Source organism: Mesorhizobium sp. Pch-S, from assembly GCF_004136315.1.
GTDB lineage: Bacteria > Pseudomonadota > Alphaproteobacteria > Rhizobiales > Rhizobiaceae > Mesorhizobium.
Window position 1 is genome coordinate 2,273,850 of record NZ_CP029562.1, and the last position, 112,897, is coordinate 2,386,746.

Consider the following 112,897-nt stretch of genomic DNA (forward strand, 5'->3'; position numbering starts at 1 on the left):
ATATCTCGACGAGACGCGCGGCGTGCTGAAGCGCGAGAAGCGCCTCTTCGTGGAAGGGCCGATGGAGCGCGCGGAAATCCGCCGGCTTACCGACTGGTACCTCATCAAGGCTGAGAGCGAAGTGACGCGCCATCTCGTGCGCGAGCGGGTGCTGAAGCCGCACATGCCGGCGGATGCCGGCGGCGGTTCGCCGGATTCGACCGCCATCCGCGCAGCGCGCGCCAACATCCGCCAGCATATGAAATACACCAACTGGCTGGCGGGCACGCGTCACTGGCTGGCCGGCAGCCGCATCACCTATGCGGACCTGGCCGCGGCGGCGACGCTTTCCGTTCTCGATTATCTGGGCGAGATCGACTGGCGCGAGCACGGCGCGGCGCGAGAGTGGTACACACGGGTGAAGTCACGTCCCTCCTTCCGTCCGCTCCTGGCCGACCGCGTCCGCGGCCTGTCGCCGGTATCGCACTATGCGGACCTCGATTTCTGACCAGGCCAAGCTGCGCAGACTGATCGACCGTGAAGCACGGCGTGCCGGCTTCGACGCCGTCGCCATCACCACGCCGGGCGCCATCCCGCAGGCACCTGCGCGGTTGGCCGACTTCGTGGCGGCCGGCTATCACGGCTCGATGGGCTGGATTGCCGAAACGCTCGAACGCCGTGCCGATCCATCGGTCCTGTGGCCTGACGTCCGCTCGATCATCGTGCTGGCGATGAACTACGGCCCCGACCACGACCCGCGAGCGCTCCAGCAGCGCACTGATCGCGGCGCGATCTCGGTTTATGCCCGCAACCGCGACTATCACGATGTCATCAAGGGCCGGCTGAAGGAACTCGCCGGCAAGATCGTGGCGGCGGCAGGCGGCGATGTGAAGGTGTTCGTCGACACCGCCCCGGTGATGGAAAAGCCGCTGGCCGAAGCGGCTGGGCTGGGCTGGCAGGGCAAGCACACCAACCTTGTCAGCCGCGCGCATGGATCGTGGCTGTTTCTCGGTTCGATCTTCACGACGGCGGACCTCGAACCGGACAGGGCGGAAGAGGACCATTGCGGCTCCTGCCGCGCCTGTCTCGACGCCTGCCCGACCGACGCATTCCCGGCACCTTATAAACTCGACGCGCGCCGTTGCATCTCCTACCTCACCATCGAGAACAAAGGGCCTATCCCCTTTGAATTCCGCGGCGCCATCGGCAACCGCATCTACGGCTGCGACGACTGCCTGGCGGCTTGTCCCTGGAACAAGTTCGCCCAGGCTGCTTCGGAAGCGAAACTCGTTGCGCGCACCGATCTGCGCGAACCGGAACTCGCCGATCTGCTCCGGCTCGACGATGCCGGCTTCCGCGCATTCTTCTCCGGCTCGCCGGTCAAGCGCATCGGCCGCGATCGTTTCATCCGCAATGTGCTGATTGCTGCGGGCAACTCCGATGACCGTTGCCTCGTCGCGCCGGCACGGGAACTGCTCGCCGATCGATCGCCCCTGGTTCGGGGTGCGGCGGTGTGGGCACTGTCGCGGCTGGCGGCAGGCGATACAGTGCGCGAACTGGCAGCTGCTGCCTTGCAGGATGAGAACGACAGCACCGTCCGGGACGAATGGCGATTGGCTCTCGGCACGGCGGACAACAACGGAAGGGCGGCATGACCGGCAACAGCATCTTCATTTTCGGCGCCGGCTATTCAGCCCAGGCATTCGCCGGCCAGAACCCGGATTTCGGCCGCTTTGTCGGGACGACGCGGTCGCAGGGAAAGTTCGAGGCACTTCGGCAGGCCAACATCGAGCCTTTGATCTTCGATGGGACGACCACGCCACAGATCAAAGCCGCCCTAGCCGAGACGACACATCTGGTGATCTCGATTGCGCCGGAGACGGCGGGGGACCCCGTGCTGCAGGCGGCGCGCGACATGATCATGACCGGCATGCCAGCGCTGCGCTGGATCGGCTATCTGTCGACGGTCGGCGTCTATGGCGATCATGGCGGCGACTGGGTCGACGAGAGCGCCGAATGCCGGCCGGTGTCGGATCGCTCCACCTTGCGGCTGCAGGCGGAGCAGGCCTGGCAAAGTCTCGGCCGCGCCATCGGCAAGCCGGTGGCCGTGCTGCGCCTTTCCGGCATCTATGGCCCTGGCCGCAACGCTTTCGTCAACCTGAAGGAAGGCACCGCCAAGCGGCTGATCAAGCCCGGCCAGGTCTTCAACCGCATCCATCGCGACGACATTTCCGGCGCCCTCCGCCATCTTGCCGGGCAGGATACGGGCGGCATCTTCAACATCACCGACGACCGTCCTGCACCGCCGCAGGACGTCGTGACCTACGCTGCAACTCTGATGAATGTGCCGCCGCCACCGGAAGCCGATTTCGCCACCGCCCAACTTTCGCCCATGGCGCGGTCCTTCTATGGCGAGAACAAGCGTGTCTCCAACGCGGCGGTCAAGGCTACGGGCTATGCGTTCCGCTTTCCCGATTACCACGCCGCCTTCGACCACATGTGGGAGAGTGGAGACTGGGACAAGGGAATGGCACGCAGCGCGATGAAGCGCTCGTGATCGCAGGCAACGATCGCTCCGTGGTATGATTCGCAGCGGGACGAAGCGCGAGCAGGGAGAGGGTAAGTGACAAAACGGCTGCGAACCATTGCTCGCAAGACGATCCTGACGCTGGCGGGGGTGGCTGCATTTGCAGGCGCTCTCGAACTCGAGGCACGCCCGGTCATGGCTGAGGAACTGGCCAAGAACCTGTTCGGCGCCGAGAAACTGCCGGCGGCGACCGAACCGCAGTCTTTCGGCTTCTATTCCAAGGGCTGTTTCACAGGGGGCGTAGCGATCCCGCTGGACGGCGACACCTGGACCGTGATGCGCCCTTCGCGCAATCGGCGCTGGGGCCATCCGGCGATGATCGCGCTGCTCGAAAAATTCTCGCGCGACGCCGAGGCCGACGGCTGGCCGGGCCTGTTGCTCGGCGATATCTCGCAGCCGCGCGGCGGCCCGATGCTGACCGGCCACGCCTCGCACCAGATCGGCCTCGATGCCGACATCTGGCTGACGCCGAAACCGCGGCGCGACCTGACCGTCGCCGAACGCGAGAACAAAAGCGCCACGCTGATGGTCGACCCCAAGACGCACCGCGTCTACGACCGGCTATGGACGGCCCAGCACACGCAACTGCTCAAGCGCGCGGCCAGCTATCCGGAAGTCGAGCGCATCCTGGTCAATCCAGGCATCAAGAAGAAACTCTGCGATACAGTGACCGGTGACCGCGGCTGGCTGCGCAAGATCAGGCCGTTTTGGGGTCACGACTATCATTTCCATGTCCGCATCGGCTGCCAGCCCGGATCGCACGGCTGCAAGGAGCAGGCGGCAACGGCAGCTGGCGACGGCTGCGACAAGTCGCTGGCCTGGTGGTTCACCGAGGAGCCATGGCGCCCGAACAAGAACCCGGACGCTCCCAAGGCACGCGACATCATGACCATGGCGAACCTGCCGAAGGAATGCCGCCTGGTGCTGCAGGCGCCGGGGCCGGTGTCGGCGGAAGCCGCGACCTATTACGGCAATGGCCGGCCGCCGGTCGCCGTGGCTGCATCGCCGGAGCCTGCGCCGGCACCATCAGGCACGATCGGAGAGGCGCCGCTGACCCCGGTCACCGCCAATGCCTTCGCGCCGACGCCGAAGATCGGCATCCCATTGCCGCGTCCACGCCCCGGCAACTGACATCCGGTCACCCGGAACAGACGAAAAGCGCCCTTTCCCGGGCGTTTTTGTTTGTTTATAGCATTCAATCGATTGAGGCGGTTGCAGCTGGCCGAATCGGCATGAAGACTGCAACAAGGCGGACAGTTGCGAACGCGAGGCGAGCCATCGCCGCATCGAACCGGGGATGGGAATGACTGACGCAACCGGCGGGCTGAGATTCCCGATCCTGATCGGCGACATCGGTGGCACCAACGCACGCTTCTCCGTCGTGCTCGACGCCAATTCCGAGGCCGGCGAGCCGCACATCGTCCAGACTGCCGACTTCGAGACGATTGACGCGGCCATCCAGGCTGCCGTGCTTGACCGCTCGTCGGTACGGCCGAATTCGGCGGTACTGGCGATTGCCGGGCCGGTCGACGGAGACGAAATTCCGCTCACAAACTGCCCGTGGGTGATCCGGCCCAAGGTGATGCTGCGCGATCTCGGCTTCAGCGATGTCGTGGTCCTGAACGATTTCGAGGCGCAGGCGCTTGCCGTTGTGGCGCTCGGCGACCAACACATGGAAAAGATCGGCGGCGGCGAACCCGAACCCAATGCCGGCCGCGTCGTGCTGGGTCCGGGTACCGGTCTCGGCGTCGCCGGACTGATCCATGCGCTCGGGCACTGGATTCCGGTGCCGGGCGAAGGCGGGCATATGGACATCGGCCCGCGCACGCCACGCGACTTCCAGGTCTTCCCACATATCGAGAAGATCGAGGGCCGCATCTCTGGCGAGCAGATCCTGTGCGGGCGCGGACTGGTCAATGTCTACCGTGCGGTCGCCGAGGCTGATGGCAAGACCGCTCCCTTCACCAAGCCGGCCGAGATCACGGCGGCAGCGCTGGCGAAATCCGATCCTGTCGCGGAAGAGGCGGTGGCGCTTTTCGTGACCTGCCTCGGCCGCACCGCAGGCGATCTGGCGTTGGTGTTCAAGAGCCGGGGCGGCGTCTTCCTCACCGGCGGCATCGCCCAGAAGATCGTGCCGGCGCTGAAAGCGGGCAATTTCCGCGCCGCCTTCGAGGACAAGGCGCCGCACAGCGAGATGATGCGGTCCATGCCCGTCTATGTCATTACGCATCCGCTGGCCGCACTGGCGGGGCTCGCTGCCTACGCGCGGGCACCATCCCTGTTCGGCGTCGAGACCGAAGGCCGGCGCTGGAGCGCCTGAGCTGCCAGCCGGCGCAGGTTTTCGTCGCAAAACCGCGAGGCGCTTTTTCGAAGCCTGCCGCCAAAGCATTTTACGCGCGTTGCCCATTGGCCATAGGCAAGGACGGCCGATGAGGCTAATAGGATGCCGACGCCGCAGGGCGACCCGACGAATACAGTGCGCGGACTGAAATTTGGCTTCCAACGAACCAAAAAGAAGGGCTGACCCCAGCGAAGTCTTCGCTGTGTTGCGCCGCATCTACGACGAGGCAGGCCGCGGGCATCTGAAGTCCTACTGGCTGGCGGCATTCTGCCTGATTGCCCTGGCGGCGACCACCGGTGGCGCGGCCTGGATCATGCAGCCCATGATCGACGACCTCTTCTACAAGCACCAATACGACAAGGTGCCCTGGATCTGCGGCGGCATCATCGGCATCTTCCTGGTGCGTGGCCTTGCCACCTACGGCTCCGCCGTCACGCTCGCCAAGATCGGCAACAGCATCGTCGCCTACTATCAGAAGCGCGTTTTCGGCCACCTGATGAAGCTGGGCATCGACTTCTACACCGAAACCCGGTCGGGCCAGCTGGCAGCGCGCATCAACGAAAACGTCGCCGGTATCCGCGACCTGTTCTCGATGACGCTGAAGTCGATCGCCGGCGACCTCGTTGCCCTGATCGGCCTGGTGACGGTCATGGTCTATCAGGCGCCCTTCCTGGCAGCCAGCATCTTCCTGATCGGGCCGCCGCTGGTCTGGGCGGTCAGCTACATCATGCGCCGCGTGCGCCGTGTGACGCGGGAATCGGTCGAGATCAATTCGCATCTGATCGGCGCCATGCAGGAATCGGTGCAGGGCATCGCCGTGGTGAAGGCCTTCACCATGGAGGAGCAGCTGACCCACAAGATCGGCGACCTCGTCGATCGGGCAGAGTCCCGCTACAACAAGATCGCGCGTGTTTCGGAACGGTTGGCGCCGGTCACGGAAATGCTGGCTGGTTTCGCCATCGCCGGCGTCGTCGCCTATTCGGTGTATCGTTCGGCCTACAGCAGCCAGCCGCCCGGCAACATCATGTCGTTCATCACCGCGTTCATGCTGGCCTATGATCCGGTGCGGCGCCTTGCCCGCACACAGGTCAATGTCGAGCGTGCCATGGTCAATGCGCGCATGATCTACGAACTGCTCGATGTCGAGCCACGGCAAGGTGATGCCAAGGCCGCGAAAGAGGCCAGGATCGAAAAGGGTGAGATCCGCTTCAACGACGTGACGTTCGGCTACACGCCCGACCAGCCGGTGATCCGCAACCTCAGCTTCACGGCGGCGGCCGGCAAGACCACCGCCATCGTCGGAGCATCCGGCGCCGGCAAGTCGACCCTGGTTGCCCTGCTGCAGCGCTTCTACGACGTGGATGGCGGCACGATCGAAATCGATGGCCAGGATATTTCCAAGGTCACCAAGCGGTCCCTGCGCGAGTCCATCGCCTTTGTCTCGCAGCAGCCCTACCTGTTCGAAGGCACGATCAGCGACAACATCCGATACGGCCGGCCGAGCGCCGGTGACACGGAAATCGCATTCGCGGCGCAACAGGCCGCCGCGGATGATTTCATCCGCCAGCAACCGCAAGGTTACGATACTCCGGTCGGCGAAAACGGCGTCACGCTGTCGGGCGGACAGCGCCAGCGCCTGTCGATCGCACGCGCCATCGTGCGCCAGGCGCCGATCCTGCTTCTCGACGAAGCGACATCGGCGCTCGACAACGAATCGGAAGCGCGGGTCCAGCAGGCGCTGACGTCCATCATGCAGGGCCGGACCACCATCGTCATCGCGCACCGGCTGTCGACGGTGATCAATGCCGATCATATCGTCGTGCTGGAACAGGGCCGACTTGTCGAACAAGGAACGCACAGCGAGCTGCTCGCCAGGCCGAACGGCGCCTACGCCCATTTCTACAATCTTCAAGGTGGGCAAGGGCTTGGCCTGGTCGACGACGGCGAGATCGCTACGGTAGTAAACAAGGCCGATGGAACGACCGGGGGATAGCGCATGAGCGAGATGAAGCTGGTGGTGGTGGGTGCCGCAGGCCGCATGGGCCAGGCTCTGGTCCGCGCCATCGCCACCATACCCGGGGCGACCGTTGCCGCCGCCGTCGAGCGCAAGGGCTCCCCCCACATCGGCAAGGACATCGGGCAGATCGCCGGCATCGGTCCGATCGGCGTGGCGATCAGCGACGATCCGCTGCCGGCCTTCGCCAAGGCTGACGGCGTGCTCGACTTCACCTCGCCTGCCGCCACCGTGGAGTTTGCCGGCTATGCCGCCCAGGCGCGCATCGCGCACGTCATCGGCACGACCGGCTGCTCGGACGAAGACGACGCCGCGATCGCCGCGGCAGCGCGCCACGCCACCATCGTGAAGTCGGGCAATATGAGCCTCGGCGTCAATCTGCTCGCCGTTCTGGTCGAGCAGGCGGCCAGGGCGCTCGATCCGGAGGATTTCGATATCGAGATCCTCGAAATGCATCATCGCCAGAAGGTCGATGCTCCCTCGGGCACCGCCCTTCTGCTCGGCGAGGCGGCCGCAGCCGGTCGCGAGATCGCGCTGGCCGAAAACAGCGTGCGCACGCGCGACGGCCATACCGGCGCGCGCAAGGCGAAGACCATCGGCTTTGCAACGCTGCGCGGTGGCTCGGTGGTCGGTGAACATTCGGTGTTTCTTGCCGGTCCGGGCGAGCGCATCACGCTCAGCCATCATGCTGAGGACCGCGCCATCTTCGCCCGTGGCGCCGTCAAGGCGGCGCTCTGGGCACACGGCCGCAAGCCCGGCCTCTATTCGATGCGGGACGTGCTCGGCCTTGGCCGGGTCGGCTGACCTATTATCTGTCTGTTGATTTATCGCATGATCTTTGTCCGAAAAGTCTGCAACTTTTCGGGATCACGCTCGTAAGGAGAAAACATGTCGCGAACTCTCGTGCTCGTGCGCCACGGCCAGAGCGATTGGAACCTGAAGAACCTGTTCACCGGCTGGCGCGATCCCGACCTGACCGAACAGGGCCATGTCGAGGCCAAGGCCGCCGGCGCCAAGTTGGAGGCGCGCGGACTGAAGTTCGACATCGCCTTCACGTCCAGCTTGCAGCGCGCTCAGAAGACCTGCCAGCACATTCTCGACGCCGTCGGCCAGAGCGACCTGAAGACGATACGCGACGAGGCGCTCAACGAGCGCGACTATGGCGAGCTGTCTGGCCTCAACAAGGATGATGCCCGCCAGAAATGGGGCGAGGACCAGGTGCATGTCTGGCGCCGCTCCTATGACGTGCCGCCGCCCGGCGGTGAAAGCCTGAAGGACACCGGCGCGCGCGTGTGGCCCTACTACCTGCACACGCTGCAGCCGCATGTGCTGGCCGGTGGCACCGTTCTGGTCGCGGCGCACGGCAATTCGCTGCGGGCCCTGATCATGGCGCTGGACGGCCTGACGGGCGAAGAGATCGTCAAGCTGGAACTCGGCACCGGCGTGCCGGTCATCTATCAGCTCAACGCCGATTCGACCGTGGCGTCGAAGGAAGTCCTGGCCTGAAACAGGCTCCGGTTTTCGGCGGAGCGGCCGGGTTGTGACAATTTGCCGGCGCCATCAGCCGGCATTTGTGCGCTGCCTTCGCATTGCATGAAAAAAGCGCGTTGACAGGGTTCGTCTGCCCGCTTACATGAGCGCCCACCAGCCCAGATGGCGGAATTGGTAGACGCGCACGGTTCAGGTCCGTGTGCCGCGAGGCGTGGAGGTTCGAGTCCTCTTCTGGGCACCAAGTTTCCGCAGCTGCTTCGACACGAAGCAGCTAGCATTTGCAAAAAGCCCGGCCATGCCGGGCTTTTTCATTTCCGGTCCCTGCAACACGGCGAGCTGTGGGCTCTTACGCTCGACAGATGATTTTGTCCGGTGATGGAAGAGCCAAACCGGTTTTGAGCCGTGGGATAATCCGCCTTGCGCCAACCACAGAACGATTCAGCGACAGCTCAGATTTCATAGAAGAATTCTGGAATTGTACTTGGAGATCAGACTCGTGCGCGCTACTGGGATTCTGTCTCCGGGCACCGCGATTCGCAATCTGCACTGCCCAATTGTCGGACAATAGTCTGACAGACTGTTTCCCGGTGTTTCAAAACGTGTGCGCTTGCCACGGAATCGCCCGAAACGCGCCGGATTTGCCGCCGCATTTCACCCTACGGCCTCCGAACGATTAACGGAGCCCTTCCCTCGGGATGACTATCAACAAGAAGAAGACCGCCCTTGCCGCGGTCACCGTCGCAGTCGGCCTTGCCGCCGGCGCGTCCACCTCCTCCGCCGCAGCGCAATGCGGCCGCGCTTCCTGGTATGCCCTGCACTCGAAGACTGCATCGGGCGAGCGCATGAACCCTTCAGCCCTGACTGCCGCTCATCGCAGCCTGCCTTTCGGCACCCGGCTCAAGGTTACCAACAAGAACAACGGCAAGAGCGTCGTCGTGCGCATCAACGACCGCGGCCCCTTCATCAAGGGGCGAGTGCTTGATCTGTCACGCGGTGCCGCGAGCCAGCTGGGCTTCGTCAGCTCCGGCCACGCCGCCGTGTGCATGGCCAGGGTCTGATCCGGCCATCGCCTGAAAGCAAAAGAAAAAGCGCCGCCCCGTTGCGGCGCTTTTTCTTTGATTCGGCGGATGAAGCTCCACCCCCACCTCTCGGGCCGAAGCAGCGCCTTCGCACCTGCACCCATAGCCGGCTGGGCCTCTCACCCGGCTTTTTCCAAGGCTTTGGCCTAAAGTATGGGGATAACTCACCCAACGTGATCTATTGCGCCGCAACAATTTCTTGTTAACTTCGTTGCGACAGAGTGAAGCGGCTGGGCCGCTTGTCGCCCTTCGTTCCGAGGGCAGCGGAGACCGTTCTAGATGTTCTACCAGTTCTACGAGATGAACCATGCTGCCTTGCAGCCGGCACGCGCTTATGCCGAGGCGGTCCGGGTTCTCTACACCAATCCGCTGAACCCGTTTTCACACACGCCATGGGGCCGCTCGATCGCGGCAACTGCGGAATTGTTCGAGCGCACCACACGCCGCTACGGCAAGCCGGCCTTCGGCCTGGACAAGACCGTGGTCGACTGGAAGACCGTGCCGGTGACCGAGCGCGTCGTCTGGTCGAAGCCGTTCTGCAACCTCATTCATTTCGAGCGTCAGGTGCCGGCCGGCCGTCGCGCGGATCCGAAGCTGCTGATCGTGGCGCCGATGTCCGGGCACTACGCGACGCTGCTGCGCGGCACGGTGGAGGCGATGCTGCCTCATGCCGAGGTCTACATCACCGACTGGGTCGACGCGCGTATGGTCCCGCTCTCCGCCGGTCATTTCGATCTCGACGACTACATCGACTATGTCATCGACATGCTGCATGAGCTTGGGCCCGACACCCATGTCATGGCGGTGTGCCAGCCGTCGGTGCCGGTGCTGGCAGCCGTGGCGCTGATGGAAGCCCGCGGCGATCGTTTCGCGCCGTCCACCATGACCCTGATGGGCGGCCCGATCGACACGCGCCGCAACCCCACCGCGGTCAATTTGCTGGCCGAGGAAAAAGGCATCGACTGGTTCCGTGACAACGTCGTCATGCCGGCACCATGGCCTGTGCCGGGTTTCGGGCGCGAGGTCTATCCGGGTTTCCTGCAGCTTTCCGGCTTCATGAGCATGAACCTCGACCGGCACATCATCGCCCACAAGGACTTCTTCATGCACCTTGTGAAGAACGATGGCGACAACGCCGAGAAGCACCGCGAGTTCTATGATGAATATCTGGCGGTGATGGACCTGACCGCCGAGTTCTATCTGCAGACGGTGGAAACCGTGTTCGTGCGCCATGCCCTGCCGAAGGGCGAGATGAAGCATCGCGGCACCAGGGTCGATCCGAGCGCCATCCGCAACGTCGCGCTGTTCACGGTCGAGGGTGAGAACGACGACATCTCCGGTCTCGGCCAGACAGAGGCCGCGCACAGCCTGTGCTCGAACGTGCCTGCCGACATGAAGGCGCACTATATGCAGCCTGCCGTTGGCCACTACGGCGTGTTCAATGGCTCGCGCTTCCGCTCGGAGATCGTGCCGCGCATCGTCGATTTCATCACCAGCTATGGCCGCAGCAACAGGGTCGCCGTGAAGCGGAAGGCCAGCAAGCCAGCTCAGGCCTGATCATCACATATTTGTGAACACGGTGGCGGTTTGCCCCGTTTTGCGTGCGGATGGTTCGAAGAACCCCGCCGCCGCACCGCTATTTTTCCAACTGGATCAGATTTCGAGTGAAATCGGCATCGCCAGGTGTTGCGCAATCAGCGCAATGACCACGGCACGATTAACCCTTTCGGTGAATCCGCCATGGGGATGAATTGACACGCCATGTAAATCCTCATTAACGTTTCGTTAATAACAGGGGCGAGCGGGGGACGATGAACTCCTCACCAGCGACGCAAGGTTTGCGTGTCTTTGCGGCTGCGGCGATCGGGATCGCGGCGGCGATCTGGACGGTGCCTTCGGCTTCCGCTGCGAGTGCCATGGCCACCGGCGGTGCCACCACACAGCCCATCGGCCACTATGAATTCTGCAAGACGCGTCCAGCCGAATGCTCGGTCCGCCCGAAGGATCTGGCCCCGGCCAGGCTAACGTCTGCGCTCTGGGGCAAGCTGACCCGCGTCACAGCCGCGGTCAATGCGGCGGTCAAGCCGCTGAGTGATCAGGAAATCTACGGCAAGGACGAGGTCTGGGCCTATCCGGACAAGGGCGTCGGCGACTGCGAGGACTATGTGCTCGAAAAGCGCCGCCGGCTGGCGAGGCAGGGAGTTTCCCTTGCGAACCTGCTGGTAACGGTTGTCCGCAAGCCGGATGGCGAAGGCCATGCGGTCCTCACCGTGCGCACCGACAAGGGCGATTTCGTGCTCGACAACCTGACTGACAAGGTCAAGCCCTGGGATCAGAGCGGCTATCGGTTCCTGAAGCGTCAGGCCATCGACAATACCGGCCGCTGGGTCTCGATCCGCGAAGGCCAGCAGGTCCTGGTCGGCGCCGTTCAGTAACGGCCTTTTTCCGACATACGCTGCGCTGCGGCCAGGCGAACATCGTTGAGCGTCAATTGATTCCAGAAGCGATCCTGCACGATGTGCAGGGTATCTCCCCGGGCCTGACAGAGTGCGGCTCGTTCGGAGAACGTGCTTGGCAATGCATGGCGAAAACGAGCCACAGTCTGCACGCCATCGCGAAATTCCAGCAATGTGATGCCATCCCTGTCGGGCGAATAGCCACCGACGATCATGGCGCCCTGTGCGTCGCAGGCCAGCGAGTGCCCACCCGTGACCGTCGTCTGACGGACCCTGGTGCGGCCGGTCGCGGTCGCGATTTCGACGATCGGAAAATCGGTATAGTAGTACGCCCAGGTCGTACTGCGAGTGACGTTCAAGGCATAGCAGTCTGCCATCGACGGATCGTCGAGCTGCCAGAGGACCTTGCCTGAGGGATCGAACTGGACCAGGCCCGCCATGCTGATGGGCGCCTTGCTTCCCGGCAGTTTCCAGCCGTCGTTGCCAAATACGCCCTCGTCGAAATAGCCAACCCAGATATTGCCGCGATCGTCGCATTGAAGATGCTCGATCCCGTCGCCCAGACAGAACCGGTCGATGGCTTGTCCCTCGTCGCTGAACAGCGTCGCATTCTCGTCGGTTGGTCTGCAGCGGGCGCTGGCGACGATCCAGCCGCCGTTCCGATGAGTGTCAAAGACTGGAAACGCCGTCTCGAGCGGAAACTCGATCGTCCCATACTCCGTGATGCCGTCGAAGATCGACAGCCTGGCCATCGCGTTCCTGGTCACCAGCGGCCGGGCGGTTTCTTTGGCTTTTACGTTGCGATACCAGTTTCCGGCGACATCGCAGGTGGATCTGAGTGATGCCAGAAGTCCGTCACCCGTGATGGCATAGGACACGTCGAACCAGCCGGGCTCCAGTTCCGGCAGAGGTGCGAAGGGAGTGGGCTGGAGAATTTCGATCAAGACAGCACCCTGGTTTGACTGGGTCGTCATTCGAGAGTGAGTCGCCGCGCCTGACAAGACGGCCGACAGGCTGCTCCTCAAGCGGCCTGCGACAAACGCTCCGGAGCCATGCGATACGAAATCGCCTCGGCGAGATGGATGCGTCCGACCGTTTCGCAATCATCGAGGTCGGCCAGGGTGCGCGCCACTTTCAGCACGCGGTGGTAGGCCCGAGCCGAAAAGCCGAGCTTTTCGCTGGCTTCGCGGAGCAAGGCGAGGCCAGCTGCATCCGGCGCCGCGATTGCTTCGATCATGGCCGGCGAACAATGGGCATTGAGCGCAACGCCGCTCATGCCCCGAGCCTCGAAACGCCGGCGCTGGATGTCTCGCGCCCGCGCCACCCGCTCGGCGACGGCCGTGCTCGGCTCCGCCTGGTCCGGCCGGATCAGGTCACTGGCCGACACGGCCGGCACATCGACCCTGAGGTCAATGCGGTCGAGCAGCGGTCCCGAGATGCGGGCCTGATAGTCGATCCGGCAACGATCGCCGCGCAGACAACGATAGCCGGGTTCGCCGGCCATGCCGCAACGGCACGGGTTCATCGCCGCGATCAGCTGGATGCGCGCCGGATACGCGACGCGATGATTGGCGCGCGCAATCACACAGTCGCCGGTTTCCAGTGGCTGACGCAGTGCATCGAGCGTCTGCGGCGCAAACTCCGGGAATTCGTCGAGGAAGAGCACGCCATTATGGGCGAGCGACACTTCTCCGGGACGGACCCTCAGGCCGCCGCCAACCATTGCCGCCATCGAAGCCGAGTGATGTGGCGCTCGAAATGGCCGCCGGTCAGTCAGCTTGCCGCCGGCGAGTTCGCCGGCAACCGAGGCGATCATCGAGACTTCCAGCAGTTCCTTCGGCGCCAGGGGCGGCAGGATGGAGGGAAGGCGCTGTGCCAGCATCGACTTGCCGGAACCCGGCGGGCCGACCATCAGCAGATTATGCCCGCCGGCGGCTGTCACCTCCAGTGCACGCTTGGCACTTTCCTGACCTTTGACATCGGCAAGGTCAGGCAGGTTGCGCGCACTCTGATGCACGCCTGGTTCCGGGCGCGACAGCACCTGCGTGCCGCGGAAGTGGTTGGCCATGGCGATCAGGCTGCGTGGCGCCACGATGTCGATGTCGGGACCAGCCCAGGCGGCTTCGGGCCCGCAGGCGTGCGGACAGATCAGCCCGCGCCCCTCGGCGTTGGCACCAACCGCCGCCGGCAGGGCACCGGCCACCGCAGCGATCGTGCCATCCAGCGAAAGCTCGCCCAGCACCACATAGGAGGCCAGCATATCACCCGGGATGGCGCCGAGTGCCGCCATCAGGCCGAGCGCGATCGGCAGATCGTAATGGCTGCCTTCCTTTGGAAGATCCGCAGGTGCCAGATTGACCGTCACCTTGCGCGCTGGCATCGACAGGCCGGAAGCATGAAGCGCCGCCTGGACGCGTTCGCGGCTTTCGGCCACCGCCTTGTCAGGCAGGCCGACAATGGACATCCCGACCTTGCCCGGCGCGATCATCACCTGCACGTCGACCGGCACGGCCTCGATGCCCTGGAACGCAACCGTGCGAACGCGAGAAACCATCCGAGCCCCCAGCGGGCAGCCTACCCGCGTGACCGGAACGGCCACGGGGTCAAGAAAAGCATGGTTTCTCGATGAGATCAAGAACAATACAGGAACAAACGAACGCACGGGACGTCATCGCGTTGCCTTGTCGGCGAAGCAACAGGAAGAACGCGGAAAGGTCAGCCGCGCTTGGCTTCCACGGCGTCCCAGAAAAGAGCAGCAATGTCCGCGCCACCAAAACGCTTCACTTCGCGGATGCCGGTCGGCGAGGTGACGTTGATCTCGGTCATGTAGTCGCCGATGACGTCGATACCGACGAGGATGAAACCGCGTTCCTTCAGCGACGGGCCGATGCGGGCGCAGATTTCGCGCTCGCGCGCGGTCAGATCCGTCTTCTCGGCGCGGCCGCCGACATGCATGTTGGAGCGCGACTCGAATTCGGCGGGCACGCGGTTGATGGCGCCGACCGGTTCACCATCGATCAGGATGATGCGCTTGTCGCCCTTGCGCACGTCCTTCAGGTAGCGCTGGACGATATAGGGTTCGCGGAACAGCTGGCCGAACATCTCCAGCAGCGAGGCGAGATTGCGGTCGGCTTCCTGCAGATGGAAGATGCCGGCGCCGCCATTGCCGTAGAGCGGCTTGACGATGATGTCGCCGAACTCCTTGCGGAAAGCCGCCACTTCCTGCGGATCCTTGGTGATCAGCGTCTCCGGCATCAGGTCGGCGAATTCGGTGACGAAGATCTTCTCGGGGCTGTTGCGCACCCAGGCCGGGTCGTTCACCACCAGCGTCTTTGGATGAATGCGCTCCAGAATATGCGTGGTGGTGATGTAGTTCATGTCGAAGGGCGGGTCCTGGCGCAGCAGGATCACGTCCATTTCGGCGAGATCGGTCCGCACGGCCTCGCCGAGCGTGAAATGGTCGCCCTTGACGTCACGCACCTGCATTTCCTCGATGCGGGCGAAAACCTTGCCGTCGCGCAGCGACAGCCGGTCCGGCGTGTAGTGATACAGCTTGTGACCACGCCGCTGCGCTTCCAGGGAGAGCGCGAAGGAAGTGTCGCCGGTGATGTTGACGGTCGATACGTGGTCCATCTGGACAGCGACTTTGAGGGACATGCAGGGTCTCCAATCTGGAGCAATTCCAGCAAAGATGCGCAGCGGTTTTGCGTTTGGAATTGCACGATGACAAAGCGGTAGAGCGTTCCGCGCTTCCGCCTAAAGCGGAACCGCTGCAACGAGCAGGACATGAAGCGACGAGCCTTGGCCTGTCAAGCGCCGCAACTATCCGATGGATGACACCAGCGGCAGATGGCGAAAAAGCGCCGACCTCAGGCGTTGATGACGATCAGGCCGCCGACGATCAGGGCCGTGCCCAGCATATATCTCAGGGTGAGTGCCTCACCGAGCAGGCCCCAGGCGAGCAGCGGCACGACGCAGAAGGTCATCGCCATGAAGGGATAGGCAACCGTGAGCGGCACGGATTTCAGCACATAGACCCAGACGATCGTGCCGATGCCATAGATGGCAAACGCCGCGAGCAGATAAGGATCCAGGATGGTTGCGATCAGCCCTGCCAGATCGGCGGCACCTGCCCGCGCGCTGGTGAGCTTGAAGAGGACCTGACCTGCCGAAATCATCAACGGCGTCAGCACCAGCCCCGCCAGAACTGGAAAAGGCAGCGCGCCGATCACGATCACGCCTCTGGCCGGTCTTCGCAATAGAAGATGTCGCGTCCGATATCGACGCAGACATGGCTGGTCGGGACAGGATGCATCGCACGCAGGAACGAGTGCGTGTAGGGGAAGAAGTTGAAGTGCGGATTGAAGGAATAGCGGTATTCCCGCTCGCGCGGCACGACGATGATCAGGCGTTTGCGGGCGATCCGCCGCAACTCGGCAATCGCCTGCCGATATTCGAGAACGTGCTCGATGACATGGGTGCAGACCACGGTGTCGAAGGCGCCATCCTCGAACGGCAGATCCTCGATGCGCGCGGCGACATAGTCGATACCGTCGATGGCCGCTGCATCCTCGACAACGAAGTCGACACCGACATAGCGGCCGCCTTCGCGCGCCGCGCGAATGCGTTTCAGCAGGACGCCGGTGCCGCAACCAACGTCGCAGACCGACTGACCGACCGTCGAGGCGATGATCTTCTCGATGCAGGCCTGCGAGTTGTCCGTGCCTTCATGAACCCGCGGGTGGTCACGATAGAGCGTCTCGTACTCCTCCGCGGTCAGGAACGGCGCACGTTCGCGAAAGGAAGCCAGCCGCGCGATATGGTCGCCCCAGGCCAGGCTGGCGACAGAGCGGAACAGCCGCGAGTCGCGGATGACCGGTGGCAGGACATCTTCGAGAACAAAGCGGATGCGATTGGTGGTTTCGCGGTTCAAGGAGATTTCTCCAAAACGATTGCTGTCAAGCCGCCTTGTTCGACGCACCTGGCGTGGAGGCGGTACTGTTCTGGCGACCCGGCATGCTGAGATAAAAAATCCGCTTCTGCTCTGCCCGGCCCCGCGAGACGGAATCGAGAACCAGTCCGGTTGCCAGCATCAGCATCGACAGAAGCAGCAGTCCGACCGAAAGCACCCAGGTGGGAATGCGCGGCACGAGACCCGTTTCGGCGAACTCGACAAACACCGGCACGCCCAGGACCGCGCTGGCCATCAGCAGCAGCATGGAAATCGCTCCAAAGAAGCGTAGCGGCTGCGTCTCCTTCAGCAGCATGGTGAACATCCAGAGAATCCTGGCGCCATCCTGGAACGTGGACAGTTTCGAAGACGAGCCCTCGACGCGACGGCCATAGTCGAGTGCGATCTCGCTGACCGGCAGCTTCAGCTGCGAAGCGTGCACCGACATCTCGGTCTCGATTTCGAAACCACCCGACACCGCCGGGAAACTCTTGACGAAACGCCGGCTGAAGACGCGGTAGCCGGAAAAGATATCCGTGAAGTCGCGGCCGAACAGGCGCTTGTACAGGCTGTTGAACAGGCGATTGCCGAAGGCGTGGCCCTGCCGCCCGGCGTCGTCCGTGACGCCGCGCCGGGTGCCGACAACCATGTCGCAGCGCTCGGTAAGCAGCGTATTGATGAGCAGAGGCGCATCCTCTGGCGCGTAGGTGCCGTCACCATCGGCCATCAGGTAGATGTCGGCATCGATGTCGGCAAACATGCGCCGTACGACATTGCCCTTGCCCTGTCTTGGCTCGCGCACGACGACGGCGCCGGCAGCGCGTGCCTTCAGCGCCGTAAGGTCTTTCGAATTGTTGTCATAGACGTAGATCGTCGCGATGGGCAGCGCCTCGCGAAACCGCCGCACGACATCGGCGATGGTCAGCTCTTCATTGTAACAGGGCAGCAAGACCGCAATCGTCGGTTCGTAGCGGACTTCGTGTACCATCGCTGTTTCTCGCTGGACCCCGGCGACCGAGCGCTGGAGGGCTGACTTTACTATTTATTGAAGCCGTTAAAGCTAGGTTTAGACACATCTGGGTTTGGGGGCTTTTCGATGGGCGCGGCCGAAAATGGGGCCTCGAGCTGGCGGCGTGATCTTGCCTGGGCGCTTGTCGTCGCGCTGTTGGCGCTGACAATCAGTGCCATCGGCGGCTTCAAGACGATGAGCAACAGCAATGGCGACAATGACAGCCTGCTCAGGCTCGTCGAAGTGCGCGATTTCATGGCCGGCCAAGGCTGGTTCGACCTGCATCAGTACAGGATGGGTCCGGAAGGCGGATTCGTCATGCACTGGTCACGCCTGGTCGACGTATTGCTCAGTGGTTTGATCCTGGTTGCAAAGGCTTTCGGCACGCCCACATGGCTTGCCGAAAGTTTCGCCAAAGCGGCTTGGCCGACGCTCACCTACTGGCTGACTGCTTTCTTTGTCGTACGGACCGCTCGGCGCTTTGGCGGTGATGCAGCGGGTTTACCGGCTGTGATCATCATCGGTGCAGCGCTGTACTTCATGGGTATTTTTGCACCTGGCGACATCGACCATCACAACATCCAGCTCCTGCTCGTCATGGCTGCCGTCAATTTCTTGCTCGCCGCACCCGACTGGCGCCCGGCGGCCTTGCTGTCAGGAAGCTGCGCTGCCCTCAGCCTGGCCATCGGCATGGAAACCGCGCCGTTGGTTGCGGCAATCGGTTCGTGTGTGGCAGGGTTGTTTCTCTTCTCCGGAAGGCAGGAAGCGCCGACTGCGGCCGGTTTCGGGTTGGGTTTCGCCGGCGTTTCGGTATTGGTCCTTGTGTTCACGGTTGCCCCTTCGAACTGGGGAGTGGCGACTTGCGATGCTTTCTCAGCGGTCCAATTTGCCGTTGCCTTCATTTGCGGAGCCGGGCTCGCCGGCGCCGCTTCAATCGACCGGTTCAATGTCAGCGTTTCGCGTAGGCTATTGGCCCTCGTTCTGTTGGCAGGCATTGTGGCCGTCGTCGTAGTCCTGCTGTTTCCACAGTGCTTGCAGGCGCCATTCGCCAATCTCGATCCCCGCCTGCACACACTCTGGCTGAACAACGTCGAGGAAGCACAGTCGCTGTTCCAGCTGATGAAAGACGATCGCGCGTCGGTCGTCGGCTGCTACGTCACGCCGCTGATCGCACTGGTCCTTCTCGCCTTCCGTCTGATCCGAGGGGACCGTCGCCGCGTGGTCTACGTCATGACCGCGCTGCTGCTCATGGCCTTTGCCGTCAGCATCTGGCAGGTCCGGGGAATGCCATTTTCCATCACGCTGGCAGTCATTCCACTCGCTGCCTGGGTGGCGATGTGGCGCGAACGCGCAGCAAGATCGCCATCGCTGCGCCGTCGGCGGCGATGGTGCTGGCCTGGCTGATCTCGCTCAACGTGATATGGAGCACGGGGGCCCGGTCGATGACGATGTTGACCAACACTGCGCGGGAGAGCGCCGCTGAAAGCAGCGCGAGCGCATGCACGGGCCCAGTCGACTATGCCGTGCTGGCCGGCATGCCTGCAACCACGGTGCTGGCAGTCTCCAATCTCGGCTCGCCGATCCTTGCCTACACCAACCATCGCGTGTTGGCCGGCCCCTATCACCGCAACATCGAAGGCAACCTTCTCGTGCTGGACGCCTTCACCGGTCAGGCTGCAACAGCTCAGGCAATCGTTCGAAACCAGCATATCGGGCTGGTCGCGCTCTGCCGTTCGGATCCCGAAGCCGGCAATCTCGTCAGCGTGGCACCGAACGGCTTCCTGGCCGAACTCATCAAAGGTCAACTGCCAGCCTGGCTGGAACCCGTTCCCGGTACATTGGGCCAGCCGCTCGAGCTTTATCGGGTCAAACCCGACTAAATTTCAGCCTTGCCGGCACCGTTCCGCGGGAAAGCGCCGGCTTATATTCGAGATACCTTTCTTAAACGGTTTGCTGTCACTCTGATAAGAAATTCCAGAATAAGAACAGGGACGCCGATGCAAACCTCGTTTGGCACCGGGCAGACGAACAGGGAGAATACGGATCTGGCCTTCACCGATCCGTTGACCGGCCTCGGAAACCACCGTCGTTTCTTCGACAAGGTGGAACGCCTCATCGCGGACCGCTCGGACGATCCGGCCCCTTTTGCCGTTGGCATTCTCGACCTCGACGGTTTCAAGCCGATCAACGATCTGTTCGGCCACAAGGCCGGCGACGACATCCTGATCCAGGTAGCGATGCGCCTGCGCGCCTCGATGGACAGCCATTCCACGGTCTGTCGTATCGGCGCTGATGAGTTCGCCTTCCTCTACCCGATGGTGTTCAGCGAAGAAGCCGCCACCGAGCGGGCGCGCATGCTGATCGAGATCCTCTCGGCGCCCTACGACGTCGGCGAACGCACCGCCAGGCTTTCGGCTTCCACCGGCTGCTCGCTGTTCTATTCCGGTGAGGAGACGACCGACATCCTCATCAACAAGGCGGAGACGGCGCTTTACCACGCCAAGCGCTCCGGCCGTGGCAAGGTCGTCGTCTACACCCGCGAGATGGAAGAGGCTGCCAAGCGCGTCACCCGCATCGAACAGGCCCTGCGCCGCGCGGTTTCGGCCGGCGAGGTCGAGCCGCATTTCCAGCCGATCGTCGATCTCGGCACCCGCCGCACCATCGGCTTCGAGGCGCTGGCGCGCTGGTCGGATCCCGACCTCGGCCCGGTCTCGCCGGCCGTCTTCATTCCGATCGCCGAAGAACGCGGCATCATCGGCCCGCTGTCGCAGCTGGTGCTGCGCAAGGCGACCGAGGCGGCGCGCGGCTGGCCCGGCGACCTGTTCCTGTCCTTCAACCTGTCGCCCTCGCAACTCGTCGACCAGAACACCGGGCTGCACATCCTGTCGATCCTCGATCGCACCGGTTTCGATCCGCGCCGGCTGGAGATCGAGATCACCGAGACCGGCCTGATGAACGATCCGATCTCGGCCGAGAAGATCGTCGAAGACCTGCGCCGTGTCGGCATCCGCGTTTCGCTCGACGATTTCGGCACCGGCCAGTCGTCGCTCGGTCGCCTGCGCGAATTCAACTTCGACAAGCTCAAGATCGACCGCGCCTTCGTATCGTCCATCCTTGAGGATCGTCCGTCCGAACACATCATCCGCGCCATTCTCGCCATGTGCGAGGGCCTCGGCATGGATGTCGTCGCCGAAGGCATCGAGCAGGAGGCGCAGGCCGACCGGCTCGTGCAGTTCGGCTGCGCCGCGAAAGGAATCCCTGAGATAGCCGAGCGTCGCATCGGCATTGGCCGGCTTGCCGAACAGATAGCCCTGGCCGCATTGCGCGCCAAGGCGATCTGAAATCTGAAACGTTGCCAGGCCGCCGGTCCACGCGGATCGGCGGCTTTTCTTCCTGTTTCCCATTTGTCTGACAAAATGACGCGTGAAGCATTTTCGTGCTTGCTCCGGCCAAGCCGCTGGCTAGGATGCGGCGCCGTCGGACCAGAGCATTTGGCGTTTTTTACGGAAACGCTCTGATCCTTGTTTGACGCAGTTCCGGACGGAAAACCGCTACGCACTTTTCCTGGAATTGCTCTAGCGCAGCGTGCCCATTCGGCCGATGCGTCAGGGAGGAAGCCACAATGATGCCATCGGTGCGGTTTGCCGATCTGGAAGGCGCGTCGGTGCTGATCACCGGTGGAGGTACCGGCATCGGCGCCCGGCTGACGGAAGGTTTTGCCCGGCAAGGCGCAAAAGTCGCTTTCGTCGATATCGCGGAAGCCCCCAGCCAGACACTGTGCGATGAGATCGCAGGCCTGACCGGCAGCAAGCCGCTGTTCCTCAATGCCGACCTGCGCGACATCGAGGCGTTGCGGCAGGCCGTGCAGACAGCCGAACGGGCACATGGACCGATCAGCGTCCTCGTCAACAACGCTGCCAACGACATCCGTCACGCCGTCGAGACGGTGACGGTCGAGGAATGGGACGACAATCTGTCGATCAATCTCAGGCCGCATTTCTTCACCATTCAGGCAGTGGTGCCCGGGATGAAGGCTTTGGGACGCGGTGCCATCGTCAATTTCACCTCGACGTCCTTCATGCTGAACATCGGTGACATGCCGGCTTACACGGCCGCCAAGGCGGGCATCATCGGCCTGACCAAGGGACTGGCCGGCCGTTACGGCAAGGACGGCATTCGCGTCAATGCCATTGCGCCCGGCTGGGTCATCACCGAACGCCAGCGCCAGCTCTGGGCCGCGCCCGGCAAACTCGAAGCCCACATTGCCCGTCAGGCCATCCCGCGCGAAATGCACCCGGACGACATGGTGGGGCCATGTCTGTTCCTGGCTTCGGACGCGTCGGCCATGCTGACGGCGCAGACCTTGATCGTCGATGGAGGGCTGCTGTGAACACGACACCTGCTATCGCCGCCGTCGACTGGGGCACGACCCGGTTGCGCGCCTGGCTGCTTGCCGGCGACGGCAAGGTGCTGGCCGAGCAGCGTGGCGACGACGGCCTGATCACGGCGCGCGAAGCCGGCTTTTCAAACGTGCTCGAACGGCACCTCGCGGCGATGGATGCGCCGGCAACCCTGCCGGTGGTCATCTGCGGCATGGCAGGCTCACGCCAGGGCTGGATCGAAGCAGCCTATGTCGACGTGCCAGCGCCGATCAATGCCATCCTGCAGGGTGCGATCCGCGTGCCGGATACGGCGCGCGACGTGCGCATCGTTCCCGGCCTGGCCCAGCGCCTGGCAGACGCGCCGGACGTCATGCGCGGCGAGGAAACGCAACTGGCCGGCGCAAATCTCACGACCGAGGGCCAGCATCTCGTCTGCATGCCGGGGACCCATTCGAAATGGGTGGTGGTGGAAGATGGTGCGGTGACCGGTTTCGGCACCTGGCCAACGGGCGAATTGTTTTCCGTCCTGGCGACCCATTCGATCCTGCGCCATTCGCTCGGTGAGCAGGCCGCGGCGGTCGCCGCAGGCAATGACGGTTTCCGGTACTGGTGCCGGCAGGCCTTCCAGGATGGCGGCGATGTCTCTTCACGGCTGTTCGCCATTCGCGCGGCCGGACTGCTGCAGGATTTGACCCCGAACGAAGCAGCCGCCCGTCTGTCCGGCCTGCTCATCGGCGGCGAGATCGCCTCAGCCAGACGGCGCTATGGCAATACCGGAGGATCGGTCGTGCTGGTCGGCTCGGGTGCGCTTGCTGCGCTCTACGCGGAGGCGTTGGAACTGGCTGGACTTCAGGTCCGGTCCGTTGATGCCGATGCCGCCGTACGCGCCGGCCTGTTCGCGGCCGCGCGCGAAAACGGCATGATCGCCCGCAAGGAGGAAACCGCATGAACCCCAGCGCACCGTTCCCGAAGCTGAAGCGTGGCCTCGTTGCCATCCTGCGCGGCCTGCATCCGAACGAAGCAGTGGCTGTTGCCGACGCGATCTACCGCGCCGGCATCGAAGCCATCGAAGTGCCGCTGAATTCACCTGATCCCTTCACGTCCATCGCTTCCATCGTCAAGGCGTTGCCGCACAGTGCTCTCATCGGCGCCGGCACGGTGCTGACCGCCGAGGACGTCGATGCCTTGAAGCGTGCCGAAGGACGGCTTCTGGTCAGCCCGAACATCGATGCCGATGTCATGCGTCGTGCCGCCCATCATGGCCTCGTCACCATGCCGGGCGTTTTCACACCAACCGAGGCCTTCCAGGCGATCCGGCTTGGCGCCTCGGCGCTCAAGTTCTTTCCGGCGAGCGTGCTCGGTTCGAGCGGGATAGCTGCCATGCGCGCGGTCCTGCCGAACGATACGCTGGTAGGTGCAGTTGGCGGTGTCTCGGAAAAGGATTTCGCCGGCTACAAAACGGCTGGCGTCACGGTCTTCGGGCTGGGTTCCAGCCTGTTCAAGCCGGGCATGACGGTGGCGGACGTCACCATGCGTGCCGAAGCCGCCGTCGCCGTCTGGGATCAGGTTTTTGGAGAGCAGAAATGACTGGTATCGTCTCGGTCCTGTCCGACTATGTCTGCGAACTCGGCGAAGGCCCGAGCTACGACGAGGCGACGGGATCGCTCTACTGGTTCAACATCGTGCACGGCCAGTTGCTGGAACGCAGCCGCAGCGGCGCCACCAAGGCGCACGAACTCGGCCAGATGGCCAGCGCGATCGCGGTCATCGACGACAAGCGGCAGCTGGTGTTCACCGAGACCGGCCTTCATCTGCGCGATGCCGCGACTGGCAAACTCACGCTTCACACCTCGATCGAGGCTGAAAACAAGAGCACCCGATCCAACGATGCGCGTGTGCATCCAAGCGGCGCCTTCTGGCTCGGCACGATGAGCAAGACCCATGAGAAGAAGGCCGGCTCCATCTACTGGTTCTTCAAGGGCGAACTACGCAAACTCTATGACGGCATCACCGTGCCGAACTCCATCGCCTTCAGCGAAGACGGTGCCGTGGCCTATTATGTCGACAGCGATGAAAAGCTGCTGAAACGGGTCGACTGCGACCCGGCCACCGGACTGCCGCTCGGTGAGCCCAAACTGTTCGGCGACCATCGGCAGAATGCAGGCTATGTCGATGGTTCGGTCGTCGATCGCGACGGCATCCTCTGGAACGCGTGCTGGGGCGCTTCCGCCGTCAATGCCTATGCACCGGACGGCAAGCTGGTGCGCTCCATCCCGATGCCTGTCACCCAGCCATCCTGCCCGGCTTTCGTCGGCGCAAACGCCGATCGGCTGGCGGTGACGTCGGCATGGGCCGACCAGGACGAAGCGCAGCGGGCCGCCGATCCCGATGCCGGCAAGACCTTCGTGATCGATTTCCCGGTCCGGGGCCGGTTTGAGCCACGCGTGCTGATCTGAGCGGCCAGCATTGCTCTGGTCGCTGGCGTTGTTGCGCAGGTCGGTTTCGTCGGACCTGAGCGACAGACCAACAGCGAGACTGGTTCCAATTCCATGGGTCCAGCCATCATGCCGCAGCCACGCCTTTTCCTCGTCTATGAACCGGAAAAAGCCTGCCTCGACCGACTGGTCGACCAGGGATATCCGCCAGAGCGTGCAGCGGAGATTTCATCCTACCTCGCCCAGTCGACCGACCTCGCGCCTGAATTTGCCGATATCTGGAGAGAGGCGGGCAAGCGAGGCATCACCTTCACGCCACTGGAACTGGATGAAGCAGCTGCCACGATCACCAGCGCAGATCCTGACACTTCGCTTGTCTGGACGCTGACGGACGGTATCGCCTACTTCCGGGGCGGCACAGCCCCTGCCCTGGCCCGGCTTGCAGGCCTGAGAACGCTGGGCGCCGACGATTCCCTTTTCGCGCTCTGCCAGGATAAATTCCGCTCAGGCGCCGTACTCTCCGGCCTCGGCCTGCCGGTGCCGCAAGCCGGCCTGGCTCGCAACGGCCATTGGCTGGTCGAGCCCCCGGCCAGCGAAAGGGGCTGGTTCGTGAAACCAAACCGGCTCGGCGCCAAGATAGGCATCTGGCCGGATTCGCATTGTCACGACCTCAGCCAGGCACTGGAGCTCAGCCGCCGCGTCTTCTCGCATTACCGCGACGATGTCGTCGTGCAGCCCTATGTCGCCGGCCGCAACGTGCGCGCGAGCTTCCTCGATGTGACAGCACATGCCGACATGTCGTCGCTGGGGATTTTCCTGGTCGAATCCGGCGCGGATTTCCAGACCATGGCCGACAGCCTGTCGCTTTACGGCGACACCGGCGCCGCGGCCAGGGCAACCCGTGCCTATGCCGAGCCTGACCTTGTACCGCTCGCTGCAACCCAACCCGCAGCAGATGGCGAAATCCGCCGCATCGCCTCGAAACTGATGAGTGGTCTCGGCCTGCGCGATGTCTTTTCCGTCGATCTGCGTGTCGATGCGAACGACACGGTTCATCTGATCGAATTCGAGGTCTGCCCCGGCTTGCCCTGTTTCGATTTCCGCGCCTATTGTCGCGCGCAATGGTCGATGAGCCTCGCAGAGGCCATGGCCGAAACCGCTGCCCGCCGTCTGGTGGGCTGAAATTACGAAAACCCGATGCGATCGGATGGCCTGCGGCGACCGCGCGGGCGAGGGAAGGAACCACGACATGAGCGAAGCGTATATCTGCGATTATGTTCGCACGCCGATCGGGCGGTTTGGTGGGGTGCTTGCGTCGGTTCGTGCGGATGATCTCGGCGCTGCGCCGATCAGGGCGCTGGTGGCGCGCAATGCCGGCATCGACTGGGAAGCGGTCGACGACGTCTATTATGGCTGCGCCAACCAGGCCGGCGAGGATAACCGCAACGTTGCCCGCATGGCGGCACTGCTGGCCGGACTGCCGGTGGCGGTGCCGGGCTCGACTGTCAACCGCCTCTGCGGTTCGGGCATGGATGCGGTGGCCATTGCCGCCCGCGCCATCAAGGCAGGCGAAGCCGAGCTGTTGATTGCCGGTGGTGTCGAATCGATGAGCCGTGCTCCCTTCGTCATGCCCAAGGCCGAGACCGCCTTCTCGCGCCAGGCCGAGATCCACGACACCACCATCGGCTGGCGTTTCGTCAATCCGCTGATGAAGAAGCAGTATGGCATCGATTCCATGCCGGAGACGGCTGAGAACGTCGCCGAACAATTCGCGGTCAGCAGGGCCGACCAGGATGCCTTCGCGGTGCGCAGCCAGGACAAGGCCGTGGCAGCCCAGGCCAATGGCCGGCTGGCAAGAGAGATCGTTGCCGTCACCATCCCGCAGAGGAAGGGGGATGCCATCGTGGTGGCACAGGACGAGCATCCGCGTGCCGGCACCACCGTTGAGACGCTGGCCAGGCTCGCAACGCCGTTCCGCAAGGAGGGCGGCACGGTGACGGCGGGCAACGCCTCGGGCGTCAATGATGGTGCTGCGGCACTGATCGTGGCCTCGGAAGCAGCGGTGCGGAAGTATGGGCTCACCCCGATCGCCCGTGTGCTGGGTGCTGCCACGGCTGGTGTCGAGCCGCGCATCATGGGCATCGGCCCGGTGCCAGCGACGCAAAAGCTCTGTACCCGGCTTGGACTGACACCGCAGGACTTCGACGTGGTTGAACTCAACGAGGCATTCGCGGCGCAGGGCCTTGCGGTGCTGCGCGAGCTCGGGCTCGCCGAAGACGCTGCCCATATCAACCCGAATGGCGGTGCGATTGCACTCGGCCATCCGCTTGGCATGAGCGGTGCACGCATCACCGGTACGGCGGCGCTGGAACTGAAGGAGCGCAACGCCCGCCTCGCACTCGCCACCATGTGCATCGGCGTCGGGCAGGGCATCGCCATCGCGCTCGAAAGGGTGTGAGCGGAAAGACGTTTTGGGGCGTGTTGAGGTTCATGCCCTGCAAGAGAAGTGCAAACCATTATGAACGGGCCTGCGTCGCTCTAAACTCAACACGCTCTGATCGATCGGCTTTTGTCACACAAATGCTCGTTGCCGGGTCGAGAGGCGCCGGATATGGTTGTTCGAGGCTTCAACAAACAAGGCCTGTCGGCGCAACGACGTCGCGTCCCACACGGGGAACAGGGGCGACGAAACAAGGAAAATAGAAGATGATGATGCACAAGATCGCTGTCCGCTCGCGCACCTTCCTGACCGGTGCCGCGCTCGCCGCCCTGGTCTATGCTGGCGCACCGGCGCTGGCCGACACCCCGCCCGACACGCTGGTCCAGGCCTGGGCGATCGACGACATCATCTCGCTCGACCCGGCCGAGGCCTTCGAGCTGTCGACCGGCGAGATCACCGGCAATACCTACGACATGCTGGTCCGCCTCGATGCCAACGATACCACCAAGGTGGTCGGCGGCATCGCCGAAAGCTGGACCGTCTCGGACGATGCGCTGACCTACACCTTCAAGCTGAAGCCGGGCCTGAAGTTCGCTTCCGGCAATGAGATCACCGCCGCGGACGTGGCTTACTCGTTCGAGCGCGCCGTCAAGCTCAACAAGAGCCCCGCCTTCATCATCCAGCAGTTCGGACTGACCGGCGACAACGTCGCCGAAAAGGCGAAGGCGGCGGATGCCTCGACCTTCGTGTTCACGGTCGACAAGGCCTATGCACCAAGCTTCGTGCTGAACTGCCTGACCGCCACCGTCGGCGCCATCGTCGACAGCAAGCTGGTCAAGGAACATGTCGCCGCCGCCACGCCGAGCGCCGACTACAAGTTCGACAATGATTTCGGCAATGCCTGGCTGAAGACCAACTATGCCGGTTCCGGTCCGTACAAGACCCGCGAATGGCGCGCCAATGAAGTCGTGGTGCTGGAGCGCAACGACAACTACTACGGCACCAAGGGCAACATGACGCGCGTCATCTACCGCCACGTCAAGGAAAGTGCCGCGCAGCGCCTGCTGCTGGAGAAGGGCGACATCGACATCGCCCGCAACCTGCAGCCGGGCGACTACGAAGCCGTCGGCAAGAATGCCGACCTTGCCACTGCCTCGGTGCCGAAGAGCACGGTCTATTACGTCAGCCTCAACCAGAAGAACCCGAACCTCGCCAAGCCGGAAGTGCGGGAAGCTTTCAAATATCTCATCGACTACGACGCCCTCGGCGACACGCTGCTCAAGGGCATCGGCGTGGTGCACCAGAACTTCCTGCCCAAGGGCATCCTCGGCTCGGTCGACAACAAGCCTTACAAGCTCGACATCGCCAAGGCCAAGGAACTGCTGGAAAAGGCCGGCCTGAAGGACGGCTTCACCATCACGCTCGATACGCGCAGCGGCCAGCCGGAATCCGGCGTCGCCGAGTCGATCCAGCAGACCGCGGCGCAGGCCGGCATCAAGATCGAGCTGGTCCCGGAAGACTTCAAGCAGCTGCTGACCCGCTACCGCGCCCGCCAGCATGACGCCGCGATTCTGATGTGGGGCGTCGACTACTGGGATCCGAATTCCAATTCGGAAACCTTCGCCACCAACCCGAACAATGCCGACGATTCCATGAACAAAACGCTGGCCTGGCGCAATGCGTGGGACGTGCCGGCAGACATCCAGAAAGAGTCGGCGGCGGCCCTGCTCGAGCGTGACCCCGCCAAGCGTACCCAGATGTACCAGGATGTTCAGACGAAGATCCGCGAACAGGGTCCGTTCAACTTCATCTGGCAGCAGACCGAGGTCGCCGGCCTGCGCAAGAACGTGCAGGGCTTCAAGCTCGGGCCGACTTTCGACACCAATTTCGTGGCGCCGGTAACCAAGTAAACAGTGACCAAGTAACCGACCTTGTCACTCGCCCACACGACCAATGAGCCGGGGCGGAGGCGCAAAAAAGCCTCCGCCCTCGGGCTTGCGCTGCTGCGCTTCGTCTTCATTGCCGCGGTCACCTTCCTGGGGCTGATCGCGGTGACCTTCTTCATCGGGCGCGTCATGCCGATCGACCCGGTGCTGGCGATCGTCGGCGATCGCGCGCCGGCCAGCGTGGTTGCGGCCGCGCGCCAGCAATACGGCTTCGACCTGCCGGTCTGGCAGCAGTTCCTGCTCTACGTCCAGAAGGCGCTGCAGGGCGATTTCGGTACCTCCGTGCTGTCGACCTATCCGGTCATGCAGGACATTCGCCGCGTCTTCCCGGCGACGCTGGAACTGGCAACGGTCGGCACGCTGATCGGCCTGCTGTTCGGTATCCCGCTCGGCGTGCTGGCAGCGGTCAAACGCGGCTCGTTCATCGACCAGGCCGTGCGCGTCATCGGCCTGATCGGCTATTCGATGCCGATCTTCTGGCTTGGCCTGCTCGGCCTTCTCGTCTTCTACGCAAGGCTCGGCTGGGTCGAGGGACCGGGGCGCATCGGCATCGCCTATGAATACACCTTCACGCCAGTCACCGGGCTCTATCTGGTCGACGCCATCATCCAGCGCGACTGGGGCGCGTTCCGCGACGTGTTCTCGCATATCATCCTGCCGGCATCGCTGCTCGGCTATACCTCCATGGCCTATATCAGCCGCATGACGCGTTCCTTCATGCTGAACGAACTTGCCCAGGAATATGTCGTGGCCGCGCGTGCCAAGGGCCTCTCGGAAGCTCGCATCATCTGGGGGCATGCGCTGCGCAATGCCGCCGTGCCGCTGGTGACGGTGATCGCGCTTTCCTATGCCACCCTGCTCGAAGGTTCGGTGCTGACGGAGACGGTGTTCTCATGGCCCGGCATCGGACTTTATCTCACCAATTCGCTGCAGAACGCCGACATGAACGCCGTGCTCGGAGCGACCATCATGATCGGCGCGGTGTTCATCGCGCTCAATCTGTTGTCGGACCTGCTCTACCAGCTTCTCGACCCGAGGACGCGGTCATGAGCATAGCCGACACCTCGAAGACAAGCTGGCGCGAATGGCTGCTGTCAGAGCGGCCGCAATCGCGTGCCCAGGCGCGGCTCGGCCGTTCCTACATGACCTGGCGCCGCTTCACTGCCAACAAGCTGGCGGTGATCGGGCTTTTCATCATCCTGACACTGGTGTTCGTCGCCATCTTCGCCGGCCTGCTGGCACCTTACTCGCCGGTGGTCGGCGATCTGCGCGGCTCACGCCTGCTGGAGCCTGACTGGACCCACTGGATGGGAACCGACGACCAGGGCCGCGACATCCTCTCGCGCGTCATCTACGGCTCGCGGCTGACGCTTTATGTCATCGTGCTGGTCGCGCTGATCGCCGCACCGATCGGCCTCATCGTCGGAACTGTCGCCGGTTACGCCGGCGGCTGGACCGATGCGATCCTGATGCGCATCACCGATATCTTCCTGGCCTTCCCGAAGCTGATCCTGGCGCTGGCCTTCGTCGCGGCACTCGGGCCCGGCATCGAGAATGCCATCATCGCCATCGCCATCACCTCATGGCCGCCCTATGCCCGCATCGCGCGCGCCGAGACGCTGATGGTGCGCAATTCGGATTACATCAAGGCCGTCGAGATCATGGGAGCGTCGCCCGGACGCATCGTGCTGCGCCATATCATGCCGATGTGCATCTCCTCGCTGATCGTGCGCGTCACCCTCGACATGGCAGGCATCATCATCATCGCCGCGGGCCTCGGCTTCCTTGGCCTCGGCGCGCAGCCACCCTTGCCGGAATGGGGCGCGATGATCGCATCGGGTCGCCGCTTCATCCTCGACCAGTGGTGGGTGGCTGCCATGCCCGGCATGGCCATCCTCATCGTCAGCCTCGGCTTCAACCTGCTCGGCGACGGCCTGCGCGATGCGCTCGATCCAAGGAGCTCGGGCCAATGAGTGCTCTTGAGAAGAACCTGCTCGAGGTCGACAACCTCAGGGTCCGCTTTCCCACCCGCACCGGTGTCATCGAAGCGGTGCGCGGCGTCTCCTTCTCGGTAGGACGCGAACGCCTCGGCATCGTCGGTGAATCCGGCTCCGGCAAGTCCCAGACCGGCCGTGCCATCATGGGCCTCACCGATCCGAGGGCCGAGGTCAGCGCCGACAGGCTGCAGTTCGACGGCATCGATCTGCTGTCGCTGCCGGCCCGCGAGCGCAGGGCGCTGCGCGGCAAGCGCGTCGCCATGATCCTGCAGGATCCGAAGTACTCGCTCGATCCCGTCATCAGCATCGGCCGCCAGATCGTCGAGACCCTGCGCACCCATGAGAAGGTCTCGAAGGCCGAGGCAAGGGAACGTGCCCTCGACATGCTGGCAGCCGTGCAGATCCGCGATCCCAGACGTGTCTTCGATCTCTATCCGCATGAGGTCTCGGGCGGCATGGGCCAGCGCGCCATGATCGCCATGATGCTGATTGCCGATCCGGAGCTGCTGATCGCCGACGAGCCGACCTCGGCGCTCGACGTGACGGTGCAGCTCGATGTGCTGGCCATCCTCGACCGGCTGGTGGCGGAGCGTGGCATGGGCCTGATCTTCATCTCGCATGATCTCAGGCTCGTCTCCTCCTTCTGCGACCGTGTCGTGGTCATGTATGCCGGCAAGGTGGTGGAACAGCTGCCGGCCTCGGAGCTGGCCAACGCACAGCATCCCTACACACAAGGCCTGCTCGACTGCATGCCCAAGATCGGCAATGACCGGCATCCGCTGCCGGTGCTGGCACGCAAGGCGGAGTGGGCGGCATGACGGCGGCACTTCAGGCAGACGGGGTCGAAGTCGTCTTCGATCACTTCAGGGCGCTGAAAGGCGTCAGCGTCGAGGTGCAGCCGGGTGAATCCTTCGGGCTGGTCGGCGAATCCGGCTCCGGCAAGTCGACACTGCTGCGCGCCATTGCCGGTCTTGCCCCGGTTGCCTCGGGCAGCATCAGCGTCAACGGCAAGCCACTCGGCCGCAAGCGCGACCGCGACTTCTACCGGCAGGTGCAGATGGTGTTCCAGGACCCTTATGGTTCGCTGCATCCACGCCAGACGGTGGACCGGCTGCTGCAGGAGCCGCTAGCCATCCATGGTATCGGTGACAGCGAGGTCCGCATCCGGCGTGCGCTGGAGGAGGTTGGCCTGAGCTCCGGCTTCCGCTTCCGCTATTCGCACCAGCTGTCTGGCGGGCAGCGCCAGCGTGTGGCGATCGCGCGCGCCCTGATCCTGGAACCGTCGATCCTGCTGCTCGACGAGCCGACCTCGGCACTCGATGCCTCGGTGCAGGCGGAGGTGCTGAACCTGCTCGAACAGGTGCGGCGTGACCGCAAGCTCACCTACCTCATGGTCAGCCACGATCTCGCCGTCATCAACCACATGTGCGAGCGCCTCATGGTGATGCAGAACGGCGAAGCGATCGAACAGCTCGCCGCAACCGACCTCGTCTCCCACACCGTCACTCAGGACTACACAAGACGCCTCCTCAAGGCCTCCGAAGGCTTCGTCAGGGCGGAGTGACTGCACCCGTCGCCGGCTTCGAGATCACCCGAACAGCCGGTCCGCCTCCTCGGCGGTGTAATATCCCATGGCGACATCATGCCGGACGGCCTCGCTCGAGCGTTCGAGCGGGTTGCCATAGCCGCCACCGCCCGGGGTGCCGACACGCACACGGTCACCAGCTTTCAACGGGATATCCTGCTCCTTGGAGAGGTGCGGCGGAACATGTTCCTTGCCGTCGCGGATCACGGTCACGGTGTTGACGGCGCCATCCTTGCCGCCGAGAACGCCCTGCGGCCCGAAACGGCCGTGGTCCATGACGAAGGAAGCACGCGCCTCGCCGCGCAGCAGCTCGACCTCATAAGCGAGGCCCATGCCGCCGCGATGCCGACCGGCGCCACCGGATCCCTCGCGCAGGGCGTAGTGCCGGTAGAGCACCGGGAAAGCCTGCTCCATGATCTCGACCGGCGGCGACTTCGAAATGCCGATGGTCGAGCAGCCATTGGACAGGCCATCATGCCAGGCATTGCCGCCATAGCCGCCACCGGAGATCTGGTACATGACGAAGTCGCGGCCACGGACGGGATCATGGCCGCCAAGCGCGAAATTGCCGCTGGAGCCAGCGGGAGCCGCCGTCACATTGCCCGGCAGGGCCTGCACCATGGCGGCGAATACAGCTTCGGCGATGCGCTGCGACACTTCCGCCGCGCAACCGGACACCGGGCGCGGATATCTGGCGTCCAGGAAGGTGCCTTCCGGGCTTTTGACGACAAGCGGCTCGAAAGCGCCGGCGCTGATCGGTACATCCGGGAAGATATGGCGCATGGCGAGATAGACGGAAGACAGCGTTGTCGCCAAAACGCTGTTCATCGGTCCCGCACAGGGCTTCGAGGAGCCCGCGAAGTCGAAGGTCAGCGTATCGCCCTTCTTCTCCACCGCGAGCGCGATGGTCAGTGGTTCGTCGACAACACCATCTGAATCGACAAAAGCCTTCGAGCGATAGACGCCGTCCGGGATCGCAGCGATGTTGGCACGCATCTGCTCGGCGGCGCGCTGGCGCAGTTCCCGGATCGCCGCCGAGACGGTCCCGTCGCCATAGCGATCGAGGATTTCGCCGAGCCTGTCCTGGCCGACCAGCAAGGCAGCAGCCTGTGCCTTGATGTCGCCGATGCGCTGGTCGGCGACACGGATGTTGGAGCAGATGATGGCGTAGATCTCGGGATCGAGCTTTCCCTGCTTGAACAGCTTCACCGGCGGCAGACGCAGCCCTTCCTGCTCGACGGCGGTGGCCGAAGCGGAAAAGCCCCCCGGCACCGCACCGCCGATGTCGGGCCAATGGCCGGTGTTGGAGAGCCAGCAGAAGATGTTGCCGTTGCGATAGACCGGCATGACAAAGCGCACATCCATCAGATGCGTGCCGCCGAGATAGGGGTCGTTGACGATGTAGATATCGCCCGGCTGCGGCGGCAGGCAACGGCCGGCCGCGATCATCTCGATCACCGTTTTCGTCGAGTGCTGCATGACGCCGACAAAGACCGGCAGGCCCTGCGAACCCTGGGCGATCAGCGAACCATCGACGGCCGAATAGATGCCGTCGGAGCGATCATTGGCCTCGGCGATGACGGGGGAAAAGGCGGCGCGCGAGAAGGTGAGGTCCATCTCGTCGCAGACCTGCTGCAGCGCGGCCTGTATGACGGAAAGGGTGATGGCGTCGAGCGTGTGCGTCATCGGCTGCCGACCTCCACGATCAGGTTCCCATCCGCGTCGCTGGTCGCCTTGTCACCGGGTTCCAGCACCGTGGTGGCGTCCATCTGCTCGATGATCGCCGGACCTTTGATGACGGCGTCGAGCGGCAGGCTGTCGCGCGCATAGACGGGCGTGTCATGCCAGGTGCCGTCATACCAGACCGGGCGGATTTCCAGCCGCGCCTTCTTCAGCGTGGGAGCCCGGCCAGCCGGATCGATCAGCGCAGAGAGGTCAACCTCCGGACGCACGCCGATGACGGAGGTGTTCAGATTGACGAGATTGGCGCGGATTTCCGGCAGCTCGACCTTGAAACGGGAAAAATAGGCCTTCTCGAACAAGTCCTGCAGTGTGGCCCGATCAACTCTGGACGACGGCAGCGGCACATTGATCAGGTGGGTCTGGCCGATGAACTGCATGTCTGCGGAATGGCTGATGCGGACCGCCCGCGGTTTCACCGCCTCCTTGGCGATCAGCGCCTCGCCTTCGGCGCGATGACCGTCGAGGACGCGATGCACCTGCTCTTCATCCAAGGTGGCAACCGGACGATTCAGCGTGTTGACGAAATCGTGCCTGAGGTCGGCGACCACGCAGCCCAGTGCATTGGTGATGCCGGGCCTGGCCGGCACCAGGACGCGCGGCAGGCCGAGTTCGCGCGCCAGTGCGCTGGCGTGCAGCGGGCCGGCGCCGCCAAAGGCAAACAGGGTGAAGTCGCGCGGATCATGACCGCGGCCGACCGAGACCATGCGGATTGCGCCGGCCATCTTCATGTTGGCGAGCCGCAGCACGGCGCCTGCCGCCTCGACACCGGAAAGGTTGGTGAACAGCCCGATCCTGTCTTCGAAGACGCGGGTGACGCTTTCCACCGCAACCGGATTGGCGACCGCCAGCAGCTTGTTCGGGGAAAGGCGGCCGAGCACCAGATTGGCGTCGGTGATGGTCGGTTCGCTGCCGCCGCGACCATAACAGATCGGGCCGGGACTGGCGCCGGCGCTTTCCGGGCCGACGCGGATCAGGCCGGCGGCATCGACACGGGCGATCGAACCGCCACCCGCGCCGACGGTATGCACCGCCACCATCGGCACATGGATCGGCATGGCATATTCGAGCTCGATCTCGTTGGAGACCGCAGGCTCGGCATCGCGGATCAGGGCCACGTCGGTGGACGTGCCGCCCATGTCGTAGGTGACGAGATTGCGATGGCCGGAACGGCGACCGGTATAGGCCGCGGCGATCACGCCGGAGGCAGGACCGGACATCACCGTCTTGGCCGCCTCCCGCGCCACGAACCGCGCCGAGATCATGCCGCCATTGCCGTTCATGATCAGGAAGTCGCGTTCGTATCCCTGGGCGGCCAGTTCATTGCGCAGTTTCGCGACATAACGCTCGAGGATCGGCTGCACGGCGGCGTTGACGGAGGCCGTCACACCCCGCTCGAACTCGCGCGCCTCCGACAGAAGCGTGTGGCCGGCGGTGATGTGGTCGTTCGGCCAAAGCTCCTTTGCGATCTCGGCGGCGCGGCGCTCATGCGCCGGATTGGCATACGCATGCAGGAAATGGATGACGAGGGATTCGCAGCCCGCCGCCAGCAGGGTCTGCACGGCGCGCCGCACCGCCGCTTCATCCAGCGGCACACGCACCGCGCCAGAGGCTTCCATGCGTTCCGCGACCTCAAGCCGCAGGTTGCGGGAAATGATCGGCACGAAGGTCCCGGTCATGCCATAGGCCTGCGGGCGCGTGCGCCGACCGAGTTCGATCACATCGCGGAAGCCCGCCGTGGTGATCATGCCGGTCCTGGCCAGCCGGCGCTCCAGCACCGCGTTGGTGGTGGTGGTGGTGCCGTGCACGATGAGGTCGATCGCCGCAGCGGAGAAACCGGTCGCCCCGAGCGCCGAAACAACACCGAAGGCCTGGTTGTCGAGAGTCGTCGGCGTCTTGGCGATGCGCACCTTGCCACCGCCGCGGCCGTCGATGAGGATCAGGTCGGTGAAGGTGCCGCCAACATCGATGCCGGCGACGACACTATCTGATTGTGCTGGGTTCGATTGCGCCGGAACTTTCTCATCCATTGCCAAAATCCGAAATGTCCCAACTGCCTGTAAGGGCCAGTTTGGAAAGGCGTTCCACGGCTCGATCTTGACGCTAAGTTCATTTGTATACTAATAGATTTCCGAAACAAGAGCCTGCCCCCTGACCAATGCCGTGGCATATCGGGGCCCGCCAAGCGGACACGCAGGACGGCCAAAGCATGACCCCGAAAAGTTGCAGACTTTTCGGATAAAGGTCATGCGACAGACAAAACGTCAGAGTGGAATGCCACTGCTTTCCACTCTGAAGCATCAGGAAAAGGTTGGTTCGATGAGCACCGCTTCCGCCCCCAGCACGGACGCCGCCAAGCCGCTGGAATTTCCGATTCCGGCGAATGTCTATGCCGAGAAGGTCGTTTCGGTGAAACACTACACCGACCGCCTTTTCGCCTTCCGTATCACCCGGCCGCAGTCGCTGCGCTTCCGTTCCGGCGAGTTCGTGATGATCGGCCTGCCCAATGCCGAGAAGCCGGTGTTCCGTGCCTACTCCGTGGCAAGCCCGGCCTGGGATGAGGAACTCGAATTCTTCTCGATCAAGGTGCCGGATGGCCCGCTAACCCAGCACCTGCAAAAGATCCAGCCTGGCGACACCGTGCTGATGCGCCAGAAGTCGACCGGCACGCTGGTGCTGGACGCTTTGACGCCGGGCAAGCGCCTGTTCATGATCTCGACCGGCACCGGCATCGCGCCCTTCGCCAGCCTGCTGCGCGATCCTGACACCTATGAGAAGTTCGAGCACGTCTACCTCACCCACACCTGCCGCGATGTCGCCGAACTGGCCTACGGACAAGAGCTGGTGGCATCGCTAGCCGAGGATCCGCTGATCGGCGAGTTCACCAATGGCCGCGTGACGCTGTACAACTCGACGACACGCGAAACGTCCGATCGCATGGGCCGCATCACTGCGCTCGTCGGGTCCGGCAAGTTCTACACCGATCTCGGCATCGAGGCGCTGAACCCGGAAACCGACCGCATCATGATCTGCGGTTCGATGCACATGCTGAAGGACGTCAAGGAAATGGCGGAGAACCTCGGCTTCGTCGAGGGCTCGCTGAGCGCTCCGGCAAGCTTCGTGGTGGAACGCGCCTTCGTCGGCTGATTTTTCCCCTTCTCCCCTTGAGGGAGAAGGTGCCTGAGCGAAGCGAAGGCGGATGAGGGGTGTTGGAAGAAACGAGGCGCTTCGATGCTGGGCCTCATTTCAAGTTTCCAGTATCTGCCAGCCCCGCACTCCGTCCAGCACCCCTCATCCGACCTCGCCTACGGCTCGGCCACCTTCTCCCTCAAGGGGAGAAGGGAAAGCGCCCGATGGCGCCATTTTTCATTTGATCGTCTTGCCGTCCGCATCGAAGCGGTAGGTCCTGGCCGCATCCGGCGTCGCGTAAAGCGTCGAGCCCGGCTCGGCATCGTAGACGCCGAAGAGGCGCACGGTGATCAGGCCTGCCTTTTCGCAGTCGAGATAGACGTTGGTGTCGGCGCCGAGATGTTCGGTATGCACCACCGTACCTTTCCAGGCGCCTGCATTCCTGTCGACCGTCAGGTGCTCGGGGCGCACGCCGACCGTCTTGACGCTTTCGCCCAGCCTTGCACCATCGATGAAGTTCATCTTCGGCGAGCCGATGAAACCGGCAACGAATTCATTGGCCGGCGCATGATAAAGTTCCATTGGCGCACCGATCTGCTCGATGCGGCCGGCGTTCAGCACCACGATCTTGTCGGCCAGCGTCATCGCCTCGACCTGGTCGTGGGTGACGTAGATCATCGTCGCCTTGAGACGGCGATGCAGCTGCGCAATCTCCAGACGCGTGTTGACACGCAGCGCGGCGTCGAGGTTCGACAGCGGCTCGTCGAACAGGAACAGCTTCGGCTCGCGCACCACGGCCCGGCCGATGGCGACGCGCTGACGCTGGCCGCCGGACAGTTCTGCCGGGCGGCGCTTGAGATACGGCTCAAGCGACAGCATGGTGGACGCTGTGGTGATGCGCTTGTCGATCTCGGCCGCCGGCTCGCCAGCCTGCTTCAGGCCGAGCGCCATGTTGTCGCGCACGGTGAGGTGCGGATAGAGCGCATAGGTCTGGAACACCATGGCGATGCCGCGCTTGGCTGGCGGCGTCGAGGTGACTTCCTGGCTGTCGATCAGCACGCGGCCGGAGGTCGCGTCCTCCAGGCCGGCGATGACGCGCAGCAGGGTCGACTTGCCACAGCCCGACGGGCCGACGAAGACGACGAATTCGCCATCCTTGACGTCGAGGTCGATGCCCTTCAGCACATCCACCGGACCGAAGGATTTCTTGACATTCTCGATCTTCAGAGAGCCCACGGCTGTTCCTCGCTCGATTGTTAGAGTTTGACGGGCTTGCCGGTGCGGACGCTTTCGTCGGCCGCAAGGCAGACGGCAAGCGAACGCACGGCATCGTCCATATGACGGGTGAGGTCGATGTCCTCGCGGATGGCTTTCAGCACGAAGGCCTGCTCTAGATCGCAGAGTTCCTGGTGGCCGGGCTCGCCTTCCATGGAAAGCAGTTCGTCCGGCTTCAGGAACTTGCCGTCCGAACCGGTCGCGGCCTGATGCAGGCGGATGGTCGAGGTCTTGGTGTGGGTATCGATGTCGTCCGACTTCACACCTTCGGCCATGACGATCGATACGCAGCCGTTCGGCGACATCACGTCCTTCACGAAGAAGGCGGTCTCGGAAATCATCGGACCCCAGCCGGCTTCATACCAGCCGACCGAACCATCCTCGAACAGCACCTGCAGGTGGCCGTAATTGTACATGGTCGGTGCGACCTCATCGGACAGGCGCACGCCCATGCCGCGCACCTCGACAGGTGCGGAATCGGTGATCTGCAGCATGACGTCGAGATAATGCACGCCGCAGTCGACGATCGGCGATGTCGTCTGCATCAGCTGCTTGTGCGTCTGCCAGGTGGGGCCCGACGACTGCTGGTTGAGGTTCATGCGGAAGACATAGGGACCGCCCAGCTTGCGGGCTTCGGCGATCAGCCGCATCCAGGACGGGTGGTGACGCAGGATGTAGCCGATCACCACCTTCTTGCCATTGGCCTTGGCGGCATCGACGACACGCTGGGCGTCGGCAACCGTCGTTGCCAGCGGCTTTTCGACGAAGACATGGCAGCCGGCTTCGAAAGCCTTGACCGCATAATCGGCATGGCTGTCCGAATAGGTGGCGATGCAGGCCAGCTCCGGCTTCTCGTCGCGCAGCGCGTCCTCGAAGGAGCGGCGAATCTCATGGCCGGCCAGTCCACCCGGCAGCGGCACGTCGGAACGGTTGACGAGCGCCGCGATCTCGAAGCCAGGGTTGTTATAGTAGGCCAGAGCATGGCTGCGGCCCATATTGCCGAGGCCGGCAACAACCACGCGTATGGGTTTCGTCGAAGTCACTGTGTTGTCCCTGTCTTGTTTTTCTTGGTTCTTGGTTTGAAACGGTGGCCTACTTCACGGCACCCGAGGTGATGCCGCGGATGAGCTGGCGCGAGAAGATCAGGTAGAGGACCAGAACCGGCAGGATCGCCAGCGACAGCGCCGCCAGGATGGCGTTCCAGTTGGTGACGAACTGACCGAGGAAGATCTGCGCGCCGAGCGTGACGGTCTTGGTCGCCTCCGAAGGCGCCAGGATCAGCGGGAACCACAGGTCGTTCCAGATCGGGATCATGGTGAAGACCGCGACGGTGGCCATGGCCGGACGCACCAGCGGCAGTACCAGGCGGAAGAAGATCGTGTATTCGGACAGCCCGTCGATGCGGCCGGCGTTCTTGAGGTCGTCCGATACGCCCTTCATGAATTCCGACAGGATGAAGATGGCGAGCGGCAGGCCCTGCGCGGTGTAGACCAGGATGAGCGCCGTGAGCGTGTTGACCAGCCCTGAGGCCACCATCAGCTGCAGGATGGCAACCGTGCCGAGGCGGATCGGGATCATGATGCCGAGCGCCAGATAGAGGCCCATCAGCGTGTTGCCGCGGAAGCGGTATTCCGACAGCGCGAAGGCTGCCATGGCGCCGAACAGCAGCACGAAGAACAGCGACACGACGGTAACGATCAGGCTGTTCTGGAAATACAGGAAGAAATCGCCCTGGCCGAACACGGTGGTGTAGCCGATCAGGTCGAAGGTCTTGGGCGTCGGCGGCGTCAGCGGCTGCTGGAAGATCGCCTGGCGCGACTTGAACGAGTTGATGACGACGACGAAGACCGGGAACAGCGCGATGATGGTGTAAGCCAGCAGGATCGCGTGTGCGCCAATGGTCCGCGGCAGGGAGGTGGTGGCCTTGCTCATCGTGAAACCTCAGAACTGGTAGCGGCGCAGGCGCCGCTGCACGAGGAAGAGATAGAAGCAGACGCCGATCAGGATGATCAGGAACATCATGGTGGCGATGGTGGCGCCCATGTGCGGGTCACCCACCTGCAGCTGGAAACCGAAGAAGGCGCGATAGAGGAACGTGCCCAGGATATCGGTCGAATAGTTAGGCCCGGCCAGCGCGCCCTGCGCGGTGTAGATCAGGTCGAAGGCGTTGAAATTGCCGACAAAGGTCAGGATCGAGATGATGCCGATGGCGGGCAGGATCAGCGGCAGCTTGATCTTCCAGAACTGCGACCAGCCGGTAATGCCGTCGCATTCGGCGGCTTCGATCACCTCGTCGGGGATGGACAGGAGCGCGGCATAGATCAGCATCATCGGGATGCCGACGAACTGCCAGACCGAGATCAGGCTGAGCGCGGTCAGCGCATACTGCTCCTTGCCGAGCCAGGGCGTGAACAGGCTCTTGAGGCCGACCATCCCCATGAGGTCTGGAGCGACGCCCCAGATCGGCGACAGGATCAGTTTCCAGGCAAAACCGACGATCACGAAAGACAGGATGGTCGGGATGAAGATCGCAGTGCGATAGAACGCGGTGAAGCGCAGTTTCGGGCTGGACAGAAGTGCTGCCAGCATGACGCCGATCGGGTTCTGCACCACCATGTGGATGATGAAGAACCAGACATTGTTCTTCAGCGCATTCCAGAAGTTGAACGACCAGGACGGATCGGTGAACAAGGTGCGGAAATTGTCGAAGCCGACAAAGGTCTGCACCTGCTCGATGGAACGGAACAGCGAAAGCTGCAGCGTGCCGAACAAAGGCAGGATCATGATCGCCGTGTAGACGAGCACCGCCGGCGCCAGGAAGACGCCGATATGCCAACGGAACGGTTTTTTCGATGCTGCAGCCATGAGCTCGGTCCTTGCCGCCTCCAGAGCGTTTCCGCTTCAAATTTTCGGAATGCCATCCCTCGCGCATCCACCGTATCTTCCTCGATTTCGAGGAAACGGTGGACATGAAGCCGGCGCCCCTTCTCCAGTCTTCATCGGGCAATTCCAGGAAAAGTGCGTAGCGGCTTTCCGTCCGGAATTGCGTAAAACAACAAGAGCGTAAGGGCGAGGAACCGCGCCGACAATCGGAAATTAGTTAGGGACAGACCGGGCCACGGCTAGCCGTGGCCCGGTCGTTTCGCAGTCTTACTTCGCCGGCTTGTACCAGCTGTCGAGGCCCTTCTGCAGCTTCTCGGCCGCGACTTCCGGCGTATCGGTGCCGTTGATGACGTTGGCCGATTCAACCCAGGTCTCGTTCTCCAGGTTCGGCGTGCCGCGCGACAGGATCTGATAGGTCGAGCGGATCGACGGCTTGCACTTCTCGCGCCAGGAAACGAATTCCTGCGCCAGCGGATCTTCCATCTTCACCGGCGACGAATTCAGGCTGAAGAAGCCAGGCAAAGCGTTGGCATAAATGGTGGCGAATTCCGGCGAGGCGACCCAGGTCAGGAAGGTCTTGGCCGCGTCGGCATTCTTGCTCTTGGCGTTCAGGCCGATGCCGATATCGGTGTGGTCGGAGATGTAGCAGGTGTCGCCGGCCTTGCCGACCGGCGGCGGGAAGGCGCCCATCTTGAACTGGGCCTGGGTGTTGAACAGGCCGATTTCCCACGAGCCCGCCGGATAGATGGCAGCGCGGCCGAGCGTGAACAGGTTCTGGCTGTCCGGATAGGTCTGCGCCTCGAAGCCATCCCCGAGATAAGGCTTCCACTTGGCGAGTTCGGCGTAGGGCTCGACCCAGTCCTTGTCGGTCAGCTTCTGCTCGCCCTTGATCAGCGCCAGACGACCCTCTTCGCCCTTCCAGTAATTCGGACCGATGTTCTGGTAGCCCATGGTCGCGGCTTCCCAGAGATCCTTGGTGCCCATGGCCATCGGTATGTAGGTGCCGTCGGCCTTGATCTTGTCGAGAGCAGCGAAGAATTCGTCGCGGGTCTGCGGAATCTTGAGGCCGAGCTTCTCGAAGGCGTCCTTGTTGTAGATGAAGCCATGGATGACCGAGGCCATCGGCACGCAGAAGGTGGCCGAGCCGTCGTCGGTGGTCCAGGCAGCCTTGGCAACGCTGGAGAAGTTCTCCATGCCCGACAGCTTGGTCAGGTCGGCGAGATCGCCCTTCTTGTACAGCTCGAGCGACTTGTCGAACGGACGGCAGGTGATCAGGTCGCCAGCCGAACCCGCGGCGAGCTTGGCGCCGAGTGCCGCGTCATATTCGGTTGGAGCCGAAGGCGCGAACACGACCTTGATGCCGGGGTTCTTCGCTTCGAAAGCCGGGATCAGCTTGTCCTTCCAGATGGCGAGGTCGTCACCGCGCCAGCTCTCGATGTTGAGCGTGGCATCGGCGGCCGACGCCACGCCGGCAAAGCCGAGTACGCTGGAGCCTAAAAGTAGTGCCGTAAGAAGTTTCGTCTTCATGCTCAGTCTCCCTGTTGACCTTTTTCAGGTTCGGTTTTGACGAGACGGAGGCTTCACGCCCCCTGTTCTCCTCTGATGGCGGAAAGGGCCGGCCGCAGCTTCTGGCCGGTCTTCTCCAATATTCCCTCGGCCGCATCGACGCTTTCAGCACCGGCGGCGAGCAGAATGGCAGTCTTCACCGCGCCACCACTCTGCTCGAGCGAGCGGTCGGCGGCATCGCGATCGAGCCCGGTTATGGCAGTGACGATGCGCGCCGCGCGGTCGCGCAGCTTGGCGTTGTCGGCGAAAAGATTGACCATGTAGCCGTCATGGACGTGGCCCAGATGGACGGCAGCCAAGGTCGACATCATGTTGAGCGCGATCTTCTGGGCGGTGCCCGCACCCATGCGGGTCGAGCCGGCGATGACTTCCGGCGGGGTTTTCAGCAGGATGGCGACGTCGGCGGCATTGAGCAGCGGCGTGTCGCCATTGTTGGCGATCGCGATCGTCGCGGCGCCGCGCTGGCGCGCGTCACGCAAGGCACGAACCGCATAGGGAGTCGAGCCGCTGGCCGAAAGAGCAATGACGCAATCGGCCGAGGTGACGCCGGCTCCTGCAATTCCGGCAGCGGCCTCTTCCTCGTCGTCCTCGGGACCACCCGCAAGATTGTGGAAAGCTTCATCACCACCGGCGATGAGGATGACAATGCGATCGCGTTTGATGCCGAAAGTCCCGGGAAGCTCGAGCGCATCGGCGACAGCCATGAGGCCGGAACTGCCTGCGGCGGCATAGACGAGCCGTCCGCCGGACTTGAGGCGCTCGGAGATCAATGCGGATGCGGCGGCAATGGCGGGAATGGCTTCGCGCACGGCGCCAGCGGCCTCGATCTGGGCCTCGGCCAGCGACTTCAATACGGCCTCGGGCGCCTGGATATCCAGCCCCTCGGCATCTCGATGCTGCGCTTCTGTGCGCTTCTGCGCCATTCCGTTTCCTCCACCTTCTTTGACAATACCAAAAAAATACCACTTGTCCACTGGCATTAGCAATTTCGTAATGGCCTGTTCTTCTTGCGCATAAAATTTCCAATAATTTCATACGAATAGCGATTATTGAATCGAACCATAAATTTATCCTTGGCTATTGGTATTTTATTGGTATTATCCAGCAAGAGGAGATTTCAGCGTGACTTTCGTGCTCGGCATTGACGGCGGCGGCACCAGCTGCAGGGCAGCGCTCGCAACGGCGAGCGGTGAGATCCTCGGTCGCGCGAAATCGGGCGCGGCCAACATCCGCAGTGACCTGACCGGCGCGCGCACGCATATCGTGGACGCTGCCAGGCAGGCATTTCTCGCGGCGGGCGAAGACCCTGAACTGATCACACAGACGCCGGCCATACTGGGGCTCGCCGGTGCCAATGTCGGCACCTACAAGCAGCAGCTGGAAGCGATCCTGCCGTTCAGCCGCTCCAGCGTGGAGACGGATTTCGAGATCGCGCTCGAAGGCGCGGTCGGCTCCGGCGACGGCGCCATCGCCATCCTCGGCACAGGCACCGCCTATATGGTGCGCAAGCAGGGCAAGTCGCGTTCGGTCGGCGCCTGGGGTTTCCAGGTCGGCGACCAGGGCAGCGGCGCGCGCATCGGGCGCGATCTTCTCGAACAGACCCTGCTGGCCTATGACGGCATCCGCGAAGCCTCGCCGCTGACCCGTGAGATGATGGGCATCTTCCGCGACAATCCGCAGGACCTGGTCGAATTCACCACCCACGCAAAACCCGGCGATTTCGGCGGGTTTGCACCGAAGGTGTTCGAGAACGCCGCCAAAGGCGACGTCGTCGCGATGTGGATCGTCGACAAGTCGGTCGCGGATGTGGAAGCCTCACTCGGCGTGCTCGACCTGCAGACCGGCGATCCGCTGTGCCTGCTCGGCGGGCTCGCCCCACTCTATGCGCCGCGCCTCTCCGAACGTTTTCGGGCACTGCTGAAGACACCGCTCGACGATGCCCTGGGCGGCTCCGTGCGGATGGCGGTCCGAAAATTCGCCGACATGGCGGAGACGGCACGATGAGCGAAGCGGCGGACGTCATCTTTGCCTCGCTCAAGCAAGCCTCGCAAAGCGGTGCGCCGCTCTATCTCCAGCTTCGTCGCAGCATCGAGGATGCCGTGAACCGCGGCCTGATCGGCCCGGGCGACGCGCTGCCTTCGGAGCGCGACATCGCCTCGATGGCCGACATCTCCCGCGTCACGGTGCGCAAGGCTGTGCAGGATCTGGTCAAGGGTGGCGTCCTGGTGCAGCGCCATGGCTCCGGCACGTTCGTGGCACCGCGCATGGAACGCGTCGAACAATCGCTGTCGCGGCTCACCTCCTTCACCGAAGACATGGCCAGGCGTGGCAAGGCTGTGCGCTCGACCTGGCTCGACCGCGGGCTTTATGCCCCGTCACCGGAAGAGATGATGGTTCTGGGTTTGGCCGCCAGCGAAATGGTCGCCCGTGTGGCACGTCTGCGCATCGCCAATGATACGCCGCTGGCGATCGAGCGCGCTTCGCTTTCGGTCAATGCGCTGCCCGATCCGAGTGTTGTCGGCTCTTCGCTCTATGCGGCCCTGGAAGCAACCGGCAACCGGCCGGTGCGCGCAGTCCAGCGCATCTCCGCCGTCAATCTCAACGAGGCGGATGCGAGGCTGCTCGATGCGCCAACGGGCTCGGCCAGCCTGCGCATCGAGCGCATCTCCTATCTCGCCAGCGGCAAGGTGATCGAGTTCACACGCTCGGTCTATCGCGGCGATGCCTATGATTTTGTCGCCGAGCTGAGGCTTGGCGTGACCAGCGACGACAACGGAGTGCGGCAATGACAACAACAAAATCCCATATGCTCCGCGAGGTCCAGGAGATCCCCGAGGCAACCGCCCGTCTTCTTGAGGGATCCGGCAAGGTTCTGGCTGAGGCCGGATGCGGCATCCGCGAACGCGACCCCAACTTCATCATCACCGTGGCCCGCGGCTCTTCCGACCATGCCGCCACCTTCATGAAATACGCCGTGGAACTGACCGCCGGGCTCGCCGTCGCTTCGGTCGGTCCTTCGGTGGCCTCGATCTACGGCGCCAAGCTGCGGTTGAACGGTTCGGCCTGCCTTGCCATCTCGCAATCAGGCAAGAGCCCGGACATCGTCGCCATGGCTGAAAGCGCGCGCGCGGGCGGCGCGCTGACCATCGCGCTCACCAACACGGCCGATTCGCCGCTGGCACGCGCCGCGGACTATGCCGTCGACATCCTGGCCGGGCCGGAACTCAGCGTCGCCGCCACCAAGACCTACGTCAATTCGGCAGTCGCCGGATTGGCACTGATGGCGCATGCCACTGGCGACGAAGCGCTGATTGCCGCCCTGAAGCAGCTGCCCGAGCATTTCAGCAAGGCTGTCGCCTGCGACTGGAGCCCGCTCACCGCAGCACTGGACGGACACAACTCGTTCTTCATCCTGGGCCGCGGCCCGTCCTTCGCGATCGCCTCGGAAGCAGCGCTGAAGTTCAAGGAAACCTGCGCAGTGCACGCAGAGGCCTACAGCGGCGCGGAAGTCATGCACGGCCCGATGGCACTGGTCGGCCCGAAATTCCCGGTGCTGGCGCTTGCTGCCCGTGATGCCTCGGAACCGTCGCTCGCCGCCGCCGCTGACACCCTTGCCGCCAAGGGTGCCGCCACCTTCATCACCTCGACGCTGGCCAGGAACGCAACGACATTGCCACACGTTGCCACCGGGCATCCGCTGACCGACCCGCTGACGCTGATCGTATCGTTCTACGCTTTCGTGGAGTCCTTCGCTCGTCATCGCGGCCTCGATCCCGACACGCCGCCAAACCTGCGCAAGGTGACGGAAACCGTATGAGCAAGTATTTCGCACTCACCGGCGCACGCATCTTCGACGGCGCCGACTGGCATGACGATGCCGCCCTGATCGTCGCCGACGGGCTGGTCGAGGCGATTGCCGGGCGCAGCACCATTCCACCCGAGGCCGATATCGTCGACCTCGACGGCGGCATCCTGGCACCCGGCTTCATCGACCTGCAGGTCAATGGCGGCGGCGGCGTGATGCTGAACGACCACCCTGACCTCGCTTCGATCGAAACGATCTGCCGCGCGCACATGCCGTTCGGTACCACGGCGTTGCTGCCGACACTGATAACCGACACTCCAGAGATCACGGCTGCAGCAATCGCGGCAGGTGCCGAAGCCGCACGGCGCAAGCTGCCTGGCTTCCTCGGCCTGCATCTGGAGGGGCCGCATCTGTCGCTTGCGCGCAAGGGTGCGCACGATCCCAAGCTGATCCGGCCGATGAACGAAGCCGATCAGGCGGCGTTGATCGCAGCCAGGGCGCAGCTGCCGGTCCTGCAGACCACGGTCGCTCCGGAATCGGCAAGCGCTGCCCAGGTCGAAGCGCTGGCGAAGGCCGGCATCGTCGTAAGCCTCGGCCACTCGGACACCGACTATGCAACCGCAACCGCCTATGTCGCGGCGGGGGCTTCCATGGCGACGCATCTGTTCAATGCGATGAGCCAGATCGGCAATCGCGAACCGGGACTGGCCGGTGCTGCGATCGACAGCAGCACGATGTTCGCCGGCCTCATCGCTGATGGCATTCACGTGCATCCGGCAACCATCGAGATCGCGCTGAAATCGAAGCAGGGCCCGGGACGCATCTTCCTGGTCACCGACGCCATGGCGACGATCGGCACCAAAATGACCGAATTCACGCTCAACGGCCGCACCATCTACCGCAAGGACGGCAGCCTGCGTCTAGCCGACGGCACATTGGCCGGCGCCGACCTGGACATGATCTCGGCCGTTCGTTTCATGCACAAGGTGGTCGGCATCGATCTGGCCGAAGCCCTGCGCATGGCGTCATTCTATGCCGCTGAAGCCGTCGGCCAGTCGCACCGGCTCGGTCGTTTTGCCAAAGGCACGGCTGCCGACATCGTCGCCTTGAGCGACGATGTCGGCATGAAGGGTACCTGGATCGGCGGCAACCGGGTTTTCGGTTAGACCCTGCCGGTGCGTCCTTCGAGGCTCGCCCGCCTGAGTTTTTACTATATCTTCTAACGGCTTGCGGGCTCGCACCTCAGGATGAGGGCCCGTTGTGCCATCGGGCGAGAATTCTGAAGTGTTTCAGAACTCGGGCATCGTTGCACAGCGGCCCTCATCCTGAGGTGCGAACCCGCAAAGCATCGGAATTATCGGGAAACTTATACGGGCGAGCCTCGAAGGACGCACCGCCTAAAGCGCAACGTAGGTCAGAGCGCCGCTCTGTCCGCGGCCGTCCGGATCGCCGCGATGTTGCTGCGATAGGCTTCGACCGTGCCGCCCTTGAACACGGCAGCGCCGGCAACGAGAACATTGGCGCCGGCAGCGGTGACCAGCGGCGCGGTTTCAGGCGAAACACCGCCGTCGATCTCGATGTCGATCGGCCGGTCACCGATCAGCGCCTTGACCCGCTTCACCTTCTCGACGACCGCCGGGATGAAGGCCTGCCCGCCAAAGCCCGGATTGACCGTCATCAGAAGGACGAGGTCCAGGCGATCGAGCACGTATTCGATGACGCTTTCCGGCGTACCGGGATTGAGCGCGACACCCGCCCTCTTGCCGAGATTGCGGATGGTCTGCAGCGACCGGTCGAGATGCGGACCGGCTTCGGCATGCACGGTGATGCCGTCGCAGCCTGCCTCGGCGAAAGCTGCCAGATAGGGATCGACCGGCGCGATCATCAGATGGCAGTCGAAATAGGCTTTGGTGCGGTTGCGGATCGCCTTGATGACCGGCGCACCGAACGTGATGTTGGGCACGAAATGCCCATCCATGACGTCGAGGTGGATCCAGTCGGCGCCGGCCTCGACGATGGCTTCGACCTCGTCGCCGAGCCTGGAGAAATCGGACGACAGCACCGACGGTGCGATAAGGGTTTTTCCGGTCATGACCGCTCCCGCAACTCTGTTTGCAACCGCCTAGCCGCATGAGTGCCGCTTGTCGACAGGATTCGCCACCTGCTGATCCACAACTTCGGGTCAGCTTGACCCGCGCTGGGCACAATGCCAGCTTCGCCGGGCAATGCGGCTCTCTCAACAAGAAAGGTATAGGTGCTCAAATTGAGCGAATCAGAACAGTTAAAGGCATGGATTGACAAAAACGGCCCGATCGAAAGCGTTCAGGCAGTGGTCTGCGACCTGAACGGCATCATGCGCGGCAAGCGCATCCCGGTCGAACAGGCATCCAAGGTTCTCGGCGGCGGCATCCGCATGCCGCTTTCCATCGTCGGCGTCGACGTCTGGGGCGAGGACATCATCGGCAGCACGCAGGTTTTCGCCACGGGTGACGGCGACGGTATCTGCGAGGCGACAGGACGTGGACCGCTGCCGGTCAGCTGGACTTCACGGCCAAGCGCGCTCATCCCGCTGCAATTGTCCCTTGAGGATGGCCGCCCGTTCCTGGCCGATCCGCGGCAGGCGCTGGCAGCGATCGTCGCGCAGTATCGCGAGCTGGGTCTGCGGCCGGTCGTGGCGACGGAAATGGAATTCTACCTGATCGACCCCGAGCCGGACGGCGCCGTGCCTCCGATCTCGCCCTATACGGGCAAGCGGCTCGATTCCGACGCCATTCTCTCGATCGATGAACTGGACGATTTCGGCGAGTTCTTCTCGGACGTCTACAAGGAATGCGCGAGGCAGGACGTGCCGGCCGACGCTGCGATCGCCGAAAACGGCATCGGTCAGTTCGAGATCAATCTTCTGCATACCGACGATCCGTTGAAGGCAGCGGATGACAGCGTTTTCTTCAAGCGCATCGTCAAGGGCGTGGCACGCAAGCATGGGCTGGCAGCAACCTTCATGGCCAAGCCCTACGGCACACGTTCAGGCAACGGCATGCATGTGCATTTCAGCCTGCTGAACGACAAGGGCGAGAACGTCTTCGACGACGGCACCGCCGAGGGTTCGCCAGTGCTGAAGAGTGCGGTCGCCGGCCTGCTGCGCGGCATGGCGGAAACGACGCTGATGTTCGCGCCGCACTACAACTCCTACCGCCGCCTGCGGCCCGACACGCACGCACCGACCTCGATCTCCTGGGGTTACGAAAACCGGACGGCGGCCATCCGCATTCCGGGCGGCAATCCGAAGGCGCGGCGTATCGAACACCGTGTCGCCGGGGCAGATTCCAATCCCTATCTGGTGCTGACGGCGATCCTCGGTGCGGCTCTGGTCGGCATCAAAAACAACTGGAAGCCGACGGCCCCGCAGACGGGACGCGCCTATTCGGCCAAGAAGCAGCGCAAGATCCCGGCAGAATGGGGCCAGGCGGTGGATGCATTCGAGAGCGGCCCGATCGCGGCCGAAATCTTCGCGCCCGTGCTTCGGCAGATGATGGTCGCCTGCAAGCGGCAGGAGATCGCCGGTTTCGCCGAGCAAGTAACGGACTACGAGTTCAGCGCCTATCTCGAAATCGTCTAGCCTCGGACTCTGGAGTGGAATGCTGTCGTGGCATTCCACTCCAATTGGTTGTTCTGGGCATCCTTCCTTCGAACAGGTCGCGCTCGCGGGCCAGCCCGTCGCCGACCTGTTCGAAGAAAGCGCGCACCCGTGCGGTCCGTTTCAGGTCGGCATGTGTGACGATCCAGAATTCCCCTTCCAGATCGGGCAAGGGTTCCGGCCGCACCCGCACGAGGCCAGGATCGGCATCGCCGAGGTAGCAGGGCAACAGCGCCAGCCCGATGCCTGCCTTTGCCGCCACAAACTGATTGACCAGGCTGTTGGTGCGATAGATGAAGGCGCTGTCGGGTGCTGCCCGGCTCAGCCATTCCGCTGCCTGGATACCGGCAGCCCCCTCCTCCCAGCCAATCAGATCCTGCCGGTCGCCGACGTCCCCGACCGGGCCATCGAGGGCCTCCAGGTAGGCGGGCGCGGCAAAGAAGGTCCAGGCCGCTGCACAGAGCTTGCGCCCCCAAAGGTCGCCTTCCTTGGGGCGCACCGGGCGCAAAGCGATGTCGGCTTCGCGCCGTGACAGGCTGAGCACGCGGTTGTCGATCAGCAGCTCGACCACGATGCCGGGATTCGTCCGGCGAAACGCAGCCAGGTGGTTCGGCAGCCGGCTGTATGCCAGCGTTTCCGAGGACGTCACCCGCAGTCGCCCCGACAGCCGATGGTCGGACCCGGCAATGTCGCGGTCGAGCGCCAGCGTTTCGTCCTCGACGCGCTCGGCGGTCGCTGCCATGCGTTCGCCAGTCGCTGTGGCCTGGTAGAGACCGCCGGGCAGGCGCTCGAACAGGCGCACGCCAAGCCGAGCTTCCAGGACATTGAGCCGACGAAAGGCCGTCGAGTGATCGACGTTAAGCGCCTTGGCCGCACCGGTCAGGCTTCCTTCGCGCTGAACCGCAAGAACCAGCCGCAATTCATTCCAGTCATCCATGGGGGCGTGGGTAGCACATTCTGTGCTTGCAGTCATGCAAGCGCAGTGGGCAAAATCCCAATGAGCGATGCGCAGATGCCAATCCTATTCTTGTCAGCGGAAGCTGTCGCCACCGGCGGCGACACCAATCCTCGGAAGGATCTGCCATGAAACTCTACTACGCCACCGGCACCTGCTCGCTCTCGCCGCACATCGTCGCGCTGGAAGCAGGCATCGAACTCGACCTCGAAAAGGTCAACCTCGCCAAAACTCCACATCCGACGGAAACCGGGGTGGACTTCACCACCATCAACCCGAACGGCTACGTGCCCGCGCTTGAGCTGGACGATGGCTCGGTGCTGACCGAAGGCGCTGCCATCGTGCAGTATCTCGCCGACTCAAACCGGAAGCCGGCCTGATGCAGCCGGAAGGATCGACCGGGCGCTACCGGCAGCAGAGCTGGCTCAACTTCATCGCCAGCGAACTGCACAAGATGTACAGCCCATGGCTGTTCCATCCCGAATACGGCACGCAGGCGCAGGATGTCGCGCGCCAGAAGATCGCCGAGCGGCTGGGGGTCGTCGAATCCCATCTGGCAAAATCGGGACCTTATCTCGCCGGCGAGCGCTTCAGTGCCGCGGACGCCTATCTCTTCACCATCGTCGGCTGGTCCGCCTTCACCAAAGTCGACCTCACCGCCTTCCCGCAGCTGCGCGCCTTCATGGACCGTGTCGGCGCACGTCCGAACGTGCGCGCGGCGATGCAGGCCGAAGGCATGAAGATCGCGGCTTGAGGAGGCTCCTGTGCAAAATCTGACGCTCGTCAGCCATCATCTGTGCCCCTATGTGCAGCGCGCGGCCATCGCACTCAGCGAAAAGGGCGTGCCCTTCGAAAAGGTGCTGATAGACCTGGCCGACAAACCGCAATGGTTCGTCAGCCTGTCGCCGCTCGGCAAGGTGCCGCTGCTCATCATACGGCAGCCCGATCGGCCGCAGGCCGTGCTCTTCGAAAGCTCGGTGATCTGCGAATACATCGAAGAGACGCGGGCCGGCCCCAAACTCCATCCGAGCGATCCGTTGCTGCGCGCCCAGCATCGCGCCTGGATGGAATACGGCTCGACCATCCTCTCCGACATCTGGGGCCTGGAGACGACGGCGGATGCTGCAATCTATGAGCAGAAGCGCGCAGCCATCGCCGACAAGTTCGAGCGCCTCGAGGCGGTGCTCGGCGACGGACCTTACTTTGCCGGCAGGGATTTCAGCCTGGTCGACGCGGTCTTTGCGCCGGTGTTCCGCTACTTCGACCTGTTCGATACGATTGCCGACACCGCCGTTCTGGCCAACACACCGCGTGTCCGTGCCTGGCGGGCGGCGCTGGCGGAGCGACCGAGCGTGCGGCAAGCCGTTGACCCGGACTATCCGGAACGCCTGCACGCCTTCCTGCAAAGACACGATGCCTACCTGCTGAAGGCAGCGTGACTTCTGCAGACGGATGAAGGCGCCGCAACGGCGCCTTCATCATGTTAATCAGGCCGTGACCTGCTTCGCGGCGCCGAGCAGGCGCAGTGCATTCAAGGTGACCAGAACGGTGGCGCCGGTGTCCGCCAGGATCGCCGGCCACAGCCCGGTGATGCCAAGCACCGTGGTGACCAGGAACACCGCCTTCAACCCGATGGCGATGACCAGGTTCTGCTTGATGTTGGCCATCGTGCGCTTGGACAGCTCGATCATTCCGGCGATGTCGCCGACACGTCCGTGCAGCACCGCGGCATCCGCGGTCTCGAGCGCGACATCGGTACCACCGCCCATGGCGATGCCGACATCGGCGGCGGCCAGCGCCGGTGCGTCGTTGATGCCATCACCCACCTTGGCGACGGCGAAGCCTTGCGCCTTCAGCTCTCCGACAATGCGCTGCTTGTCCTCGGGCAGCAATTCCGAACGCACCTCGATGCCGAGCTGCCTGCCGATCGCGGTGGCGGTACGGCTGTTGTCGCCGGTCAGCATCACTGTCTTGATGCCGCGGACAGCCAGCGCCTTGAGACCGGCAACAGCGTCGGGACGCGGCTCGTCGCGCATCGCCAGCGCTCCGGCCAGCTGGCCGCCGGCGAGCAGGACCGAGACGGTCTTGCCTTCGTCATTGAGCGCCGTGATGCGGGCGGATTGTTCGGCGCTGAGCGGGACGCGCTCGGCTGCGGCTTTCGGCGAAGCCAGGAAAATCTCGATCCCGTCGATGATGCCCGAAACGCCCTTGCCGCCGAGCGCCCTGGCGCCGGAAGCCTCCGGGACCACGATGCCGTCTGCCTCGGCGCGGGCGAGAATGGCCTTGGCGAGCGGATGGGATGAGCCGGTCTCCAGCCCCGCCGCCAGCCGCAGCACTTCGTTCGCCGGCAGGCCAAAGCTGTCGACATCGGTCACCTTCGGCTTGCCCTCGGTCAGGGTGCCGGTCTTGTCGAACGCGACAGCCGTCATGGCACCGAGATTTTCCAACACCGCGCCGCCCTTCATGAGCAGGCCGCGCCGTGCTCCCGACGAGAGCGAAGCAGCGATGGCCGCCGGCGTGGAGATGACCAGCGCGCACGGGCAGCCGATCAGCAGGATGGCAAGGCCCTTGTAGATCCATTCGTCCCACGCACCGCCCATGAGCAGCGGCGGGATAACGGCGACCAAGGCTCCGAAGATGACCACGCCGGGCGTGTAATATTTCGAGAAGCGGTCGATGAAGCGCTCGGTCGGCGCCTTCGATTCCTGCGCTTCCTCGACCAGACGCACGACACGGGCAATGGTGTTGTCGGCGGCAGCCGCCGTCACGCGAATGCGCAGCACGGCATCGCTGTTGACCGTACCGGCAAAGACGCTGGCACCCGGCTCCTTGCGCACCGGCACGCTCTCGCCGGTGACCGGCGCCTCATCGACGGCACTTTCACCGGTGACAACGATGCCATCGGCGGGAATACGGTCGCCGGGACGCACCATGATGATTGAGCCTACGGCAAGGCCTTCGGCAGGCACTTCGGTTACCTTGCCGTCGCGCTCGAGCAGCGCGGTCTTCGGCACCAGGGCGGCAAGCGACTGGATCGAAGCGCGCGCCTTGCCGGCGGCGACACCTTCCAGCAATTCACCGATCAGGAACAGGAAGACGACGGCCGCGGCCTCTTCCGTGGCGCCGATGATGACGGCACCGATGGCGGCGATCGTCATCAGCATCTCGATGGAGAAAGGCGTGCCGACACGGGCGGCCGCGATGGCGCGCCGCGCGATCGGGACAAGGCCGACCAGCATTGCGACGGTGAAGATCCAGGTCTCGTAGCCAGGCACCAGCTTGCCGATGCCATAGGCGACGGCCAGGGCAAGCCCTGCGGCGATCGTCAGCTTGCCTTTGCTGGACTGCCACCAGCGGCCGGTGGTCGGGCCGTGATCATGGCCGTGCAGGGCTGCAGAAGCCGGCTGCGCTGCAACGCCGGCGACCGCAGATGCGGCAGGTGCCGCGTCGCCGCGTGGAGCATGATTGTGACTGGAATGGTCGTGACCTTTGTGATCGTGCCCTGCATGATCATGGCCGGAATGGTCATGATCATGGTCTGCGTGATCGTGCCCGGAGTGGTCATGATCGCTGTGATCGTGCTTGTCATGAGCACGATGGTCGTGACCGCAGCCGCACGCTTCTTCCTTGAGGGCGGCGGCCGCAGGAGCCGGCGCGGTCGACGGCACGAGCGCAAGCTTGTAGCCGAGGCCGGTGACCCGCTTCTCGATCGCCGGCGCCAGTTCCGCGCTGCCGTCGTGCTTGACCGTCATCGTGCCGCGCGTCACCGAAACAGAGACGTCCTCGACGCCTTTCAGACGCCGGATGGCGGTGTCGATTTTCGAAGCGCAGGAGGCGCAATCCATACCGTCGACGCGGTAGCGCATCTGCTCTGATGCTCGTGCCATGATCATTCCCTTGATTATGTTCGAGCAGACGCTACATCCTCTAGCGACTAGAGGAGCAAGAGGAAAAATGAAGTCTGATTTGACGATCGGTGATGTGGCCAGGGAAAGCGGCGTGAAGGTGCCGACCATCCGCTATTATGAGCAGATCGGCCTGCTGCCCGAGCCGCCACGCACGGACGGCAACCGGCGTTTCTATGACCAGAAGGGGCTACGCCGGCTGGCCTTCATCCGCCACGCCCGCGAGCTCGGCTTCGAGGTTTCCGCCATCCGCACGCTGCTCGCCCTGCAGGACGATCCGGCCCAGCCCTGTGCGACGGCCGACGCCATCGCCAAGGCCCGGCTGATCGAAGTGGAACAGCGCATCGCCAGCCTGATGGCGCTGAAGGCGGAACTGGAAGTGATGGTGGAGGAATGCCGGCACGGGCGCCTCGCCGAATGCCGGGTGATAGAGGTGCTGGCCGATCACGGCAAGTGCATGCACGACCACCACTAGAGCATTTTGTAGCCAAGTGGATTCGCCTGGCGTTACAAAAATGCGACGAAAACAAAAGCTTGGAGCGTTTCCGTGAAAGACGGAAACGCTCTGGCAGATGAAGCGCCAGCCGATGCCGGCGCCGGCATCACTACATGCGCATCAACAGGCCGCCATCGACGGCAAGTTCGATGCCGGTGATGTAGCTGGCGGCATCGGACAGCAGGAACAGCGCGGCATTGGCCATGTCCTGCGGCGTGCCGATGCGGCCGAGCGGTGCGTAGTTCGCCACAGCCTGACGCTTTTCCTCCGTATCCCAACGCGCCTGCAGCGGCGTCAATGCCATGCCAGGGCAGATGGCATTGGAGCGGATGCGCTCCGCAGCCAGTTGCATGGCCAGCGATTTCGACAGCGCACAGACGCCGGCCTTCGACGCCTGATAGGCATCCTGCGGGGCAGGATCGCCGCGATACCACTGGATGGTCGAGAAATGCACCATGGCGCCGCCACGACCGCTCGAGCGCATGAACGGCACCACAGCGCGCGCCGTATGGGCGAATGATTTCAGGTTGATGTTGAAGACCTGATCCCAGACATCGAGATCCATCTCCAGCACCGATTTGTCGCGGCCAAACCACAGCACGCCGGCGACATTGGCAAGATAGTCGATGCCGCCACGTGCCTTTCCCGCCTCGCCGACGACCTTCTGAACAAAGGCTTCGTCCGTGAGATCACCCTGCGCATAGGCCAACCTGTCGCCGAAGGAAGACAGCGATGCCGGGCATTCCTTGACGTCGATCGCCGTCACCGCGGCACCGGATGCAAGCAGCGCTAGCGCTATGGCCTCGCCCATGCCACCGCCGGCGCCCGCGACAACTGCGTGCCTGCCGGCGAAATCAAACTCGACCATCGATATCCCTCCTCCATTCAGCGCCTGCTGTTGCAGCGGACAATAGGAGGGAGTGCGTAATCCATCAAGCCAGAATAGAAAAAATTTGCCAAAATGGAAAATAGCGATATCGTAACCGAAATAGCACTCCTTATCCGGCGGACATCCCACCATGAACCTGCGCACCGACATCCGATCGTTCCCTGTTACCTCCCCCGTCGAAGGCTCCATCTATGCGCGCCGCGACTACGCCGACGGCACGGCCATCGACGCCGCGATGGCCAGGGCCCGCGCCGCACTGAAACCCTGGCAGGCAACGCCGCTCACCGAGCGGCTGGCAATCCTGCTGAGGTTCGGCGAAGAGATGAAGGCGCGCGCCGGCCAGCTGGCGGAAATGGTTGCATGGCAGATCGGCCGCCCGCTCTGGCAGGCCGACGAGACGCCGCGTCTGGCGCTGGTCGGCGAATTGCTGGCCGAAGCTGCCGCAGAGACGCTTGCCGACCTGCCCTATCCTTCGGACGAGAACATCCGCCGCTATGTGCGTCCCACGCCCGGCGGAGTGCATTTTTCGATCTGCGCCTGGAACTACCCGACCGCGATGCTCGGCTATCTGGTGACGGCGCCGCTGGCGGCGGGCAATGTCGTCATCTTCAAGCACTCGCCGCAGACGCCGCTGATCGCCGAGCTGGCGGAAGAAGCCTTCCGCGCCGCCGGCGGTCCCGAAGGCGTCTTCCAGAGCCTGCATCTCGACCATGCCGACGCCGAAAGGCTGATCGCATCGGGCGCCTTCAACGCGGTCAATTTCATCGGCTCCGTCAATGGCGGCCGCCGCGTGCACGCAGCCGCGGCCGGCACCTTCACGCAGGTTCACCTCGAGCTCGGCGGCAAGGATCCGACCTATGTCCGCGCCGACGCCGATCTCGATGCCACCGTGGCGCAGATCGCCGAAGGCACCTACTCCAATGCCGGACAATCCTGCTGCTCGGTCGAACGCATCTATGTCGATCGCGGCGTCCACGATCGTTTCGTCGAGGCGCTCGTTGCAGAGACCGCGAAATGGACCATCGGTCACCCGATCGAAGAAAAGCCGATGGTCGGTCCGGTGGTACGTGCGACGGCGGCGGAGACGATCCGTGGCCTGACGGAGCAGGCCGTTCGGGCCGGCGCCAGACGGCTGATGCCCGACACCGCCACGCAAAAGGCTGCGGCGCTTGGGACCGCCTATGTCGCTCCCGACGTGCTGGTGGGCGTGGATCACTCCATGCCGATCATGCGCGACGAGCTGTTCGGGCCGATCGCCTGCGTGCAGGCGGTCGAAAGCGACGAACAGGCGATCAACCTGATGAACGACAGCGATTACGGGCTGAGCGCCAGCATCTGGACACAGGACATCGACCACGGCACAGCGCTGCTCGACAAGGTCGAAGCCGGCACTGTCTACCTCAACCGCTGTGACCATGCCGACCTCTATCTGCCCTGGGGTGGCATCAAGAATTCAGGCATGGGTCGTACCAATGGCCGTTCAGGCCTGATCGAATCGACGGCGGCGAAGTCCTATCATGTCCGCTCCAAGATCGTTTGAGATCCGCCTCGACACCGCCGAGGTCGCGGCGCTTGCGGCCGACGCCGTCGAATGCTTGCAGCCGAAAGAGACAGGTCCCTATCTGCTGATTGCAGAGCATGCCGGCAACACGGTGCCGGCACCGTGGCGCGATCTCGGCCTTGCGTCGCCTTATCTTGCAACGCATTTCGCCGTCGACCTCGGTATCGATGCCCTGACCAGAAAGCTGTCGGAGGGCCTGCGCGCGCCGGCGGTGGTCGCGCGCTATTCGCGGCTTTTCCTGGACTACAACCGCCCGGTCGAGGAATGGGACCACATGCGTCCGGATCTTGGCGGCATCCCGGTACCGGGAAATCTCGACGTCAGCGAGCACGATCGCCAGTTGCGCCGCCAGGTCGGCTGGGCGCCGCTGGAACAGGCGATCGCGAACGGCGTGCCGGGACGAAAAGCCCTCGTCTCGATCCACTCCTTCACGCCGGTCATGGCCGGCGTGCGGCGCAACGTCGACATCGGCATCCTCTGGCGTGAGCCCTCGCCCCTCGTCTCGGCGATCCTGCAGGCGATACAAGACAGGGGCCGTGCAGCCGGACTGAAGATCGGCGACAACGAGCCTTATGACTGGCGCCAGGCCGTCGGCTACACACTGAACCGCCACGGCCTGCAGCGGGATTTGCCGTGTTTCTATCTCGAGGTCCGCAACGATCTGCTCACCGAGCACGATCGGCTCGAGCAAGTCAGCCGGATACTCCAGGACAGTCTTTCCGAGGTGGCGAAAACCCTATGGCCGGACCACGTGGTAGCGCTCTGAGGCGGCTCCGCTTTTCGCGGAAACGCTCCAGCTTTCTTGTCTGCGCAGCTCCGGACGTGAAACCGCTGCGCACTTCTGCTGGTATTGCTCCAGGCGCTGGACGCCAGGAGGCCGCCTCGTTACAGCTTGTCTAAGGCGATTTCGGAGAATTGTTGCATCGATTTTAGACCAACGCTCGTGCCTGACGGACGATAGGTGCGACAATTCTTCGAAATCGCCTGAATGGAAACACGACAGTCAAGGGCGTGGACGATGCAAGGCAATGTGGGATCCAAGATCCGGGATGCGCGCAAGCAGCAGAACATCACGCTGCGCGAGCTGAGCGAGCGTTCCGGCCTTTCGGTCTCGCAGCTGTCCAAGCTGGAGAACGGCAAGGCCCGGTTGACGGTCGATGTCGCACTGACCATCGCCGGCGTGCTGCACGTGCCGGTGGCATCCTTCCTGTTCAGCCCGAAACCGGGCATGCAGGCCAGGCGCTCTATCACCCGGGCTGGAAGCGGCGTGCTGCACGAAGGCAACGCCATGGTCTTCGAAGTTCTGTGCAGCGATTTCCGCGACAAGACCAACATCTTCTGGCGTGTCACGCTGCATGCGAAGTCGTTCGAGGAGAATGGTGGCTGGCGCAGCCATTCGGGCGAGGAATTCATCCACGTGCAGAGCGGCAGCCTTGAGTTGCACACTATCCATTACGACCCGGTGATCCTGCAGCCGGGAGACAGCATCCTGTTCGATGGCGAGATGCAGCACGCCTATGTGTCGTTGGGTGACGAGCCGACGATCATGCTGATGTCGAACACCGTTCCGCGTGACGGCGTCCCGAACGTCGGGGCCGGCTGAGCCGGGGCACGAACCGCCGGCAAAACGAATACTTTTTCCAAAATGGAAAAAAATGCTTGTTATGGAAAAGCTCCGGGTCTAGCATCCTGAATACCAGCCGAAGGGAGCAAACAACCCACGGCCGGAACGGGAGGCGAAACCGATGTTGTCGGTGGAGGCAGTCAGCAAGACATTCGGCGGCGTGCAGGCGTTGCGCCAGGCCTCGCTGTCTTGCGCCACGGGCGAAATCCTCGGCCTGATCGGCCCCAATGGCGCCGGCAAGTCCACGCTCGTCAATGCGATTTCCGGCGTGCTGCGGCCCGATGCCGGCAGCGTCAGGCTGGCGGATCGCGATCTGACCGGACGAGGGCCCGAAGAATGCGCCCGCGCCGGCATCGCCCGCACTTTCCAGAACATCCGGCTGTTCAAGGAACTGACCGTCCGCCAGAACGTCGAGGTCGCGCATATCACCTGCCGCGATATTCGCCCCGAGGCTGCCAGCCGCATCGACATCGACAAGCTGCTTGAACAGTACGAACTCGATGCGGCAGCAGACACGCCCGCCGGAACGCTCTCCTACGGCAGCCAGAGACGGCTGGAAATCGCACGCGCGCTTGCGCTCGGCCCTTCGCTGCTGCTGCTCGACGAGCCGGCCGCCGGCCTCAACGAAAGCGAATCCGAGACGCTGGCCGAGGCGATCGAAGCCATCCGCCGTGATTTCGGCTGCGCCATCATCGTCATCGACCATGACCTGCGCTTCATCAACCGGCTTTGCGATCGGCTCTGCGTCATGGACCAGGGCCAGGTCATCGCCTCGGGCGACACGGCACAGGTCTGGCGCGATCCGCGCGTCATCGAGGTCTATGTCGGCCAGGCACAGCCGTCGTGACGGCATCCGCACAACAAGAACAAGGGAGGGTTCGAAATGGATAAACTGACTTTGGGAGCCGCCGTGCTGACGGCCGGGCTGCTGCAGGCAGCCCATGCCGGCGCGAGCGAGCTCAAGATCGGCCTGGCCGTCGCTATGACGGGCACCTATGCGCCCTACAGCGAAGCGGAAGGCGCGCGCTGCATGGCCGACAAGCTGAACAAGGCTGCGGGCACGAGCGACCCGAAGATTGAACTGATGATCGAGGACAACCGCTCCGATCCGCAGCTCTCCGTTTCGCTTGGCCAGAAGTTCCTCGACGCCGGCGCCCAGGTCATCACCGGCGTTCCTTTCCCGGATGCGCTGATCCCGACCGCCCAGATCGCGGAACCCTATGGGGCGACCGTCTTTTCCGCGCCCAACACCCAGCTCGAAATGCAGCAGGCCGGCCTCGACAATTTCATCGCCGGCGCCGTGCCCGACCCGATCAACGCCGCGGCGACTGCCAATGCATTGTACGGCAAGGGTGCGCGGACGGTGGCGCTGCTGGTTTCGCCCGATGCCGGTTCCTATTCGGAAAAACTGCCAGGATGGTTCGGCGAGGTGTTCGAACATCTCGGCGGCAAGGTCGTCTCCAAGCTCAACTACTCCTGGGGCACCACCGACTGGTCGCCGCAGATCGCCTCGATCAAGGCGCTGCCGCAGAAGCCGGACGCCATCCACATCTGCGCCGTGCTGCCGGATGTCGGCATCCTGATCCGGCAGCTGCGTGCCAACGGTTATGATGGCTGGGTCGCCGGTTGCGATGCCTTCGACGACAAATCGCTTGAGGGAACAGTCGGCGATGTCGCAGCGCTTGAGAAGGTGATGTTCACCACCCATGGCGCCACCAGCATCGACGGGCCGATCGATCACTTCCTCGCCCAGTGCAAGGCTGACGGCTACAAGGTGAACGGCATCTTCGATGCGCTCGGCGCCGACATGGTGCAGGTGACCTATGGGGCCGCGAAGAAGGCAGGAACAACGGAAGCGGCACCGCTACGCGAAGCGATCCGCGCTCCCGGCGGGTATCCCGGCACCACGGCGCCGACGATCTCCTTCGCCGAAAAGAAGGGCTATCCTGTCAAGGCCGTCCCGGTCATGGGGTTCGCCAATGGCAAGCGCGTGCTGATCACCGATACGCCGCCGACCTACGTCCCGGCGCTCAAGTAACGGATCGCCCGGCCATGACATCGCGCGACGCCCCGCAAACCCGGATGCCATCGTGCTGACGGTCGAGAAGCTATCGGTCCGCTATGGTGCGGTCGCGGCGGTGCGCGAGCTGTCGCTCGAGATCGGGCAGGGCGAACTCGTCGCCCTGCTCGGTCCGAACGGCGCCGGCAAAAGCTCGACGATCAATGCGCTGACCGGGCTGGTCACCCCGACGGCGGGACGAATCGTCTTCGACGGCAAGGACATTTCGCGCCTGCGCACCGAAGACCGGATCCGGGGCGGTCTTACGTCGACGCCGGAAGGCAGGCACATCTTCGCCAACCTCACCGTCGGCGAAAACCTGCGGCTCGGCGCGGCGACGCGCCGCGATCCGAAAGGCGTGCGCGCCGATATCGATCGTTTCCTGGCGCTGTTTCCCGTCCTCGGCGAACGCTACGCGCAGGCGGCCGGCACGCTTTCGGGCGGCGAACAGCAGATGCTCGCCATCTCGCGCTCGTTGATGTCGCGTCCGAAACTGCTGCTGCTCGACGAACCCTCGCTGGGGCTTGCGCCGCGCATCGTCGCACAGATCTTCGATTTCATCGGGCAGTTGAAGGCCGAAGGGCTGACACTTCTGGTGGTCGAACAGAACGCCACGCAGGCCTTGCGCTTCGCCGACCGCGTCTACGTCGTGAGTTCGGGCGCGCTGCGTTATGACGGGCCGCCGGCAAGACTTGCCGACGAGCACGGTCTGCTCAACCTCTATCTCGGCGGGTAGGCCATGGATTACGCCCTGCAACAGCTTCTGAACGCGCTGGCCTTCGGTGCGGAATATTCCCTGGTGGCGCTCGGCCTCGCCGTCGTCTTTTCGATCATGGGCCTCGTCAACTTCGCCCATGGCGAGATCATCGGGGTGTCGGCCTACAGCGTGTTCCTGGCGGCGGCGCTTGGCCTGACCTCGCCAATCGTCGCGGTGCTGCTGGCGGTGACTGCTGCCGCACTTGCCGCCGTGGCATTCGAACGCGTGGCCTTCCGTCCTGTGCGCTATGCACCGACGACCACCGGCCTGCTGACGGCTTTCGGCGTCTCGATCGTGGTGCAGAACCTGTTCATGCTGCTGATCTCGCCGAAGCCGCAATCGGTCTCGATCCTCAACGGCCTCAACCAGATGTGGTTTTTCGGGCCGTTCGCGGTGTCGTCGCTGCAGGTCATGGAACTGGTCGTCTCTGGCCTCACCATCCTTGCGCTGGTGCTCTTCCTCAACAAGTCGACCCTCGGCCTCGCCATTCGCGCGGCGTCACGCGACTTCGCCACGGTCCGGTTGATGGGCATCCGCGCCAACCGCGTGATCGCGACGGCCTTTGCTATTTCGGGCGCGCTCGCCGGCATCGCCGCCGTGTTCATCCTGGCGCGGCGCGGCTCGGTCTCGCCGGATCTCGGTTTCGGCCTCGTGCTCAAGGCCTTCGTGGCCTGCGTCATCGGTGGCTTCGGCTCACTGGCAGGCGCTGCCGCAGGCGGTATGCTGCTCGGCTTCATCGAGGTTGGCCTGCTGGTGGCACTGCCGCAGGAGTATGGAGGCTTCAAGGACGCGCTCACCTACGTCATCATCGTCACGCTTCTCGTCTACCGGCCCGAGGGCCTGCTTGGACAGCGGGTCGAACTGGGCGACAAGGAGATCTGACGTGAGCGAAAGCGCAGAGATCATCGCCGCCCGCCCATCAGGTGCCGCGACGCGCGCGGGCAACGGCAGGCTCGGCCGCTCATTGGCCGGTGGGCTCGTCACCGCGCTGCCGGTCATCGTGATCGGCCTCGCCATCCTCGCCTTCGCCCCAGCTTACTACACACATCTGGCGCTGGCGGCCTTCGTCAACCTGATCGTCGTCGTCGGCCTGCAGGTGTTCATGGGCAACAGCAACATCGCCAATCTCGGCCACAGTGCCTTCGTCGGCATCGGCGCCTACGGCGTGGCGGTGCTGTCGACGCCGCTGGCGATGAAGCAACTGTCCATCCCCAACGCACCGTTCGGGCTTGCCTTCGTCGAACTCAATCCATTCGTTGCCGCGCTGCTGGCCTTGTGTGTCGTCGCTATCATCGCCGCCGTCAGCGGCAAGATCATAAGCCGGCTCTCGGGCGTTGCTGCCACCATCGTCAGCCTGGCGCTGCTCATCATCGTGCATTCGGTGTTCCTGAACTGGACAGACCTGTTCAAGGGCAACCAGGCTTTCTTCGGCATCCCGAAGGTGATCAACCTGCCGGCGATGCTGGTCGCCTCAGTGGCCGTGATCGTCATCGCGCGGCTTTTCAAGGACAGCCGCTGGGGTTTGCAGCTTCGCGCCAGCGCCCAGAGCCCGCAGGCGGCTGCGGCTTTCGGCATCGACGCCAGGCGCCTGCGGTTGATGGCCTGGGTGCTCTCCGCGCTGATCTGCGGGCTGGCCGGCGTGCTCTTTGCCTATTTCGCCGGCACGATCAGCCCGAAGCTGTTCTACTTCCAGCAGATCTTCATGACGCTCGCCATGCTGATCCTTGGCGGCATGGCGACGGTGACGGGTGCCGTCACCGGCGTGATCGTGCTCTCGGTCGGGCTCGAATTCATCCGCAGCATCGAATCCGGCGTGACGATCGCCGGCATCCAGCTGCCGCAGCTGCTCGGCCTGTCCGGCGTGGCGCTCGGGGTCGTCATCGTGCTGTGCATGGCTTTCCGGCCAGGCGGCATCAGCGGACGGCTTGAACTCGATGAGCAGCTTTCCAGGCTTTTGCGACGCAACGCCCGCTAGGCGGCGCTGAATTTTTCTCAGGGTGGAGGACAAAGTGGAGTTTCAGGACAAGGTCACCGAGTACGGGCCGAAGCTGGAGGCATTGCAGCAGAAGCTGGCATTGGACGGTGTCGAATTCATTCAGGTGCATACGGTCGACACGTCGGGCGCGTTCCGCTCGAAGATCACCCCGCTCAAACTCTCCACCTACGGCGAAGCGATCAACGCCATTCTCTATTGCGTCGCGCATGGCGACGGCCAGCCGATGGGGGATGTCGCCTTCGCTTCGCCGACCGCGAATGAAGAAAACGGCTTTCCCAACATCAAGGGCATCATCGATCCGACCACCGTCGTCCAGCACGGCTGGAAGCCGGAATATGCCTCGGCGATCACCTTTTCCTACATGCTCGATGGTTCGCCCTGCCCCTACGATCCGCGCGGCGTTCTCGCCCGTGTGGAGCAGCGGGCGGCGGCACTCGGCTACGAGCCGCGCTTCGCGCTCGAATACGAGTTCGGCATCTTCCATGCCGATCACGACCTGATGCGCGCCGGCCGTTACCGCGAGCTGAAGCCGTGGGGCCACTCGCTGACCAACTACGATCTGGTGCGCAGCGGCGAATACCAGGACTTCGCCGCCGAACTGATCCGGCGCATGAAGAGCATCGGCATCGGCATTGCCTCGCTGGTCACCGAATATGGCTTCGGCATGTATGAATATGCGCTGACGCCGAAGACGGCGCTGCAGGCGGCAGACGATGCGATGCGGGCCAAGCTGCACCTGCGCGAGCTCTGCGCCGAGCGCGGGCTGGTCGCCACCTTCATGACCCGCTTCCAGCCGCCCGGCAAGGAAAGTGCCTGCGGCGCGCATCACCACGTCAGCCTGTGGAAGGACGACAAGCCGGCCTTCGCCGCCGGACCCAACAAACTGACGCCAGTAGCCGAAAAATTCCTGGCCGGTGTGCTCAACCGCATGCAGGAAACCCATCTCCTGTTCCGGCCGACGGTCAACTCATACCGCCGTTTCGACCGCGGAGCCTGGTCGCCGGAAGACGTTGCCTGGGGTTTCGAAAACCGGACGGCGCCGATCCGCGCCATCACGACACCCAATGATGGCGCCTGCCGGTTCGAACACCGGGCGCCGGGTGCCGACATCAATCCTTATCTTTCGATCGCCGCCATCCTCGCAGCCGGTTGCGAAGGCATCGAGAAGGACCTGCCTCTGGAAGCGCCGGTGGGCGGCGACCTTGCCACGCTGGACAAGCCCAAGCTGCCGCGGACACTGAACGCTTCGATCGAAGCCTTCGCGAGTTCCGACTTCTGCGCCGAGGCTTTCGGCGAAGCCTTCCGCGACAATTACGCGGAAAGCCGCCGCGCCGAGCAGGCCGCCTTCGAGGCCTGGCAGGCATCGCACATCACCGATTTCGAATGGCAGCGCTACTTCATCAACTGATCCTGGAGCGGTTCCGTTTTTCACGGAAATACGGAACCGCTCTAGGTTTTGTTTTCGTCGCATTCTTGTAACGCCAAGTGATTCCACTTGGCTGAAAAATGCTCCGCTGCGCGGACGCCGGATGACGGCGTCCGTCTCTGCCCGCCGATCGTCCGGTGTTGACATCGTGCGATCCGGCATCAACATGGTTGCGGCTGTTCCGCTTCGTTTTCCAATGTCGATGCACTTCGAAACCACAGTCGACGGCTCCCGCCGAACTTCCCTGCAGCTTTTCGATATTCGTGAAAATCGCGAAACTGTTTGCGAGAAAGCGGCCCGATTGGCCCCTTGCGCCAGGCAAATGAGCGGAAGTACTTCAAGATAACTTGAGCGGGCGAGTGCGCCTCATGTCTGCTTGTCGGTCACTCCTGACGGAGAGATCGTCATCATGCGCCGGCAAACCGGTGCATCCAGACTGTCAGCGCCCAACGAAGGTCAAGACCGCGTTCCGTGCCATGCACAGCGCGGCATCGTGTTGCGGACGGCAAGGGGGCCGTGCGCGGGCGGTGAGGAGGAAACGGGCAGCGGAGGAAAAGCTATGCTCGAGAAGTATTTCGAACTGAAGGAACTGGGGACGTCGGTGCGGATCGAAGTGATCGCCGGCCTCACCACCTTCCTGACCATGTCCTACATCATCTTCGTCAACCCGGAGATCCTTTCGACGACGGGCATGGACAAGAGCTCCGTGTTCGTTGCCACCTGTCTGGCAGCAGCACTCGGCTCGCTGATCATGGCGCTGGTGGCCAAATGGCCGATCGGCATGGCGCCGGGCATGGGCCTCAACGCCTTCTTCGCCTTCGGCGTCGTCGGCGCCATGGGCTTCACCTGGCAGCAGGCACTGGGCGCCGTCTTCATCTCGGGCGTCATCTTCCTGATCCTGACCGTGACCGGCATCCGCAGCTGGCTGATCGCAGGCATTCCACATTCGATGCGCAGCGCCATCGCTGCCGGTATCGGCATGTTCCTGGCCATCATCGCCCTGAAAAGCTCCGGCATCGTCATCGCCAGTGAAGCGACTTTCGTCACGCTTGGCCATCTGACCACGACCGGCCCGCTGCTCGCCATTCTCGGCTTCTTCATCATCGCGTCGCTGGACGGCCTCAAGGTGCCCGGCGCCATCCTGATCGGCATCCTGGCCATTACCATCCTGTCCTGGATCCTCGGCGTCAGCCAGTTCCAGGGCATTGTCTCGATGCCGCCGTCGATCGCGCCGACCTTCCTGCAGCTCGACATCGTCGGCGCCATGCACACCGGCCTCGTCCACGTCATCCTGGTGTTCGTGCTGGTCGAAGTGTTCGACGCCACCGGCACGTTGATCGGCGTGGCCAAGCGCGCGCGCCTGATCGAGGAAGGCAAGCCGAACCGCCTCGGCCGCGCCCTGCTGGCGGACAGCAGCGCGATCGTTGCCGGCTCGCTGCTCGGCACCTCTTCGACCACCGCCTATGTGGAAAGCGCTTCCGGCGTGCAGGCCGGCGGCCGCAGCGGCCTGACCGCCCTGGTCATCGCCGTGCTGTTCCTGGCTGCACTCTTCATCTCGCCGCTTGCCGCCTCGGTTCCGGTCTATGCGACCGCTCCGGCGCTACTCTATGTCGCCTGCCTGATGATGCGCGAACTGATCGAAGTCGACTGGACCGAGATCACCGAAGCAGCACCGGCCGCGCTGACCGCGCTGATGATGCCGTTCACCTATTCGATCGCCAACGGTCTCGCCTTCGGCTTCATCAGCTATGCCGTGCTGAAGACGGCCACCGGCCGGTTCCGCGAGGTGCATCTGGCGACCTGGCTGGTGGCGATCCTGTTCGTCATTCGCTTCGCCTTCGTCGAATAGAGCATGATCCCGAACCGAAGGTCAGCGAAGCAAAAAGTTGCAGACTTTTCGGACAGATCATGCGGCAAAATAAATCCTGGAGCGTTTCCGCGTTTCCGAAAAATCGGAAACGCTCCAGCCCGACAGAGGTTGAAAAAAGCCGCGGCGGATTCGCATCCGCCGCGGCTTTTTCGTTGACCCGCCTAGCGTAGGCGTACAAGCGCATCGAGGGGGCGTCTGGAAGCGTTTGAAGCAGAATTGTCACGTTGCAGGAAGAGCGCCGGCGTTGCGGCCAGCGCCTTCCAGCACAAGCAGGCCGATCAAGCCGCCGCATGCCCGTTCCGCCACGCAGCGCGCGATATGCTCAGTGTTCAGGATGCAACGCGTCGGCCAGATACATGCAGGTCAGCATGGTGAAGATATAGGCCTGGATGAGCGACATCAGCAGTTCGAGCGCCGTCAGCGCAACCGTCATGAACAAGGGCAGGATGGCGGCGGCGATGCCGACCGCGCCGAGGCTTGCCAGGCTGACGACGAAACCGGCGAAGACCTTCAGCGTGATGTGGCCGGCGAGCATGACCGCGAACAGGCGGACCGAATGGCTGACCGGCCGCGACAGATAGGAGACGATTTCGATCGGCACGATGAGTGGTGCCAGCATCAGCGGAACGCCCTTCGGCAGGAACAGCCGGAAGAAGCGCAGGCCATGCGCCCATAGCCCGTAGAATGTCACCGTCAGGAACACCAGCATCGCAAGCGCGAAGGTGACGATGATGTGGCTGGTGACCGTGAAGGCAAAGGGCAGCATGCCGAGAAGATTGGCCATCAGCACGAACATGAACAGTGAGAACACCAGCGGGAAGAACCGCATGCCCGCCTCGCCGGCATTGTCGCGCAGGGTCTTGGCCACGAACTCGTAGAGCAGCTCGGCGCTCGACTGGATGCGCGACGGCACAAGCTCACGCCGCAGCGTGGCGCCAAACAGGAACAGGCCGCCCAGAACCGTGGCGGCGACCATGTAGGCGGCGGAATTGGTGAAGGCGATCTCCTGCCCGGCGATCTCGCCGAAAGTCACGATCGGCTTGATCTCGAACTGCTTTAGCGGACTGGCCACCCCGGCCTCCTCTTGCTGTTGGCGAAAACGGTTGGCGAGAAGGCATCACGCAAGCGGAGGCGCGGCAGCGCGCTGCATGCAATCGCCCGAAAAAGGAAGAAGGTGGCGTTGGCCGACGACAGGGAGATCAGGTTTGGACAAGACGCCATCGCTCGGGTTCCCGAAACAATGGGGCCGTCCCCGATACGAATCCGAAGGCGCGGGTCGTCCAGCGCATGAGCCTGATAGCTTCCGCCGACGGTGATGGCCACCCTGCGCGATGACCCAGATTGTCGCACCGGGCTGCCGGCGACCCCTATTTGCTGGACGATCGCCCGCCGCGTCTTCCGCCTGAAGCGGCGGAGTTCTCTTGTCCCGAAAGCGCGGCAGCGATGGCTTCCCTGAGATCGTCGCCGCTGACCGGTTTGTGCAGGATGCGGAAGCCGCTGGCCGTTGCCTCCCGGATACGTGACGGCGACGTATCGCCCGTCACCACGATGCCCGGCACCATGCGGCCGAGATATGCCGACAGCGACTTGATCGCCTCGACCCCGGTGGCGTTGTCCTTCAGGCGGTAGTCGGCGACGATCAGGTCAACGGGTGCTGGCCCCATCCTGGCGGCTTTGCCGTGAGCGGCCTCGACCTCCGCGGCGGATTGCCCGGCATAGATCCGGTGCCCCTCCAGCGCGAGCAAGCCCACCATGGCATCGAGCACGTCCCGCTCGTCATCGACGATCATCAGGCTCGCCGCCGTCTCAACCCGCGTCGCGCTGTTGACCGGAAGGACAGGCGCCGCACCATGGGCGGAAGGCAGCATCACCGAGAACATCGAGCCACGACCTGGCGTCGAGACGAGTTTGAGCGAATGCCCCAGCAATTCGGCGGTCCTGCGCACGATCGCCAGGCCAAGGCCGAGACCCTGCGCCTTGTCACGTGCAGGATTGTTCAGCTGGACGAACTCCTCGAAGATCGCCGCCTTCTGATCTTCCGGTACGCCAAGGCCGCTGTCCCAGACCTGGATTTCCACCATCACTCCACGTCGACGGCAACCGAGCAGCACGCTGCCGGTGCTGGTGTAACGGAAGGCGTTGGTGAGAAGATTGTCGAGGATCCGCTTCAGCATCATCGGATCGGTATCGACATGGACAGACGTATCCATCACGCGCCAGTTCAGACCTTTCGCCCGAGCGCTAGCGGCGAACTCATCGCGCAGGTTGCGGAAGAGTTCGCCAAGATCGACATCTTCCCTGGTAACGGTGACGACACCGGCATCGAGTTTCGAGATGTCGAGAAGCGCATTGAGCAGGCTGCTCAGATTGCCGACGATCGCCTTGGCCGAACTGGCCAGGCTGCGCGCTTCGCCGGATGGCACGTCGCCCCGGCGACCGAGCACCGACAGGGTCGAGATCAGCAACCCGAGCGCGTGGATCGGCTGGCGCAGGTCATGGGAAGCGGCTGCAAGGAACCGCGTCTTGGCGCGGTCCGCGGTCTGCGCGCGGTCCCGTTCCTCCTGCAGGTGCCCGATCAGCCCGACATTTTCCAGGCGCAGCCGGATCATCTCATGCAGCATGCGATAAGCGATGCGGCCATAGTAGATGTTGATGGCGATCAGGCAGGCGAGCAGGAAAAGATAGGCATCGCCAACGGCACCCGGCATCGTCGTGAAGCGGGCGGCGACCGGCAGCGTTGTCGCCAGGATCGAACCGATCAGCGCTGGCGGGAAGGCCGACATGGACGGGATGGTGCCGCTGACCAGACCGGCAAGAATGGCGACAATGAAGGCAAACAGGTGTGGCTGATCGGGAATATAGCCGATCCAGGTGAGCGAGCCCCACAGCAGGCCCGAAACCCACGAAAAGCCGGCAGCCGTCCAGGCCCATCCGCGCAGGGACGCCGGCGTTCTGGGATGCTTCCAGAACCGTCGTGCCGCCAGGACGCGCGCCGCGATCAACGCATAGACGGCGACGGCCCAGGGCACGAGCCAGTCAGTCGGCACAGAACCGTAAAGCACATAGATGATGCCGAGCGAGATCGTGACATTCGAAATCACCACGCCATAGGCATTGCGATAGAGGTGCTCGATCAGGGCTTCCTGGATCTTGTCTTCCTGCATCGAACCCCTCGTGCTGACCGCATTGGTCTGACCCTTTCCCCGGCCTGCCGCTTGATCTATCGCCTGCGCGTTTCCCATACGTTAGCAATCGCCGAACTAAGCTGTCGTCCCCAGGACAGAGACATCATGCATCGCCCGCTGACCGCCATCCTCGCCGACGACCACGCCATCATGCGCGAAGGCGTCAAGCTGCTCATCGGCGCGATGGAGAACGTGTCGGTGGTGGCGGAAGCAGCGGAAGGGGAGACGCTGCTCAAACGCGTACGCGACACCAGGGCCGACCTGCTCGTCCTCGATCTCGGCATGCCCGGCGTTTCGGGCGTGCCGTTCATCGCCGAGATCAGGGAGCTGGCGCCTCGACTGCAGATCATCGTGCTGACCGCCAACATCGAGCCGCGAACGGTACGGCTGGCGCTGGAATTCGGGGCGAACGCCTACCTCACCAAGGACGGCGATCCTGAAGAACTCGGCGCGGCGATCGAGGCGATGCGACACGGCGAAACCTATCTTGCGCAAACGGTACGTTTCGCGGTCAGCGAGCCGGACAGGAGAAGCCGGGCACCCGATCCGCAGGAGATCATTTCGCCGGTGCCTTTGACCCAGCGGGAACGCCAGATCCTGCTGCTGGTGGCGCAAGGCATGACCGCGCGCGAAACGGCCGAACGGCTCGGCATCAGCCAGGCCACCGCCCGCAAGCATCGTGAAAACCTGATGCGGAAGCTCGACCTCCACAACATTGCCGAACTCACCGCCTATGCGGTTCGGCTGGGATTGCCTACCGGCTGAGATTGCCGCTTCCATCGCCATCATCCCCGGTAATACCTGCTTAACCAAGATCACCGTAGCGGCGACAGGCGTATGCCGAAATACGGCATCTGCCGTATGTCTCCGCTCTCCCTGTCCTCCTACCCCTTCTCGCGACGGCAGCTAAGTGCCGAATGGTTCGCACGGCGCAGAGGTGCCGCGGAACAGGGGAGGGTCGCATGCCATTGCCGGAGCCGTGGATTCCGTTCGTCGTCGCAACGGTGGCCTTTGCTTTCATGCCGGGGCCGGCGATCCTCTACATGACCGCGCAGACCGTGGCCCATGGCCGCCATGCCGGATTGCTGGCGGCACTCGGCATCCATCTCGGCTGTTATTTTCATATCGCCGCCGCCACGATCGGCCTGGCGTCGCTGATCGATAATGCGCCGACGGTCTACGCAGCAGTCCGCTTTGCCGGTGCGGCTTATCTGGTGTGGCTTGGCGTCACCATGTTCCTGGGGTGGAACCAGGCCGCAGACAAGAACGAACCTCATCAGCCGAACACGTTGCGCGACAGCATTGTCGTCGAAGTGCTCAATCCCAAGACGGCGCTGTTCTTCCTGACTTTCCTGCCGCAGTTCGTGGACACCGGCGCAGCTGTCCCGCTGTGGCTGCAGTTCCTGGTCCTCGGTGTGGTGGTCAATCTGGTATTCTCGGCCGCCGATGTCGCCGCCGTCGGCCTCGCCTCGGTCACGCTCGGACGATTGTCCTCAGGCGCATCGAGCTGGGTGGTGCCCAAGGCCTGCGGTTCGATCCTGATCGGACTTGGCATCGCGCTCGTTACGCATCAGGTATAGCCGGAGCCCCGGCGGGACATTGCCCGTCCGGCAGCAGCCCGGAGAATATCCTCCGGCTGTCACGCTCTACGCACATCGTCGAACTAGAATTCCCCGACATGGCCATGCCATGCTGACTTTACGCATGCGTCCTTGCTAGACTGCAAAAGGGTGAGGGTTCGCATGCGGCGGCTGGAGGGCCGCTGTCCACTCGGGAGGAACCATATGGCGATGATCTCACGCGCGCTTGCGGTCGCGCTTCTTGCAAGCGTTTCACTACCTGCAGCCGCTCAGCAGTTTTCGGACAACAAGGTCAAGATAGGCATCCTGAACGACCAGTCGGGCGTCTATGCCGACTTCGGCGGCAAATGGTCCTACGAGGCCGCCAAGATGGCGGTCGAGGACTTCGGCGGCAAGGTGAAGGGCGTGCCGATCGAAGTCGTGACAGCGGACCACCAGAACAAGGCCGACATCGCTTCCAACATCGCACGCCAGTGGTACGACACCGAGCAGGTCGACGCGATCATGGAGCTCACCACATCGTCCGTCGCGCTCGCCGTGCAGGGCATCTCGAAGGAAAAGAAGAAGATCGACATCGTCACCGGCGCGGCGACGTCCGAACTCACCGGCAAGTCCTGCTCGCCTTACGGCTTCCATTGGGCCTACGACACCCATGCGCTGGCTGTCGGCACCGGCGGGGCGCTCGTCCAGCAAGGCGGCGACACCTGGTTCTTCCTGACTGCGGACTATGCCTTCGGCTATTCGCTGGAAGAACAGACCTCGAAATTCGTCACCTCGAAGGGCGGCAAGGTGGTGGGTGCGGTGCGCCATCCGCTCGCCACCACCGACTACTCCTCCTTCCTGCTGCAGGCGCAGTCCTCGGGAGCCAAGGTCATCGGCCTCGCCAATGCCGGCCTCGACACCGCCAACGCGATCAAGCAGGCGGCGGAATTCGGCATCGTCTCGGGCGGCCAGCGCATGGCGGCACTGCTCTTCACCCTCGCCGAAGTGCATGGCCTCGGCCTGGAGGCTGCACAGGGCCTGACGCTGACGGAAGGCTTCTACTGGGATCGCGACGATGAATCCCGCGCCTGGTCGAAGAAGTTCATGGACCGCACCGGCCGCATGCCGAACATGATCCAGGCCGGCACCTATTCGGCCGTGCTGCAATACCTCAAGGCCATCGACAAGGCCGGCACCGACGAAACCGAAGCGGTTTCCAAGAACCTGCACGAGATGCCGGTCGAAGATGTCTTTGCGCGCGGCGGCAAGGTCAGCGCCAACGGCCGCATGATCTACAACATGTACCTGATGGAAGTGAAAAAGCCGTCGGAGAGCAAGGGACCGTGGGACTACTACAAGGTTCTCGCAACCATTCCGGGCGACGAAGCCTACACCAAGCCTGCGGAGTCCGGATGCCCGCTCGTACAGTAGGGCGATGTCGCAACCAGGGTTGGGGGTATCGTTGAGCAGCGAGCCCCAATCAAACCCGCCCGTACTGTCCGCACGCGGCCTGCGGCGCGATTTTGCTGGCTTCGTTGCCGTGAAGGATGTCGACCTCGATGTCCATCACGGCAAGATTCATGCCTTGATCGGCCCCAATGGGGCCGGCAAGACGACCGTGTTCAATCTTCTGACCAAGTTTCTGCAGCCGACCGCAGGCACCATCACCCTGACCGGCCACGACATCACCAGGGCAGCGCCGGCCAAGGTGGCGCGCTTGGGGGTGGTGCGTTCGTTCCAGATATCGGCGACCTTTCCGCACCTGACAGTGCTCGACAATGTGCGGGTTGCGCTGCAGCGTCCCAACGGGCTCGCCACCCAGTTCTGGCGCTCGCTTTCCGCGCTCGACCAGTTGACGCCGAAGGCCATGGACCTTTTGCAGGCCGTCGGCCTCGACAATGCCAGGAACAGGCTGGCGTCCGACCTCTCCTATGGCCGCAAGCGTGTACTGGAGATCGCGACGACGCTCGCCCTCGACCCCAAGGTCCTGCTGCTCGACGAGCCGATGGCGGGCATGGGCCACGAGGATGTCGGCGCGATTTCCAGACTGGTCCACACCATAGCCGGCGACCGTGCCGTGCTGATGGTGGAGCACAATCTATCCGTCGTCGCCGACATCGCCGACTGGGTGACGGTGCTCCAGCGCGGCCAGATTCTGGCGGCAGGCGACTACGACACCGTGAGCAAGGACGAACGCGTGCGGGTCGCCTATATGGGGACCGAACATGAGTAGCGCTTCTCCCCTGCTCTCGGTCCGCGGCCTGAACGCCTGGTACGGCGAAAGCCATGCCCTGCATGGCGTCGACCTCGACATCCGCGAGGGCGAGACCGTCACGCTGCTCGGCCGCAACGGCGTCGGCAAGACGACGACATTGCGGGCGATCATGGGGCTGATCCGCAAGCGGACCGGCCAGGTGACGTTTGCCGGCAAGGACCTGATCCGCATGCCTCTGCACCACACCGCGCGGGCCGGCATCGGCTATGTGCCGGAAGAGCGCGGTATCTTCGCGACACTGACGGTGGACGAGAACCTGATGCTGCCGCCGGTGGTGGCCCAGGGCGGCATGAGCGTCGACGAGATTTTCGGACTGTTCCCGAACCTGAAGGAACGGCGCAGCAGCCAGGGCACCAAGCTCTCCGGCGGCGAGCAGCAAATGCTGGCGATCGCGCGCATCCTGCGCACCGGCGCCCGGACGATCCTGCTCGACGAACCGACGGAAGGGCTGGCGCCGGTGATCGTGCAACGCATCGGCGAATTGCTGGCCGAACTGAAGCGCCGCGGCATGACGATCCTGCTGGTCGAGCAGAATTTCCGCTTCGCCAGCCGTGTCGCGGATCGTTTCTACCTGATGGAGCACGGCAAGGTGCTGTCCGAGTTTCCGGTCGGCGAACTCGAGAACAGGATGGATGAGCTGCATGAAGTGCTGGGGGTCTGACCAATGATTTTCGGCATCCCCATCCAGGCCTTTGCCGGACAGCTGCTGGTCGGCCTGATCAACGGTTCGTTCTACGCCATGCTCTCGCTGGGCCTCGCCATCATCTTCGGCCTGCTGCGCGTCATCAACTTCGCGCATGGCGCACAATACATGCTTGGCGCCTTCATCGGCTATCTCATCCTGGCCAAGCTCGGCATCGGCTACTGGCCAGCATTGATCCTGGTGCCGATCGCGGTCGGGCTGTTCGGCATCGTCGTCGAGCGGCTGGCGCTGTCGCGGCTCTATGAGGTGGACCCGCTTTACGGCCTGCTCTTCACCTTCGGCCTCGCTTTGGTGCTGGAAGGCGTGTTCCGCTATGTCTACGGCGTTTCCGGTAACCCCTATCCGGTGCCGCCCGCTCTCGCCGGCGGCGTCAACCTCGGCTTCATGTTCCTGCCGATCTATCGCGGCTGGATCGTCGTGGCGTCACTCATCGTCTGCCTGGGCGCCTGGCTGCTGGTCGAAAAGACCAAGTTCGGTTCCTACCTGCGCGCCGCGACCGAAAACCCCAAGCTGGTGCAGGCGTTCGGCGTCAACGTACCGATGCTGCTGACGCTGACCTACGGGCTCGGCGCCGGCCTTGCCGGGCTCGCCGGCATCATGGCCGCGCCGGTCTACCAGGTCAGCCCGCTGATGGGCTCCAACATGATCGTCATCGTTTTTGCGGTGGTTGTGGTCGGCGGCATGGGCTCGATCCTGGGGGCGATCCTGACCGGCTACATGCTCGGCCTCGCGGAGGGCCTGACCAAGGTTTTCTACCCCGAGGCCTCCAGCATCGTCATCTTCGTGATCATGGCCATCGTGCTTTTGATCCGCCCAGCCGGCCTGTTCGGGAAGGATGCCTGATATGGCGGACGCAACCATACACGCCAGCAAAGCGGGAACAGCGAACCGCGTCGAAATGGTCCTGATCGGGCTCGGCATGGTGGCGCTGCTGGCGCTGCCCTTCTTCGTCTACCCGATCTTCCTGATGAAGATGATGTGCTTTGCGCTGTTTGCCTGCGCCTTCAATCTTCTGCTCGGTTACACGGGCCTGCTGTCCTTCGGACATGCCGCGTTCTTCGGCGGAGCCGCCTATTTCACCGCGCACGCCGTCAAGGTCTGGGGCGTTTCGCCGGAGATCGGCATTCTCATCGGCGTCGCGGGTGCCGCGCTGCTCGGCCTCGTCATCGGCTTCGTCGCCATTCGCCGCCAGGGCATCTATTTCGCCATGATCACGCTGGCGCTTTCGCAGATGTTCTTCTTCTTCTGCGTGCAGGCCAGTTTCACCGGCGGCGAGGATGGCATCCAGGGCGTGCCGCGCGGAACCTTCCTCGGCGTGTTCGACCTGCATGACGAACGCACGATGTATTATTTCGTCGCCGCCAATTTCCTGCTCGGCCTGTTCATCGTCTGGCGCATCGTCAACTCGCCCTTCGGCCTCATCCTGCGCTCGATCCGCGAGAACGAAAGCCGCGCCATCTCGCTCGGCTATTCGGTGCAGAACTACAAGCTCGCCGCCTTCGTCATGTCGGCGGCTCTTGCCGGCCTTGCCGGCGCGATCAAGGCGCTTGTGTTCCAGTTCGCCACGCTGACCGACGTCGCCTGGCAGATGTCGGGCGAGGTCATCCTAATGACGCTGCTCGGCGGCATCGGCACGATGGCCGGCCCGATCTTCGGTGCCGGTTTTGTCGTTGCGCTGCAGAACCTGCTCGCCACCTCCGACTTTCCCGTCACCATCGCCACCGGCCTGATCTTCATGATCTGCGTATTGATCTTCCGGCGCGGCATCGTCGGCGAAATCTACGCGTGGCTGGACCGCCGGCGCGGAGAAAAGCCGGAGTAAACGCGCAGCCTCACGGCTTGGCCCCGACGGGGTCGAATTTCTTGAAAAGCCAAACCACAGTCATGGCCGGCGAGTACCGTGATTCGCCGGCAGGCCCGACTGCACTGGAGAAACACATGCCCTATTCCCCATCCCCGGCGCGCTATGAAGGCATGCAGTACCGACGCGCAGGCCGAAGCGGGTTGAAGCTGCCGGCGATATCGCTCGGGCTCTGGCACAATTTTGGCCACGATACCCAGCCCGACCGCTCGCGGAAGATTCTGCACGAGGCATTCGACCTCGGCATCACCCATTTCGATCTTGCCAACAACTATGGTCCCCCGCCCGGCTCTGCAGAGGAATTCTTCGGCACGATCATTTCCTCGGATTTCAAGGCCTATCGCGACGAGATGATCATCTCTTCCAAGGCCGGCTGGGACATGTGGCCTGGGCCTTATGGTGATGGCGGCAGCCGGAAGTATCTCATCTCCAGCCTGGATCAGAGCCTCAGGCGCATGAAGCTCGACTATGTCGACATCTTCTATTCGCACCGTTTCGATCCCGAAACGCCGCTGGAAGAAACAATGGGTGCGCTGGATACGATCGCGCGTCAGGGCAAGGCGCTCTACGTCGGAATCTCCTCCTATACGAACGAGCAGACCGCAAGGGCGACAAAGATCCTGCGCGATCTGGGAACCCCTGCTTTGATCCATCAGCCGAGCTATTCGATGTTCGATCGCTGGATCGAACAGGATAGTCTGCTCGACAGGCTCGAAACCGAAGGCATGGGCTGCATCGTGTTTTCGCCGCTGGCACAGGGCGTGCTCACCGACCGCTATCTCAACGGCATCCCCTCAGACAGCCGCGCCGCCGGAGGGCGTTTCCTCAAGGCGGATTCGATCACGCAAACGAACACCGCCAGGGTCCGCGCGTTGCAGGCGATCGCGCACCGGCGGGGCCAGACGCTGGCCCAGATGGCGCTTGCCTGGGTTCTGCGTGATCCCAGGATGACCTCGGCCATCATCGGCGCGAGCCGGCCCGAGCAGGTGCGCGAGGGAGTGGGTTCACTTGCCAATCTCGCCTTCAGCGAAGACGAAATCTCCGACATCGAGCCGCATGCCGTGGACGGGGCTCTGGATAACCTCTGAGACGATGTTCCCTTGATCATGATTTGAGAACAGACCCAAGGTGAATACCAGATACCGTGCTCACCTTGGGGCTGCCGGTAACATGCTGGCGGACGTCATCAGCTCGCGGGCCGATCCGTCAACCGTCGGTCGAGACGGTGACCGGCTTCCATGCTTCGATCTCCTGCTTCAAACGTTCGACCCGCTCCGATACGAACCTGAGGGCATCGCTGCCGAGCAGGAGCTGCGGCGGCGGATTGTCGGACCCGACCATATCCAGAACAGCCGCAGCGAGCTTGTCCGGATCACCGCGCTGCTTGCCGCTTCTGGCCAGTCGTGCCCGCCGGATGGGCTCGAACAGCGGGTCATAGTCCGGGATGGACCGTTCCGTCCTGATCATCGAGCGCCCGGCCCAATCCGTTCGAAACGAGCCGGGACACAGGGCCATCACATGTACGCCGAAAGGCGCCATCTCTGCGCGCATGACTTCCGAAATACCCTGAAGGGCGAACTTGCTCCCGCAATAATAAGCGATGCCGGGCATGGTGATCATGCCACCCATCGAGGTCACGTTCACAATGAACCCGCTACGCCTTTCGCGGAACCGTGGCAGGAAGGCTTTGGCGACTGCGACGGCGCCGAAGACGTTCACATCGAACTGACGCCGCATCTCTTCCAGAGGCGACTCCTCCAGGATCCCCTCGTGACCGTAGCCGGCATTGTTGATCAGCACATCGACCGGACCATGATCCTCCTCGGCCTGCCGGACGACGTCGGCTACCCGATCGAACTCCGTCACGTCACACAGGACGGAATGAACCGCCGGCAGGCGCTTGGCGAGATCCGCGCGTGATTGTGGTGAGCGAACGGCACCGATGACTTTATGTCCTTCCCGGCTGGCCGCCGCCGCGATGGCGAAACCGAAGCCGGAGTTCGCGCCCGTGATAAAGAATGTTCTCTGTTGCATGCCGGACCTCTTCCTGTTGACTGCCTGTCTGACATTGACAAATAATCTTCTGAAGGCGCGTATCGATCGCAGATCCTATTGGTTTCTTGTCGAATCCTATGAAAACGAGCAGAGAGCGGATCGGGCAGAACGAGCTGGTGGAGCTGGCCGGCCAGCTGGCTCCCGGCCAGGGCTACAATCCGACACCGCTTGATGGTGTCCGCATTCTCAGGACCGAGACGGAGCTTCACGACGTTCCTGTACTCTACAAGCCAGGCGCGGTGTTCGTGTTGCAGGGACGCAAGCAGGGCATGCTTGAAGGCGAGGTCTATCTTTATGACGCGGAGCACTATCTTGCCGTGTCGGTGCCCGTTCCGTTCCGCATGGAATCCATGGCCAGCCCGGAACGCCCCCTGCTTGCTGTCTATGTCGAGTTCGACATGCGACTGGCTGCCGAGATCGCGACGCAAGTCGGCTCGCGGGCGGTATCCGGCAAGGTGAAAAGCCTGGTCTCCAGCAGAATGGAGCCGGCTATCGAAGATGTCGTGCTGCGCCTGCTGCGGGCGCTGAATGATGCTGCCGAGCTTGCGATCCTGGGCGCGGGCATCCTGCGCGAGCTGCACTATCGGGTCCTGGTCGGCCCACAAGGCAGCGCGATGATCTCAGCCTTGCAGCAAAAGGGGCCTTCCGGGAGGATCGTGCAAAGCCTCGCTCGATTGCACGAAAGCTACGCTTCCGAGATTTCAGTCACCGCGCTGGCCAACGACGCGGGCATGAGCGTCCCTTCCTACCACGTCCATTTCAGGAACCTGACCGGCAGTACGCCAATTCAATATGTGAAGGCGATCCGGCTCCACGAAGCACGGTTGATGGTCGCTCGCGGAGACCGAACGATCGCGGAAATCGCGGCATCGGTCGGCTACGCCAGTGCCGCCCAGTTCAGCCGTGACTTCAAAAGACACTTTCGGCGTACCGCTTCCGAGGAAGCCAGATGGGTTCGCCTGCATCTTGGTGAGCTTGCCTGAATGCCTTCACGCCAACTGCCGTTCTGAAAACGCGAGGTGCGGGTATCGCGACAGACAACGCAACGCAGCTTTTCACGCGTACCCTGTTGGCAGCCATAGCAGCCAAGCCTTGTCCGGTCGGGATCAGCGACCGAGAAGAACACCAAGATCTATGGCGTCGGCCATCGCCCGGTTGCCCTCGTCGCCGGGATGGAGATGGTCGCCGGAATCGAAAGCCGGGACGAGACGGGCGGGATGATCCGGATCGCGCAGGACTGCGTCGAAATCCACGATGGCGTCGAAGGCGCCGCTTTCCCGGATCCAGCGATTAACTTTCTGACGCAAGGCATCCTTGTCGGGGTGATAGTAGTTGCCGAGCGGTGTTCCGCTGAGCGCGCCTTCGAAAGGAGGCAATGTCGCTCCAACAAGACGCACATTGTTGGCGCGCGCCTGCGCGATGACCTGCTGATAGCCGGCGATCATGTCGTCGAGCGTCGGACGCTGCTGGGCTGCAGCAAAATCGGTACCCGGCCAGGAGATATCATTGATGCCGATGAGCAGAACGACCGCTTTCAGGCCCGGCTGCGAGAACACGTCCCGCTGCAATCTTGCCGCGACGTTCACCCCCATCTTGTCCTGAAGCAGCCTGCCGCCTGAAATGCCGGCATTCAGAACCGCGATGTGGTCGGGAGCGAGCCGTTTGGCGAGAAAATCCGACCAGCGTGCATCAGCGTCGATCGTCGCCCCGTTGCCGTCGGTGATTGAATCACCGACGACGACGACAGTGCCGTCGTTCCGGGTCTCCACGAGGACCTCGCTGAGAAACATGCGGGCATCCGTCGTCGACGTAGCGGCGAAATCTTTGGCATGGGTGAGATCCCCGTTGCCGAACCACGCCGTCTGGCGGCCGTCCCAGTGGAACGTCGTCAGCGGTGTTTCTTCGGGCAGGTAGAGCGAGACGGCGAGCTTCGCCTGCGGCCCGACGGTCAGGTCCAGCGGATCGCTCACGGCCGGGGCGCCGGGTGGAACAAGGATCTCATCCTTGCCACCAAAGGTGACCTTGCGGATCGTTGCCGGCTCGACCGCTCCGTTTTCACCCGCTAGCCCCACGCCGGCAGCACCGATCTTCAACGGCTGATCGCCATAGGTATTGGAGAACACCAGGCGCACGCGGTCGCCGCCAAGGCTGACTCGCACGACCTGCCTGATGGTCTGGTCTTTCACCGATTGCGGGATCTTGGTTGGAAGAGCGAAATCCGGTTTCCATGTCGGTTGTGGGCTCGCCATCCAGGTACCGACCCAACTCTGTTCTTCGGCATGTGCACTGGAAAGGGTTGAGGCGAATACGAAGGCGGCAATAAGGACAGCGGAGCGGATTGAGCTTCCGAGACGTGACGTCTCCTTGGCAGTCAAGGGAACAGGTGCCAGACGCATGATGTTTCTCGTTCTTCATTCAACGTCGCCGGAAAATAGACTCCGAACTTTGGATGAAATAGAGCGCGCAAGAGACCATCACTTGTGAAACGATGTCATCAAAGAAACCGTCAGTTTTGTCACGCAGCGCCGACTTCAGCGTGCCGATCGAACGGCCGGGGGCCGTGCATTCCCTGCCAAAAGGGTTGTCCGATATGTCTGGAAACGACCACGACCTGATTGCGCCTCTCCCCGCCGAGCACAGTTTCGGACAGGCTAGAGCGACCTCGCAGGCGCACGCAGTCTCGGCTCATCCCCGATCGTCGGGACGCTCATGGCCCGAGCATAACTGGCCGGCGAAACCCGCCAGTACAGCGCTGCGACGACGAGAACCGTGACCAGATGCGTCAACCAGCCGGCGACGAAACTGCCGGTGGCGTCGTGCAGCGCGGCGACGATCCAGGGCGGAAATGCCGTGATCAGGAAGCCGCCGCCCTGCATCAATGCAGAAAGCGCGCCGGCTTCGGTCGGATCGGGCAGATGGTCGAGCGCAACGATCATCGACAGCGCAAAACAACCGCCCAGCCCGCTGCCGAGCAACATCGCCGAAGCGAACGGCGCGGCTTCAGGGCGAAAGGCCAGCGCGACAAAGCCTGCCGCCTGCATGGCAAGTGTCAGCCACAGCCATGGCCGCAGGTCCTTGCCCCTGGCCAGCATCGGCAGCAGGAGGGCAGCCAGTCCCTGGAACACAGCCATGATCGCCAGCAAGCTGCCGTTGGCGGCAGCGCTCCAGCCATGCTCGCGATAGAAAGGTGCCAGCCATGCCACGACGGCCGAGTAGCCGCCGTTGACCAGGCCGAAGCAGGCCATCAGCAGCCAAAGGCGGGGTCGCCCGAGCATGGTCCAGGCACTGATGCCACCTTGTCGCGCTGCCCTGTCGCGCGGCAAGGTGTGGGCCGCAAGCAGAAGCGTCAGCACCGCCGGGATCGCCATCCAGGCCAGACCGAAATGCCAGTCGCCGGTGGCTGATGCAATCAGTGGCGCGGCCTGTGCGCCCAAGGCGCCGCCGCCGACCAGTGTGGCGGAATAGAGCCCCATGACCACGCCGACCTGGTTCGGGAACTGCTTTTTGACGATGCCGGGAAACACCGCCTGGATGACCGCTACGCCCAGGCCAAGCAGGGCTGCGGTCCCTACGATCTGCCAGCCGGTCGTCGCGAACAGGCGCAGCAGGGAGCCTGCGGCAAGCACGAAAAGCGAGGCGAGGACCGAGCGCCGTGCGCCAATGCGGGACTGCAGGAAAGGCCCGGCAAAGGCCACGATCCCCATCAGGGCCATCGGAACCAGGGTCAGCAGGGAAATGCCCTTGAGGTCGAGACCGGTCTCCGCGCCGATGTCGGCCACCAAGGGTCCTATGCCGGTGATGAACGGTCTCAGATTGAGGCCAATGAGGGCGACGGCCACCAGCAGCAACACGCGCGCCGAACGCGAAGCCCCTTCGCCAGCCATGTCTTATCCCCGCCGGTCCCGGACCTCGGCCCACTCGGCATAGAGGTCCCTCTCGCCTTGCGGCCGCACCGGCACATAGCGGATGGCCATGGACTGTTCAGCGAACGGCCTGGCGAGATCCTCGTAGATCGCCGCCGTGGAAAGTCCGAATGGTGCGCCGTCGTCGTTGGAGTGGGCGTAGAACACCCTGTCGACGCCGGCCAGCCGCATCGCGGCCATGCACATGGGACAGGGATGGCCGCTGGCATAGACGGCACTGCCCTTGAGATCAGGCCTGCCGAGCCTGCGGCTGGCAGCGCGAATGACGTTCATTTCCGCATGCGAGGTCGGATCGTTGCTGGCGTGGATCTCGTTCACCGCCGTGGCGACAACCTTGCCCTCCTGCACCAGCACTGCACCGAAAGGCCGGCCTCCCTTGCCGATGTTGGCGCGCGCAAGCGCTATGGCCTGGCCGAGATACTGGTTTTCGTCATTCATAGCAGGTCCCGTTTCAATGAGCGCCGGCGGCCTGCAGGATCGCCTCGATCTTCCTGTAGCCGCCGGAGCGGGCATGCTGGAGCGGGGTCACGCCGTTGCCGTCGGCAAGATTGACGTCGGCCCCGGCCCGGACCAGCAGCGCGACGATCTGCTGGTGGCGTTCGCCGCCGTCGCCGAGCATGATCGCCTCCAGCAGCGCGGTCCAGCCAAGCTTGTTGACGTGATCGACATCGACACCTGCCTCGATCAGCGTGCGCACCGTCTCGACATGGCCGCGTTCGGAAGCGGGAATGAGCGCCGTGCCGCCATAACGGTTGATGCTCTTGAGGTCGGCGCCGTGCGCCAGCGTCATCCTGAGGATTTCGAGATGACCACGGGCGCCGGCATAGAGATACGGGCTGTCCTCGATGTTGTCCTTGGCGTTGACGTCGGCTCCGGCTTCGATCAGCGCCTTGGCGACTTCGACCTGATTGCCGTGGGTGGCCACCAGCAGCGCGGTGGCACCGCTGCCGTCCCGCGCATCGATCTTCGCCCCTCGGCAATGCGTTTCTTGACGGACGCGACATCGCCGCTCGTCGCGGCAACGTGCAAGGCTGGTTCGCTCATGGTTTTCCCTGAAGCAATGAGTGGGGCCGGGGCCAGCAGCAGGCATGCGACACCCAGAAGAACAGATCGACGAAACATCGCAATCCCCGTGCTGTTTGCCCAAACCGGCTGGCGACCTCCAGGCCGCTGGTCACGGTATCCAGATAAGGACTGATCCAGATATTTGGAAATTAAATGTCTGGATCAAATACATTACGATTATAGATACAGACCTCATATTACCCTGGGGCATCCGCCATGCTTGATCCACGCCTTCTTCGCGCTTTCTCCACCATCGTGGATGCCGGCAGCTTCACGCTCGCGGCGGACCGGCTTCATATGACGCAATCCACCATCAGCCAGCAGCTCGCCCGGCTCGAAGAAACGGTCGGATCGATGCTGGTCGATCGCGCCGCGCGGCCGGTAGAGCCGACACTGGCCGGCGAACGGCTTCTGGGTTACGCCCGGCGCATCCTGGCCCTGCAACAGGAGGCGGAAGCCGCCCTGCGCGATCCGGCAGGCACGACATCCATCCGCATCGGCGTTCCCGAAGACATCGTCAGCGCCGCGATGGCAAAGGTGTTCAACGACTTTGCCCAGCGCCATCGCGGCACCCAGCTGGATGTCACCGCCGGGTTGAGCCGTGACCTGACCCGGCGCTATCGCGCCGGCGACTTCGATATCGCGGTGGTCAAGGAACCGGAGGCCGAACCCGATAGCCGCGCGACGTTTCCGGAAACCATGGCCTGGTTCGAAAGCGCGGATGCACCAGCCAGGTGGCCCAACCCGATCCCGCTGGTCACATTCCCTCCCGGTGGCCTTTACCGCGAGGCGATGTTCGAACGCATCGAAGGCGAGGAGCTTCGCTGGTACATCGCCTTCTCGGGCAGCAGCCTCCACAACGTCCTGGTGGCGGTGGAGGCAGGTCTCGGCCTGTCGCTGCTGCCGCGAAGCGCGACGGCGAGCTATCGCGTGCGGCAATACGCGCCTTTCGGCATCGGCCCGGCGATGGCCGTCTCCATCTATTCCTGGGAAAGTGCCGGACCTGTATCGGAACTGGTCGAGCGGATGGGAGCGGTACTCGCCGCCAGTCGCATGGCGGCGTAGGCAGCTGAACAGGAACAGCCCTATGCCCGGCGCTCACAAACCGGAACCCGGGTCGGGCAGGCCGGCCCGCGACGTCCGCTGCGAAAGCTCGCGAATCAGATGGTCGGCAACCACCCGGACGGAGGGCAACTGCCCACGCCGATGCGGCATCAGCAGCGTCGTGGTCACGCCACGCGCCGTCCAGCCCGGCAGTATGCGGACAAGCACGCCCGATCCGATCAGCGCCGCACAGAAGCTGCTGGCGAGACAAGCCACGCCGAGTCCCGCTTTGGCCGCTTCCAGCAAGGACACGGTTTCGTTGGCGACATAGCGCGGTGACGGCGTGACATCGGCGGCCGCGCCCTCGTCATTGTGAAGCGTCCAGGCGCGATCGGACGACGATGCCATCAGCCCGTCGAGCCCGTTCGCCTGCTCGGGACGGGACGGCACGCCCCTCTCCGCGATGTATCCGGGCGACGCGACGAGCCAGGCAGGGTCGTAGTCGATTCGACGCTGCACCAGATCGGTATCGGGCAACGGGCCGAAATGATTGCGAATGGCGATGTCGAAACCTTCCTGCACGATGTCCACCAACCTGTCGGAGACATCGAGCACGACACGCACCTTCGGATAGCTCGCCGCGAGACGCGGAAGCAGCGGCGCCAGATGGAACTGGGCAATGGGCAATGATGCGGTGATGCGCACGGTTCCACTGGGCTCGGCCAGACGCCCCTTGATGACGTCCTCCGCCGCCTCCGCCTCGATGAGCATCGCGGCTGCATGGCGATGAAAATCCCGGCCGATCTCGGTCACGGTGAAATTGCGCGACGTCCTCTGGATCAGGCGCACGCCAATCGCCTTTTCCAGTTCGGAAAGCCGTTTGCTGAGCGTCGATTTGGGAATGCCCAGAGCACGCCCCGCGGCAGCAACGCCGCCGTGGTTCACCACCTGAACGAAAACAAAGAGGTCGTTGAGATTGAGCATTGGTGGCCATCGTTCCGATATGTGGACGATGGGTCTACGGATACCCTACTACAGCTTCTGCGTCCAATTCCGCATCTCTTTGCCACCACCGCGATGGGCGGGGTTTCGAACCAGGAAAGACGCACACGGATATGGCCAACATCTCGATCCTCGGCCTTGGGGCCATGGGGCAGGCACTCGCCACCCGCTTTCTCCAGCAAGGCCACAGGCTCACGGTGTGGAACCGCACACCCGACAAAGCTGTCCCGCTGCTCGCCAAAGGTGCACGCGAAGTGAAGTCCGCCAAGGACGCCATCGCGGCAAGCGACGTCACCGTGATGTGCGTTTTGGACTATGCCGCGTCGGCAGCGGTGATCGATCAGGCGGCTTCAGCGCTCCCCGGACGCACGCTGGTCAATCTCACCAACGGCACCCCGGCACAGGCGCGCGCCATGGCCGAGCGGGTTACCGGACTGGGTGCCGCCTATCTCGACGGCGGCATCATGGCGACGCCTCCGATGATCGGCGGGGAGCACGCGCTCATCCTCTACAGCGGGTCGAAGGCAGCTTTCGATGCGCATGCCGATGCGCTCAAGGACCTTGGCGCCGCCAACTATCTCGGCACGGACGCCGGATTGGCATCGCTGCACGACCTTGCGCTGCTCAGCGGCATGTACGGGCTTTTCGCGGGCTTCTTCCATGCCAGCGCGCTCGTCGATTCCGAAGGCATTCCGGCCGGGGCGTTTTTCAAGCTGCTTGGTCCGTGGATGACGGCAATGATGGGCGAGCTGCCTGGATATGCCGAGAAGATCGACAGCGGCCGTCACGATAAGGATGTGGTGTCGAACCTCGGCATGCAGGCGGCCTCCCTCGACAACATCCTCACCGCCACCCGCGAACAGGGCGTCGCCACCGATCTGCTTGACCCCATGCTGGACTTGTTCCGCAAACGGGACAGCGCCGGATTCGGACACGAGGACATTTCGGGCATATTCGAGCTGATACGGCGAAAGAGCGGGAAGTGAGGTCGACTGGATGGGGCGCCTAGCTGCGCTCGTCCGCAGTGGGCGGCAACGTCTGCAGCTTCCGCTCCAGGCCGAGCACGAACGCCTCGACGAACATCTCGAATCCGCCGACGAGCGGATTGGTGTCGCCACTTTCCCATCGCAGCACGAAGGCGCGATTGGCCAGCAACTGAAAATTCTGCTGCAGGTGCGGATAGCGCCCTTCAGGCAACGCCTTGAGCGCCTGCTGAAATTCCTTCGCCCAACGGTCCGGTTCGTCGGACGGCGCCGGTGCGAATTCGAGCGTGACATAGCCAAGCATCGCCGCCAGCGTGGCATTGTAGGCGTCGACGAGCGCGACGCCGCGAAAGCCCGCGCCATGCAGCGCCGCCAGAATCCGTTCGACCAGCACCGGGTTGACGCCCGCATTCGAGACAAGCTGGGCGCCGAGCAGCGGCGCCACGTTGGGATGGCGGCTCAGTGCTGTGCGGTAGCGGTGGAAGAGCTGGCGCAGCCAGTCCTTCCACTCGTCGCCCGCACCGGGTTGAGGTGAGACATCTTCCAGCGCGCGTGCCGCGACCGCTGCGAGCAGCTCGTTGCGGCCGCCTTTGACATGCCAGTAGAGCGCGGTTGGAAAAACGCCCAGCGCGCGTGCCAGTTCGCGCACGCTGAACCCATCGAGGCCTTGCTCGTCGATCAAGGTCAACGCGGTGTCGATGACTTGGTTGCGCGTCAACAGATCCGATCCGGCTCGCTTCTTGCCTTGCGCTTTTGTCGCCAAGATCGTCCCGTTCCCACCTTACCTTTGTGATTCACGGCGTTACCCTAAACCGCTTCCGCCTTCTTTGCCACCTGTACACTGGACAAGGCTTCCTGTTCAGTGTACAGGAAATGGTCAAGAGGACGATCAACGCGTCGGGAGGATGCATGAACGAGCCGATTGGAAAACCTGGCAGGTCATCGGTCAGCGACAAGGCACAGATGGCGCAGGCAATCGCTGCGGCACGCAACGCGTTCGCACGCGACAATCCCGTCAGCGCCGACCATCACCAGCGCGCGCGGCGCTCGATGCCGGGAGGCAACACGCGCAGCATCCTGTTCCACCGACCGTTCCCGCTGGTCATCGCGCAAGGGACGGGTTCGCGCTTCCAGGACGTTGACGGCCACGCCTATGTCAATTTCCTCGGGGAATACACGGCAGGCCTGTTTGGACATTCCCATCCCGTCATTCGCGCCGCGGTCGAACGCGCGCTGGCCATCGGCCTCAATCTTTCGACGCAGACGGAAAACGAGGCGCTTTTCGCGGAAGCGGTATGCGATCGCTTTCCCTCGATCGACCTGGTGCGCTTCACCAATTCCGGTACCGAGGCCAACCTGATGGCGCTGGCGACGGCGACCGCGATCACCGGCCGCAAGACGGTCCTGGCATTCGACGGCGGCTATCATGGCGGCCTGCTGAATTTCGCCAGCGGACACGCGCCGACAAATGCGCCCTACGACGTGGTGCTCGGCGTCTACAACGACGTCGAGGGAACGGCCAACCTGTTGAAGCGCCACGGGCGCGACTGTGCCGCGATACTGGTCGAGCCGATGCTCGGCGCCGGCGGATGCGTGCCGGCCGAGCGCGCCTTTCTCGATCTCCTGCGCGCCGAGGCAAGCCGCTGCGGCGCGCTGCTGATTTTCGACGAGGTGATGACGTCACGCCTGTCGGGCGGCGGTGCGCAGGAAATGCTCGGCATATCCGCCGATCTGACGACGCTCGGGAAATACATCGGCGGCGGCATGTCCTTCGGCGCCTTCGGCGGCCGGCGCGACCTGATGGAACGGTTCGATCCGGCGCGCGACGGCGCCTTCTCGCATGCCGGCACGTTCAACAACAACATCCTGACGATGAGTGCCGGCCACGCCGCGCTGACGCAGATCTACACACGCCAGGCCGCATCCGATCTGTCCGCGTCCGGCGACCGGTTCCGCGCCGATCTCAATCGCATCGCGGTCGAGAACCAGGCGCCGCTCCAGTTCACCGGGCTCGGATCGCTCGGAACCATTCACTTCGCTCGCGCCCCCATCCGCTCGGCAGGTGACGTGCGCGCAGCCGACCAGCAGCTCAAGGAGCTGTTCTTCTTCCACATGCTGCGCAAGGGTATCTATCTCGCGCCGCGCGGCATGTACGCATTGAGTCTCGAGATTGCGGATGCTGACCGCGACGCATTCGCCGAGGCCTTGACCGATTTCATCGGCGATCAGCGCGCCTTGCTGATGTGATCGTCAGGCTGCGGTGTCGGGGATCATGCGTCAGGGGTTCGCGGACATCCTCTGCTTCAACAATTGCATAAGCTCGCCATTTCGGGGGAGCTTGCCGGCCTTCTTCTGCTCGCTGAGCCAATAGAACTGGCCGGGCTTCAGACTGGCGGGCAGTTCGTAGTCCATCCCGTCCCAGGCGTCCTCACGAAATGAATAGAAGGCCCAGTGACCGCCGCGCGCGTCGACGGCGTCCATGACATCCTTGAGATAGGTCCCGCAATCCGCCCACAGGCGCATGCAGCCGAACTCCGCCGCCACGATGCGTGTCGGCTTCAGACCCTGCGCCTGCGCCCAGTCGAACGCCGTGTCGATGTGGGCGCCCACGGCATCGCGGTCCCAGGCAATCGTGCCACCCGCATAGTCCGTTTTCACGCCCGGATAGCGAAGCGGGGTCTTGCGTTTCATGTTCGGTACGCTGGTCGCCTGATAGGGCTCGTACATGTGGAAAGCGTACAGCACCCGATCGTCGGAGAGCGGTTTTGGCCAGGCAGCAAGCGAACGCGGATTGGCATAGTAACCGCTGTCGACCATCACCGGCGTGACGGGATCGACGGCGCGGATCGCCGTGACGATCCGTTCATAGAGCTTTGTCAGATCGCGCGGGCTGCCCGCCTGCTGTGCCTGCCATGCCGCGAGGTCGCGCGATGAACCGTTTTCGGCAAGGCCCGTCGTCTTCTCTGGCGCGGGTTCATTGACGATGTTGTAGGCCGCAATGGCCGGATGATCCTTGAGCGCGGTGGCAAGGTCGGACCAGAAACGAACCGCCTGCTCGGCGAAGGCAGGATCCGACCAGAGCCGATCGTCGAATTTGCCGCCGTTCTGCTGCGCCCAGCGGGCACCCGGCAGACTGAGCGGGACCACGACGACCTTCAGCTTTGCGGCCTGCGCCGCGTCGAGCACCTTGCGGAGCGTTGCAAGGTCCTTGGCCTTCAGACCCTCGTAACGATCCGCGTCGCCGATCAGGAAATCCCGTCCTTCGCCCTTCCATTTGCTGAAGGTGAGGCGCACCCAGGTCGCGCCCGTCGCCGCAAGTGCCTTGAAATACTCTTCACCGGGAGGCGCTTCGTTGAAGCTGTTTCCACCTCGCTCGCGCTGATCCCAGAAACCCATGAGATCCGCAGCGACGACATGGTTCGTGCCTTGCATGGCCAGCAAGGCTCCGAAAGCAACCGCAAGGCAGCAACGTTTCATCGTGACGTCTTTCCAGATCAGGACGTCGACGGATTGCTTGCGGTTGGTGGCGGTTTTGTGTCGCTGGATAGCAGCGAAACGTGCTTGCGCGTGCGCGACTTGCAACGCGCTAAAATGGAAATTCTGGAAGTTTAGATGGCGCGCCCGAAGAGATTCGAACTCCTGACCCCCAGATTCGTAGTCTGGTGCTCTATCCAGCTGAGCTACGGGCGCGCAACAGGCTTTGCCTGACAGCATTCACGGCCTGCGTTTGGTGCCAGCCGCGATGCGAGGTGTTCCCTAACGACTCAAATTCCGAAAAGCAAGCGATCAATGCAAAAGTTTTGCCGTCGTCGTGAAAGGCGGCTCACGGCCGCCGTCAGGCCGAGCGCCTGAGACCGCGGCGGGCACGGTCGAGACTGACGGGCTGGTCGGGGATGCTCACCGAAAAGACCGTGCGTCCGCCGATGCTTTCGACAAGCTCGAGTTTGCCGCCATGGGCGCGCACCAGTTCATGCGCGATGGCGAGGCCAAGGCCGGTGCCGCCGCTGCGCGCCGAACCGCGGAAAGCCAGGAACAGGTTCTCGCGCGCCTTCGGGGGCAGGCCGGGGCCGGTATCCATGACCAGGATCTGGCTGATGCCGCCGGTCCGGTCCGCCGATATGACCAGACGCCGCACCACGGCGCCTTCGGTGTCGGCAGCCATGGCCTGCACGGCATTGCGCGACAGATTGGTCAGGACGCGAAACAGCTGTTCGGAATCGGCATCGATCTCGAAAGCGGCGTCGACGCCGTTCTCGAAATCGATGCCGTCGCCGATGTCGAGCAGGCCGTGCACCTCATCGACGAGCTGGCGCAGGCGCAGCATGCGGCGGGCCGGCGGTGCCTCCTGCGCGCGACCATAGGCCAGCACGCCTTCGGTGTAGGAAACGGCGCGGTCCAGCGCTTTCAGCAGTTTCGGCGCGAAGGCCTGGACACTGGCATCCTTCACCTGCAGCAGGCGGTCGGACAAAAGCTGCGCCGATGCCAGCACATTGCGCATGTCGTGGTTGATCTTCGAGACGGCGAGGCCGAGATCGGCAAGATGCCGTTGTTCGGCGAGCATTTTCTGCAGCCGGCCCTGCATCTGCGCCAGTTCGCGCTCGGCGACGCCGATTTCGTCGTCGCGGTCGGCCGGGCATACAATCCGGCCCGGATCGTCCGGCGCTTCCGAGAAGGACAGCATCGAACGTGTCATCGCCCGCACCGGGCGGATCATGATGCGGTCGACGGCGACATAGACGAGCATGGCGGAAAAGACAGAGATCAGCAGCCCGATCAGGGCGATGTTGCGCGAGAAGGACAGCATGGCGGCACGCAGCCGGTAGTCCGGCATGATCAGCTCGAACTCGCGGCCCTGCTCGCCGACCGGCCCGAAGATGCGCAACGTGCGGTCTCCGCCCCAGAACAGGGTTTCAAGCGCGTCCGAGAGCTGCGCGAACATGCCGGTGTTGGCGATATCGATATGCTCGTCGACCTTCGGCGGCATGGCCGCAACCGCCAGAAGGCGCGAGGCATCGCCATCACGAACCGCGATAGCCTTCGCGCCAAGCGCCATCAGCAGGTCATCCTGGGCGGTACGGGACAGCGCGCCAGGATCACCTTCCACCAGAACCACCGACACGGCTGCCGCCGTGTTGAGGCGCTCGCGCAACCAGCGCGTCCTGTAGTCGGCGATCGAGGGCAGGAAGATCAGCACTTCGGCAAGAAGCACGAAAACGATGGTGAGCAGGATCAGCTTGGCCGACAGGCCACGCGCCAGCGGCACGACCCTGGCCAGGGCGCCGGTCGCAGGCCTGGTGGCCTCCGTATTCTCGATCGTGGAAGGTTCGACGCTCATACACCTGCCGCCATGCCTTCTGATCCAAACTAGGCAATTGTGACGGAATTTCCAGCTATATGGCGCAATGTGCGATAGCTAGCGAATCTTTGCCGCCTGAGTCGGATTGACTTCCAAAACCCTTCTACCTATAAGCCCCGCTCACGCTCGGGCCCCAGAACCCGGCGCGGTTTCGATCGCGCCAAACAGGGCCCAGCCAACAAGCTCCTGTTACACAGTGACAGACACAAGAAGGGCCGCACGCCGCGGTATTTAAACAAATGAAGCGTACCTACCAACCCTCCAAGCTCGTCCGCAAGCGCCGGCATGGCTTCCGTGCCCGCATGGCTACCAAGGGTGGCCGCGGCGTCGTCGCTGCTCGCCGCAACCGCGGTCGCAAGCGGCTGTCCGCCTAAGCGGACGCCACGGCCGTTGCCCTCGACCCGGCCAATGGGACAGGCACCCAAACGGCTTCTGAAACGCACGGATTTCCTGACCGTCCGGCGCGGCGAAAAGCGGCGCGGGCGGTTTTTCCTCGTTGAAGTGCTGAACCGCGGCGATCATGAAGCGCCGCGTGTCGGGTTCACGGTCACCAAGAAGGTCGGCAACGCCGTCGTGCGCAACCGGGTCCGCCGGCGGCTGAAAGAAGCCGTGCGCACTTATGCCGCCGCTGACATGGAAAGCGGCCATGACTATGTCATCGTGGGGCGCGAGGATGTCCTCACCGCGCCATTCGGTGAGCTGAAAGCCGAGCTTTCCCGCCGTATCCACGCAAAACGCTAGCGCGACAGGCCAAGGTCTCGATGGAAAACAACCGCAATTTCTTCATCACCATCGCCTTGTCGGTGCTGATCCTGACGCTGTGGCAGGTGTTCTACATGAACCCGCGCGTCGAAACCCAGCGCGAGACGGCACGTATCGAGGCCGAGCGCCAGGCCAAGACAGCCCCGGCAGCGGGAGCGACGGGTACACAGACACCAGCCCAGCCCGGCGCAGTGCCAAGCCTGCCCGGCACGGACGGTGCAACCCCGGCCGGACGCGAGCAGGCGCTTGCCGCCACCAGCCGCGTCAAGATCGATACGCCCAGCCTCGAAGGCTCGATCAACCTTACCGGCGCGCGTCTCGACGACCTCAAGCTGAAGCGCTACCGGCTGACCGTCGACAACAATTCGCCCGAGATCGAGCTGCTCAACCCGTCTGCGCTGCCGAACGGCTACTATGCCGAGCTCGGTTTCGTCGGCAACGAAGCCACCGGCAAGGTGCCGAGCCCGGACACGGTCTGGACGGTCGACGGCAACGCCACGCTGACGCCGACGACGCCGGTGACACTCGCCTATACCAACGACAAGGGCCTGACCTTCAAGCGCACCATCTCGGTCGACGCGAACTACATGTTCAAGGTTTCGGACACCGTGCAGAACTCCGGTTCGGCGGCTGTCACCCTGTCGAACTATGGCCGCGTCACCCGCTTCGACAAGCCGAGCACGCCGTCGATCTACGTGCTGCATGAAGGCCTGATCGGCGTGACCGGCGAGGAAGGCCTGCAGGAGCACAAATACGCGTCCGTCGAGAAGGACAAGCAGTATGTGCCAGCCAAGTCGACCAATGGCTGGCTCGGCATCACCGACAAATACTGGGCGGTGACGCTCGTTCCGACCGAAAAGCAGCCGTTCCAGCCGCGCTTCGCCTATTTCGACGATGGCCGTCCGCGCTATCAGTCCGACTTCCTGACCGACCCGATCACCGTCGAGGCCGGCCAGTCGGCCACGGTGGAATCGCTGGTCTTCGCCGGCGCCAAGGAAGTGTCGAAGATCAATGCCTACGAGAAGGATCTCGACATCCGCCGCTTCGATCTGCTGATCGACTGGGGCTGGTTCTCCTTCATCACCAAGCCGATGTTCTGGCTGATCGACACGCTCTACAAGTTCTTCGGCAATTTCGGCCTGGCGATCCTCGCCACCACCGTCATCGTCAAGGCAATCTTCTTCCCGCTCGCCAACAAGTCGTACAAGTCGATGGCGAACATGAAGAAGGTGCAGCCCAAGATGCTGGAAATCCGCGAAAAATACGCGGACGACAAGATGAAGCAGCAGCAGGCGATGATGGAGCTGTACAAGACCGAGAAGATCAATCCGATCGCCGGCTGCTGGCCGGTGCTGATCCAGATCCCGGTGTTCTTCGCGCTCTACAAGGTGCTCTACGTCACCATCGAAATGCGGCACGCGCCGTTCTTCGGCTGGATCCACGATCTGGCGGCACCCGATCCGACGTCGCTGCTCAACCTGTTCGGCCTGCTGCCGTTCGCCACGCCGGCCATGCTGCATATCGGCATCTGGCCGCTGCTGATGGGCGTGACCATGTTCCTGCAGATGCGCATGAACCCGGCACCGCCGGATCCGACGCAGGCCGCGATCTTCAACTGGATGCCGGTGATCTTCACTTTCATGATGGCGGGCTTCCCGGCCGGCCTGGTGATCTACTGGGCGTGGAACAACCTTCTGTCGATCCTGCAGCAGGGCGCGATCATGAAGCGCCAGGGCGCCAAGATCGAGCTGTGGGACAATCTGGCCGGTCTCTTCAAGAAGAAACCAACGCCCGCAGAGTAGCGAGCCAAGCTATCCCTTTGGAAAAAGGCCCTGGCATAGCCGGGGCCTTTTGCTATTGGCGAAAAGATTGGGCTATCTTTCAGTTCCGCCGCAATCTCGCCGGAGATCACAATGAACGGCCCTAATCCCAACACCAAGCATCCGACGCTGCATCACAATCGGGTCGGCTTCCTCAAGCCGATCGTCCACGCTCCCAACATCGAGATCGGCGACTATACCTATTACGACGATCCTGGCGGGCCCGAGAGTTTCGTCGAGACCTGCGTGCTGCATCATCACCCGTTCATTGGCGACAAGCTGATCATCGGCAAGTTCTGCGCCATCTCCGAAGGCGCCCGTTTCATCATGAACGGCGCCAACCACGTCATGGGCGGCTTTTCGACCTATCCGTTCAACATCTTCAGCCACGGCTGGGAAAAGGGCTTCGACGTCGCGACCTGGAAAGCCGAATTGCGTGGCGACACGGTGATCGGCAACGACGTCTGGATCGGCATGAACACCGCGATCATGCCCGGCGTGAAGATCGGCGATGGCGCGATCATTGCCGCGAAGTCGGTGGTGACCCGAGACGTGCCACCCTATGCGATTGCCGCCGGCAACAGCGCCAAGGTGGTGAAGATGCGCTTCGACGACGAAACCATCGCGCGCCTGCGGCAGATCGCCTGGTGGGACTGGCCCGCCGACAAGATCACCCGCAACCTCGATGCCATCCGCGGCGCCGACATCGACCGGCTCGAGGCCTCGAAGTGACCGCAGAAACAGTTACTGCGGTCGGCGAGGACATCTTCACGCGGCCATGGATCTTCATCCGCGGCGTGCCCGCCATGAAGTTCCTGCCGCCCGAAGGCCCGCCGGAGATCGCCTTTGCCGGCCGTTCCAATGTCGGCAAGTCGTCGCTGATCAATGCGCTGGTCGGCCAGAAGGGGCTGGCGCGCACATCCAACACACCCGGCCGGACGCAGGAGCTCAACTATTTCGTGCCCGACGGCTTTTCCGGTGAAGGTGCCGACCTGCCGCCATTGGCCCTGGTCGACATGCCGGGCTACGGCTATGCGCAGGCGCCGAAGGAGCAGGTCGACCAGTGGACGAAGCTTGTCTTCGACTACCTGAAGGGCCGGGTGACACTGAAGCGTGTCTATGTGCTGATCGACGCGCGTCACGGCATCAAGAAGAACGACGAGGACGTGCTGACCCTGCTCGACAAGGCGGCTGTCTCCTACCAGATCGTGCTGACCAAGACGGATAAGATCAAGGCTGCCGGCGTGCCGCGCCTGATCGAAGAGACGCTGGCCAAGATCAAGAAGCGGCCGGCAGCTTTCCCCGGCGTGCTGGCAACGTCATCCGAGAAAGTGGACGGGCTTGAGGACCTGCGCGCAGCGATCGTTCTGGTCGCCAACGGCGGATAAACCACCTCATATCCATGGTCATATCGAATGACCATTGCAGCGCGCCGCGCCCGTTGGCGCGAAGCTGGGGTGTTTCCGTTTTACCGAAACGTGGAAACGCTCCAACCTTTTTGTTTTTCTGTGGCGACCTGGATGGGCCGCGCCGGCGATTGAGGCGTCCTGGATGTGTCAACATCCTGGACCTTTGGTATCAGTCTGTGCGGCGTGCCTTGTCCTGCGCGGCGAACGCTTCCGTGCCATAGGCCTTCAGGAAGACGTCGACGCCCGCCCGCACCACATAGCGGATCTCATGGTCAGCAGGCGACTGGCGCCGGTAGCCGTAAAGGCGCTGCCTGAGCAGGCCTGCCATGCAGAGTTCGGAGAGCTGGTAGGCGGCTAGATCGACGTCGGCTATCTCAAGCAGGCCCTTTGCGATCGCCCGGTTGAGGAAAGCCTCCACCTTGGCATGACCCTGCTTGGGCCCCTTCTCGTAGAAACGCAGGCCGAGCTCCGGAATGCGCTCGGCGACGCCGATGACGGTGCGCTGCGCCATCACCACCTTGTCCGAGGTGATCTTGTAGGAAAGAGCCATGCCGAAGTCCTCGAGGACATCCCGCAGATTGTCCTCGCGGTCGAGCACCTCATAGAGATTCTGGAAGATCTTGCAGCGCTCTTCCTCGACCAGGGCCTCGAACAGCTCTTCCTTGTTGTCGAAGTAGACGTAGATCGTACCCTTCGAGACGCCGGCTTCGCGGGTGACGTCGTTCATCGAAGCCGCGTCAAAACCCTTGTCCATGAAGACGCGCCGGGCACCTTCCATGATCTGGTCGCGCTTGACCGGATCCTGACCCGCGGCGGGCCGCCCGCGGCCGGAGAGCTCGTCGGCTTTCTCGACTTTGTCCGGTTTCGTTTCGGTATCTATGAGAGTTTCGCTCATTTTCCCTGTACGCGTAAAATAATTCGAACCAATCGGTTCGATGTCACTTGATATGGGCTTGTTCTTACGTTAAGTCAACATCGAACCGAACGGTTCAGTTCGCAAATCACAAGAGCGTAGCCATGTCGAACTCTTCTACCCCGACCACCGCCGAGGTGCATCCGTTTCCGAATGCCAAGGCACCATCCGCCGAAGCGCCGACCGCGCCGGTGGAAACTGCGGCCGAAGCACCGGCGCCCGCAAAGAAGAAGCGCTCGGTACGTTCGCTGCTGCTGCCCATCATCGGATTGGGCCTGGTCGGCACCGGCCTCTGGTACGGCTACGGCTACTGGACCGATGGCCGTTTCATGATCTCGACGGACGACGCCTATGTACAGGCCGACATGGCCTTCGTCTCGCCGAAGGTCTCCGGCTACATCGATGAGATCAAGGTCGAGAACAACCAGCAAGTGAAGGCCGGCGACCCGCTGTTCATCGTCGATTCCGGCGACTACCGCATCGCCGTCGACCAGGCCGCCGCCCAGATCGCGACGCTGGACAAGACGCTGGCGCGCATCGACGCGCAGATCACCGCCGCTCATGCCTCCCTGCAGCAGGCCGAAGCGCAGAAGAATTCGGCTCAGGCCGCTGCGGACAATGCCCAGCGCACCCAGGGACGCACGGCGCAACTGCTGAAGACGCATGTCGCCACGCAGGCGCAGCTGGACGATGCGCAGACCGCGGTCGACCAGACCCGTGCTTCGTTGGCCAGCGCCGATGCACAGATCGCTGCGGCGAAGGCCAATATCGGCGTGCTGGAAGCTCAGCGCGCGGAATCAGCCAGCACGCAGGCATCGTTGCGCCTGACCAAGGACAAGGCCGAGCGCGACCTCGGCTTCACCGTGCTGCGGGCTCCCTATGATGGCGTCGTCGGCAACCGTTCGGTGGAAAAGGGCAATCTCGTCAGCCCGGGCCAGAAGCTGGCGGCCATCGTGCCGATGAACAAGCTCTATGTCGTCGCCAACTTCAAGGAAACACAGCTTGCCCGCCTCGTGCCGGGTGAGACGGTGCGCATCGCGGTCGATGCTCTGCACAATGAAACATTCGAAGGAACCGTCTCCTCGCTGGCGCCCGCCTCCGGCGCGGTGTTCTCGATGCTGCCGCCGGAGAACGCCACCGGCAACTTCACCAAGGTGGTGCAGCGCGTGCCGGTGCGCATCGATGTGTCACCCGAAGCCATCGCGACAGGCAGGCTGCGCGCGGGTCTCAGCGTCATCGTCGACGTCGACAGCCGCACTGCACCGTCAGCAACGACCAAATAGCGGGAAGCTACCATGTCGAGCATCGACGCCGTTGCCGCAGCAAGGCCTGTCGATCACATCGAACCGCGGCGCGTCATCGCCTTCCTGGCGATGGTGTTCGGCATGTTCATGGCGATCCTGGACATCCAGATCGTCTCGGCGTCGCTCGCCGAGATCCAGGCCGGCCTTTCGGCCAGCTCCGACGAGATCCCGTGGGTTCAGACCTCCTACCTGATCGCGGAAGTCATCATGATCCCGCTGTCAGGCTTCCTGAGCCGCATGCTGTCGACACGCGTGCTGTTCACGATCTCCGCCGCCGGCTTCACCGCTGCGAGTGCGCTGGCGGCCACAGCCACCAACATCGACCAGATGATCATCTATCGGGCGATCCAGGGCTTCATCGGCGGCGGCATGATTCCTTCGGTCTTCGCAGCCGCCTTCACCATCTTCCCACCATCGCGGCGCGCCATCGTCTCGCCGATGATCGGCCTGGTCGCCACGCTGGCGCCAACCATCGGCCCGACAGTCGGCGGCTACATCAGCCACGCCATGTCCTGGCACTGGCTGTTCCTGATCAATGTCGTGCCCGGCATCATGGTGGCGACGGCGGCCTGGACGCTGATCGATTTCGACAAGCCCGACATGAGCCTTTTGAAGAAGTTCGACTGGTGGGGCCTCGCCGGCATGGCCGCTTTCCTCGGCTCGCTGGAATATGTGCTTGAAGAAGGGCCCAACCACGACTGGCTGCAGGAGCAGTCGGTGTTCATCTTCGCCATCGTCATGACGGTCGGCGCGATCGTGTTCTTCTGGCGCGTGTTCACCGCCGAGGAGCCCATCGTCGACCTGCGTGCCTTCAGCAACATCAACTTCGCCTTCGGTTCGCTGTTCTCCTTCGTAATGGGTATCGGCCTCTACGGGCTCACCTATCTCTACCCGATCTATCTCGGCCGCATCCGCGGTTATGATTCCATGATGATCGGCGAGGCGCTGTTCGTGTCCGGTCTCGCCATGTTCCTGACGGCGCCGGTCTCCGGCATCCTGTCGAACAAGCTCGACCCGCGCCTGATGATCGCGACCGGCTTTGTCGGCTTCGCTGCAGGCACCTGGCAGATGACACATCTCACCGCCGACTGGGATTTCTGGGAGCTGTTCGTTCCACAGATCCTGCGCGGCGCCTCGATGATGCTGTGCATGGTGGCGATCAACAACATTGCGCTTGGCACCCTGCCGCCGTCACGACTGAAGAATGCTTCGGGCCTGTTCAACCTGACCCGCAACCTTGGCGGAGCAGTGGGCTTGGCATTGATCAACACCATCCTGATCGACCGCAACGCCTTCCACTATGCCCGGCTGTCGGAGCATGTGCAGTGGGGCAGCGAAGCCGCGCAGGACAAGCTGCGCAACATGACGCTGAACTTCCAGTCGCAAGGCGGGCTGGATGCCGGTAGCGCGGCCCTCTCCAAGCTGTCGGCCATCGTGCACCAGCAGGCAGCACTGCTGTCCTTCATGGACGTCTTCTATCTGCTGACGATGCTGTTCCTCTCGCTGGCGGCCTTCGTGATGGTCATCAAGCGGCCGCCGACCGCGGCCGGCGGTGGAGGCGGCGGCGGTCACTAGAGCGTTTACGCAATTCCAGACCGAAAACCGCTGCAACTTTCCCTTGAGTTGCAGTGACCCCGGACCTGGTCAGGCGGCAGCGGCCTGGAAATTCAAGGCAACGCCGTTGATGCAATGGCGCTTGCCGGTGGGCGGTGGGCCGTCATCGAAGATGTGGCCGAGATGGCCACCGCAGCGACGGCAATGACATTCCACCCGCACCATGCCGAGCGTCCTGTCTTCATGCGTGCCGATGGCATTGGGCAAGGCCTGCCAGAAGCTCGGCCAGCCCGTGCCTGAATCGAATTTCGTCTCGGACGCATAAAGCGGCAGCTCGCAACCGGCGCAGGCAAAGACACCTTTCCGGTGCTCGTTGAGCAGCGGGCTGGTGCCCGGGTATTCGGTATCCTCCTGGCGCAGCACGGCATACTGCTCGGGCGTCAGCTGGCTTTTCCATTCGGCATCGGTCTTCTGGACCTCGAATGTCTCGGCCCGCGCCGGCTGCACGCTGCCAAGGCGCGAGAATGCCCAGGCGCCCACTCCCGCCAACGCCACGGCGGCTGTACCAAGCAGGAAATCGCGCCGATCCATAAGCCTCATCCTTTTTTGTATCCTGCCCCGATCAGCGACAGTCGTGAAATCAACTTGCTGTTGATCTTATGCCCGCGAAGCTGAGTAAGAGCGGCCGCACGCCAGTCTGGGAGGACCAACGCGCGGCCGCCGTGCCTTATTCCCGTTCTTCGTCGGGAACCGACCTGCCGTTACATCTTGGGCAGCAGAACCTTGTCGATGACGTGGATGACGCCATTCGACTGTTCGACATCGGCGATCGTGACATGGGCGACGTTGCCGCTTTCATCGGTCACGGTGACCTTGCCACCCTTCTCCTTCAGCGTCAGCTCGCAACCGCCGGCGGTCTTGACCTTGTGTGCGCCGCCATCAGCCTTGACCATCTTGGCGACGTCGGCCGACATCGCCTTGGCGGCAACGACATGGCAGGTGAGGATCTTGGTGAGCTTGTCCTTGTTTTCCGGCTTCAGCAGGGTTTCGACCGTGCCCTTGGGCAGAGCCGCAAAAGCCTCATTGGTCGGCGCGAAGACCGTGAATGGGCCTTTGCCCTGAAGCGTCTCGACCAGGCCCGCGGCCTTGACCGCCGCAACCAGCGTGGTGTGATCCTTCGAGTTCACCGCGTTCTCGACGATGTTCTTCTCGGCATACATCGGCGCGCCGCCAACCATCGGGTTCTTGGCATAGGCGATGCCGGCGAGTGCGGATATGGCCACGGTGCCTGCGAACAGCAGCTTGGTGATCTTGTGCATGTCTCAATCTCCTCTGGTTCAACCCTCTTGGGGACAGGAGGAGATACGGGACACGATCCTCGCGAGTTTCAGCCGGTCGGATTTTTTTCTGCCGCGGTCGGATCAGATGTCTTTCAGATCGCCGGCTGCAACCACGGGTCCGGTCGGCTGCCCGGTCGGCGAGCCGCCTTTCGGCTCGAGGCTGATGGCAAGAACCGCGCCTTGCCCCAACTTCTCCCGAACATCTGCAGCGGGGCTCAGTTGCGCAGTAGCACCCAGGGGAACGACCCCGACGGAGATCGGCGCATTCGTGCCCTCGATCAGCCAAAGTTCGAAATCCTTGTCCGCTGCCAGTCGGCCGGAAAGGTGCGACAGCCGCACCTCGTTGCGAACTCCGTCATAGACCGCAACATAACGGACATCGCTGCCTTCACCGGAAAGTGACGCAACCAGTTCCGCCTGCGGCGGCGCAGACGGCGCCCCGAGATAAGGGACGGCGATGGCAAGCATCAGCGCCGCGACGGCAGCGGCGGCCAGGCCGCGCCAGAAAACAAGGCTGGACCAGAGGCCGCCTCGATCCTGCTGCTCCACAGCGTCCGAGAATAGCCTGCGTTCGATCCCTGCCTTCACCGAGGCCGGCGCCTCCACCTCGGCATAGCCGGCAGCAAGGGGTGAAAGCCGACCTTCCCAGGCATGGACCAATCGCGCGAAGGCCGGATCCTGTTCGATCCGCTGCGTGGCCGCCTGACGTTCGTCCGCCGAAAGCACGCCGAGCACATACTCCGCGGCAAGCGCGTCGTCGTCGCGTTCCGGTCCGGTATGGTCGCTCTCGCTCATCGCTCCAGGCATTCCCGCAATCTGATCAGGCTGCGTCGCAGCCATGTCCGCATCGTGTTGAGCGGAACGCCATGGCGCTCCGCAAGTTCGGCATAACTCTCTCCCTTGAGATACGCACCCCGCACGGCATCCGCCCGATCCTGCTCAAGTTCCTCCAGGCAATGGTGAATGCGGTCGGCCTCGCCACCCGCCACCGCCATTGCCTCGGGTCCCGGCGCCGGATCAGCCACATCGAGCGCGGTGTCGATCTCGGCAGCCGGCCTGCGCCGTGCCCTGATGCGATCGATGGCATGGTTGCGCGCCACCGCGATAAGCCACGACATCGGGCTCAGCTCCGAGACGGCGAAGCGGTCGGCCTTTGTCCAGACCTTGACGAACACCTCCTGCAACGCCTCTTCGGCTTCCGCGCGATCGCTCAAGACACGCAGGCAGACACCGAAAAGTTTCGCGCTCGTCTGCCGGTAGAGCAGATCGAACGCTGCCCGGTCCTTCAGCGAAGTCCGGACGATCAGTCTGGCGATGTCCTGCGGCGTCATCGGTGCCAGACTATGATGGCCGCCGCGCCTTGCCTAGTGGAGTGACGCTGGCTGCCGTTTCTGCGCCGATTGCAAAGCCAGCGACAGCCCGATAGCCTTTTCCAAGGGCTTGGGAGGGCTGCATGTCTGTCGAGCGGACGCTGTGGGAAAACGATGCGATTGGCCTGGCGGCCCTGGTCCGCAATGGCGAGCTGTCGCCGCTCGAACTGGCTGATGCCGCTATCGCCCGGGCAGAGGCGACGCGCGGCGACATCGACGCCATTGCAGAGCCCCTCTACGATGCAGCAAGACAGCGGGCGAAAACGATCGACCGCACCCTGCCGCTGGCGGGAGTACCTTTCGCCATCAAGGACCTCGGCATCGCCATCCAGGGCATCGCGATGCATGGTGGCAGCCGCGTTCCGCCTTTCGTGCCAGATTTCAACTCGGTCCTGACCGAACGCTATCTGGCAGCCGGTCTCAACCCGATCGCCACCAGCACCACGCCGGAATACGGCTTGCGGCTCATGACGGAATCCGCCGCTTTCGGTGCCACACGCAGCCCCTGGAATACCGGCCACACCACCGGCGGCTCCTCCGGCGGCGCTTCCGCACTGGTTTCGGCAGGCGTCGTGCCGGTGGCACATGCGTCCGACGGCGGCGGCTCCATCCGCGTGCCATCCGCCTGCACGGGGCTGGTCGGGCTCAAGACCTCGCGCGGTCGGGTGCCGCTGTCACCGCTGGTATCGGAGAGCTGGTACGGCTTCGTCGTCGACCATGCCGTCACCCGGTCTGTCCGAGACAGTGCGCTGTTGCTTGATCTGACCCACGGTCCGGACCCGCTTTCACCTTATGCGGCGCGACCACCGCGCGGCACTTTCACGGCGGCAGCAGCCCGCCAGCCTGGACAGCTCAGTCTCGCCGTGTACCGCCAATCACCGCTCGGGTTGCCGATTTCGACCGAAACGGTGCAAGCGCTCGACAAGGCGGTGGCGATCGCACGCGAAGGTGGTCACACGGTGGAAGAGATCGATCTGCCGATGATCGACCGAGCGTTCATGACCGCCTTTGCGATGTGTGTCGCTTCGGCGGTTGCCGGGTCGCTTCGCATGGAAGAAGCCCGCAACGGCAGGTCCGTCACCGGCGATGTCGAACGCGCGACACGCCTGCTCGGACGCTTCGGCGAACTGATGTCCGGCGGCGAGACCTACACCTTGCTCGAACGGCTCCACACTGCCTGCCGTCAGATGATCGCCGCAACCGCCCGTTATGACGCCGTGCTGATGCCGATCATCGCACATCCTCCGCTCGCCTGCGGTGCGATGAGCCCGAAAGGTGTCGATGAAGTCATTGAAACCGTCCTGGACAGGCTGCACCTGACACGACTGCTGAGGGTCCCGGGCTTCTTCTCGCAACTGCTCGACAAGAGCCTGTGGTTCACCCATTGGCCGGCGATCCATAATGTCAGTGGCCAGCCTTCCATCGCCCTGCCGGTCCATGTCACCGACGACGGCCTGCCGCTCGGAATCCAGGCCGCAGGTCGCCCCGGCGACGAAGAGACCCTGCTTTCGCTCGCGGCGCAGATGGAGACCATTTCCGGCTGGCTCAAGCGGCGCGCGCCATTGCGCGTGCCGCACTAGAGCGGAATGCGATCCGGTAGAATCGCTCTTCCGCTCTATCTCTTTGTTGGAGCATGATCTTTTCCGAAAACCGGTTCCCACTTTCCGGGATCATGCTCCAGAAATTCAGGCCTCGCGGCAGAACGTACCGAAGTGGAAATGCTGTACCGCGCGCCAGGGTGTGAGATGGTCGTACCGCCTGCTGTCGATGAGCCGGAAGCCTGCACCAAGTGCCGTACCCAGGGATCGTGCATCGTAGCGCTGCACAATCAGGCCGCTGCACTTTTCCGGGCCATCCGGCGCAAAGGTGCCGATGATCACATGCCCCCCGACAGGCAGGGCCGAGCGCAACCGCTCGACATAGGCGCTCCGGCTGCTCTCCTCGACCAGGAAGTGGAAGGCGGCACGATCGTGCCAGATGTCGTAGGAACGTTCGGGACGCCATTCTGTGACATCGGCGACAATCCACTCGACCTTGCCAGCTGATCTGCCCAGGCGTGCCTGCGCGGCCTCAAGCGCGGTCGGCGAGATATCGAGCACGGAAAGATCGCCGTAGCCGAGGCCCAGAAGCGTGTCCACGAGGATCGAGGCACCGCCGCCGATATCGATGATGCCGGTTTCCGGTCCGGCACCCGTCAGTTGCAGCAGATCGAGCGAAGGGGCCGGTGTCTCCTGATACCAGCTCACGGCGGTCGTCGCCTTGGTGGCGTAGACGTCCTGCCAATGGGTTTTCGAATCGAACCCCGTCATCGTGACACCTCTTTGACGGTTTCACCGCTGTTCACGAACAGATGAAGCCGACAATACGCCAAAACAGGACTGCCCGCCTGCAATCGATTGCCCCCCTCGCCGTTTCCCGCTAAGACCTCGCCGTTTCTTTCCAGCCAGCCGGGAAAATCGCCATGACGGAAGCCGCCGCCAACGCCGAGATGCAGGCCGCGCTGCTCTCGAGGGCGCTGCCCTACATGCAGCGCTACGAGAACAAGACGGTCGTGGTGAAGTATGGCGGCCATGCCATGGGCAACATCGAACTCGGCAAGGCCTTCGCGCGCGACATCGCGCTGCTGAAGCAGTCCGGCGTCAATCCCATCGTCGTGCACGGCGGCGGCCCGCAGATCGCGGCCATGCTGGCCAAGATGGGCATCGAGTCGCGCTTCGAAGGCGGCCTGCGCGTTACCGACGAAAAGACGGTCGAAATCGTCGAGATGGTTCTGGCCGGCTCGATCAACAAGGAGATCGTCGCACTCATCAACGCCGAAGGCGAATGGGCGATCGGCCTGTGCGGCAAGGACGGCAACATGGTCTTCGCCCGCAAGGCCCACAAGACGATCAAGGACCCGGATTCCAACATCGAGCGCGTGCTCGATCTCGGCTTCGTCGGCGAACCGGTCGAAGTCGATCGTACCCTGCTCGACCTGCTCGCGCGGTCCGAAATGATCCCGGTTCTGGCCCCGGTGGCACCCGGCCGCGACGGCCATACCTACAACATCAATGCCGATACGTTCGCCGGCGCCATCGCCGGCGCGGTCAAGGCGACGCGCCTGCTGTTCCTCACCGATGTTCCCGGTGTGCTCGACAAGAACAAGAAGCTCATCGACGAGCTGACCGTGGCGGAAGCCAAGGCTCTGATTGCCGACGGCACGGTGTCCGGCGGCATGATTCCCAAGGTCGAGACCTGCATCGAGGCGATCGAACGCGGCGTCGAAGGCGTCGTCATCCTCAATGGCAAGACGCCGCATTCGGTGCTGCTCGAGCTCTTCACCGAGCACGGCGCCGGCACGCTGATCGTACCGTAAGGCTCCGCCGGATTGCGCCAGAGCCTTTTGTAGTCAAGTGCAATCACTTGGCGTTACAAAATGCGGCGAAAACAAAACTTAGAGCGTTTCAGCGTTTCCGTGAAAACGGAAACGCTCTAGTCCGGCTGTTCGCCTGCCTTCAGCTTTCGCAGTTCGTTGTGCTGGAGGTCTGCGGCCGCGGTCATGAATTCCAGGATCGTGCCAAGCTCGGCGTCGCTGAAGGTGCGCAGCATCTTCTCACCCTCGCGGGCGATGCCGCCATAATAGCGTGCCGACAGCTCCCGCGTTTTTTCGGTGGCTTCGACCACCACCTTGCGCCTGTCTTCCGTGCTGCGCGTGCGGGTCAGGAAACCACGCGCCTCCAATCTGTCGATCAGTGCCGTGACTGCCGCCGGCGTCAGGCCCGAGACACGCGCAATGGCGCCTGCGGATTGCGGCCCGTGATAGAGCAGGCTGAGACAGCGGCCTTCCGCACTGTTGATGCCCATTTTCTCGCGCACCGCCTCGTCGAAACTCTGCGTCTCGTCCTGCCAGCGCATGATGGCGCTGAGCAGCGCGCCAAGCAGCTCGTCGCGATTCGTGGTTGACGAAGTTATTTCGATCATCTAACTATCAATCTATCGAACATTTCGACTGATTTATCATTAGATGAAAGTCGCGATGCCGACAAGTCGAACCCTTGAGAAGGAGAGGCCCGATGGCCCAGTCACAGATGTCGCGGGAAGAAGAAATGCGTTTCGCCGAACGTTCCATGGAATGGTACGGCTGGGGATCGCCGATCGGCATGGGCATCATGATCGTTGCGCTGGCGATGGCGGCGGTGCTGCTGCGCATCGCCATCTACGGTCTCTGAGCCCGATCCTGTCAGGCGGCGCGGGAGACCGCGTTGCCGACGATCACCAGATTGCGACCGCGGCGCTTGGCTTCGTAGAGCCGCAGGTCCGCGCTGCGCATCAGATCGGGCAACGTCATCGTTTCCTGGAAGAGCGCGCCGCCGATCGATACCGTCAACCGGACAGTGCGCTCCAGCGGCCGGAACAGGATCAGCTCGACTTCCGTGCGGATACGCTCGGCGATGCGGGCGGCTTCCCGCTCGTCGGCGCCATGCAGGAAGGCTGCGAATTCCTCACCGCCGATACGGCCAAGTATGTCGCCGGAGCGCATCGCACGCTTGATGGCACCGGCGATCAGCAGCAGGGCCTCGTCCCCGGTGAGGTGGCCGTAGCTGTCGTTGATGGCCTTGAAGTGATCGGCATCGATGATGAGCAGTGCGCCGCCGTTTCTTTCCTTGGCGTTCTCCATCGCCGTGAAAAAACTCTCGCGGTTGAGCATGCCGGTCATGTCGTCACGACTGGCCTTGTGCGACAGGCGCCTGTGGGCGACGGCCAGCTGGGCATGGGTGCGGGCAAGCTCCCGATGCGCCGCCTTCAACCTGTCGCCTTGCGCAAACATGTAGGCGCTTGTCGGCCCGGCGATGAGCAACGGACAGACCGTGCCGATGATCCAGGAATCGAGACCGATCAGATCCTTGGCCAGAAAGCCGATGGCCAGAATGACCCCAAGCGAGACGAGAACCGCAACCCCAGCAACAGCTGCGGAACGCATGACTATGCTGGTCATAACTGCCCTCCCTCCCGGCTGGCGGCCTTATGACGGGTAGACTTGAAAGTCTTCTTTAAGTGCTGGCTAAAATTTGAACGATCGCGCCAATTTGGCCGCAATCGGTGCCGAAATACGATCGACAAAGCTGCTTTCGCTTCGCTGGTTTCATGCGATAACTGCGCCATGACCGAATCCCCAGATCCCGCTCGCTTCACCCATGTCACCGACTGGGTGTTCGACCTCGACAACACCCTCTATCCGCATCACTCCAACCTATTCTCGCAGATCGACGCGAAGATGACGGCTTATGTGTCGGAGCTTCTCACGCTTTCGCGTGAAGACGCGCGCAAGCTGCAGAAGGAGCTCTATCTGGAGTATGGCACCACGCTGAACGGCCTGATGGAGCGCCATCAGATCGATCCGGACGATTTTCTGGAGAAGGTGCATGACATCGACTACTCCTGGCTGGTGCCGGACCCGGTGCTGGGAACGGCGATCCGCCAATTGCCGGGACGCAAATTCATCTTCACCAATGGCGATCGCGGCCATGCCGAGCGTGCGGCACGTCAGCTTGGTATCCTCGATCATTTCGATGACATTTTCGACATTGTCGCAGCTGGACTGACGCCGAAGCCGGCACGCCAGACCTACGAGAAATTCGCGAACCTGCATGCCGTCAGCGGCCCCAATTCAGTGATGTTCGAAGACCTGGCCCGCAATCTCGCCGTGCCGAAGGCGCTCGGCATGACCACCGTGCTGGTGGTGCCGCGCAACTTCGAGCCTACTTTTTCGGAGATCTGGGAGCGCGACCCCGACAACGCCGACGACGTCGACTATGTCACCGATGACCTTGCCGGCTTCCTCTCAACGATCGTCGAAACGCAGATTTGAGGCATTTTACCTCCGTCGAAGCACTCATCGATGCCGCCGCCCATGGCGTGCTGGACCGGTTGCCGGCGCGCGGCATTTCGGGCGCCGCGATCGAGTTCCTCGTCTTTGGCCTTAAACAGGGCTGGGCGTGCCTGTTCGGCGGAGCAATGCTTGCCCTTATCATGGCCACCAAATTCTGGTGGCCGGATCATGCCTGGCTTGCCCGCTACGACTTTCTGTTCCTGGCGGCATTGACGATCCAACTCGCCATGCTCGCTTTCAAGCTGGAAACCTGGTCCGAAGCCAAGGTCATCCTGGTCTTCCACGTCGTCGGCACGATCATGGAGATCTTCAAGACCTCGGCCGGATCTTGGATCTATCCCGAGGAAGCTTTCTTCCGCATCGGTGGCGTGCCGTTGTTCTCCGGCTTCATGTATGCCGCCGTCGGTTCCTATCTGGCACGTGTCAGCCGCATCTTCGACATGCGCTACACCCGTTATCCGCCACTATGGGCAACAGCGCTGCTTGCCGCCGCGATCTACGTCAACTTCTTCGCACATCACTTCACGGTCGACATCCGCTACGGCCTGTTCGCGGCCACGGCCATCCTCTACTTCAGGACGACGGTGCATTACCGCGTCTTCCGTTTCCGCCACCGCATGCCGCTGCTGCTTGGGTTCCTGCTGGTCTCGCTGTTCATCTGGTTCGCCGAGAACATCGGCACATGGTCACGCGCCTGGATCTACCCGAACCAGAACGAGGGCTGGGCGCCGGTCTCCATCCAGAAACTCGGCGCCTGGTATCTTTTGATGATCATCTCGTTCGTTCTGGTCACACTCGTGCACCGGCCGCGAACGATGGACGAGATCGAACCGAAAGCCGCGCCTCAGAGCGTGTAGAAGCGGCGAATGATGTCCCAGGCCTCGTCGGCGGTATCGACGAAATCGATGATGTCCTGGTCACCTGGCGTGATCGTGCCCTGCTCGGCCAGATAGTCAAGGTCGATGGCACGCTGCCAGAACTCCTTGCCGAACAGGATCACCGGCACGCGCTCCATGCGCCCGGTCTGGATCAGTGTCAGCGTTTCGAAGAACTCGTCCATGGTGCCAAAACCACCGGGGAAAACCGCCACGGCCTTTGCCCGCATGACAAAATGCATCTTGCGGATGGCGAAGTAGTGGAAGTTGAAACATAGCTCCGGTGTCACATAGGGGTTGGGCGCCTGTTCATGCGGCAACACGATGTTGAGGCCGATCGACGGCGCCCCGACATCGTCGGCGCCGCGGTTGCCGGCCTCCATCACGCCTGGCCCGCCACCTGTGACGACGACGAACTCGCGATAATAGGACGCAGCCGAGTGCTGCGAGCACAGGCGAGCAAACTTGCGCGCCTCTTCATAATAGCGGCTGTTCTTTTCAAGGTTGCGTTTCTGCGTTTCGTTCTTTGCCGCCCAGGCCTCGCCACCGGGCTCCGGAATACGGGCGCCGCCGAACAGAATGACTGTGGAGCGGATGCCGCGCTCAGCCAGGATCATCTCCGGCTTCAGCAATTCAAGCTGCAGCCGCACCGGCCTCAGCTCGCGCCGCGTCATGAATTCTTCGTCATTCCAGGCGAGACGGTAGGTCGAAGCGCGCGTCTGCGGCGTGTCGGGTACGCTGCGGGCACGTTCCAGGTCTTCATCCGAGTGAGGCAGGGGCGTCCAGCCCGTCTTTTCCATTGGGTTCATATCCACCCGTCCAAATCCCTTTCAAGCGTCGTCCCATGACGCAGCTGCGATTGACCCTCACATTCCCTTCAAATAGGGTCCGCGCGGCTTTCAAACAGGTTAAGAGCCTGCCTTTCACAGCGTTGTAACGGAGCATTTGATGTCGAAGCCCGATCTGGCGAGCCTTGAAAAGACCCTCGACAAGGCTTTCGAGGAGCGCGACGGCATTTCGACCGCGACTCGCGGTGAAGTGCGCGACGCCATCGAATCAGCGCTGGAACTGCTCGACAAAGGCACCGCGCGCGTTGCCGAACGGCAAGCCGATGGCCAGTGGAAGGTCAACCAGTGGCTGAAGAAGGCCGTGCTGCTCTCGTTCCGCCTGAAGCCGATGGAACTGATCTCAGGTGCGCCCGGCGGTGCCTCCTGGTGGGACAAGGTCCCCTCGAAGTTCGACGGCTGGGGCCCGCTCGAATTCGAAAAGGCCGGGTTCCGCGCCGTGCCATCCGCGGTGGTGCGTCGCTCGGCCTATGTCGCTCCGGGTGCGGTGCTGATGCCTTCCTTCGTCAATGTCGGCGCCTATGTCGACAGCGGCACCATGGTCGACACCTGGGCCTCGGTCGGCTCCTGCGCGCAGATCGGCAAGAATGTGCATCTCTCCGGCGGCGTCGGTATCGGCGGCGTCCTGGAACCGATGCAGGCCGGCCCGACCATCATCGAGGACAACTGCTTCATCGGCGCGCGTTCGGAAGTGGTCGAGGGCTGCATCGTGCGAGAAGGCGCGGTGCTCGGCATGGGCGTGTTCATCGGCAAGTCGACCAAGATCATCGACCGCGCCACCGGCGAGGTCTTCTATGGTGAAGTACCCGCCAACGCCGTGGTGGTGGCTGGATCCCTGCCGGGCAAGCCATTGCCGAACGGCGAACCCGGTCCAAGCCTCTACTGCGCCGTCATCGTCAAGCGCGTCGACGCCAAGACCCGGGAAAAGACGTCCATCAACGAACTGTTGCGCGACTGAACGGTGATCGTGTGAGCCTTCAGCAGACGCTCTGGACATTTTTCGGATTCAACGGCCGACTGAGCCGGCAAGCCTTTGCGCTTGCCGGACTGCTGCTCTACGTCATCCGCTCCTATCCGATCTATCGTCTCTACACCGCCCCCGATCAGGCCTCGATGGAACAATGGGCTTCAGTGTTCCTGGTGGTGCTCGGCGTGTTGATCCTGTCTCATCTCGCACTTGCTGCAAAGCGGCTGCATGATTTCGACAGGACCGGCTGGTACGGCCTGTTCTTCATCATCGGCGATATCATTGTCTTTATTCTGCTCTGCCTGCCGCAGGGAACACGAGGCGCAAATCGCTACGGCAGGGAGACCAACGCTCCGGCCTGACGAAACGTCGATATTCTCACTGCTGTTCTTGTCGCTATAATGGAATCCTAAGAGATTCTTAGCCGATCCATGCAAGATGGAACGGATGTTGTAGCGACATCTCAGGGGGAACGACTGTCAGACCCGACAAAAGTTCTCGGCAGCAGCCTCTCCAGGCGAGCAGCGCGCCTTTTTGACTGGTTCTCGACTCCGCTGGAGGACGAGGCCAAGGCTGTCCGCTCCCGTTTC

110 protein-coding genes, 2 tRNA genes and 1 pseudogene (2 of these 113 only partly in view) are annotated in these 112,897 nt (G+C 63.2%); 74 read left to right on the forward strand and 39 right to left on the reverse strand.

Translation table 11 applies throughout. From position 1 onward, the window contains the following. The 12 genes from C1M53_RS10410 to C1M53_RS10465 all read left to right on the forward strand — a co-directional run. On the forward strand, window positions 1-487 hold the 3' portion of the coding sequence (locus C1M53_RS10410) for a glutathione S-transferase family protein (RefSeq protein WP_129412184.1). 206 nt of this gene lie to the left of the window's left edge; the window shows 487 of its 693 coding nt (coding positions 207-693); the start codon falls outside the window, past its left edge; its stop codon occupies window positions 485-487. Then, window positions 468-1,634: a tRNA epoxyqueuosine(34) reductase QueG gene (gene queG / locus C1M53_RS10415; RefSeq protein WP_129412185.1), complete on the forward strand. Its 1,167-nt coding sequence runs from the start codon at window positions 468-470 to the stop codon at window positions 1,632-1,634. Before C1M53_RS10410 ends, queG begins: the two co-directional genes overlap by 20 nt. Continuing rightward, window positions 1,631-2,536, forward strand: a complete 906-nt coding sequence (locus C1M53_RS10420) for an SDR family oxidoreductase (RefSeq protein ID WP_129412186.1) — start codon at window positions 1,631-1,633, stop codon at window positions 2,534-2,536. Before queG ends, C1M53_RS10420 begins: the two co-directional genes overlap by 4 nt. A gap of 111 nt (window positions 2,537-2,647) precedes the next feature. Then, window positions 2,648-3,697, forward strand: coding sequence for a penicillin-insensitive murein endopeptidase (gene mepA / locus C1M53_RS10425; protein WP_245488584.1), 1,050 nt, complete (start codon window positions 2,648-2,650; stop codon window positions 3,695-3,697). Between the two features lie 172 nt (window positions 3,698-3,869). Next, window positions 3,870-4,886 (forward strand): glucokinase, encoded by a 1,017-nt coding sequence (locus C1M53_RS10430; RefSeq protein ID WP_165358112.1) that lies wholly within the window; start codon window positions 3,870-3,872, stop codon window positions 4,884-4,886. A 223-nt stretch (window positions 4,887-5,109) separates the two neighbouring features. Continuing rightward, a complete protein-coding gene (locus tag C1M53_RS10435; RefSeq protein WP_245488511.1) occupies window positions 5,110-6,900 on the forward strand; it encodes an ABC transporter ATP-binding protein in 1,791 nt (596 codons plus the stop codon). A 3-nt stretch (window positions 6,901-6,903) separates the two neighbouring features. Then, entirely contained in the window at window positions 6,904-7,725 is an 822-nt protein-coding gene (dapB, locus tag C1M53_RS10440; protein ID WP_129412189.1) for a 4-hydroxy-tetrahydrodipicolinate reductase, read from the forward strand. Window positions 7,726-7,809: 84 nt separating this feature from the next. Then, window positions 7,810-8,427: a 2,3-bisphosphoglycerate-dependent phosphoglycerate mutase gene (locus C1M53_RS10445; RefSeq protein ID WP_129412190.1), complete on the forward strand. Its 618-nt coding sequence runs from the start codon at window positions 7,810-7,812 to the stop codon at window positions 8,425-8,427. Between the two features lie 141 nt (window positions 8,428-8,568). Then, window positions 8,569-8,653: transfer RNA gene (locus C1M53_RS10450), tRNA-Leu, on the forward strand. 454 nt (window positions 8,654-9,107) lie between these two features. Beyond that, window positions 9,108-9,470, forward strand: a complete 363-nt coding sequence (locus tag C1M53_RS10455) for a septal ring lytic transglycosylase RlpA family protein (protein WP_129412191.1) — start codon at window positions 9,108-9,110, stop codon at window positions 9,468-9,470. A 300-nt stretch (window positions 9,471-9,770) separates the two neighbouring features. After that, window positions 9,771-11,048 (forward strand): polyhydroxyalkanoate depolymerase, encoded by a 1,278-nt coding sequence (locus tag C1M53_RS10460; protein WP_129412192.1) that lies wholly within the window; start codon window positions 9,771-9,773, stop codon window positions 11,046-11,048. A gap of 254 nt (window positions 11,049-11,302) precedes the next feature. Then, entirely contained in the window at window positions 11,303-11,926 is a 624-nt protein-coding gene (locus tag C1M53_RS10465; RefSeq protein WP_129412193.1) for a transglutaminase-like cysteine peptidase, read from the forward strand. Here the strand turns inward: C1M53_RS10465 and C1M53_RS10470 are convergent. The 6 genes from C1M53_RS10470 to C1M53_RS10495 all read right to left on the reverse strand — a co-directional run bounded on the left by C1M53_RS10470 (window position 11,920) and on the right by C1M53_RS10495 (window position 17,886). Beyond that, complete coding sequence (locus C1M53_RS10470; RefSeq protein WP_129412194.1) at window positions 11,920-12,891, reverse strand: hypothetical protein; 972 nt, start codon at window positions 12,889-12,891, stop codon at window positions 11,920-11,922. The genes C1M53_RS10465 and C1M53_RS10470 overlap by 7 nt on opposite strands. A gap of 77 nt (window positions 12,892-12,968) precedes the next feature. Further along, a complete protein-coding gene (locus tag C1M53_RS10475; RefSeq protein ID WP_129412195.1) occupies window positions 12,969-14,501 on the reverse strand; it encodes a YifB family Mg chelatase-like AAA ATPase in 1,533 nt (510 codons plus the stop codon). Between the two features lie 161 nt (window positions 14,502-14,662). After that, complete coding sequence (gene gshB, locus C1M53_RS10480; protein WP_129412196.1) at window positions 14,663-15,604, reverse strand: glutathione synthase; 942 nt, start codon at window positions 15,602-15,604, stop codon at window positions 14,663-14,665. Window positions 15,605-15,816: 212 nt separating this feature from the next. Next, window positions 15,817-16,185 (reverse strand): transporter, encoded by a 369-nt coding sequence (locus C1M53_RS10485; RefSeq protein ID WP_245488512.1) that lies wholly within the window; start codon window positions 16,183-16,185, stop codon window positions 15,817-15,819. Next, a complete protein-coding gene (locus C1M53_RS10490) occupies window positions 16,182-16,880 on the reverse strand; it encodes a methyltransferase domain-containing protein (RefSeq protein WP_129412197.1) in 699 nt (232 codons plus the stop codon). Before C1M53_RS10490 ends, C1M53_RS10485 begins: the two co-directional genes overlap by 4 nt. Window positions 16,881-16,905: 25 nt before the next feature. Next, window positions 16,906-17,886 carry a glycosyltransferase gene (locus tag C1M53_RS10495; RefSeq protein WP_129412198.1) on the reverse strand — a complete coding sequence of 327 codons (981 nt, stop codon included), beginning with the start codon at window positions 17,884-17,886 and terminating at the stop codon, window positions 16,906-16,908. Between the two features lie 108 nt (window positions 17,887-17,994). Between C1M53_RS10495 and C1M53_RS10500 the strand changes: the two genes are divergently transcribed. The 14 genes from C1M53_RS10500 (at window position 17,995) to C1M53_RS10560 (ending at window position 32,671) form a co-directional block, all read left to right on the forward strand. Next, window positions 17,995-19,311: a GtrA family protein gene (locus C1M53_RS10500; protein WP_245488513.1), complete on the forward strand. Its 1,317-nt coding sequence runs from the start codon at window positions 17,995-17,997 to the stop codon at window positions 19,309-19,311. Continuing rightward, complete coding sequence (locus C1M53_RS32080) at window positions 19,245-19,787, forward strand: hypothetical protein (RefSeq protein ID WP_245488514.1); 543 nt, start codon at window positions 19,245-19,247, stop codon at window positions 19,785-19,787. Before C1M53_RS10500 ends, C1M53_RS32080 begins: the two co-directional genes overlap by 67 nt. Window positions 19,788-19,904: 117 nt before the next feature. Next, window positions 19,905-21,248: an EAL domain-containing protein gene (locus C1M53_RS10505; protein WP_165358113.1), complete on the forward strand. Its 1,344-nt coding sequence runs from the start codon at window positions 19,905-19,907 to the stop codon at window positions 21,246-21,248. A gap of 281 nt (window positions 21,249-21,529) precedes the next feature. Then, a complete protein-coding gene (locus C1M53_RS10510; RefSeq protein WP_129412199.1) occupies window positions 21,530-22,297 on the forward strand; it encodes an SDR family oxidoreductase in 768 nt (255 codons plus the stop codon). Beyond that, the gene (locus C1M53_RS10515) at window positions 22,294-23,238 is read left to right on the forward strand and encodes a 2-dehydro-3-deoxygalactonokinase (protein ID WP_245488515.1); all 945 of its coding nucleotides are present in this window, start codon (window positions 22,294-22,296) and stop codon (window positions 23,236-23,238) included. The genes C1M53_RS10510 and C1M53_RS10515 overlap by 4 nt, the downstream gene beginning before the upstream one ends. Then, entirely contained in the window at window positions 23,235-23,876 is a 642-nt protein-coding gene (locus C1M53_RS10520; protein ID WP_129412201.1) for a 2-dehydro-3-deoxy-6-phosphogalactonate aldolase, read from the forward strand. Before C1M53_RS10515 ends, C1M53_RS10520 begins: the two co-directional genes overlap by 4 nt. Next, window positions 23,873-24,745, forward strand: coding sequence for an SMP-30/gluconolactonase/LRE family protein (locus tag C1M53_RS10525; protein WP_129412202.1), 873 nt, complete (start codon window positions 23,873-23,875; stop codon window positions 24,743-24,745). The genes C1M53_RS10520 and C1M53_RS10525 overlap by 4 nt, the downstream gene beginning before the upstream one ends. Window positions 24,746-24,853: 108 nt before the next feature. Then, on the forward strand, window positions 24,854-25,906 hold the full coding sequence (locus C1M53_RS10530) for a D-alanine:D-lactate ligase-like protein (protein WP_129412203.1): 1,053 nt from the start codon (window positions 24,854-24,856) through the stop codon (window positions 25,904-25,906). A 67-nt stretch (window positions 25,907-25,973) separates the two neighbouring features. Next, on the forward strand, window positions 25,974-27,182 hold the full coding sequence (gene pcaF / locus C1M53_RS10535) for a 3-oxoadipyl-CoA thiolase (protein ID WP_129412204.1): 1,209 nt from the start codon (window positions 25,974-25,976) through the stop codon (window positions 27,180-27,182). Window positions 27,183-27,430: 248 nt separating this feature from the next. Beyond that, entirely contained in the window at window positions 27,431-29,074 is a 1,644-nt protein-coding gene (locus tag C1M53_RS10540; protein ID WP_129412205.1) for an ABC transporter substrate-binding protein, read from the forward strand. Between the two features lie 21 nt (window positions 29,075-29,095). After that, complete coding sequence (locus tag C1M53_RS10545; protein ID WP_129412206.1) at window positions 29,096-30,160, forward strand: ABC transporter permease; 1,065 nt, start codon at window positions 29,096-29,098, stop codon at window positions 30,158-30,160. Next, window positions 30,157-31,083, forward strand: coding sequence for a nickel transporter permease (gene nikC / locus C1M53_RS10550; protein WP_129412207.1), 927 nt, complete (start codon window positions 30,157-30,159; stop codon window positions 31,081-31,083). Before C1M53_RS10545 ends, nikC begins: the two co-directional genes overlap by 4 nt. Further along, window positions 31,080-31,925 carry an ABC transporter ATP-binding protein gene (locus C1M53_RS10555; protein ID WP_129412208.1) on the forward strand — a complete coding sequence of 282 codons (846 nt, stop codon included), beginning with the start codon at window positions 31,080-31,082 and terminating at the stop codon, window positions 31,923-31,925. Before nikC ends, C1M53_RS10555 begins: the two co-directional genes overlap by 4 nt. Then, window positions 31,922-32,671: an ABC transporter ATP-binding protein gene (locus tag C1M53_RS10560; RefSeq protein ID WP_129412209.1), complete on the forward strand. Its 750-nt coding sequence runs from the start codon at window positions 31,922-31,924 to the stop codon at window positions 32,669-32,671. Before C1M53_RS10555 ends, C1M53_RS10560 begins: the two co-directional genes overlap by 4 nt. 24 nt (window positions 32,672-32,695) lie before the next feature. Here the strand turns inward: C1M53_RS10560 and C1M53_RS10565 are convergent, their stop codons facing one another. Both C1M53_RS10565 and C1M53_RS10570 read right to left on the reverse strand, forming a co-directional pair. Further along, window positions 32,696-34,378: a hydantoinase B/oxoprolinase family protein gene (locus tag C1M53_RS10565; RefSeq protein ID WP_129412210.1), complete on the reverse strand. Its 1,683-nt coding sequence runs from the start codon at window positions 34,376-34,378 to the stop codon at window positions 32,696-32,698. Beyond that, window positions 34,375-36,462 carry a hydantoinase/oxoprolinase family protein gene (locus C1M53_RS10570; protein WP_129412211.1) on the reverse strand — a complete coding sequence of 696 codons (2,088 nt, stop codon included), beginning with the start codon at window positions 36,460-36,462 and terminating at the stop codon, window positions 34,375-34,377. Before C1M53_RS10570 ends, C1M53_RS10565 begins: the two co-directional genes overlap by 4 nt. A gap of 289 nt (window positions 36,463-36,751) precedes the next feature. Here C1M53_RS10570 and C1M53_RS10575 point away from each other — a divergent pair, with 289 nt between their 5' ends. Further along, window positions 36,752-37,579 (forward strand): ferredoxin--NADP reductase, encoded by an 828-nt coding sequence (locus tag C1M53_RS10575; RefSeq protein ID WP_129412212.1) that lies wholly within the window; start codon window positions 36,752-36,754, stop codon window positions 37,577-37,579. 219 nt (window positions 37,580-37,798) lie between these two features. On the opposite strand, the gene C1M53_RS10580 is transcribed toward C1M53_RS10575, so the two are convergent. From C1M53_RS10580 to C1M53_RS10605, 6 genes are all read right to left on the reverse strand, one after another. Beyond that, complete coding sequence (locus C1M53_RS10580) at window positions 37,799-38,797, reverse strand: ABC transporter ATP-binding protein (RefSeq protein ID WP_129412213.1); 999 nt, start codon at window positions 38,795-38,797, stop codon at window positions 37,799-37,801. A gap of 20 nt (window positions 38,798-38,817) precedes the next feature. After that, a complete protein-coding gene (locus C1M53_RS10585; protein ID WP_129412214.1) occupies window positions 38,818-39,879 on the reverse strand; it encodes a Gfo/Idh/MocA family oxidoreductase in 1,062 nt (353 codons plus the stop codon). 49 nt (window positions 39,880-39,928) lie between these two features. Then, window positions 39,929-40,768 carry a carbohydrate ABC transporter permease gene (locus C1M53_RS10590; protein ID WP_129412215.1) on the reverse strand — a complete coding sequence of 280 codons (840 nt, stop codon included), beginning with the start codon at window positions 40,766-40,768 and terminating at the stop codon, window positions 39,929-39,931. A gap of 9 nt (window positions 40,769-40,777) precedes the next feature. Then, window positions 40,778-41,701: a sugar ABC transporter permease gene (locus C1M53_RS10595; protein ID WP_129412216.1), complete on the reverse strand. Its 924-nt coding sequence runs from the start codon at window positions 41,699-41,701 to the stop codon at window positions 40,778-40,780. 285 nt (window positions 41,702-41,986) lie between these two features. Continuing rightward, complete coding sequence (locus C1M53_RS10600) at window positions 41,987-43,246, reverse strand: ABC transporter substrate-binding protein (protein ID WP_129412217.1); 1,260 nt, start codon at window positions 43,244-43,246, stop codon at window positions 41,987-41,989. Between the two features lie 53 nt (window positions 43,247-43,299). Continuing rightward, complete coding sequence (locus C1M53_RS10605) at window positions 43,300-44,208, reverse strand: N-acetylmuramic acid 6-phosphate etherase (RefSeq protein WP_129412218.1); 909 nt, start codon at window positions 44,206-44,208, stop codon at window positions 43,300-43,302. Between the two features lie 199 nt (window positions 44,209-44,407). Between C1M53_RS10605 and C1M53_RS10610 the strand changes: the two genes are divergently transcribed. The 4 genes from C1M53_RS10610 to nagA are packed head-to-tail and all read left to right on the forward strand — an operon-like array spanning window position 44,408 to window position 48,256. Continuing rightward, window positions 44,408-45,289: an N-acetylglucosamine kinase gene (locus C1M53_RS10610; protein WP_129412219.1), complete on the forward strand. Its 882-nt coding sequence runs from the start codon at window positions 44,408-44,410 to the stop codon at window positions 45,287-45,289. Further along, entirely contained in the window at window positions 45,286-46,074 is a 789-nt protein-coding gene (locus tag C1M53_RS10615; protein ID WP_129412220.1) for a GntR family transcriptional regulator, read from the forward strand. The genes C1M53_RS10610 and C1M53_RS10615 overlap by 4 nt, the downstream gene beginning before the upstream one ends. Next, window positions 46,071-47,102: an SIS domain-containing protein gene (locus C1M53_RS10620; protein WP_129412221.1), complete on the forward strand. Its 1,032-nt coding sequence runs from the start codon at window positions 46,071-46,073 to the stop codon at window positions 47,100-47,102. The genes C1M53_RS10615 and C1M53_RS10620 overlap by 4 nt, the downstream gene beginning before the upstream one ends. Further along, entirely contained in the window at window positions 47,099-48,256 is a 1,158-nt protein-coding gene (gene nagA / locus C1M53_RS10625) for an N-acetylglucosamine-6-phosphate deacetylase (protein ID WP_129412222.1), read from the forward strand. The genes C1M53_RS10620 and nagA overlap by 4 nt, the downstream gene beginning before the upstream one ends. Before the next feature lie 248 nt (window positions 48,257-48,504). Here nagA and rpe read toward each other — a convergent pair whose 3' ends face one another. Then, window positions 48,505-49,182, reverse strand: a complete 678-nt coding sequence (rpe, locus tag C1M53_RS10630; RefSeq protein ID WP_129412223.1) for a ribulose-phosphate 3-epimerase — start codon at window positions 49,180-49,182, stop codon at window positions 48,505-48,507. A 171-nt stretch (window positions 49,183-49,353) separates the two neighbouring features. On the opposite strand from rpe, the gene C1M53_RS10635 reads away from it, so the two are divergent. After that, window positions 49,354-50,709 carry a glutamine synthetase family protein gene (locus tag C1M53_RS10635; protein WP_165358114.1) on the forward strand — a complete coding sequence of 452 codons (1,356 nt, stop codon included), beginning with the start codon at window positions 49,354-49,356 and terminating at the stop codon, window positions 50,707-50,709. On the opposite strand, the gene C1M53_RS10640 is transcribed toward C1M53_RS10635, so the two are convergent. After that, entirely contained in the window at window positions 50,684-51,664 is a 981-nt protein-coding gene (locus tag C1M53_RS10640) for a LysR family transcriptional regulator (RefSeq protein WP_129412225.1), read from the reverse strand. The two genes, C1M53_RS10635 and C1M53_RS10640, sit on opposite strands and share 26 nt — an antisense overlap. Before the next feature lie 146 nt (window positions 51,665-51,810). Here C1M53_RS10640 and C1M53_RS32470 point away from each other — a divergent pair, with 146 nt between their 5' ends. Genes C1M53_RS32470 through C1M53_RS10650 form a run of 3 tightly spaced genes read left to right on the forward strand, consistent with a single transcriptional unit; the run spans window position 51,811 to window position 53,121 of the window. Continuing rightward, the gene (locus tag C1M53_RS32470) at window positions 51,811-52,062 is read left to right on the forward strand and encodes a glutathione S-transferase N-terminal domain-containing protein (RefSeq protein WP_348630037.1); all 252 of its coding nucleotides are present in this window, start codon (window positions 51,811-51,813) and stop codon (window positions 52,060-52,062) included. Next, entirely contained in the window at window positions 52,062-52,436 is a 375-nt protein-coding gene (locus C1M53_RS32475; protein WP_348630038.1) for a glutathione binding-like protein, read from the forward strand. Before C1M53_RS32470 ends, C1M53_RS32475 begins: the two co-directional genes overlap by 1 nt. A 10-nt stretch (window positions 52,437-52,446) precedes the next feature. Beyond that, window positions 52,447-53,121 carry a glutathione S-transferase family protein gene (locus tag C1M53_RS10650; protein WP_129412226.1) on the forward strand — a complete coding sequence of 225 codons (675 nt, stop codon included), beginning with the start codon at window positions 52,447-52,449 and terminating at the stop codon, window positions 53,119-53,121. A 48-nt stretch (window positions 53,122-53,169) separates the two neighbouring features. Here the strand turns inward: C1M53_RS10650 and C1M53_RS10655 are convergent, their stop codons facing one another. Continuing rightward, window positions 53,170-55,569 (reverse strand): heavy metal translocating P-type ATPase, encoded by a 2,400-nt coding sequence (locus C1M53_RS10655; RefSeq protein ID WP_129412227.1) that lies wholly within the window; start codon window positions 55,567-55,569, stop codon window positions 53,170-53,172. Window positions 55,570-55,636: 67 nt separating this feature from the next. Between C1M53_RS10655 and C1M53_RS10660 the strand changes: the two genes are divergently transcribed. After that, window positions 55,637-56,062 (forward strand): helix-turn-helix domain-containing protein, encoded by a 426-nt coding sequence (locus C1M53_RS10660; RefSeq protein WP_129412228.1) that lies wholly within the window; start codon window positions 55,637-55,639, stop codon window positions 56,060-56,062. 130 nt (window positions 56,063-56,192) lie between these two features. On the opposite strand, the gene C1M53_RS10665 is transcribed toward C1M53_RS10660, so the two are convergent. Beyond that, window positions 56,193-56,951 (reverse strand): SDR family oxidoreductase, encoded by a 759-nt coding sequence (locus C1M53_RS10665; RefSeq protein WP_129412229.1) that lies wholly within the window; start codon window positions 56,949-56,951, stop codon window positions 56,193-56,195. A gap of 151 nt (window positions 56,952-57,102) precedes the next feature. On the opposite strand from C1M53_RS10665, the gene C1M53_RS10670 reads away from it, so the two are divergent. The 10 genes from C1M53_RS10670 to C1M53_RS10715 all read left to right on the forward strand — a co-directional run bounded on the left by C1M53_RS10670 (window position 57,103) and on the right by C1M53_RS10715 (window position 68,244). Next, window positions 57,103-58,512: an aldehyde dehydrogenase family protein gene (locus C1M53_RS10670; RefSeq protein WP_129412230.1), complete on the forward strand. Its 1,410-nt coding sequence runs from the start codon at window positions 57,103-57,105 to the stop codon at window positions 58,510-58,512. Beyond that, window positions 58,490-59,299: an N-formylglutamate amidohydrolase gene (locus C1M53_RS10675; protein ID WP_129412231.1), complete on the forward strand. Its 810-nt coding sequence runs from the start codon at window positions 58,490-58,492 to the stop codon at window positions 59,297-59,299. Before C1M53_RS10670 ends, C1M53_RS10675 begins: the two co-directional genes overlap by 23 nt. Before the next feature lie 264 nt (window positions 59,300-59,563). Next, on the forward strand, window positions 59,564-60,136 hold the full coding sequence (locus tag C1M53_RS10680) for an XRE family transcriptional regulator (RefSeq protein WP_245488516.1): 573 nt from the start codon (window positions 59,564-59,566) through the stop codon (window positions 60,134-60,136). Window positions 60,137-60,278: 142 nt separating this feature from the next. Continuing rightward, the gene (locus C1M53_RS10685) at window positions 60,279-61,004 is read left to right on the forward strand and encodes an ABC transporter ATP-binding protein (RefSeq protein ID WP_129412233.1); all 726 of its coding nucleotides are present in this window, start codon (window positions 60,279-60,281) and stop codon (window positions 61,002-61,004) included. A gap of 36 nt (window positions 61,005-61,040) precedes the next feature. Continuing rightward, a complete protein-coding gene (locus tag C1M53_RS10690) occupies window positions 61,041-62,195 on the forward strand; it encodes an ABC transporter substrate-binding protein (RefSeq protein WP_129412234.1) in 1,155 nt (384 codons plus the stop codon). A gap of 52 nt (window positions 62,196-62,247) precedes the next feature. Continuing rightward, window positions 62,248-62,952, forward strand: coding sequence for an ABC transporter ATP-binding protein (locus C1M53_RS10695; RefSeq protein WP_129412235.1), 705 nt, complete (start codon window positions 62,248-62,250; stop codon window positions 62,950-62,952). A 3-nt stretch (window positions 62,953-62,955) separates the two neighbouring features. Next, window positions 62,956-63,855, forward strand: a complete 900-nt coding sequence (locus C1M53_RS10700; protein WP_129412236.1) for a branched-chain amino acid ABC transporter permease — start codon at window positions 62,956-62,958, stop codon at window positions 63,853-63,855. A 1-nt stretch (window position 63,856) separates the two neighbouring features. Beyond that, window positions 63,857-64,948 (forward strand): branched-chain amino acid ABC transporter permease, encoded by a 1,092-nt coding sequence (locus C1M53_RS10705; RefSeq protein WP_245488517.1) that lies wholly within the window; start codon window positions 63,857-63,859, stop codon window positions 64,946-64,948. A 34-nt stretch (window positions 64,949-64,982) separates the two neighbouring features. Further along, window positions 64,983-66,377, forward strand: coding sequence for a glutamine synthetase family protein (locus C1M53_RS10710; RefSeq protein ID WP_129412238.1), 1,395 nt, complete (start codon window positions 64,983-64,985; stop codon window positions 66,375-66,377). 577 nt (window positions 66,378-66,954) lie between these two features. Then, entirely contained in the window at window positions 66,955-68,244 is a 1,290-nt protein-coding gene (locus C1M53_RS10715; protein ID WP_129412239.1) for an NCS2 family permease, read from the forward strand. A gap of 343 nt (window positions 68,245-68,587) precedes the next feature. Here the strand turns inward: C1M53_RS10715 and C1M53_RS10720 are convergent, their stop codons facing one another. Together C1M53_RS10720 and C1M53_RS10725 are read right to left on the reverse strand one after the other, a co-directional pair. Beyond that, entirely contained in the window at window positions 68,588-69,337 is a 750-nt protein-coding gene (locus C1M53_RS10720; RefSeq protein WP_129412240.1) for a F0F1 ATP synthase subunit A, read from the reverse strand. 295 nt (window positions 69,338-69,632) lie between these two features. After that, window positions 69,633-71,429 carry a hybrid sensor histidine kinase/response regulator gene (locus C1M53_RS10725; RefSeq protein ID WP_129412241.1) on the reverse strand — a complete coding sequence of 599 codons (1,797 nt, stop codon included), beginning with the start codon at window positions 71,427-71,429 and terminating at the stop codon, window positions 69,633-69,635. Between the two features lie 126 nt (window positions 71,430-71,555). Between C1M53_RS10725 and C1M53_RS10730 the strand changes: the two genes are divergently transcribed. The 8 genes from C1M53_RS10730 to mgrA all read left to right on the forward strand — a co-directional run bounded on the left by C1M53_RS10730 (window position 71,556) and on the right by mgrA (window position 78,939). Continuing rightward, window positions 71,556-72,215: a response regulator transcription factor gene (locus C1M53_RS10730; RefSeq protein ID WP_129412242.1), complete on the forward strand. Its 660-nt coding sequence runs from the start codon at window positions 71,556-71,558 to the stop codon at window positions 72,213-72,215. A 197-nt stretch (window positions 72,216-72,412) separates the two neighbouring features. Next, on the forward strand, window positions 72,413-73,030 hold the full coding sequence (locus C1M53_RS10735) for a LysE family translocator (RefSeq protein WP_129412243.1): 618 nt from the start codon (window positions 72,413-72,415) through the stop codon (window positions 73,028-73,030). A 210-nt stretch (window positions 73,031-73,240) separates the two neighbouring features. Next, complete coding sequence (locus tag C1M53_RS10740; RefSeq protein ID WP_129416112.1) at window positions 73,241-74,443, forward strand: ABC transporter substrate-binding protein; 1,203 nt, start codon at window positions 73,241-73,243, stop codon at window positions 74,441-74,443. A 4-nt stretch (window positions 74,444-74,447) separates the two neighbouring features. Further along, window positions 74,448-75,245, forward strand: coding sequence for an ABC transporter ATP-binding protein (locus C1M53_RS10745; RefSeq protein ID WP_129412244.1), 798 nt, complete (start codon window positions 74,448-74,450; stop codon window positions 75,243-75,245). Then, the gene (locus C1M53_RS10750; RefSeq protein WP_129412245.1) at window positions 75,238-75,948 is read left to right on the forward strand and encodes an ABC transporter ATP-binding protein; all 711 of its coding nucleotides are present in this window, start codon (window positions 75,238-75,240) and stop codon (window positions 75,946-75,948) included. The genes C1M53_RS10745 and C1M53_RS10750 overlap by 8 nt, the downstream gene beginning before the upstream one ends. Window positions 75,949-75,951: 3 nt before the next feature. Beyond that, complete coding sequence (locus tag C1M53_RS10755; RefSeq protein WP_129412246.1) at window positions 75,952-76,833, forward strand: branched-chain amino acid ABC transporter permease; 882 nt, start codon at window positions 75,952-75,954, stop codon at window positions 76,831-76,833. Between the two features lies 1 nt (window position 76,834). Continuing rightward, window positions 76,835-77,812 (forward strand): branched-chain amino acid ABC transporter permease, encoded by a 978-nt coding sequence (locus C1M53_RS10760; protein ID WP_129412247.1) that lies wholly within the window; start codon window positions 76,835-76,837, stop codon window positions 77,810-77,812. A 116-nt stretch (window positions 77,813-77,928) separates the two neighbouring features. Beyond that, the gene (gene mgrA, locus C1M53_RS10765) at window positions 77,929-78,939 is read left to right on the forward strand and encodes an L-glyceraldehyde 3-phosphate reductase (protein WP_129412248.1); all 1,011 of its coding nucleotides are present in this window, start codon (window positions 77,929-77,931) and stop codon (window positions 78,937-78,939) included. 118 nt (window positions 78,940-79,057) lie between these two features. On the opposite strand, the gene C1M53_RS10770 is transcribed toward mgrA, so the two are convergent. Continuing rightward, window positions 79,058-79,885, reverse strand: coding sequence for an oxidoreductase (locus C1M53_RS10770; protein ID WP_129412249.1), 828 nt, complete (start codon window positions 79,883-79,885; stop codon window positions 79,058-79,060). Window positions 79,886-79,983: 98 nt separating this feature from the next. On the opposite strand from C1M53_RS10770, the gene C1M53_RS10775 reads away from it, so the two are divergent. Continuing rightward, complete coding sequence (locus C1M53_RS10775; RefSeq protein ID WP_129412250.1) at window positions 79,984-80,889, forward strand: AraC family transcriptional regulator; 906 nt, start codon at window positions 79,984-79,986, stop codon at window positions 80,887-80,889. A gap of 123 nt (window positions 80,890-81,012) precedes the next feature. Here C1M53_RS10775 and C1M53_RS10780 read toward each other — a convergent pair whose 3' ends face one another. The 4 genes and pseudogenes from C1M53_RS10780 to C1M53_RS10795 all read right to left on the reverse strand — a co-directional run bounded on the left by C1M53_RS10780 (window position 81,013) and on the right by C1M53_RS10795 (window position 84,873). Next, window positions 81,013-82,302, reverse strand: a complete 1,290-nt coding sequence (locus C1M53_RS10780) for an SGNH/GDSL hydrolase family protein (RefSeq protein ID WP_129412251.1) — start codon at window positions 82,300-82,302, stop codon at window positions 81,013-81,015. 255 nt (window positions 82,303-82,557) lie between these two features. Then, window positions 82,558-83,790 (reverse strand): cyanate transporter, encoded by a 1,233-nt coding sequence (locus tag C1M53_RS10785; protein ID WP_129412252.1) that lies wholly within the window; start codon window positions 83,788-83,790, stop codon window positions 82,558-82,560. Between the two features lie 3 nt (window positions 83,791-83,793). Then, window positions 83,794-84,267: a nucleoside deaminase gene (locus C1M53_RS10790; protein WP_129412253.1), complete on the reverse strand. Its 474-nt coding sequence runs from the start codon at window positions 84,265-84,267 to the stop codon at window positions 83,794-83,796. Between the two features lie 13 nt (window positions 84,268-84,280). Next, a pseudogene (locus C1M53_RS10795) lies at window positions 84,281-84,873 on the reverse strand (ankyrin repeat domain-containing protein). A gap of 237 nt (window positions 84,874-85,110) precedes the next feature. Between C1M53_RS10795 and C1M53_RS10800 the strand changes: the two are divergent. After that, window positions 85,111-85,959 (forward strand): LysR family transcriptional regulator, encoded by an 849-nt coding sequence (locus tag C1M53_RS10800; RefSeq protein ID WP_129412255.1) that lies wholly within the window; start codon window positions 85,111-85,113, stop codon window positions 85,957-85,959. Window positions 85,960-85,992: 33 nt separating this feature from the next. Here C1M53_RS10800 and C1M53_RS10805 read toward each other — a convergent pair whose 3' ends face one another. After that, complete coding sequence (locus tag C1M53_RS10805) at window positions 85,993-86,922, reverse strand: LysR substrate-binding domain-containing protein (protein ID WP_129412256.1); 930 nt, start codon at window positions 86,920-86,922, stop codon at window positions 85,993-85,995. A 131-nt stretch (window positions 86,923-87,053) separates the two neighbouring features. Here C1M53_RS10805 and C1M53_RS10810 point away from each other — a divergent pair, with 131 nt between their 5' ends. Beyond that, window positions 87,054-87,926: an NAD(P)-binding domain-containing protein gene (locus tag C1M53_RS10810; protein WP_129412257.1), complete on the forward strand. Its 873-nt coding sequence runs from the start codon at window positions 87,054-87,056 to the stop codon at window positions 87,924-87,926. Window positions 87,927-87,945: 19 nt separating this feature from the next. Here C1M53_RS10810 and C1M53_RS10815 read toward each other — a convergent pair whose 3' ends face one another. Beyond that, window positions 87,946-88,641 carry a TetR/AcrR family transcriptional regulator C-terminal domain-containing protein gene (locus C1M53_RS10815; RefSeq protein ID WP_129412258.1) on the reverse strand — a complete coding sequence of 232 codons (696 nt, stop codon included), beginning with the start codon at window positions 88,639-88,641 and terminating at the stop codon, window positions 87,946-87,948. A 191-nt stretch (window positions 88,642-88,832) separates the two neighbouring features. Here C1M53_RS10815 and C1M53_RS10820 point away from each other — a divergent pair, with 191 nt between their 5' ends. Next, window positions 88,833-90,170, forward strand: coding sequence for an aminotransferase class III-fold pyridoxal phosphate-dependent enzyme (locus tag C1M53_RS10820; RefSeq protein ID WP_245488518.1), 1,338 nt, complete (start codon window positions 88,833-88,835; stop codon window positions 90,168-90,170). Between the two features lie 30 nt (window positions 90,171-90,200). Here C1M53_RS10820 and C1M53_RS10825 read toward each other — a convergent pair whose 3' ends face one another. Beyond that, entirely contained in the window at window positions 90,201-91,355 is a 1,155-nt protein-coding gene (locus tag C1M53_RS10825) for a cellulase family glycosylhydrolase (protein WP_165358115.1), read from the reverse strand. Here C1M53_RS10825 and C1M53_RS31685 point away from each other — a divergent pair. After that, window positions 91,338-91,535 (forward strand): hypothetical protein, encoded by a 198-nt coding sequence (locus C1M53_RS31685; RefSeq protein WP_165358116.1) that lies wholly within the window; start codon window positions 91,338-91,340, stop codon window positions 91,533-91,535. The genes C1M53_RS10825 and C1M53_RS31685 overlap by 18 nt on opposite strands. Before the next feature lies 1 nt (window position 91,536). Here C1M53_RS31685 and C1M53_RS10830 read toward each other — a convergent pair. Together C1M53_RS10830 and C1M53_RS10835 are read right to left on the reverse strand one after the other, a co-directional pair. Beyond that, a tRNA-Arg gene (locus C1M53_RS10830) sits at window positions 91,537-91,613 on the reverse strand. A gap of 145 nt (window positions 91,614-91,758) precedes the next feature. Further along, complete coding sequence (locus tag C1M53_RS10835; RefSeq protein WP_129412260.1) at window positions 91,759-93,258, reverse strand: HAMP domain-containing sensor histidine kinase; 1,500 nt, start codon at window positions 93,256-93,258, stop codon at window positions 91,759-91,761. A gap of 260 nt (window positions 93,259-93,518) precedes the next feature. On the opposite strand from C1M53_RS10835, the gene rpmH reads away from it, so the two are divergent. The 5 genes from rpmH (at window position 93,519) to yihA (ending at window position 97,249) form a co-directional block, all read left to right on the forward strand. After that, window positions 93,519-93,653: a 50S ribosomal protein L34 gene (gene rpmH / locus C1M53_RS10840; RefSeq protein WP_008833937.1), complete on the forward strand. Its 135-nt coding sequence runs from the start codon at window positions 93,519-93,521 to the stop codon at window positions 93,651-93,653. Window positions 93,654-93,687: 34 nt separating this feature from the next. Beyond that, a complete protein-coding gene (gene rnpA / locus C1M53_RS10845; protein WP_207213094.1) occupies window positions 93,688-94,020 on the forward strand; it encodes a ribonuclease P protein component in 333 nt (110 codons plus the stop codon). A gap of 20 nt (window positions 94,021-94,040) precedes the next feature. Further along, window positions 94,041-95,843: a membrane protein insertase YidC gene (yidC, locus tag C1M53_RS10850; protein WP_129412262.1), complete on the forward strand. Its 1,803-nt coding sequence runs from the start codon at window positions 94,041-94,043 to the stop codon at window positions 95,841-95,843. 111 nt (window positions 95,844-95,954) lie between these two features. After that, a complete protein-coding gene (locus C1M53_RS10855; protein ID WP_129412263.1) occupies window positions 95,955-96,593 on the forward strand; it encodes a CatB-related O-acetyltransferase in 639 nt (212 codons plus the stop codon). Next, window positions 96,590-97,249: a ribosome biogenesis GTP-binding protein YihA/YsxC gene (yihA, locus tag C1M53_RS10860; RefSeq protein ID WP_129412264.1), complete on the forward strand. Its 660-nt coding sequence runs from the start codon at window positions 96,590-96,592 to the stop codon at window positions 97,247-97,249. The genes C1M53_RS10855 and yihA overlap by 4 nt, the downstream gene beginning before the upstream one ends. A 190-nt stretch (window positions 97,250-97,439) precedes the next feature. Here yihA and C1M53_RS10865 read toward each other — a convergent pair whose 3' ends face one another. After that, window positions 97,440-98,165 carry a TetR/AcrR family transcriptional regulator gene (locus tag C1M53_RS10865; protein WP_129412265.1) on the reverse strand — a complete coding sequence of 242 codons (726 nt, stop codon included), beginning with the start codon at window positions 98,163-98,165 and terminating at the stop codon, window positions 97,440-97,442. 122 nt (window positions 98,166-98,287) lie between these two features. Between C1M53_RS10865 and C1M53_RS10870 the strand changes: the two genes are divergently transcribed. Together C1M53_RS10870 and C1M53_RS10875 are read left to right on the forward strand one after the other, a co-directional pair. Further along, window positions 98,288-99,466 carry an HlyD family secretion protein gene (locus tag C1M53_RS10870; protein ID WP_129412266.1) on the forward strand — a complete coding sequence of 393 codons (1,179 nt, stop codon included), beginning with the start codon at window positions 98,288-98,290 and terminating at the stop codon, window positions 99,464-99,466. Window positions 99,467-99,478: 12 nt separating this feature from the next. Beyond that, window positions 99,479-101,062: a DHA2 family efflux MFS transporter permease subunit gene (locus C1M53_RS10875; RefSeq protein ID WP_129412267.1), complete on the forward strand. Its 1,584-nt coding sequence runs from the start codon at window positions 99,479-99,481 to the stop codon at window positions 101,060-101,062. 69 nt (window positions 101,063-101,131) lie between these two features. Here the strand turns inward: C1M53_RS10875 and msrB are convergent, their stop codons facing one another. The 4 genes from msrB to C1M53_RS10895 form a co-directional block, all read right to left on the reverse strand. Continuing rightward, window positions 101,132-101,632, reverse strand: coding sequence for a peptide-methionine (R)-S-oxide reductase MsrB (gene msrB, locus C1M53_RS10880; protein WP_129412268.1), 501 nt, complete (start codon window positions 101,630-101,632; stop codon window positions 101,132-101,134). A gap of 170 nt (window positions 101,633-101,802) precedes the next feature. Further along, entirely contained in the window at window positions 101,803-102,360 is a 558-nt protein-coding gene (locus tag C1M53_RS10885) for a fasciclin domain-containing protein (protein WP_129412269.1), read from the reverse strand. Between the two features lie 102 nt (window positions 102,361-102,462). Then, window positions 102,463-103,176, reverse strand: a complete 714-nt coding sequence (locus tag C1M53_RS10890) for an anti-sigma factor (protein ID WP_129412270.1) — start codon at window positions 103,174-103,176, stop codon at window positions 102,463-102,465. Beyond that, window positions 103,173-103,712, reverse strand: coding sequence for a sigma-70 family RNA polymerase sigma factor (locus C1M53_RS10895; protein ID WP_129412271.1), 540 nt, complete (start codon window positions 103,710-103,712; stop codon window positions 103,173-103,175). The genes C1M53_RS10890 and C1M53_RS10895 overlap by 4 nt, the downstream gene beginning before the upstream one ends. Window positions 103,713-103,834: 122 nt before the next feature. Here C1M53_RS10895 and C1M53_RS10900 point away from each other — a divergent pair, with 122 nt between their 5' ends. Further along, window positions 103,835-105,331: an amidase gene (locus C1M53_RS10900; protein WP_129412272.1), complete on the forward strand. Its 1,497-nt coding sequence runs from the start codon at window positions 103,835-103,837 to the stop codon at window positions 105,329-105,331. Between the two features lie 105 nt (window positions 105,332-105,436). Here the strand turns inward: C1M53_RS10900 and C1M53_RS10905 are convergent, their stop codons facing one another. Further along, window positions 105,437-106,060: a class I SAM-dependent methyltransferase gene (locus C1M53_RS10905; protein WP_129412273.1), complete on the reverse strand. Its 624-nt coding sequence runs from the start codon at window positions 106,058-106,060 to the stop codon at window positions 105,437-105,439. A 152-nt stretch (window positions 106,061-106,212) separates the two neighbouring features. Between C1M53_RS10905 and argB the strand changes: the two genes are divergently transcribed. Next, entirely contained in the window at window positions 106,213-107,106 is an 894-nt protein-coding gene (gene argB, locus C1M53_RS10910) for an acetylglutamate kinase (RefSeq protein ID WP_129412274.1), read from the forward strand. Between the two features lie 116 nt (window positions 107,107-107,222). Here argB and C1M53_RS10915 read toward each other — a convergent pair whose 3' ends face one another. Beyond that, complete coding sequence (locus C1M53_RS10915; protein WP_129412275.1) at window positions 107,223-107,711, reverse strand: MarR family transcriptional regulator; 489 nt, start codon at window positions 107,709-107,711, stop codon at window positions 107,223-107,225. A gap of 92 nt (window positions 107,712-107,803) precedes the next feature. Between C1M53_RS10915 and C1M53_RS31690 the strand changes: the two genes are divergently transcribed. Continuing rightward, a complete protein-coding gene (locus tag C1M53_RS31690; RefSeq protein ID WP_165358117.1) occupies window positions 107,804-107,959 on the forward strand; it encodes a hypothetical protein in 156 nt (51 codons plus the stop codon). Between the two features lie 11 nt (window positions 107,960-107,970). Here C1M53_RS31690 and C1M53_RS10920 read toward each other — a convergent pair whose 3' ends face one another. Next, window positions 107,971-108,726, reverse strand: coding sequence for a GGDEF domain-containing protein (locus tag C1M53_RS10920; protein WP_129412276.1), 756 nt, complete (start codon window positions 108,724-108,726; stop codon window positions 107,971-107,973). A gap of 165 nt (window positions 108,727-108,891) precedes the next feature. Between C1M53_RS10920 and C1M53_RS10925 the strand changes: the two genes are divergently transcribed. Together C1M53_RS10925 and C1M53_RS10930 are read left to right on the forward strand one after the other, a co-directional pair. Next, on the forward strand, window positions 108,892-109,599 hold the full coding sequence (locus tag C1M53_RS10925; RefSeq protein ID WP_129412277.1) for a pyrimidine 5'-nucleotidase: 708 nt from the start codon (window positions 108,892-108,894) through the stop codon (window positions 109,597-109,599). Continuing rightward, window positions 109,596-110,477, forward strand: a complete 882-nt coding sequence (locus tag C1M53_RS10930; protein ID WP_129412278.1) for a DUF817 domain-containing protein — start codon at window positions 109,596-109,598, stop codon at window positions 110,475-110,477. Before C1M53_RS10925 ends, C1M53_RS10930 begins: the two co-directional genes overlap by 4 nt. Here the strand turns inward: C1M53_RS10930 and C1M53_RS10935 are convergent. Beyond that, the gene (locus C1M53_RS10935) at window positions 110,465-111,304 is read right to left on the reverse strand and encodes an LOG family protein (RefSeq protein ID WP_101938442.1); all 840 of its coding nucleotides are present in this window, start codon (window positions 111,302-111,304) and stop codon (window positions 110,465-110,467) included. The genes C1M53_RS10930 and C1M53_RS10935 overlap by 13 nt on opposite strands. 139 nt (window positions 111,305-111,443) lie before the next feature. On the opposite strand from C1M53_RS10935, the gene dapD reads away from it, so the two are divergent. The 3 genes from dapD to C1M53_RS10950 form a co-directional block, all read left to right on the forward strand. Next, complete coding sequence (gene dapD, locus C1M53_RS10940) at window positions 111,444-112,298, forward strand: 2,3,4,5-tetrahydropyridine-2,6-dicarboxylate N-succinyltransferase (protein WP_129412279.1); 855 nt, start codon at window positions 111,444-111,446, stop codon at window positions 112,296-112,298. 11 nt (window positions 112,299-112,309) lie between these two features. Next, window positions 112,310-112,669 carry a DUF805 domain-containing protein gene (locus tag C1M53_RS10945; RefSeq protein WP_165358119.1) on the forward strand — a complete coding sequence of 120 codons (360 nt, stop codon included), beginning with the start codon at window positions 112,310-112,312 and terminating at the stop codon, window positions 112,667-112,669. A 69-nt stretch (window positions 112,670-112,738) separates the two neighbouring features. Continuing rightward, on the forward strand, window positions 112,739-112,897 hold the beginning of the coding sequence (locus C1M53_RS10950) for a GGDEF domain-containing protein (RefSeq protein ID WP_129412281.1). Its footprint extends 1,065 nt past the window's final position; 159 of the gene's 1,224 nt are visible here — the first part of the coding sequence; its start codon is at window positions 112,739-112,741; its stop codon lies beyond the right edge, outside the window.

Coding starts and splice junctions, on each gene's coding strand:
- queG (WP_129412185.1), top strand. CDS start 468: ATGCGGACCTCGATTTCTGACCAGGCCAAGCTGCGCAGACTGATCGAC.
- C1M53_RS10420 (WP_129412186.1), top strand. CDS start 1,631: ATGACCGGCAACAGCATCTTCATTTTCGGCGCCGGCTATTCAGCCCAG.
- C1M53_RS10430 (WP_165358112.1), top strand. CDS start 3,870: ATGACTGACGCAACCGGCGGGCTGAGATTCCCGATCCTGATCGGCGAC.
- dapB (WP_129412189.1), top strand. CDS start 6,904: ATGAGCGAGATGAAGCTGGTGGTGGTGGGTGCCGCAGGCCGCATGGGC.
- C1M53_RS10445 (WP_129412190.1), top strand. CDS start 7,810: ATGTCGCGAACTCTCGTGCTCGTGCGCCACGGCCAGAGCGATTGGAAC.
- C1M53_RS10455 (WP_129412191.1), top strand. CDS start 9,108: ATGACTATCAACAAGAAGAAGACCGCCCTTGCCGCGGTCACCGTCGCA.
- C1M53_RS10460 (WP_129412192.1), top strand. CDS start 9,771: ATGTTCTACCAGTTCTACGAGATGAACCATGCTGCCTTGCAGCCGGCA.
- C1M53_RS10465 (WP_129412193.1), top strand. CDS start 11,303: ATGAACTCCTCACCAGCGACGCAAGGTTTGCGTGTCTTTGCGGCTGCG.
- C1M53_RS10475 (WP_129412195.1), bottom strand. CDS start 14,501: ATGGTTTCTCGCGTTCGCACGGTTGCGTTCCAGGGCATCGAGGCCGTG.
- gshB (WP_129412196.1), bottom strand. CDS start 15,604: ATGTCCCTCAAAGTCGCTGTCCAGATGGACCACGTATCGACCGTCAAC.
- C1M53_RS10495 (WP_129412198.1), bottom strand. CDS start 17,886: ATGGTACACGAAGTCCGCTACGAACCGACGATTGCGGTCTTGCTGCCC.
- C1M53_RS10500 (WP_245488513.1), top strand. CDS start 17,995: ATGGGCGCGGCCGAAAATGGGGCCTCGAGCTGGCGGCGTGATCTTGCC.
- C1M53_RS10505 (WP_165358113.1), top strand. CDS start 19,905: ATGCAAACCTCGTTTGGCACCGGGCAGACGAACAGGGAGAATACGGAT.
- C1M53_RS10510 (WP_129412199.1), top strand. CDS start 21,530: ATGATGCCATCGGTGCGGTTTGCCGATCTGGAAGGCGCGTCGGTGCTG.
- C1M53_RS10520 (WP_129412201.1), top strand. CDS start 23,235: ATGAACCCCAGCGCACCGTTCCCGAAGCTGAAGCGTGGCCTCGTTGCC.
- C1M53_RS10525 (WP_129412202.1), top strand. CDS start 23,873: ATGACTGGTATCGTCTCGGTCCTGTCCGACTATGTCTGCGAACTCGGC.
- C1M53_RS10530 (WP_129412203.1), top strand. CDS start 24,854: ATGCCGCAGCCACGCCTTTTCCTCGTCTATGAACCGGAAAAAGCCTGC.
- pcaF (WP_129412204.1), top strand. CDS start 25,974: ATGAGCGAAGCGTATATCTGCGATTATGTTCGCACGCCGATCGGGCGG.
- C1M53_RS10540 (WP_129412205.1), top strand. CDS start 27,431: ATGATGATGCACAAGATCGCTGTCCGCTCGCGCACCTTCCTGACCGGT.
- nikC (WP_129412207.1), top strand. CDS start 30,157: ATGAGCATAGCCGACACCTCGAAGACAAGCTGGCGCGAATGGCTGCTG.
- C1M53_RS10555 (WP_129412208.1), top strand. CDS start 31,080: ATGAGTGCTCTTGAGAAGAACCTGCTCGAGGTCGACAACCTCAGGGTC.
- C1M53_RS10560 (WP_129412209.1), top strand. CDS start 31,922: ATGACGGCGGCACTTCAGGCAGACGGGGTCGAAGTCGTCTTCGATCAC.
- C1M53_RS10565 (WP_129412210.1), bottom strand. CDS start 34,378: ATGACGCACACGCTCGACGCCATCACCCTTTCCGTCATACAGGCCGCG.
- C1M53_RS10570 (WP_129412211.1), bottom strand. CDS start 36,462: ATGGATGAGAAAGTTCCGGCGCAATCGAACCCAGCACAATCAGATAGT.
- C1M53_RS10575 (WP_129412212.1), top strand. CDS start 36,752: ATGAGCACCGCTTCCGCCCCCAGCACGGACGCCGCCAAGCCGCTGGAA.
- C1M53_RS10590 (WP_129412215.1), bottom strand. CDS start 40,768: ATGAGCAAGGCCACCACCTCCCTGCCGCGGACCATTGGCGCACACGCG.
- C1M53_RS10595 (WP_129412216.1), bottom strand. CDS start 41,701: ATGGCTGCAGCATCGAAAAAACCGTTCCGTTGGCATATCGGCGTCTTC.
- C1M53_RS10600 (WP_129412217.1), bottom strand. CDS start 43,246: ATGAAGACGAAACTTCTTACGGCACTACTTTTAGGCTCCAGCGTACTC.
- C1M53_RS10605 (WP_129412218.1), bottom strand. CDS start 44,208: ATGGCGCAGAAGCGCACAGAAGCGCAGCATCGAGATGCCGAGGGGCTG.
- C1M53_RS10615 (WP_129412220.1), top strand. CDS start 45,286: ATGAGCGAAGCGGCGGACGTCATCTTTGCCTCGCTCAAGCAAGCCTCG.
- C1M53_RS10620 (WP_129412221.1), top strand. CDS start 46,071: ATGACAACAACAAAATCCCATATGCTCCGCGAGGTCCAGGAGATCCCC.
- nagA (WP_129412222.1), top strand. CDS start 47,099: ATGAGCAAGTATTTCGCACTCACCGGCGCACGCATCTTCGACGGCGCC.
- rpe (WP_129412223.1), bottom strand. CDS start 49,182: ATGACCGGAAAAACCCTTATCGCACCGTCGGTGCTGTCGTCCGATTTC.
- C1M53_RS10640 (WP_129412225.1), bottom strand. CDS start 51,664: ATGGATGACTGGAATGAATTGCGGCTGGTTCTTGCGGTTCAGCGCGAA.
- C1M53_RS32470 (WP_348630037.1), top strand. CDS start 51,811: ATGAAACTCTACTACGCCACCGGCACCTGCTCGCTCTCGCCGCACATC.
- C1M53_RS32475 (WP_348630038.1), top strand. CDS start 52,062: ATGCAGCCGGAAGGATCGACCGGGCGCTACCGGCAGCAGAGCTGGCTC.
- C1M53_RS10655 (WP_129412227.1), bottom strand. CDS start 55,569: ATGGCACGAGCATCAGAGCAGATGCGCTACCGCGTCGACGGTATGGAT.
- C1M53_RS10660 (WP_129412228.1), top strand. CDS start 55,637: ATGAAGTCTGATTTGACGATCGGTGATGTGGCCAGGGAAAGCGGCGTG.
- C1M53_RS10665 (WP_129412229.1), bottom strand. CDS start 56,951: ATGGTCGAGTTTGATTTCGCCGGCAGGCACGCAGTTGTCGCGGGCGCC.
- C1M53_RS10670 (WP_129412230.1), top strand. CDS start 57,103: ATGAACCTGCGCACCGACATCCGATCGTTCCCTGTTACCTCCCCCGTC.
- C1M53_RS10675 (WP_129412231.1), top strand. CDS start 58,490: ATGTCCGCTCCAAGATCGTTTGAGATCCGCCTCGACACCGCCGAGGTC.
- C1M53_RS10685 (WP_129412233.1), top strand. CDS start 60,279: ATGTTGTCGGTGGAGGCAGTCAGCAAGACATTCGGCGGCGTGCAGGCG.
- C1M53_RS10690 (WP_129412234.1), top strand. CDS start 61,041: ATGGATAAACTGACTTTGGGAGCCGCCGTGCTGACGGCCGGGCTGCTG.
- C1M53_RS10700 (WP_129412236.1), top strand. CDS start 62,956: ATGGATTACGCCCTGCAACAGCTTCTGAACGCGCTGGCCTTCGGTGCG.
- C1M53_RS10715 (WP_129412239.1), top strand. CDS start 66,955: ATGCTCGAGAAGTATTTCGAACTGAAGGAACTGGGGACGTCGGTGCGG.
- C1M53_RS10725 (WP_129412241.1), bottom strand. CDS start 71,429: ATGCAGGAAGACAAGATCCAGGAAGCCCTGATCGAGCACCTCTATCGC.
- C1M53_RS10730 (WP_129412242.1), top strand. CDS start 71,556: ATGCATCGCCCGCTGACCGCCATCCTCGCCGACGACCACGCCATCATG.
- C1M53_RS10735 (WP_129412243.1), top strand. CDS start 72,413: ATGCCATTGCCGGAGCCGTGGATTCCGTTCGTCGTCGCAACGGTGGCC.
- C1M53_RS10740 (WP_129416112.1), top strand. CDS start 73,241: ATGATCTCACGCGCGCTTGCGGTCGCGCTTCTTGCAAGCGTTTCACTA.
- C1M53_RS10745 (WP_129412244.1), top strand. CDS start 74,448: ATGTCGCAACCAGGGTTGGGGGTATCGTTGAGCAGCGAGCCCCAATCA.
- C1M53_RS10750 (WP_129412245.1), top strand. CDS start 75,238: ATGAGTAGCGCTTCTCCCCTGCTCTCGGTCCGCGGCCTGAACGCCTGG.
- C1M53_RS10755 (WP_129412246.1), top strand. CDS start 75,952: ATGATTTTCGGCATCCCCATCCAGGCCTTTGCCGGACAGCTGCTGGTC.
- C1M53_RS10760 (WP_129412247.1), top strand. CDS start 76,835: ATGGCGGACGCAACCATACACGCCAGCAAAGCGGGAACAGCGAACCGC.
- mgrA (WP_129412248.1), top strand. CDS start 77,929: ATGCCCTATTCCCCATCCCCGGCGCGCTATGAAGGCATGCAGTACCGA.
- C1M53_RS10770 (WP_129412249.1), bottom strand. CDS start 79,885: ATGCAACAGAGAACATTCTTTATCACGGGCGCGAACTCCGGCTTCGGT.
- C1M53_RS10775 (WP_129412250.1), top strand. CDS start 79,984: ATGAAAACGAGCAGAGAGCGGATCGGGCAGAACGAGCTGGTGGAGCTG.
- C1M53_RS10780 (WP_129412251.1), bottom strand. CDS start 82,302: ATGCGTCTGGCACCTGTTCCCTTGACTGCCAAGGAGACGTCACGTCTC.
- C1M53_RS10785 (WP_129412252.1), bottom strand. CDS start 83,790: ATGGCTGGCGAAGGGGCTTCGCGTTCGGCGCGCGTGTTGCTGCTGGTG.
- C1M53_RS10790 (WP_129412253.1), bottom strand. CDS start 84,267: ATGAATGACGAAAACCAGTATCTCGGCCAGGCCATAGCGCTTGCGCGC.
- C1M53_RS10800 (WP_129412255.1), top strand. CDS start 85,111: ATGCTTGATCCACGCCTTCTTCGCGCTTTCTCCACCATCGTGGATGCC.
- C1M53_RS10805 (WP_129412256.1), bottom strand. CDS start 86,922: ATGCTCAATCTCAACGACCTCTTTGTTTTCGTTCAGGTGGTGAACCAC.
- C1M53_RS10810 (WP_129412257.1), top strand. CDS start 87,054: ATGGCCAACATCTCGATCCTCGGCCTTGGGGCCATGGGGCAGGCACTC.
- C1M53_RS10820 (WP_245488518.1), top strand. CDS start 88,833: ATGAACGAGCCGATTGGAAAACCTGGCAGGTCATCGGTCAGCGACAAG.
- C1M53_RS31685 (WP_165358116.1), top strand. CDS start 91,338: ATGGTTCGTGCCTTGCATGGCCAGCAAGGCTCCGAAAGCAACCGCAAG.
- C1M53_RS10825 (WP_165358115.1), bottom strand. CDS start 91,355: ATGCAAGGCACGAACCATGTCGTCGCTGCGGATCTCATGGGTTTCTGG.
- C1M53_RS10835 (WP_129412260.1), bottom strand. CDS start 93,258: ATGAGCGTCGAACCTTCCACGATCGAGAATACGGAGGCCACCAGGCCT.
- rpmH (WP_008833937.1), top strand. CDS start 93,519: ATGAAGCGTACCTACCAACCCTCCAAGCTCGTCCGCAAGCGCCGGCAT.
- rnpA (WP_207213094.1), top strand. CDS start 93,688: ATGGGACAGGCACCCAAACGGCTTCTGAAACGCACGGATTTCCTGACC.
- yidC (WP_129412262.1), top strand. CDS start 94,041: ATGGAAAACAACCGCAATTTCTTCATCACCATCGCCTTGTCGGTGCTG.
- C1M53_RS10855 (WP_129412263.1), top strand. CDS start 95,955: ATGAACGGCCCTAATCCCAACACCAAGCATCCGACGCTGCATCACAAT.
- C1M53_RS10865 (WP_129412265.1), bottom strand. CDS start 98,165: ATGAGCGAAACTCTCATAGATACCGAAACGAAACCGGACAAAGTCGAG.
- C1M53_RS10870 (WP_129412266.1), top strand. CDS start 98,288: ATGTCGAACTCTTCTACCCCGACCACCGCCGAGGTGCATCCGTTTCCG.
- C1M53_RS10875 (WP_129412267.1), top strand. CDS start 99,479: ATGTCGAGCATCGACGCCGTTGCCGCAGCAAGGCCTGTCGATCACATC.
- msrB (WP_129412268.1), bottom strand. CDS start 101,632: ATGGATCGGCGCGATTTCCTGCTTGGTACAGCCGCCGTGGCGTTGGCG.
- C1M53_RS10885 (WP_129412269.1), bottom strand. CDS start 102,360: ATGCACAAGATCACCAAGCTGCTGTTCGCAGGCACCGTGGCCATATCC.
- C1M53_RS10890 (WP_129412270.1), bottom strand. CDS start 103,176: ATGAGCGAGAGCGACCATACCGGACCGGAACGCGACGACGACGCGCTT.
- C1M53_RS10895 (WP_129412271.1), bottom strand. CDS start 103,712: ATGACGCCGCAGGACATCGCCAGACTGATCGTCCGGACTTCGCTGAAG.
- C1M53_RS10900 (WP_129412272.1), top strand. CDS start 103,835: ATGTCTGTCGAGCGGACGCTGTGGGAAAACGATGCGATTGGCCTGGCG.
- C1M53_RS10905 (WP_129412273.1), bottom strand. CDS start 106,060: ATGACGGGGTTCGATTCGAAAACCCATTGGCAGGACGTCTACGCCACC.
- argB (WP_129412274.1), top strand. CDS start 106,213: ATGACGGAAGCCGCCGCCAACGCCGAGATGCAGGCCGCGCTGCTCTCG.
- C1M53_RS10915 (WP_129412275.1), bottom strand. CDS start 107,711: ATGATCGAAATAACTTCGTCAACCACGAATCGCGACGAGCTGCTTGGC.
- C1M53_RS31690 (WP_165358117.1), top strand. CDS start 107,804: ATGGCCCAGTCACAGATGTCGCGGGAAGAAGAAATGCGTTTCGCCGAA.
- C1M53_RS10920 (WP_129412276.1), bottom strand. CDS start 108,726: ATGACCAGCATAGTCATGCGTTCCGCAGCTGTTGCTGGGGTTGCGGTT.
- C1M53_RS10925 (WP_129412277.1), top strand. CDS start 108,892: ATGACCGAATCCCCAGATCCCGCTCGCTTCACCCATGTCACCGACTGG.
- C1M53_RS10935 (WP_101938442.1), bottom strand. CDS start 111,304: ATGAACCCAATGGAAAAGACGGGCTGGACGCCCCTGCCTCACTCGGAT.
- dapD (WP_129412279.1), top strand. CDS start 111,444: ATGTCGAAGCCCGATCTGGCGAGCCTTGAAAAGACCCTCGACAAGGCT.